106 protein-coding genes, 1 pseudogene and 1 riboswitch (1 of these 108 running past the window's edge) are annotated in these 113405 nt (G+C 71.9%); of the genes and pseudogenes, 64 read left to right on the top strand and 43 right to left on the bottom strand.

From position 1 onward, the window contains the following. The 4 genes from ACFYXM_RS19225 to ACFYXM_RS19210 all read left to right on the top strand — a co-directional run. Nucleotides 1-634, top strand: the 3' portion of a protein-coding gene (locus ACFYXM_RS19225) for an FAD-binding and (Fe-S)-binding domain-containing protein (protein ID WP_389290721.1). The gene continues 2318 nt to the left of window position 1, outside the view; 634 of the gene's 2952 nt are visible here — the last part of the coding sequence; the start codon falls outside the window, past its left edge; the stop codon is at nt 632-634. A 359-nt stretch (nt 635-993) separates the two neighbouring features. Further along, nucleotides 994-2391, top strand: coding sequence for a Gfo/Idh/MocA family protein (locus tag ACFYXM_RS19220; RefSeq protein ID WP_389290816.1), 1398 nt, complete (start codon nt 994-996; stop codon nt 2389-2391). Nucleotides 2392-2577: 186 nt separating this feature from the next. Then, nucleotides 2578-4497 carry an ABC transporter transmembrane domain-containing protein gene (locus ACFYXM_RS19215; RefSeq protein ID WP_389290719.1) on the top strand — a complete coding sequence of 640 codons (1920 nt, stop codon included), beginning with the start codon at nt 2578-2580 and terminating at the stop codon, nt 4495-4497. Next, a complete protein-coding gene (locus ACFYXM_RS19210) occupies nt 4494-6275 on the top strand; it encodes an ABC transporter ATP-binding protein (protein WP_389290717.1) in 1782 nt (593 codons plus the stop codon). Before ACFYXM_RS19215 ends, ACFYXM_RS19210 begins: the two co-directional genes overlap by 4 nt. A 62-nt stretch (nt 6276-6337) precedes the next feature. Here the strand turns inward: ACFYXM_RS19210 and ACFYXM_RS19205 are convergent, their stop codons facing one another. Next, nucleotides 6338-7129 carry a metal-dependent hydrolase gene (locus ACFYXM_RS19205; protein WP_389290715.1) on the bottom strand — a complete coding sequence of 264 codons (792 nt, stop codon included), beginning with the start codon at nt 7127-7129 and terminating at the stop codon, nt 6338-6340. Between the two features lie 139 nt (nt 7130-7268). Between ACFYXM_RS19205 and ACFYXM_RS19200 the strand changes: the two genes are divergently transcribed. Both ACFYXM_RS19200 and ACFYXM_RS19195 read left to right on the top strand, forming a co-directional pair. Beyond that, the gene (locus tag ACFYXM_RS19200) at nt 7269-9782 is read left to right on the top strand and encodes a DEAD/DEAH box helicase (RefSeq protein ID WP_389290713.1); all 2514 of its coding nucleotides are present in this window, start codon (nt 7269-7271) and stop codon (nt 9780-9782) included. Between the two features lie 49 nt (nt 9783-9831). Beyond that, complete coding sequence (locus ACFYXM_RS19195) at nt 9832-10704, top strand: acyl-CoA thioesterase (protein WP_389290711.1); 873 nt, start codon at nt 9832-9834, stop codon at nt 10702-10704. A gap of 211 nt (nt 10705-10915) precedes the next feature. Here the strand turns inward: ACFYXM_RS19195 and ACFYXM_RS19190 are convergent, their stop codons facing one another. Beyond that, a complete protein-coding gene (locus ACFYXM_RS19190; RefSeq protein WP_384413045.1) occupies nt 10916-11155 on the bottom strand; it encodes a DUF6011 domain-containing protein in 240 nt (79 codons plus the stop codon). 164 nt (nt 11156-11319) lie between these two features. On the opposite strand from ACFYXM_RS19190, the gene ACFYXM_RS19185 reads away from it, so the two are divergent. Next, complete coding sequence (locus ACFYXM_RS19185; RefSeq protein ID WP_389290709.1) at nt 11320-11808, top strand: glutathione peroxidase; 489 nt, start codon at nt 11320-11322, stop codon at nt 11806-11808. A 48-nt stretch (nt 11809-11856) separates the two neighbouring features. Here ACFYXM_RS19185 and ACFYXM_RS19180 read toward each other — a convergent pair whose 3' ends face one another. Continuing rightward, the gene (locus ACFYXM_RS19180) at nt 11857-13083 is read right to left on the bottom strand and encodes an acyl-CoA dehydrogenase family protein (RefSeq protein ID WP_389290708.1); all 1227 of its coding nucleotides are present in this window, start codon (nt 13081-13083) and stop codon (nt 11857-11859) included. 172 nt (nt 13084-13255) lie between these two features. Between ACFYXM_RS19180 and ACFYXM_RS19175 the strand changes: the two genes are divergently transcribed. After that, nucleotides 13256-13906: a TetR family transcriptional regulator gene (locus ACFYXM_RS19175; RefSeq protein ID WP_389290707.1), complete on the top strand. Its 651-nt coding sequence runs from the start codon at nt 13256-13258 to the stop codon at nt 13904-13906. A 61-nt stretch (nt 13907-13967) separates the two neighbouring features. On the opposite strand, the gene def is transcribed toward ACFYXM_RS19175, so the two are convergent. Then, nucleotides 13968-14522 carry a peptide deformylase gene (gene def, locus ACFYXM_RS19170; protein WP_389290706.1) on the bottom strand — a complete coding sequence of 185 codons (555 nt, stop codon included), beginning with the start codon at nt 14520-14522 and terminating at the stop codon, nt 13968-13970. 105 nt (nt 14523-14627) lie between these two features. Between def and ACFYXM_RS19165 the strand changes: the two genes are divergently transcribed. The 7 genes from ACFYXM_RS19165 (at nt 14628) to ACFYXM_RS19135 (ending at nt 20823) form a co-directional block, all read left to right on the top strand. Continuing rightward, a complete protein-coding gene (locus ACFYXM_RS19165) occupies nt 14628-15866 on the top strand; it encodes a MurT ligase domain-containing protein (protein ID WP_389290704.1) in 1239 nt (412 codons plus the stop codon). Between the two features lie 34 nt (nt 15867-15900). Continuing rightward, nucleotides 15901-16629 carry a type 1 glutamine amidotransferase gene (locus tag ACFYXM_RS19160; RefSeq protein WP_389290702.1) on the top strand — a complete coding sequence of 243 codons (729 nt, stop codon included), beginning with the start codon at nt 15901-15903 and terminating at the stop codon, nt 16627-16629. A gap of 143 nt (nt 16630-16772) precedes the next feature. Continuing rightward, nucleotides 16773-17798, top strand: coding sequence for a 6-phosphofructokinase (locus ACFYXM_RS19155; RefSeq protein ID WP_389290700.1), 1026 nt, complete (start codon nt 16773-16775; stop codon nt 17796-17798). Between the two features lie 113 nt (nt 17799-17911). Next, on the top strand, nt 17912-18862 hold the full coding sequence (locus ACFYXM_RS19150; protein ID WP_389290699.1) for a cytochrome c oxidase assembly protein: 951 nt from the start codon (nt 17912-17914) through the stop codon (nt 18860-18862). A 66-nt stretch (nt 18863-18928) separates the two neighbouring features. Beyond that, nucleotides 18929-19087, top strand: coding sequence for a hypothetical protein (locus ACFYXM_RS19145; protein ID WP_362029236.1), 159 nt, complete (start codon nt 18929-18931; stop codon nt 19085-19087). Nucleotides 19088-19290: 203 nt separating this feature from the next. Beyond that, the gene (locus tag ACFYXM_RS19140) at nt 19291-19557 is read left to right on the top strand and encodes a hypothetical protein (RefSeq protein WP_389290697.1); all 267 of its coding nucleotides are present in this window, start codon (nt 19291-19293) and stop codon (nt 19555-19557) included. A 216-nt stretch (nt 19558-19773) separates the two neighbouring features. After that, the gene (locus tag ACFYXM_RS19135) at nt 19774-20823 is read left to right on the top strand and encodes an NAD-dependent epimerase/dehydratase family protein (RefSeq protein ID WP_389290696.1); all 1050 of its coding nucleotides are present in this window, start codon (nt 19774-19776) and stop codon (nt 20821-20823) included. A 94-nt stretch (nt 20824-20917) separates the two neighbouring features. Here the strand turns inward: ACFYXM_RS19135 and ACFYXM_RS19130 are convergent, their stop codons facing one another. Both ACFYXM_RS19130 and ACFYXM_RS19125 read right to left on the bottom strand, forming a co-directional pair. Then, nucleotides 20918-22495, bottom strand: coding sequence for an alpha/beta hydrolase (locus ACFYXM_RS19130; protein ID WP_389290694.1), 1578 nt, complete (start codon nt 22493-22495; stop codon nt 20918-20920). 486 nt (nt 22496-22981) lie between these two features. Next, nucleotides 22982-23308, bottom strand: a complete 327-nt coding sequence (locus ACFYXM_RS19125; protein ID WP_389290692.1) for a type II toxin-antitoxin system Phd/YefM family antitoxin — start codon at nt 23306-23308, stop codon at nt 22982-22984. Nucleotides 23309-24336: 1028 nt separating this feature from the next. On the opposite strand from ACFYXM_RS19125, the gene ACFYXM_RS19120 reads away from it, so the two are divergent. The 3 genes from ACFYXM_RS19120 to ACFYXM_RS19110 are packed head-to-tail and all read left to right on the top strand — an operon-like array spanning nt 24337 to nt 27202. Then, a complete protein-coding gene (locus tag ACFYXM_RS19120) occupies nt 24337-25020 on the top strand; it encodes a response regulator (RefSeq protein WP_389290690.1) in 684 nt (227 codons plus the stop codon). 2 nt (nt 25021-25022) lie between these two features. Next, nucleotides 25023-26543 carry a sensor histidine kinase gene (locus tag ACFYXM_RS19115; protein ID WP_389290688.1) on the top strand — a complete coding sequence of 507 codons (1521 nt, stop codon included), beginning with the start codon at nt 25023-25025 and terminating at the stop codon, nt 26541-26543. 50 nt (nt 26544-26593) lie between these two features. Next, a complete protein-coding gene (locus ACFYXM_RS19110; protein WP_389290815.1) occupies nt 26594-27202 on the top strand; it encodes a hypothetical protein in 609 nt (202 codons plus the stop codon). Nucleotides 27203-27438: 236 nt separating this feature from the next. On the opposite strand, the gene ACFYXM_RS19105 is transcribed toward ACFYXM_RS19110, so the two are convergent. Further along, complete coding sequence (locus ACFYXM_RS19105) at nt 27439-30777, bottom strand: S8 family serine peptidase (RefSeq protein WP_389290686.1); 3339 nt, start codon at nt 30775-30777, stop codon at nt 27439-27441. A 221-nt stretch (nt 30778-30998) separates the two neighbouring features. Between ACFYXM_RS19105 and ACFYXM_RS19100 the strand changes: the two genes are divergently transcribed. The 5 genes from ACFYXM_RS19100 to ACFYXM_RS19080 all read left to right on the top strand — a co-directional run bounded on the left by ACFYXM_RS19100 (nt 30999) and on the right by ACFYXM_RS19080 (nt 33882). Beyond that, nucleotides 30999-31361: a hypothetical protein gene (locus ACFYXM_RS19100; RefSeq protein ID WP_389290685.1), complete on the top strand. Its 363-nt coding sequence runs from the start codon at nt 30999-31001 to the stop codon at nt 31359-31361. A gap of 123 nt (nt 31362-31484) precedes the next feature. Continuing rightward, on the top strand, nt 31485-31709 hold the full coding sequence (locus tag ACFYXM_RS19095) for a hypothetical protein (RefSeq protein WP_389290683.1): 225 nt from the start codon (nt 31485-31487) through the stop codon (nt 31707-31709). Nucleotides 31710-31921: 212 nt separating this feature from the next. Further along, nucleotides 31922-32557, top strand: coding sequence for an ATP-dependent Clp protease proteolytic subunit (locus ACFYXM_RS19090; protein ID WP_389290813.1), 636 nt, complete (start codon nt 31922-31924; stop codon nt 32555-32557). A gap of 7 nt (nt 32558-32564) precedes the next feature. Beyond that, complete coding sequence (locus ACFYXM_RS19085) at nt 32565-32861, top strand: hypothetical protein (protein ID WP_389290681.1); 297 nt, start codon at nt 32565-32567, stop codon at nt 32859-32861. A gap of 347 nt (nt 32862-33208) precedes the next feature. Further along, a riboswitch (cyclic di-AMP (ydaO/yuaA leader) is annotated at nt 33209-33405 on the top strand. Nucleotides 33406-33408: 3 nt separating this feature from the next. Beyond that, nucleotides 33409-33882, top strand: a complete 474-nt coding sequence (locus ACFYXM_RS19080) for a C40 family peptidase (protein ID WP_389290679.1) — start codon at nt 33409-33411, stop codon at nt 33880-33882. Nucleotides 33883-33929: 47 nt separating this feature from the next. On the opposite strand, the gene ACFYXM_RS19075 is transcribed toward ACFYXM_RS19080, so the two are convergent. Further along, nucleotides 33930-35072: an 8-amino-7-oxononanoate synthase gene (locus ACFYXM_RS19075; RefSeq protein WP_389290677.1), complete on the bottom strand. Its 1143-nt coding sequence runs from the start codon at nt 35070-35072 to the stop codon at nt 33930-33932. Between the two features lie 142 nt (nt 35073-35214). On the opposite strand from ACFYXM_RS19075, the gene bioB reads away from it, so the two are divergent. The 9 genes from bioB (at nt 35215) to mug (ending at nt 44812) form a co-directional block, all read left to right on the top strand. Beyond that, a complete protein-coding gene (gene bioB, locus ACFYXM_RS19070; RefSeq protein ID WP_389290676.1) occupies nt 35215-36438 on the top strand; it encodes a biotin synthase BioB in 1224 nt (407 codons plus the stop codon). Further along, a complete protein-coding gene (locus tag ACFYXM_RS19065; protein ID WP_389290674.1) occupies nt 36431-37735 on the top strand; it encodes an adenosylmethionine--8-amino-7-oxononanoate transaminase in 1305 nt (434 codons plus the stop codon). The genes bioB and ACFYXM_RS19065 overlap by 8 nt, the downstream gene beginning before the upstream one ends. 1 nt (nt 37736) lies before the next feature. Beyond that, a complete protein-coding gene (gene bioD, locus ACFYXM_RS19060; protein ID WP_389290673.1) occupies nt 37737-38426 on the top strand; it encodes a dethiobiotin synthase in 690 nt (229 codons plus the stop codon). Between the two features lie 120 nt (nt 38427-38546). Beyond that, on the top strand, nt 38547-39011 hold the full coding sequence (locus ACFYXM_RS19055) for a GNAT family N-acetyltransferase (RefSeq protein ID WP_389290671.1): 465 nt from the start codon (nt 38547-38549) through the stop codon (nt 39009-39011). 246 nt (nt 39012-39257) lie between these two features. Further along, nucleotides 39258-40598 (top strand): hemolysin family protein, encoded by a 1341-nt coding sequence (locus tag ACFYXM_RS19050; RefSeq protein WP_389290669.1) that lies wholly within the window; start codon nt 39258-39260, stop codon nt 40596-40598. Beyond that, nucleotides 40595-41614, top strand: coding sequence for a hemolysin family protein (locus ACFYXM_RS19045; protein WP_389290668.1), 1020 nt, complete (start codon nt 40595-40597; stop codon nt 41612-41614). Before ACFYXM_RS19050 ends, ACFYXM_RS19045 begins: the two co-directional genes overlap by 4 nt. A 273-nt stretch (nt 41615-41887) precedes the next feature. Continuing rightward, entirely contained in the window at nt 41888-42736 is an 849-nt protein-coding gene (locus tag ACFYXM_RS19040) for an SGNH/GDSL hydrolase family protein (RefSeq protein ID WP_389290666.1), read from the top strand. A gap of 68 nt (nt 42737-42804) precedes the next feature. After that, nucleotides 42805-44238: an adenylosuccinate lyase gene (purB, locus tag ACFYXM_RS19035; protein ID WP_389290812.1), complete on the top strand. Its 1434-nt coding sequence runs from the start codon at nt 42805-42807 to the stop codon at nt 44236-44238. A gap of 19 nt (nt 44239-44257) precedes the next feature. Next, nucleotides 44258-44812 (top strand): G/U mismatch-specific DNA glycosylase, encoded by a 555-nt coding sequence (gene mug / locus ACFYXM_RS19030; RefSeq protein WP_389290665.1) that lies wholly within the window; start codon nt 44258-44260, stop codon nt 44810-44812. A 220-nt stretch (nt 44813-45032) separates the two neighbouring features. Here mug and ACFYXM_RS19025 read toward each other — a convergent pair whose 3' ends face one another. From ACFYXM_RS19025 to ACFYXM_RS19015, 3 genes are all read right to left on the bottom strand, one after another. After that, nucleotides 45033-45470, bottom strand: a complete 438-nt coding sequence (locus tag ACFYXM_RS19025; protein ID WP_389290663.1) for a hypothetical protein — start codon at nt 45468-45470, stop codon at nt 45033-45035. A gap of 185 nt (nt 45471-45655) precedes the next feature. Continuing rightward, nucleotides 45656-46393, bottom strand: coding sequence for an ABC transporter permease (locus ACFYXM_RS19020; RefSeq protein ID WP_389290661.1), 738 nt, complete (start codon nt 46391-46393; stop codon nt 45656-45658). A gap of 2 nt (nt 46394-46395) precedes the next feature. Next, entirely contained in the window at nt 46396-47334 is a 939-nt protein-coding gene (locus ACFYXM_RS19015; RefSeq protein ID WP_389290659.1) for an ATP-binding cassette domain-containing protein, read from the bottom strand. A 108-nt stretch (nt 47335-47442) separates the two neighbouring features. Between ACFYXM_RS19015 and ACFYXM_RS19010 the strand changes: the two genes are divergently transcribed. The 3 genes from ACFYXM_RS19010 to ACFYXM_RS19000 all read left to right on the top strand — a co-directional run bounded on the left by ACFYXM_RS19010 (nt 47443) and on the right by ACFYXM_RS19000 (nt 50527). Next, entirely contained in the window at nt 47443-48615 is a 1173-nt protein-coding gene (locus tag ACFYXM_RS19010; protein ID WP_389290657.1) for a sensor histidine kinase, read from the top strand. A 4-nt stretch (nt 48616-48619) separates the two neighbouring features. Beyond that, a complete protein-coding gene (locus tag ACFYXM_RS19005; protein ID WP_389290655.1) occupies nt 48620-49270 on the top strand; it encodes a response regulator in 651 nt (216 codons plus the stop codon). 99 nt (nt 49271-49369) lie between these two features. Next, entirely contained in the window at nt 49370-50527 is a 1158-nt protein-coding gene (locus ACFYXM_RS19000; RefSeq protein WP_389290654.1) for an ROK family protein, read from the top strand. A 155-nt stretch (nt 50528-50682) separates the two neighbouring features. Here the strand turns inward: ACFYXM_RS19000 and ACFYXM_RS18995 are convergent, their stop codons facing one another. Both ACFYXM_RS18995 and ACFYXM_RS18990 read right to left on the bottom strand, forming a co-directional pair. Continuing rightward, nucleotides 50683-51450, bottom strand: coding sequence for a GntR family transcriptional regulator (locus tag ACFYXM_RS18995; protein ID WP_389290652.1), 768 nt, complete (start codon nt 51448-51450; stop codon nt 50683-50685). Nucleotides 51451-51770: 320 nt separating this feature from the next. After that, nucleotides 51771-52655: an RNA polymerase sigma-70 factor gene (locus ACFYXM_RS18990; protein WP_389290650.1), complete on the bottom strand. Its 885-nt coding sequence runs from the start codon at nt 52653-52655 to the stop codon at nt 51771-51773. Between the two features lie 206 nt (nt 52656-52861). Here ACFYXM_RS18990 and ACFYXM_RS18985 point away from each other — a divergent pair, with 206 nt between their 5' ends. The 3 genes from ACFYXM_RS18985 (at nt 52862) to ACFYXM_RS18975 (ending at nt 58620) form a co-directional block, all read left to right on the top strand. Further along, the gene (locus tag ACFYXM_RS18985) at nt 52862-54235 is read left to right on the top strand and encodes an SWIM zinc finger family protein (RefSeq protein ID WP_389290648.1); all 1374 of its coding nucleotides are present in this window, start codon (nt 52862-52864) and stop codon (nt 54233-54235) included. Continuing rightward, nucleotides 54232-56931, top strand: a complete 2700-nt coding sequence (locus tag ACFYXM_RS18980) for a DUF6493 family protein (RefSeq protein ID WP_389290646.1) — start codon at nt 54232-54234, stop codon at nt 56929-56931. Before ACFYXM_RS18985 ends, ACFYXM_RS18980 begins: the two co-directional genes overlap by 4 nt. Before the next feature lie 207 nt (nt 56932-57138). After that, complete coding sequence (locus ACFYXM_RS18975) at nt 57139-58620, top strand: GNAT family N-acetyltransferase (protein ID WP_389290644.1); 1482 nt, start codon at nt 57139-57141, stop codon at nt 58618-58620. A gap of 177 nt (nt 58621-58797) precedes the next feature. Here the strand turns inward: ACFYXM_RS18975 and ACFYXM_RS18970 are convergent, their stop codons facing one another. Continuing rightward, entirely contained in the window at nt 58798-60117 is a 1320-nt protein-coding gene (locus ACFYXM_RS18970; RefSeq protein ID WP_389290643.1) for a trans-sulfuration enzyme family protein, read from the bottom strand. A 59-nt stretch (nt 60118-60176) separates the two neighbouring features. On the opposite strand from ACFYXM_RS18970, the gene ACFYXM_RS18965 reads away from it, so the two are divergent. Continuing rightward, on the top strand, nt 60177-60674 hold the full coding sequence (locus tag ACFYXM_RS18965) for an Lrp/AsnC family transcriptional regulator (RefSeq protein WP_389290641.1): 498 nt from the start codon (nt 60177-60179) through the stop codon (nt 60672-60674). A 75-nt stretch (nt 60675-60749) separates the two neighbouring features. Beyond that, complete coding sequence (locus ACFYXM_RS18960; protein ID WP_389290639.1) at nt 60750-62435, top strand: DUF885 domain-containing protein; 1686 nt, start codon at nt 60750-60752, stop codon at nt 62433-62435. A 263-nt stretch (nt 62436-62698) separates the two neighbouring features. Here the strand turns inward: ACFYXM_RS18960 and ACFYXM_RS18955 are convergent, their stop codons facing one another. The 4 genes from ACFYXM_RS18955 to ACFYXM_RS18940 form a co-directional block, all read right to left on the bottom strand. Continuing rightward, the gene (locus ACFYXM_RS18955; protein WP_389290637.1) at nt 62699-65878 is read right to left on the bottom strand and encodes an AAA family ATPase; all 3180 of its coding nucleotides are present in this window, start codon (nt 65876-65878) and stop codon (nt 62699-62701) included. Next, complete coding sequence (locus ACFYXM_RS18950) at nt 65875-67041, bottom strand: exonuclease SbcCD subunit D (protein WP_389290635.1); 1167 nt, start codon at nt 67039-67041, stop codon at nt 65875-65877. Before ACFYXM_RS18950 ends, ACFYXM_RS18955 begins: the two co-directional genes overlap by 4 nt. A 219-nt stretch (nt 67042-67260) precedes the next feature. Further along, nucleotides 67261-68208, bottom strand: a complete 948-nt coding sequence (locus tag ACFYXM_RS18945) for an ornithine cyclodeaminase family protein (RefSeq protein WP_389290633.1) — start codon at nt 68206-68208, stop codon at nt 67261-67263. A 131-nt stretch (nt 68209-68339) separates the two neighbouring features. Further along, nucleotides 68340-68966: a YigZ family protein gene (locus ACFYXM_RS18940; protein WP_389290631.1), complete on the bottom strand. Its 627-nt coding sequence runs from the start codon at nt 68964-68966 to the stop codon at nt 68340-68342. Between the two features lie 58 nt (nt 68967-69024). On the opposite strand from ACFYXM_RS18940, the gene ACFYXM_RS18935 reads away from it, so the two are divergent. Both ACFYXM_RS18935 and ACFYXM_RS18930 read left to right on the top strand, forming a co-directional pair. Then, a complete protein-coding gene (locus ACFYXM_RS18935; protein ID WP_389290629.1) occupies nt 69025-69435 on the top strand; it encodes a CoA-binding protein in 411 nt (136 codons plus the stop codon). 207 nt (nt 69436-69642) lie between these two features. Beyond that, a complete protein-coding gene (locus tag ACFYXM_RS18930; protein WP_389290627.1) occupies nt 69643-70494 on the top strand; it encodes an aminoglycoside N(3)-acetyltransferase in 852 nt (283 codons plus the stop codon). 12 nt (nt 70495-70506) lie between these two features. Here the strand turns inward: ACFYXM_RS18930 and ACFYXM_RS18925 are convergent, their stop codons facing one another. Next, nucleotides 70507-71262, bottom strand: coding sequence for an acyltransferase (locus ACFYXM_RS18925; protein ID WP_389290810.1), 756 nt, complete (start codon nt 71260-71262; stop codon nt 70507-70509). 154 nt (nt 71263-71416) lie between these two features. Here ACFYXM_RS18925 and ACFYXM_RS18920 point away from each other — a divergent pair, with 154 nt between their 5' ends. Then, nucleotides 71417-71959 carry a gamma carbonic anhydrase family protein gene (locus ACFYXM_RS18920; protein WP_389290626.1) on the top strand — a complete coding sequence of 181 codons (543 nt, stop codon included), beginning with the start codon at nt 71417-71419 and terminating at the stop codon, nt 71957-71959. Nucleotides 71960-72135: 176 nt separating this feature from the next. Here the strand turns inward: ACFYXM_RS18920 and ACFYXM_RS18915 are convergent, their stop codons facing one another. Continuing rightward, complete coding sequence (locus ACFYXM_RS18915) at nt 72136-72588, bottom strand: DUF4442 domain-containing protein (RefSeq protein WP_389290624.1); 453 nt, start codon at nt 72586-72588, stop codon at nt 72136-72138. 153 nt (nt 72589-72741) lie between these two features. Here ACFYXM_RS18915 and ACFYXM_RS18910 point away from each other — a divergent pair, with 153 nt between their 5' ends. Then, nucleotides 72742-73812 carry a hypothetical protein gene (locus tag ACFYXM_RS18910; RefSeq protein WP_389290622.1) on the top strand — a complete coding sequence of 357 codons (1071 nt, stop codon included), beginning with the start codon at nt 72742-72744 and terminating at the stop codon, nt 73810-73812. A gap of 89 nt (nt 73813-73901) precedes the next feature. Then, nucleotides 73902-75221, top strand: a complete 1320-nt coding sequence (locus ACFYXM_RS18905) for an MFS transporter (protein WP_389290620.1) — start codon at nt 73902-73904, stop codon at nt 75219-75221. Here the strand turns inward: ACFYXM_RS18905 and ACFYXM_RS18900 are convergent. The 4 genes from ACFYXM_RS18900 to ACFYXM_RS18885 all read right to left on the bottom strand — a co-directional run bounded on the left by ACFYXM_RS18900 (nt 75183) and on the right by ACFYXM_RS18885 (nt 78373). Next, nucleotides 75183-76028: a spermidine synthase gene (locus ACFYXM_RS18900; protein WP_389290618.1), complete on the bottom strand. Its 846-nt coding sequence runs from the start codon at nt 76026-76028 to the stop codon at nt 75183-75185. The genes ACFYXM_RS18905 and ACFYXM_RS18900 overlap by 39 nt on opposite strands. A 22-nt stretch (nt 76029-76050) precedes the next feature. Next, nucleotides 76051-76896 carry a patatin-like phospholipase family protein gene (locus ACFYXM_RS18895; RefSeq protein WP_389290616.1) on the bottom strand — a complete coding sequence of 282 codons (846 nt, stop codon included), beginning with the start codon at nt 76894-76896 and terminating at the stop codon, nt 76051-76053. A 71-nt stretch (nt 76897-76967) separates the two neighbouring features. Next, nucleotides 76968-78137 (bottom strand): elongation factor Tu, encoded by a 1170-nt coding sequence (gene tuf, locus ACFYXM_RS18890; protein ID WP_389290615.1) that lies wholly within the window; start codon nt 78135-78137, stop codon nt 76968-76970. A gap of 95 nt (nt 78138-78232) precedes the next feature. Continuing rightward, nucleotides 78233-78373: a hypothetical protein gene (locus tag ACFYXM_RS18885; RefSeq protein WP_389290613.1), complete on the bottom strand. Its 141-nt coding sequence runs from the start codon at nt 78371-78373 to the stop codon at nt 78233-78235. Between the two features lie 131 nt (nt 78374-78504). Between ACFYXM_RS18885 and ACFYXM_RS18880 the strand changes: the two genes are divergently transcribed. Next, nucleotides 78505-79218 (top strand): TVP38/TMEM64 family protein, encoded by a 714-nt coding sequence (locus ACFYXM_RS18880; RefSeq protein WP_389290612.1) that lies wholly within the window; start codon nt 78505-78507, stop codon nt 79216-79218. A gap of 294 nt (nt 79219-79512) precedes the next feature. Continuing rightward, entirely contained in the window at nt 79513-80385 is an 873-nt protein-coding gene (locus ACFYXM_RS18875; RefSeq protein ID WP_389290610.1) for an undecaprenyl-diphosphate phosphatase, read from the top strand. Between the two features lie 203 nt (nt 80386-80588). Here the strand turns inward: ACFYXM_RS18875 and ACFYXM_RS18870 are convergent, their stop codons facing one another. Beyond that, a complete protein-coding gene (locus ACFYXM_RS18870; protein ID WP_389290609.1) occupies nt 80589-80843 on the bottom strand; it encodes a DUF1049 domain-containing protein in 255 nt (84 codons plus the stop codon). A gap of 186 nt (nt 80844-81029) precedes the next feature. Between ACFYXM_RS18870 and ACFYXM_RS18865 the strand changes: the two genes are divergently transcribed. Both ACFYXM_RS18865 and lnt read left to right on the top strand, forming a co-directional pair. Beyond that, nucleotides 81030-81878: a universal stress protein gene (locus tag ACFYXM_RS18865; RefSeq protein WP_389290608.1), complete on the top strand. Its 849-nt coding sequence runs from the start codon at nt 81030-81032 to the stop codon at nt 81876-81878. Between the two features lie 238 nt (nt 81879-82116). Beyond that, nucleotides 82117-83820 (top strand): apolipoprotein N-acyltransferase, encoded by a 1704-nt coding sequence (lnt, locus tag ACFYXM_RS18860; RefSeq protein WP_389290606.1) that lies wholly within the window; start codon nt 82117-82119, stop codon nt 83818-83820. A gap of 43 nt (nt 83821-83863) precedes the next feature. On the opposite strand, the gene ACFYXM_RS18855 is transcribed toward lnt, so the two are convergent. Next, on the bottom strand, nt 83864-84763 hold the full coding sequence (locus tag ACFYXM_RS18855) for a Gfo/Idh/MocA family protein (protein ID WP_389290605.1): 900 nt from the start codon (nt 84761-84763) through the stop codon (nt 83864-83866). A 286-nt stretch (nt 84764-85049) separates the two neighbouring features. Between ACFYXM_RS18855 and ACFYXM_RS18850 the strand changes: the two genes are divergently transcribed. Next, nucleotides 85050-85499: a hypothetical protein gene (locus tag ACFYXM_RS18850; protein ID WP_389290603.1), complete on the top strand. Its 450-nt coding sequence runs from the start codon at nt 85050-85052 to the stop codon at nt 85497-85499. Nucleotides 85500-85553: 54 nt separating this feature from the next. On the opposite strand, the gene ACFYXM_RS18845 is transcribed toward ACFYXM_RS18850, so the two are convergent. The 7 genes from ACFYXM_RS18845 to ACFYXM_RS18815 form a co-directional block, all read right to left on the bottom strand. Continuing rightward, nucleotides 85554-86039, bottom strand: coding sequence for a hypothetical protein (locus ACFYXM_RS18845; RefSeq protein WP_389290601.1), 486 nt, complete (start codon nt 86037-86039; stop codon nt 85554-85556). A gap of 225 nt (nt 86040-86264) precedes the next feature. Further along, complete coding sequence (locus tag ACFYXM_RS18840) at nt 86265-86948, bottom strand: uracil-DNA glycosylase (RefSeq protein ID WP_389290599.1); 684 nt, start codon at nt 86946-86948, stop codon at nt 86265-86267. Nucleotides 86949-87097: 149 nt separating this feature from the next. Further along, complete coding sequence (locus tag ACFYXM_RS18835; RefSeq protein WP_389290597.1) at nt 87098-88678, bottom strand: ABC transporter substrate-binding protein; 1581 nt, start codon at nt 88676-88678, stop codon at nt 87098-87100. Nucleotides 88679-88795: 117 nt separating this feature from the next. After that, on the bottom strand, nt 88796-89551 hold the full coding sequence (locus tag ACFYXM_RS18830) for an SDR family oxidoreductase (RefSeq protein WP_389290596.1): 756 nt from the start codon (nt 89549-89551) through the stop codon (nt 88796-88798). 20 nt (nt 89552-89571) lie between these two features. Further along, nucleotides 89572-90333 carry a 3-oxoacyl-ACP reductase FabG gene (gene fabG, locus ACFYXM_RS18825; RefSeq protein ID WP_389290594.1) on the bottom strand — a complete coding sequence of 254 codons (762 nt, stop codon included), beginning with the start codon at nt 90331-90333 and terminating at the stop codon, nt 89572-89574. A gap of 268 nt (nt 90334-90601) precedes the next feature. Continuing rightward, a complete protein-coding gene (locus ACFYXM_RS18820) occupies nt 90602-90985 on the bottom strand; it encodes a DUF3037 domain-containing protein (RefSeq protein WP_389290592.1) in 384 nt (127 codons plus the stop codon). Then, nucleotides 90982-91857, bottom strand: coding sequence for a HipA family kinase (locus ACFYXM_RS18815; RefSeq protein ID WP_389290590.1), 876 nt, complete (start codon nt 91855-91857; stop codon nt 90982-90984). Before ACFYXM_RS18815 ends, ACFYXM_RS18820 begins: the two co-directional genes overlap by 4 nt. 257 nt (nt 91858-92114) lie before the next feature. Here ACFYXM_RS18815 and ACFYXM_RS18810 point away from each other — a divergent pair, with 257 nt between their 5' ends. The 5 genes from ACFYXM_RS18810 to ACFYXM_RS18790 all read left to right on the top strand — a co-directional run bounded on the left by ACFYXM_RS18810 (nt 92115) and on the right by ACFYXM_RS18790 (nt 97935). Beyond that, entirely contained in the window at nt 92115-92867 is a 753-nt protein-coding gene (locus tag ACFYXM_RS18810) for an SsgA family sporulation/cell division regulator (RefSeq protein ID WP_389290588.1), read from the top strand. A gap of 386 nt (nt 92868-93253) precedes the next feature. Next, nucleotides 93254-95158 carry an amidohydrolase gene (locus ACFYXM_RS18805; protein WP_389290587.1) on the top strand — a complete coding sequence of 635 codons (1905 nt, stop codon included), beginning with the start codon at nt 93254-93256 and terminating at the stop codon, nt 95156-95158. Between the two features lie 160 nt (nt 95159-95318). Beyond that, on the top strand, nt 95319-96965 hold the full coding sequence (locus ACFYXM_RS18800; protein WP_389290585.1) for an MFS transporter: 1647 nt from the start codon (nt 95319-95321) through the stop codon (nt 96963-96965). 120 nt (nt 96966-97085) lie between these two features. Next, nucleotides 97086-97535 carry a hypothetical protein gene (locus ACFYXM_RS18795; RefSeq protein WP_389290583.1) on the top strand — a complete coding sequence of 150 codons (450 nt, stop codon included), beginning with the start codon at nt 97086-97088 and terminating at the stop codon, nt 97533-97535. A 253-nt stretch (nt 97536-97788) separates the two neighbouring features. Continuing rightward, the gene (locus ACFYXM_RS18790; RefSeq protein ID WP_389290581.1) at nt 97789-97935 is read left to right on the top strand and encodes a hypothetical protein; all 147 of its coding nucleotides are present in this window, start codon (nt 97789-97791) and stop codon (nt 97933-97935) included. 1075 nt (nt 97936-99010) lie between these two features. Here ACFYXM_RS18790 and ACFYXM_RS18785 read toward each other — a convergent pair. Further along, complete coding sequence (locus ACFYXM_RS18785) at nt 99011-99613, bottom strand: hypothetical protein (RefSeq protein ID WP_389290580.1); 603 nt, start codon at nt 99611-99613, stop codon at nt 99011-99013. Nucleotides 99614-99690: 77 nt separating this feature from the next. Then, nucleotides 99691-99900, bottom strand: a complete 210-nt coding sequence (locus ACFYXM_RS18780; RefSeq protein WP_389290578.1) for a hypothetical protein — start codon at nt 99898-99900, stop codon at nt 99691-99693. Between the two features lie 9 nt (nt 99901-99909). Here ACFYXM_RS18780 and ACFYXM_RS18775 point away from each other — a divergent pair, with 9 nt between their 5' ends. Both ACFYXM_RS18775 and ACFYXM_RS18770 read left to right on the top strand, forming a co-directional pair. Beyond that, nucleotides 99910-100167, top strand: a complete 258-nt coding sequence (locus tag ACFYXM_RS18775) for a L,D-transpeptidase (protein WP_389290576.1) — start codon at nt 99910-99912, stop codon at nt 100165-100167. A 509-nt stretch (nt 100168-100676) separates the two neighbouring features. Further along, a pseudogene (locus ACFYXM_RS18770) lies at nt 100677-101040 on the top strand (ferritin-like domain-containing protein); the annotation flags it as partial. Here the strand turns inward: ACFYXM_RS18770 and ACFYXM_RS18765 are convergent. Both ACFYXM_RS18765 and ACFYXM_RS18760 read right to left on the bottom strand, forming a co-directional pair. Then, nucleotides 101015-101167: a hypothetical protein gene (locus ACFYXM_RS18765; protein ID WP_389290826.1), complete on the bottom strand. Its 153-nt coding sequence runs from the start codon at nt 101165-101167 to the stop codon at nt 101015-101017. The pseudogene ACFYXM_RS18770 and the gene ACFYXM_RS18765 overlap by 26 nt on opposite strands. Nucleotides 101168-101320: 153 nt before the next feature. Beyond that, nucleotides 101321-101671: a PadR family transcriptional regulator gene (locus ACFYXM_RS18760; protein WP_389290808.1), complete on the bottom strand. Its 351-nt coding sequence runs from the start codon at nt 101669-101671 to the stop codon at nt 101321-101323. Nucleotides 101672-101948: 277 nt separating this feature from the next. Between ACFYXM_RS18760 and ACFYXM_RS18755 the strand changes: the two genes are divergently transcribed. Together ACFYXM_RS18755 and ACFYXM_RS18750 are read left to right on the top strand one after the other, a co-directional pair. Then, nucleotides 101949-102599: an ankyrin repeat domain-containing protein gene (locus ACFYXM_RS18755; RefSeq protein ID WP_389290575.1), complete on the top strand. Its 651-nt coding sequence runs from the start codon at nt 101949-101951 to the stop codon at nt 102597-102599. Nucleotides 102600-102756: 157 nt separating this feature from the next. Then, on the top strand, nt 102757-103230 hold the full coding sequence (locus ACFYXM_RS18750) for a Rieske (2Fe-2S) protein (RefSeq protein ID WP_389290573.1): 474 nt from the start codon (nt 102757-102759) through the stop codon (nt 103228-103230). A gap of 17 nt (nt 103231-103247) precedes the next feature. On the opposite strand, the gene ACFYXM_RS18745 is transcribed toward ACFYXM_RS18750, so the two are convergent. Next, nucleotides 103248-103856 carry a cysteine hydrolase gene (locus tag ACFYXM_RS18745; RefSeq protein WP_389290806.1) on the bottom strand — a complete coding sequence of 203 codons (609 nt, stop codon included), beginning with the start codon at nt 103854-103856 and terminating at the stop codon, nt 103248-103250. A 269-nt stretch (nt 103857-104125) separates the two neighbouring features. Here ACFYXM_RS18745 and ACFYXM_RS18740 point away from each other — a divergent pair, with 269 nt between their 5' ends. Continuing rightward, the gene (locus tag ACFYXM_RS18740) at nt 104126-104602 is read left to right on the top strand and encodes a pyridoxamine 5'-phosphate oxidase family protein (RefSeq protein WP_389290572.1); all 477 of its coding nucleotides are present in this window, start codon (nt 104126-104128) and stop codon (nt 104600-104602) included. 270 nt (nt 104603-104872) lie between these two features. Here the strand turns inward: ACFYXM_RS18740 and ACFYXM_RS18735 are convergent, their stop codons facing one another. After that, nucleotides 104873-105925: a DMT family transporter gene (locus ACFYXM_RS18735; protein ID WP_389290804.1), complete on the bottom strand. Its 1053-nt coding sequence runs from the start codon at nt 105923-105925 to the stop codon at nt 104873-104875. Between the two features lie 439 nt (nt 105926-106364). Continuing rightward, nucleotides 106365-106916: a Clp protease N-terminal domain-containing protein gene (locus tag ACFYXM_RS18730; RefSeq protein WP_389290570.1), complete on the bottom strand. Its 552-nt coding sequence runs from the start codon at nt 106914-106916 to the stop codon at nt 106365-106367. A 246-nt stretch (nt 106917-107162) separates the two neighbouring features. Here ACFYXM_RS18730 and ACFYXM_RS18725 point away from each other — a divergent pair, with 246 nt between their 5' ends. The 3 genes from ACFYXM_RS18725 to ACFYXM_RS18715 all read left to right on the top strand — a co-directional run bounded on the left by ACFYXM_RS18725 (nt 107163) and on the right by ACFYXM_RS18715 (nt 108939). Beyond that, nucleotides 107163-107366: a hypothetical protein gene (locus ACFYXM_RS18725; RefSeq protein WP_389290569.1), complete on the top strand. Its 204-nt coding sequence runs from the start codon at nt 107163-107165 to the stop codon at nt 107364-107366. Between the two features lie 78 nt (nt 107367-107444). Continuing rightward, a complete protein-coding gene (locus ACFYXM_RS18720; protein ID WP_389290567.1) occupies nt 107445-107876 on the top strand; it encodes an SRPBCC family protein in 432 nt (143 codons plus the stop codon). 244 nt (nt 107877-108120) lie between these two features. Next, nucleotides 108121-108939 carry a PhzF family phenazine biosynthesis protein gene (locus ACFYXM_RS18715; RefSeq protein WP_389290565.1) on the top strand — a complete coding sequence of 273 codons (819 nt, stop codon included), beginning with the start codon at nt 108121-108123 and terminating at the stop codon, nt 108937-108939. Here ACFYXM_RS18715 and ACFYXM_RS18710 read toward each other — a convergent pair. From ACFYXM_RS18710 to ACFYXM_RS18700, 3 genes are all read right to left on the bottom strand, one after another. Continuing rightward, the gene (locus ACFYXM_RS18710; protein WP_389290563.1) at nt 108929-109708 is read right to left on the bottom strand and encodes a CPBP family intramembrane glutamic endopeptidase; all 780 of its coding nucleotides are present in this window, start codon (nt 109706-109708) and stop codon (nt 108929-108931) included. The two genes, ACFYXM_RS18715 and ACFYXM_RS18710, sit on opposite strands and share 11 nt — an antisense overlap. Before the next feature lie 162 nt (nt 109709-109870). Next, nucleotides 109871-110380, bottom strand: coding sequence for a hypothetical protein (locus tag ACFYXM_RS18705; protein WP_389290561.1), 510 nt, complete (start codon nt 110378-110380; stop codon nt 109871-109873). Then, complete coding sequence (locus ACFYXM_RS18700) at nt 110377-111882, bottom strand: glutamate-cysteine ligase family protein (protein WP_389290559.1); 1506 nt, start codon at nt 111880-111882, stop codon at nt 110377-110379. Before ACFYXM_RS18700 ends, ACFYXM_RS18705 begins: the two co-directional genes overlap by 4 nt. Nucleotides 111883-112363: 481 nt before the next feature. Here ACFYXM_RS18700 and ACFYXM_RS18695 point away from each other — a divergent pair, with 481 nt between their 5' ends. Then, complete coding sequence (locus tag ACFYXM_RS18695) at nt 112364-112957, top strand: hypothetical protein (protein WP_389290557.1); 594 nt, start codon at nt 112364-112366, stop codon at nt 112955-112957. Nucleotides 112958-113405: the final 448 nt, after the last annotated feature.

Raw genomic sequence — 113405 nt, 5'->3', positions numbered from 1 at the left:
GGTGTGGATCCCGGACGACGTCGCGGGCACCTGCTGCGCGACGATCTGGCACTCGAAGGGGTACGACGAGGGCAACACCGTGATGGCCAACCGCATCGTGGAAGCGGCCTGGGGCTGGGCGGCCGGCGGCAGGCTGCCCCTGGTCGTCGACGCCTCGTCGTGCACGCTGGGCATCGCCCACGAGGTGGTGCCGTACCTCACCGACGACAACAGGGAGCTGCACCGGGAGCTGACCATCGTCGACTCCCTGGTCTGGGCGGCCGAGGAACTGCTCCCCGGGCTGACGGTGCTCCGAAAGGTCGATTCGGCGGTGCTGCACCCCACGTGCTCCATGCAACACCTGGGCGATGTGGAGCAGTTGCGCGCGGTCGCGGAGGCCTGCGCGGAGGAGGTCGTGATCCCCGACGACGCCGGATGCTGCGCCTTCGCGGGCGACCGCGGGATGCTGCACAAGGAGTTGACGGAGTCGGCCACGGCCAAGGAGGCGGCGGAGGTGAACACCCGTGAGTACGACGCGTACCTCTCCGCCAACCGCATGTGCGAGATCGGCATGGACCGGGCCACGGGCCATTCGTACTACTCCGTGCTGATGGAGCTGGAACGGGCGACGCGGCCGGGAGCGGTCGTGCGCTGACCCGCGCGGGGCCGCCCGGCGACCGCCTCGCGGCCGGTCGTCCGACGGCCCCGTCGACGTCCTCACCCGCCGGGTGGGTCCGGTCATGACCGGACCCACCCGGCTTTCGCACGCGCACGAGGCCCGTGGTTCACGAAAGTCCATGGTTTGGGATCAGGAATCCAATCGTTCCCCTTGCGCGTCGACGGACTCGGCGGCCAAGGTCCTCCACGAGGTTCATTCACCGGCCGCGCACGTCAGACCCCCCTTCTGGAGGATCGATGAACGACGCAGCACAGCACGACGACGGTACGCAGCACGACGCCACACAACACGGGAACCCCCGGCACCACGGCGCGGAGAGCGGCGCCCCGGGCCCGATGAGCCGCCGCTCCGTCCTGTGGACGACGGCCTCGGTGGCCGGTGCCGGGCTCGCGTTCGGCGGTCTCGGTGCCGGAACCGCGTCCGCCGCCCCCGCCCCGGGTCCGGAGGCGGTCGGCGCGGAACAGGCGTCCGCGCCGCGGCGCCAGGGGCGCACCATGGTGGGGGTTCCGTTCGACCGGCGCTCCACCGTCCGGGTCGGGCTGGTCGGGCTCGGCAACCGCGGTGGCAGCATGATCGACCTCTTCCTCGCCATGGAAGGCGTACGGGTCATGGCAGTCTGCGACCCGGTCGGGGTCAAGGCCGAGCGAGCGGCGGCGAAGGTGACCGCCGCGGGGCAGCCGTCGCCCGCCGTCTACACCAACGGCGAGCACGACTACGAGAACCTCTGCCGGCGCGGAGACATCGACTTCGTCTACGTGGCAACGCCCTGGGACTTCCATTTCGAGATGGCGAAGACCGCCCTGCTGAACGGCAAGCACGTCGGCGTGGAGTGCCCGATCGCGCTCCGGCTGGACGAGCTCTGGGAGTTGGTCGACCTCTCCGAGCGCACCAGGCGTCACTGCATGCAGTTGGAGAACTGCTGTTACGGGCGCAACGAGATGCGTGTGCTGCGCATGGCGCACGCCGGGCTCTTCGGCGATCTGCTGCACGGCGCGGGCGCGTACAACCACGACCTGCGCGGCCTGATGTTCGATCCGGAGTACTACGAGGGCCCGTGGCGCAGACTGTGGCACACCCGGCTGCGCGGGGACCTCTACCCCAACCACGGCTTCGGTCCGGTCGCCAACTACATGGACATCAACCGCGGCGACCGTGCGGTCAGCATCACCAGCGTCGGCTCCCCGTCGCTGGGACTCGCCGAGTACCGCAGGAACAACATGCCGCCCGGCGACCCGAGCTGGAAGGAGACCTACATCGAGTCCGACCGTACGATCAGTCTCGTCCAGACCGCCAAGGGCCGGGTCATCCGGCTGGAACACGACGTGTCGACCCCGCACCCGTACTCGCGGATCAACAGTCTCGGCGGGACGAAGGGCGTCTTCGAGGACTACCCGGCGCGCATCTACATCGAGCCCGATCACACGAACGACGCCTGGGGCGACTTCTCCCGGTACGCCCAGTGGGACCACTGGCTCTGGAAGGAGCACGCCGACCCGCCGGGCGGACACGGCGGAATGGACTACATGCTGGTGTTCCGGCTGATGCAGTGCATGCGGCTCGGCCTGGTCCCGGACTTCGACGTGTACGACGCGGCGACCTGGACGGCACCCGTGCCGCTGAGCCATCTGTCCATCAAGGCGAAGGGCGCGCCGCAGCAGATCCCGGACTTCACGCGCGGTGAGTGGAAGAAGGCCCGTTCCGGCATGGATTCGGAGAAGCCGGAGGAGATCTGACGGCCCGCGCGGGCCGCGGGGCCACGGCTCCGCGGCCCTTCTCCGCCACCGGTGCGGCGGCCGGGGCATGTCCAAAACGACTCCCCCCGGAGAAAATTCGATTGCTCCGGCCGCCGGGCCGGGGACAACCTGGGGCGGTTTTGCGGCTTTCTCCGAGCCGTCCGGCACACCGACCCCTGGGACCTCATGAAGATTCGCGATCTTCCGTACTCGGATCCCGGCGTTCCCGACGTCCGCTCGGGCCCGCGTTTCCTGCTCTGGCTGGGGCGCGGTCAACTCCGCGGCCAGCTCAAGGCGATGGGGTGGGGGCTGCTCCACCAGTGCGCGCTGGCCGGGTTCTCGCCCGCGGTCGGTTTCGCCGTGCAGGCGGCCGTCGACCGTTCCGGCGCCCGGCTCGCGTGGGCGGGCGCCCTGTTCGCCGTCCTGGGCGTGCTGATCGCGCTGGGCGACACCATGCTCCACCGGACCGCCGTCACCAACTGGATCACCGCCGCCGCGCGCGTCCAGCAGCTGCTGGCGCGCAAGACCGCGGAGCTGGGTTCGGCACTGACCCGCCGCGTCGCCGCGGGCGAGGTCGTCGCCGTGTCCACCGGCGACGTCGAGAAGATCGGCTGGTTCGTCGAGGCGCTCTCCCGCTTCGTCGCGGCCGTCGCCGCGATCGTGCTGATCTGCACGGCGCTCGTCGTCCATCTGCCCGCGCTGGGCGTCCTGGTGACGCTCGCCGTGCCGTTGCTGGCCCTGGCCGTGCTGCCGCTGCTCCCCCGGGCCGCCCGGCGCGCCGATCTCCAGCGCGAGAAGGCGGGACGGGCGACCGAACTGGCATCGGACACCGTCGCCGGGCTGCGGGTGCTGCGCGGGATCGGCGGCGAGGAGCTGTTCCTCGGCCGCTACCGCCACGCCTCGCAGGAGGTCCGCCGGGCGGCGGTGCACAGCGCGCGGATGTGGTCGCTGATCTCGGCGGTCCAGGTGCTGCTTCCGGGGCTGCTGCTGATCTCGCTGGTCGGGTACGGGGCGGCGCTGGCCCGCGACGGCCGGATCGAGGTCGGGCAACTCGTCACGGTGTACAGCGCGGCGGCGCTGATGCTGTTCCCGCTCCGCCGCGTCGAGGAGATCGCGATGGCGTACTCCTTCTCCCGGCCCTCCGCCCGCCGCGCGGTGCGGGTGCTCTCGCTGCGCCGCACCGACCCGCCCGCGACCACCGGCTCCCCGGCTGCCGCGGCCGCGCCCTTCGGCGACCTGTACGACCCGGTCACCGGGCTGCTGGCACCGGCCGGTCTGCTCACCGCGGTGGTCTGCGGCGATCCGGACGAGGCGGGCCGCCTGGCCGAACGGCTCGGTGGCCACGCCCCTGCGGGAACGGGCGCGGGCGCGGACACCGCGACCGGCACCGGCCCGGGCCAGGGCCCGGACGAGGGCGTGCCGGAACGTGCGGGGGCCGGTGCCGCGACCGGGCCGCAGCCGCCGTCCGTCCTTCTCGGGGGTGTGGCCCTGGACGAACTCCCGCTGGACGCGGCCCGGACCGCCGTACTGGTCCAGGACAAGGATCCGGTGCTGCTCTCCGGCACCCTGCGCGAGCTGCTGGACGTCCCTTCGTCCGGCCGGGTGCCCGCCGACGAGGCGTTGTCGGCCGCCCGGTGCGGCGATGTGCTGGACGCGCTGGCGCAGGCGCCCACCGCCTCGGACGGCGACCCGATGACGGCCCGCATCACCGAGCGCGGCCGTTCGCTCTCGGGCGGGCAGCGCCAGCGGCTCGCCCTGGCGCGTTCCCTGGTGACGGATCCGGAGGTGCTGGTCCTCGACGAGCCGACCTCGGCGGTCGACTCCCACACGGAGGCCGGGGTCGCCGCCGGGATCAAGGAGGTGCGCCTGGGGCGCACCACCGTGGTGCTCGCCTCCTCGCCGCTGCTGCTCGACGCGGCGGACCGGGTGGCGCTGGTGCGCCGGGGCACGGTCGTCGCGGTCGGAACGCACCGTGAACTGCTGCACACGGAACCGCGCTACCGGACGGTGGTCACGCGCGAGACAGACGACGAGATCGCGAAGATCGCGGACCGGGCCGCCCGGGGCCCGCACGATGCGACCGAGGAAATCGAGGAGCGGGCATGATCGGCGTCGCGAGACCCTCCCACGACCCGGCGGCGCCGGAGTCGGCGACGACCCTGCCGGTGGGCACCCCCGCCACGGTGCGGAGCTACGTACGGGAGCTGCTGCGGCGCCATCGCGGGCCGTTCGCCCTGCTCGTCTCGTTCAACGCCGTCGCGGTGATCGCCTCGGTCGCCGGCCCGTATCTGCTGGGCGGGCTGGTCCAGGACCTCGCCGACGGCGTCGGGGACCTGCGTCTGGAGCGCACGGTCGCGGTGTTCGCGCTGGCGCTCGTCGTGCAGACGGTGTTCACCCGGCTGATGCGGCTGCGCAGCGCGATGCTCGGTGAGGAGATGCTCGCCGATCTGCGCGAGGACTTCCTCGTGCGGTCGGTGCGACTGCCGCCGGGTGTGCTGGAGCGCGCGGGTACGGGCGATCTCCTGTCCCGGATCACCACGGACATCGACCGGCTGGCCGAGGCGATGCGCGAGGCCGTGCCGCAGCTGACGATCGGCGTGGTGTGGGCCGGGCTGCTGGTCGCCGCGCTCACGGCGACGGCCCCTGCGCTGGCGCTCTCGGTCCTGGTCGCGCTGCCGCTGCTGGTTCTGGGCTGCCGCTGGTACTTCCGGCGGGCGCCTTCCGCGTACCGTTCGGAGGCCGCCGGATACGCGGCGGTGGCGGCGGTCCTCGCGGAGACGGTGGACGCCGGGCGGACCGTGGAGGCACACCGTCTGGGGACGCGCCGGGTGGCCCTGTCGGACACCCGCGTCGGGCAGTGGACCGCGTGGGAGAGGTACACGCTGTACCTGCGTTCCGTGCTGTTCCCCGTCATCAACGCCACCTATGTGCTGATCCTCGGCGCGGTGCTGATGCTCGGCGGCTGGTTCGTGCTGGAGGGCTGGCTGACCGTCGGCCAGCTGACGACGGGTGCGCTGCTGGCGCAGATGATGGTCGACCCGATCGGGCTGATCCTGCGCTGGTACGACGAGCTGCAGGTGGCGCAGGTGTCGCTGGCGCGACTGGTCGGCGTCCGGGACATCGAGCCGGACGCGGGCGACGCCGGGGTCGTCCCGGACGGCCGGGACGTGCGGGCCGACGAGGTGCGCTTCGGCTACCGCGCCGGGCTGGACGTTCTGCACCGGGTGTCCCTGGACGTGGCGCCGGGCACGCGCCTGGCGCTGGTCGGTCCGTCCGGGGCGGGCAAGTCCACCCTGGGCCGGCTGCTGGCCGGGATCTACTCCCCGCGCACGGGTGAGGTCACGCTGGGCGGCGCGCGGTTGTCGCGGATGAGGGCGGAGGACGTACGAACGCACGTGGCGCTGGTCAACCAGGAGCACCACGTGTTCGTCGGGTCGCTGCGGGACAATCTGCTGCTGGCGCGGGCGGGTGCCGAGGACGCGGAGCTGTGGGCGTCGCTCGCGGCGGTCGACGCGGACGGCTGGGCGAGGGCCCTGGAGGAGGGGCTGGACACCGAGGTCGGCTCCGGCGGTCTGGCGCTGACCCCGGCCCAGGCCCAGCAGATCGCCCTGGCCCGGCTGGTCCTGGCCGATCCGCACACGCTGGTGCTGGACGAGGCCACGTCGTTGCTGGATCCGCGGGCCGCCCGGCATCTGGAGCGGTCACTGGCCCGGGTGCTGGAGGGCCGTACGGTCGTGGCGATCGCCCACCGGCTGCACACCGCGCACGACGCGGACGTGATCGCGGTGGTGGAGGACGGCCGGATCAGCGAGCTGGGCAGCCATGACGCGCTGGTGGCGGCGGATGGCGCGTACGCGGCGCTGTGGCGGTCCTGGCACGGCTGAGGCGGCGGTCCCGGCCGCCCCTCGCGCGCCCCGGCCGCCGCGGCCGGGGCGCGCGGCGCGGGTCAGAAGACGTTCAGCGCGGCCGCCCCGCCCAGCCCGCCGAGCACCATGAACACGGGCATCAGCACCTTCAGCTCGACCCAGCTGCCGGCCCTGAACCGCATGGCCTTCGGCGGTCCGACCGGGTACCAGCGCTTGCGGCCCACCGGTATCGGCCACAGGATCGGGCAGCCCGAGACGGTCAGCGCGTCGCCGATGTCGTGGACGAGCGCGCCGAGGACGATCGGCAGCCCGAGCCACAGGTACTCCTGGCCGGGGGCGGTGAACAGCCAGTCCGATCCGTTCCCCGGCTGGTCCAGCACGCCCGCCAGGATCCAGGCACTGGTGGCGCCGAGCAGCCACACCAGCACGTCGCTGGACATCCGGGCGGCCCGCCACAGCAGTCCTTCGACGGCCAGCACCAGGTGGACGAAGAGGATCCCGAGGACCGCCCACCGGCCGCCGGTGATCGCCGCGACGGAGGCCCCGGCACCGATCAGGACCGCCCAGAGCCAGGTGTGCGTCAGGGTCCGGTGACCGCCGTTCCTGCGCGGGTCGCCGGAGCCCCGGGTTGCCTTGTACACGGCGTGCGAGAGTGTGTCGACGACCTCGCAGAGCCATCGGGAGACCGGCCCGAAGGAGCGGGAGATCGTCGCGGACTTGTGGTCGAGGTCCGGAGCGAGCGCCGCGCCGGCCGTGATCAGCGCACCGACGACGAGCACCGGCCACGGCATCGCGTGGTCCGTCGCCGAGACCGCCGCGCCCACCCCCAGCCAGGCCGCCGCCCCGGACAGTGAGTGTGCCGGTCCCATCATGGCGCTTCCCGCCCCCAGTTCCGTGTCGCCGCCACGACCGCTGCGGCGCGGCCGAGTTGAGTGGGAAAGCGTATCGTCCGTGATCTTCATACTGTCGTCCGGTTCCCTCATCCGGGCGGAAGACAGGCAAGATGGGGGCGTGACCCTTATCGATCAGCTGCCCCCGACCGACGACCCCGACGCCCTCTTCGAGGCTTTCTCGTCATGGACCGAGACCCGGGGCATCACCCTCTATCCGGCTCAGGAGGAGGCGCTGATCGAGGTGGTGTCCGGGGCGAACGTGATCCTCTCCACCCCGACCGGCTCCGGGAAGAGCCTGGTCGCGGCGGGTGCGCACTTCACGGCGCTGGCCCAGGACAAGGTCACCTTCTACACCGCGCCGATCAAGGCCCTGGTCTCGGAGAAGTTCTTCGACCTGTGCAAGCTGTTCGGCACGGAGAACGTGGGCATGCTCACCGGCGACGCCTCGGTCAACGCCGACGCCCCGGTGATCTGCTGCACGGCCGAGGTGCTGGCGTCCATCGCGCTGCGTGACGGGAAGTACGCGGACATCGGCCAGGTCGTGATGGACGAGTTCCACTTCTACGCCGAGCCGGACCGCGGCTGGGCGTGGCAGATCCCGCTGCTGGAGCTGCCGCAGGCCCAGTTCGTCCTGATGTCCGCCACGCTCGGCGACGTCAGGATGTTCGAGGAGGACCTCACCCGCCGTACCGGCCGCCCCACGTCCGTGATCCGCTCCGCCACCCGGCCGGTGCCGCTCAGCTACGAGTACCGGCTGACCCCGATCACCGAGACCCTCACCGAGCTCCTGGACACCCGGCAGGCGCCCGTCTACATCGTGCACTTCACCCAGGCCGCGGCCGTCGAGCGGGCTCAGTCGCTGATGAGCATCAACATGTGCACGAAGGAGGAGAAGGAGAAGATCGCCGAGCTGATCGGCAACTTCCGCTTCACCACCAAGTTCGGCCGGAACCTTTCGCGCTACGTGCGGCACGGCATCGGGGTGCACCACGCGGGCATGCTGCCGAAGTACCGGCGCCTGGTGGAGAAGCTCGCCCAGGCCGGTCTGCTGAAGGTGATCTGCGGTACGGACACGCTCGGCGTCGGCGTCAACGTCCCCATCCGCACGGTGCTGTTCACGGCCCTCACCAAGTACGACGGCACCCGTGTGCGCACGCTGCGCGCCCGGGAGTTCCACCAGATCGCGGGCCGGGCCGGGCGGGCCGGCTTCGACACGGCGGGCTTCGTCGTGGCACAGGCGCCCGAGCACGTCATCGAGAACGAGAAGGCGGTCAGGAAGGCGGGCGACGACCCGAAGAAGAAGCGCAAGGTGGTCCGCAAGAAGGCCCCGGAGGGCTTCGTCGCCTGGTCGGAGACCACCTTCGACAAGCTGATCCAGTCCGATCCGGAGCCGCTCACCTCCCGCTTCAAGGTGACGCACACGATGCTGCTGTCCGTGATCGCGCGCCCCGGCAACGCCTTCCAGGCGATGCGGCGCCTGCTGGAGGACAACCACGAGCCGCGCAAGGCGCAGCTGCGCCACATCCGCCGGGCCATCGCGATCTACCGCTCGTTGCTGGACGGCGGTGTGGTGGAGCGGCTCGACGAGCCCGACGCGGAGGGCAGGATCGTCCGGCTCACCGTCGACCTCCAGCAGGACTTCGCGCTCAACCAGCCGCTGTCCACCTTCGCGCTCGCCGCGTTCGACCTGCTGGACCCCGACTCCCCCTCGTACGCCCTGGACATGGTCTCCGTCGTCGAGTCGACGCTCGACGACCCGCGCCAGATCCTCGCCGCGCAGCAGAACAAGGCGCGCGGCGAGGCGGTCGGGCAGATGAAGGCCGACGGCGTCGAGTACGAGGAGCGGATGGAGCTGCTCCAGGAGGTCACGTACCCGAAGCCGCTGAGCGAGCTGCTGTGGCACGCGTACGACGTGTACCGCAGGAGCCACCCGTGGGTCGGCGACCACCCGGTGTCGCCGAAGTCCGTGATCCGTGACATGTACGAACGCGCCATGACGTTCACGGAGTTCACCTCCCACTACGAGCTGGCCCGCACCGAGGGCATCGTGCTGCGCTACCTGGCGAGCGCGTACAAGGCGCTGGAGCACACCGTCCCGGACGACCTCAAGTCCGAGGACCTCCAGGACCTGATCGCCTGGCTCGGCGAGATGGTCCGCCAGGTGGACTCCAGTCTGCTCGACGAGTGGGAGCAGCTCGCCAACCCGGAGCTGGAGACCGCCGAGGAGGCGCAGGAGAAGGCCGACGAGGTGAAGCCGGTCACGGCCAACGCCCGCGCGTTCCGGGTGCTGGTGCGCAACGCGATGTTCCGCCGGGTCGAGCTGGCCGCGCTGGACCAGGTCGCCGAACTGGGCGAGCTGGACGGCGAGTCGGGCTGGGACGAGGACGCGTGGGGCGAGGCGATGGACGCCTACTGGGACGAGTACGACGACCTGGGCACCGGCCCGGACGCGCGCGGCCCGAAGCTGCTGAGGATCGAGGAGGATCCCGCGCACGGCGTGTGGCGGGTCCGGCAGACGTTCGCCGACCCGAACGGCGACCACGACTGGGGCATCGGCGCGGAGATCGATCTGGCCGCCTCCGACGAGGAGGGGCGCGCCGTCGTCCGTGTCACCTCGGTCGGTCAGTTGTGAGGGCGTACGCCATGAGGGCCGCGCCGCTGCGAGAGTGGAGACGAACCGCATGACGAACCCCGCCGATCGTCTGGTCGACCTGCTCGACCTGGAACGGATCGAGGTCGACATCTTCCGGGGGCGCAGCCCCCACGAGTCGCTGCAGCGGGTGTTCGGCGGCCAGGTCGCCGGGCAGGCGCTGGTCGCGGCCGGGCGGACCACGGACGGGGACCGGCCGGTGCATTCGCTGCACGCGTACTTCCTGCGTCCGGGGCGCCCGGGGGTGCCGATCGTCTACCAGGTGGAGCGCATCCGGGACGGCCGGTCGTTCACCACCCGCCGGGTCACGGCCGTTCAGCAGGGCCGGACGATCTTCAGCCTGACGGCGTCGTTCCACCGTCCGGAGGAGGCCGGTTTCGAGCACCAGCTGCCGCCCGCCCGGGAGGTTCCCGGCCCCGAGGAGCTGCCGACCGTCGCCGAGGAGGTGCGCGCGCACCTCGGGACGCTGCCCGAGTCTCTGGAGCGGATGGCCCGTCGGCAGCCGTTCGACATCCGGTACGTCGACCGGCTGCGCTGGACGCGGGAGGAGGTTGCGGGGGCCGAGCCGCGCAGTGCGGTCTGGATGCGCGCGGTCGGGCCGCTGGGCGACGATCCGCTGGTGCACACCTGCGCGTTGACGTACGCGAGCGACATGACGCTGCTGGACGCGGTCCGCCTCCCGGTGGAGCCGCTGTGGGGCCGGCGCGGCTTCGATCTTGCCTCGCTCGACCACGCGATGTGGTTCCACCGGCCGTTCCGGGCGGACGAGTGGTTCCTCTACGACCAGGAGTCGCCGATCGCGACCGGCGGTCGGGGGCTGGCGCGCGGCCGGATCTACGACCGCGCGGGCAACCTGCTCGTGTCCGTGGTGCAGGAGGGGCTGTTCCGGGCCCTCGGCTCGTAGTGCCCCTCCCGGCAACGTTTGCCCCGTCGCGTCGTCCGGCACGCACGCTCGCGGCGTTGGCCAAAAGCCCACGTAGCCCTTCCCCAAGCTCTCGACTTCGTTCGAGCAGGGGAGGCCCCATCCGAGGGCTTCCGGCTGCCTTGCGATCGCACGCACCGGACGACGCTCCTTCCCGCCAAACCTTGCCGGTCACGGCACTAGCCGTACCGCTTCAGACGCCGGGCAGCGGGTCCTGCTCGACCTCGTGGCGGCGGGTGCGGATGTCCGGGGGCGCGGGGTGCAGTTTGGCGTCGCAGGAGGGGCCGAGGCCGGTACGGCGCGACTCCGTCCCCGTGAGAGGGCGGCCGCACAGGCGGCAGCGCACCATCCGTCGGCGGGGTGTCCGGCCGGCTGTGCCGTTCTCGGCCGCGGGCTCGGCGCCTGGTTCGAAGAGGGGTTCTGCGGGGTCCACGGCACGATCGTCCCAGGCGGGCCTCTGCTCTGCGACTTCCCGGCGGCACGCCACGCGAGGGGTTCATGGGTGAGCGCCCCGGGCGACCCGGCGTTCGAGTTCGTGTCGATCAACCGACGGGCAGGACAATGGCTGTTGGAAGCCACCCTCACAAGGAGCGCCGCATGACTCTGTACGACATCCCCCTGCGCACCCTCTCCGGCGAGCCCGCCTCGCTCGCCGAATACCGCGGCCGCGCGGTCCTGTTGGTGAACGTCGCGTCCCAGTGCGGGCTCACCCCGCAGTACGCGGGCCTGGAACGGCTGCAGAAGGCGTACGCGGACCGGGGTTTCACCGTGCTGGGCGTGCCGTGCAACCAGTTCGCCGGCCAGGAGCCCGGGAGCGCGGAGGAGATCCAGACCTTCTGCTCGACGACGTACGGGGTCACCTTCCCGTTGCTGGAGAAGACCGAGGTGAACGGTGAGGGACGTCACCCGCTCTACGCCGAGCTGACCGCGCTGGCGGACGCGGACGGCGAGGCGGGCGATGTGCAGTGGAACTTCGAGAAGTTCCTCATCTCGCCGACGGGCGAGCCCGTCGCCCGGCTGCGTCCGGGCACGGACCCGGATTCCGCGGAGCTGGCGGCCGCCATCGAGGCCCAGCTGCCCGTCTGACGGCCGGCTCCGCGCGGGCCCGCACCTCCGGCGGGCCCGCGCGCCGCGTCAGCGGATCTGCATGCCGGAGAGGGTGCGGGCGATCACCAGTCGCTGGATCTCGCTCGTGCCCTCGAAGATGGTGTAGATCGCCGCGTCCCGGTGCATCCGTTCCACCGGGTACTCGCGGGTGAAGCCGTTGCCGCCGAGGATCTGGACGGCCTGCGCGGTGACCTTCTTGGCCGTCTCGCTCGCGTAGAGCTTGGACATGGAGCCCTCGGCCGAGGTGAACGGCTTGCCGGTGGCGGCCATCCAGGACGCCCGCCAGACCAGCAGCCGGGCCGCGTCGATCTGCGTGCGCATGTCCGCGAGCTGGAAGGCGACGCCCTGGTTGTCGATGATCGGACGGCCGAACTGGGTGCGGGTCTTCGCGTAGTCCAGCGCCACCTCGTAGGCGGCGCGGGCGGTGCCGACCGCCATGGCGCCGACGGCGGGGCGGGACGCCTCGAACGTGGCCATCGCCGCGTTCTTCACCCGCTCGCCGCCGGACGCGGCGCGTTCCCGGGCCCTGGCCAGTCGCTGGTCGAGCTTGTCCTTGCCGCCGAGCAGGCAGTGGCCGGGGACGCGTACGTCCTCCAGAACGACCTCGGCGGTGTGCGAGGCGCGGATGCCGTGCTTCTTGAACTTCTGGCCCTGGGAGAGGCCGGGGGTGTCCGGCGGCACGATGAACGAGGCGTGCCCCTTGGAGCCGAGCCCGGGGTCGACCACGGCGACGACGACGTGCACGTTGGCTATGCCGCCGTTGGTCGCCCAGGTCTTGGTGCCGTTCAGCACCCACTCGTCCTTCGCCTGGTCGTACACCGCGCGGGTGCGCATCGAGGCGACGTCGGAACCGGCGTCCGGTTCGGAGGAACAGAACGCCGCGACCTTGACGTCGTCGGCGTCGCCGTACATCTGCGGGATCCAGGTGCCGATCTGCTCCTCGGTGCCGTTGGCGAGGACGCCCACGGCAGCCAGGCCCGTACCGACGATCGACAGGGCGATGCCGGCGTCGCCCCAGAACAGCTCCTCCATCGCCATCGGGATGCCGAGCCCGGTGGGGTCGAAGAACTGCTGGGCGTAGAAGTCGAGGGAGTAGATGCCGACCTTGGCCGCCTCCTGGATGACCGGCCAGGGGGTTTCCTCACGCTCGTCCCACTCCGAGGCCGCCGGGCGGATCACGTCGGCGGCGAAGCCGTGGAGCCAGTCGCGGACCTGCTTCTGGTCGTCGTTGAGTTCGAGCGTGAACTCGGCCATGTTGCCCCTCCAGGTATTGCCCTGAAATCTATGGTTACTTTCGGTAACAGAAGTCTGTTACCGGTAAGTAGCCCGTGTCAACCGGACAGGTGCCGATCCGCGCCCCGCGGGGTGGGGTGTTACGTTGCGCAGGGACGACGCACGGGAACGGCGGGGGCGGGGAGAGGGCGACATGGAGACCACAGGACGGGCCGAGCGGCAACGGACAGCGGCCGAGAACCGCCGCCGCGAGCTGCTGGAGGCCGCCGACCGCGTGGTGCTCAGGGACGGGCCGGGCGCCTCGATGAACGCCATCGCGGCGGAGGCCGGGATCACCAAGCCCATCCTCTACCGGCACTTCGGCGACAAGGGCGGCCTCTACCGCGCCCTCGCCAAGCGTCACACCGACGCCCTGCTGATCGCCCTGCGGGCGGCGCTCGACGCGCCCGCCGAGCGCCGCCGGCGCGTGGAGTCGACGCTCGACACCTACCTCGCGGCCATCGAGGCCCGGCCGCAGGTCTACCGCTTCCTGATGCACCCCTCCGACGACTCGGCGGCCTCGGCGGAGCGGGGCTTCGACGTCGGACGGCACTCCGCCCCGCTGCTCCGCAGACTCGGCGAGGAGCTCGCCAAGGTGATCGCCGAGCGGGTGGACCTGGGACCGGACGGCGAGGCGATGGCCCGCATCTGGGGTCATGGCATCGTCGGCATGATGCACGCCGCGGGAGACTGGTGGCTGGGGGAACGGCCCTGCTCCCGCGAACAGTTGGTACGCAGCCTGGCGGACCTGCTGTGGGGCAGGCTGGCCGCCGTGGACGACCGGCCCGGGGGCCCGGGGTTCTGAGGGCGCGGCCGACCGCACCCCGCGCCCGGCCCGGTCGTGCCGCTCCCGGGCCCGCCCCGCGTCAGCCGCCCCGCGCCCAGGGCGCACGGCGGGCCGCGCGCAGCGCCCTGGACCGGCGCAGTCCGGTGAGCCGGTCGGTGTAGACCCTTCCGTCGAGGTGGTCGCACTCGTGCTGGAGACAGCGGGCGAAGAAGCCGGTCCCGGTGATCCGGACGGGCTCGCCCCCGAGGGTCGCGCCCTCGACGACGGCCCGGTCGAAGCGCGGGGTGCCGGCCTCGATGCCGGGGAGCGAGAGACAGCCCTCCGGTCCGCGCACGGTGACGCCGTCCGCCTCGACCAGGCGCGGGTTGACGACGTGTCCGAGGTGCCGGACGTCCTCGTCGTCGGGGCAGTCGTAGACGAACACGCGCAGCGGCACACCGATCTGATTGGCCGCGAGCCCCACGCCGCCCGCCGCGTACATGGTGGCGTACATGTCCTCGACGAGGCGGGCGAGCGAGGGGCCGAAGTCCGTGACGGGATCGCAGGCGCCATGCAGCACCGGGTCTCCGAGCAGGCTCATGGCGCGAACCAGTCCGGAACTGCCGGGGATCGGGCGGTTTCGCATGGCGGCCATCGTACGTTCCGGCCGCCCCGGGCGGTCCCGGCGGTGCCGAGGTGCGGCGTCCGGGCCGGACATCGATAGGCTGGGCGCGGACCGATGCAAGGAGGATCTAGGACGATGGCAGGCAACACGGAGCCGCTGTCGCCGCGGGCCAAGCTGGCCGTGACGGCGGGCAAGGCCGCGGCGGCGGTGTCGCGCGCCGCGGGGCGCGGCAGCGGATCGGTGATCGGCGGCCGGGTGGCACTCAAGCTCGACCCCGACCTGCTGGGGCGGCTGGCGCAGCACCTGGACGTGATCCTCGTGTCGGCGACGAACGGCAAGACGACGACGACCCGGCTGATCGCCGAGGCGCTGCGGGCCGCAGGCCCGGTCGTGTCCAACGCGCTCGGCGCGAACATGCCGGCCGGTATCACCTCGGCGCTGGCGGGCGGCTCGGACGCGCAGTACGGCGTGATAGAGGTCGACGAGAAGTACCTCGCCGGGGTCGCGCGCGACACGACGCCCAAGGTGATCGCGCTGCTCAACCTCTCCCGCGACCAGCTGGACCGCGCCGCGGAGACCCGGATGCTCGCGGAGAAGTGGCGCGAGGGCCTGTCCGGCTCGAAGGCCGTGGTCGTCGCCAACGCGGACGACCCGCTGATCGTCTGGGCGGCGTCCTCGTCCCCCAACGTGGTGTGGGTGGCGGCGGGTCAGGCGTGGAAGGACGACGCCTGGTCCTGCCCGTCGTGCGGCGGTGTGATGCAGCGCCCCGGTGACGACTGGTTCTGCGGCGAGTGCGGATTCCGCCGCCCCGCCCCCAGCTGGGTCCTGCACGGCGACTACGTCCTGGACCCGCACGGTTCGGCCTGGCCGATCCACCTCCAGCTGCCCGGCCGCGCCAACAAGGCCAACGCGGCCACGTCGGCCGCCGTGGCCGCCGTCTTCGGTGTGCCGCCGCAGGTCGCGCTGGAGCGCATGTACCAGGTGCAGGCCGTGGCCGGCCGCTACGACGTGGTGACGTTCCTCGGCCGCGAACTGCGACTGCTGCTGGCGAAGAACCCGGCCGGCTGGCTGGAGACGTTCTCCCTGATCGAGCCGCCGCCGACCCCGGTGGTCCTGTCCGTCAACGCCCGCGGCGCGGACGGCACCGACACCTCCTGGCTGTGGGACGTGGACTACACCCAGCTCGCCGGCCACCCGATCTTCGTGCTCGGCGACCGCAAGCTGGACCTCGCGGTCCGGCTGGAGGTGGCCGGTCTCGACTTCCGGGTCTGCGAGAGCCTCGACGAGGCCGTGCAGCAGGCCCCGCCCGGCCGTATCGAGGTCATCGCCAACTACACCGCCTTCCAGGACCTGCGCCGTCGTGTCGGCAACTGACCCCGGCCCCGGCCACCTCCGGAGAGGACGAAGCATGAGCAACAACGGTCTGCGTGTCGTCTGGGTGTACCCGGACCTCCTCAGCACCTACGGCGACCAGGGCAATGCGCTGGTGGTCGAGCGCCGGGCGCGGCAGCGCGGTCTCGATGTGCAGCGCGTCGACGTACGCAGCGACCAGCCGATCCCGACGTCCGGCGACATCTACCTGGTCGGGGGCGGCGAGGACCGGCCGCAGCGTCTGGCCGCGGAGCGGCTGCGCCGCGACGGCGGACTGAACCGGGCCGCCTCCAACGGCGCGATCATCTTCTCGGTCTGCGCCGGATACCAGATCCTCGGCCACGAGTTCATCAACGACCTCGGTGAGCGCGAGCCCGGTCTCGGGCTGCTCGACGTGGTCTCCACCCGCGGCGAGGGGGACCGGTGCGTCGGCGACGTGCTCGCCGACATCGACCCGCGGCTCGGCCTGCCGCCGCTGACCGGGTTCGAGAACCACCAGGGCGTCACCCACCTGGGGCCGACGGCGCGGCCGTTCGCCCGGGTTCAGCTCGGCCGGGGCAACGGCACCGGGGACGGCACCGAGGGCGCGTACAACGACACCGTCTTCGGCACGTACATGCACGGGCCCGTGATGGCGCGCAACCCGCTGATCGCGGACCTCCTGCTGAAGCTGGCGCTGGACGTCAACGCCCTTCCGCCGACGGACGACCGCTGGTACGAGGCGCTGCGCGCCGAGCGCATCGCCTCGGCGACGCAGCCCGCCTGATGAGGCGCTTTTCGCTCAGCTGAGCGGCGTCCAGCAGGCGGACGCCCGGTTCGGTCCCGCCACCCCGCGCCGGTAGGGTGGCGGGCATCCAACCGGACGACGGGGTCCGGTCGTCGGCCCACGTTGCAAAGGTTTTTCGGGCAATGCGAATTGGTGTACTCACCTCCGGCGGCGACTGCCCCGGCCTGAACGCAGTCATCCGTTCCGTCGTGCACCGCGCGGTGGTCGACCACGGCGACGAGGTCATCGGCTTCCACGACGGGTGGAAGGGTCTCCTGGAGTGCGACTACCGCAAGCTCGACCTCGACTCGGTCGCCGGCATCCTCGCCCGCGGCGGCACGATCCTCGGTTCCTCCCGGGTCCAGCCCGCCCATCTGCGCGGCGGCGTCGAGCAGGCCAGGGGGCACGTCGCCGACCTCGGTCTCGACGTGATCATCCCGATCGGCGGCGAGGGCACGCTGAAGGCGGCCCATCTGCTCTCCGAGGCGGGCCTGCCGATCGTCGGCGTCCCCAAGACCATCGACAACGACATCGCCGCCACCGACGTGACCTTCGGCTTCGACACCGCTGTCGGTGTGGCCACCGAGGCACTCGACCGGCTCAAGACCACCGCGGAATCGCACCAGCGGGTGCTGATCGTCGAGGTCATGGGCCGCCACACCGGCTGGATCGCCCTGCACTCGGGCATGGCGGCCGGGGCGCACGCCATCGTCGTGCCGGAGCGGCCCTTCGATGTCGACGAGCTGACCGAGGTGGTCGGCAGGCGCTTCTCGGCCGGCAAGAAGTTCGCGATCGTCGTCGTCGCGGAGGGCGCCAAGCCGCGCGAGGGCTCCATGCGGTTCGAGCAGGGCGCCAAGGACATCTACGGGCACGAGCGGTTCGCCGGCGTCGCGACGCAGCTCTCCACCGAGCTGGAGCAGCGTCTGGGCAAGGAGGCCCGTCCGGTGATCCTCGGCCATGTGCAGCGCGGTGGCACCCCGACGGCGTACGACCGTGTGCTCGCCACCCGTTTCGGCTGGCACGCGGTGGAGGCCGCGCATCGCGGCGAGTTCGGGATGATGACGGCGCTTCGGGGCACGGACATCGCGATGGTGCCGCTGGCGCGGGCCGTCGAGACGCTGAAGACGGTCCCGGCCGAGCGGTACGCCGAGGCCGAGTGCGTGCTCTGACTCCTCCCCTCGCCCCGCACAACCGCCCCCGGTCGCAGCCGTGACCGGGGGCGGTTCTACTCTGGTCGGGACAACCGGCGCGTATCGGGGACGTCCACAGCGGGAGTGAACAGATGGATCACAGCGGGCACGGCATGAACATGGATCTGCCGCCGTTCACGCTGGAACGGGGGCTCCAGTTCTCCCCCGACGCGTTCTTCCTCATCGGCTGCCTTCTCGCACTCGGCCTGTACGGGTACGGCGTGCTGCGGCTGCGCAGGCGCGGGGACGCCTGGCCGGTGGGGCGGACGGTCTTCTTCTTCGTGGGCGTGCTGAGCATCGCCCTGGTGATGTGCACCAAGCTGAACGACTACGGCATGGTCATGTTCAGCGTGCACATGGTGCAGCACATGGTGATCAGCATGCTGTCGCCGATCCTGGTGCTGCTGGGAGCCCCGGTGACCCTGGCGCTCCGCGCGCTGCCGGTCGCGGGCCGCGGCCGTACCGGCCCGCGCGAGCTGCTGCTCATGCTGCTGCACAGCCGGTACATGAGGGTCATCACGCATCCGGTCTTCACGATCCCGATGTTCATCGCCAGCCTGTACGCGCTGTACTTCACTCCGCTGTTCGACTTCCTGATGGAGTCGAAGACCGGGCACATCGCGATGATGGTGCACTTCCTCGCGGTCGGCCTGGTGTTCTTCTGGCCGATCATGGGCGTGGATCCGGGTCCGCACCGGCCGGGGTACGTGATGCGGATGCTGGAGCTGTTCGCCGGTATGCCGTTCCACGCGTTCTTCGGCATCGCGCTGATGATGGCCACCACGCCGATGGTCGACACGTACGAGCACCCTCCGGCCTCGCTCGGCATCGATGCGCTGAGCGACCAGAGCGCGGCGGGAGGCATCGCCTGGGCGTTCAGCGAGATTCCCTCGGTGCTGGTGCTGATCGCGCTGGTCTTCCAGTGGTATCGCTCCGAGCAGCGGGCGGCGAAGCGCTCCGACCGCGCGGAGGAGCGGAACGGCGACCGGGAGCTTCAGGCGTACAACGCCTATCTCGCCTCCTTGCAGGCGCGCGGGCGGTAGCGGCGAGCCCGCTTCCGGGGTGACGATGGCACCCACGGCCGCGTGGCCGGTGAGGAGGGTGCGGACATGTCCGGGTCCACGAAGTCCATGGGCGTGATCACCATGGTCGCCCTGGTGGTGGTCACCGCGTACACGGTGGCGCTGGGGAGCAGCGGCTGGCTCTGGTTCGGCTGGGTGGTGCTCGGGCTGATCACCCTGGGGATGGCCGCGACGCGCCGGTCCTGAGCCGCCGCCCTCCCGCCGCCCGGGACGGTGAGGAGGAGGTTCCCCTCCGGCACCGGCTTCCCGGGCGGGGCGGCCACCGCGGGGGCCGTGGCGGTGAGGGTGTGCAGTGCAGCGGTGGCGAGTACGGTGCGCGGACGCATCGGGGTTCTCCTGTGGCGGGGGTACGGCCGTCCCCGGCCGGGTGCCGGACCTTCCGGCACCGGGTGTGTCTGGATCTCGGACGGGTCGGCGGAACGGCCGAGGTGCGGGTCTGCGGCGTCCTCGCCGGGGTGCGGGTGTGCTCCCCGTACGTGTTCGATCTGACCGGAATCGCCGGCCTTGGGGACAACGTCCTCGACGTCCTCGTGTTCAACACACTGGCGCCGCGCCTGGACACGACGAGCCCGACCCGCTTCGTCCTCCCGGGCCAGCGCGTGAGCGGGCTGCTGGGTCCGGTGGTGCTGCGGGTCGGTGGTCCCGCTCCGGTGTGAGCGCGGCGCACCGCCCTCGCGCATCGCATCCGCGTCCCCGGTGGGCCCCGCGCGCTCCGGCGGGAGGGCAGGCGCTTCGGGCGGCGCCGCCGGTGCACGCACGCGGCAGGCCCGTCCGACGAACCGTGGGGGTTCCCCGAACCGTCACGCCGACAGCGAATCCGCGCTCGGTGAACTCCGCTGTCATGGGCGGTGGTTCCGGCCTAGCGTCCCCTCATGAGCATGGGACGCGCATGGGTACTGGGAGCGACGGGACAGATCGGGCGGGCGGCCGTGCGGGCGCTCGTCGAGGACGGCTGGGAGGTGACGGCCGCTTCGCGCGGCGGTGGCAGGGACGAGCGGTGGGACGGCGCGGTGCGCGCGGTGGCCCTCGACCGGAACGGGGACGGGGCGCTCGCGGCGGCGCTCGGCGACGGCTGCGACCTGCTGGTCGACGCCGTGGCCTACGGGGCGGACCACGCCCGGCAGCTGACCGGTCTCGCGGACCGGATCGGTTCGGCGGTGGTCATCTCCAGCGGCGCGGTGTACGCGGACGAACAGGGCCGCGGCTTCGACACGCAGGACGAACCCGACGGGGCCCCGCGCTACCCCGTGCCGATCCCCGAGACGCAGTGCACCGTACGCCCGGGCGACGCCACGTATGCGACACGGAAGGTGCGGCTGGAGCGGGATCTGCTGGCGGCGGGCGAGGCACTGCCGGTGACGCTGCTGCGGGCGGGCGCGATCCACGGGCCGTACTGCCGTTCACCGCGCGAGCTGTATTTCGTGAAGCGGGTCCTGGACGGCCGGGCGCGGCGGGTGCTCGCCTTCGGGGGCACGTCCCGCTTCCACCCGGTCCATGTCTCCAACCTGGCCGAGCTCATCCGGCTGTCCGCGCGACGGCCCGGCTCGCGGGTGCTCAACGCCGGGGATCCGCAGGCGCCGACGGTCGCGGAGATCGGCGAGGCCGTCGACGCGGTGCTCGGCCGACGGACCGAGAACGTGCTGATGGCGGGCGCGCCCGGGAAGGACGGGGTCGGCGCCACCCCGTGGAGCAGCGCCCATCCCATCGTGTACGACATGGCGGCCGCGGAGCGCGAACTCGGGTACCGGCCGGTGACCGGGTACATGGAGTCCCTTCCGGAGACCGTCGAATGGCTTGCCGGCCGACTGGAGGGCAGGGACTGGACGGAGGCGTTCCCCGTCCTGCTTCGTTCGTACGGAAGGCAGTTGTTCGACTACGACGCGGAGGACGCCTGGCTGGAGGCGTACGACCGCGGGGCATGAGACGCGGTGCCGCGCACGGCACGGGCGGCCGGTGGTCGAATCCACCGGCCGCCCGTGGCCGCCGCTCACTCGCGTCGCGGTCGTGCTCGCGTCACTACGGCTTCGGCGTGGCGTGCGGGTCGCAGGTCACGTCGGCGCGGTCGGTCCTGCCCGTGAGCAGGTAGGCGTCCACCCGCTCGTTGATGCAGGGGTTGACCAGGCCGGTCACACCGTGCGAACCGGCGTTCCGCTCGGTGATGAGGCGCGAGCCCTTGAAGCGCTTGTGCAGTTCGACGGCGCCCACGTACGGGGTGGCGGCGTCGCGCTCGGACTGCACGATCAGCACCGGCGGAAGACCCTTGCCGGTCTTGACGTTCAGCGGGCTCTGCTGCTTGGCCGACCAGGTCGCGCACGGCAGGTTCATCCAGGCGTTGGCCCAGGTCATGAACGGGTACTGCTCGTGCAGCCGGGTGTTGTCGCGGTCCCACTTCCGCCAGTTCGTGGGCCACTTGGCGTCCGTGCACTCGACGGCCGTGTACACGGCGTTGCCGTTCTCCGACGCGATGTTCCCCTTGATGTCCGACATGTCCGGGGCGGCGGCGTCGACGAGTGCCTGGGTGTCACCCTTCAGGTACTCGCTCCAGGTCCGGGCGACGGGCACCCAGGAGGAGTCGTAGTAGGGGGCGCTCTGGAAGAAGCCGATGAGTTCGGCGGGGCCGACCACGCCGCCGATCGGGTTCTTCTTGGCGGCGGCGCGCAGCGTCAGCCACGCCTGCTCGACCTTCTCGGGGGTGTCGCCGATGTGGAAGACGGAGTCGTTCTTCGCGACCCATGCCTTCCAGTCGTCCCAGCGCTTCTGGAAGGCGATGTCCTGGTTGAGGTTGGCCTGGTACCAGATGTTGTCCCGCGCCGGGTCGACGACGCTGTCGACGACCATGCGGCGGACGTGGTCCGGGAAGAGGGTGCCGTAGACGGCACCCAGGTAGGTGCCGTAGGAGACGCCGAGGAAGTTGAGCTTCTTCTCGCCGAGGGCGGCGCGGATGACGTCCAGGTCGCGTGCGGTGTTCGGCGTGGTCATGTGCGGCAGCATGTCGCCGCTGCGTTCGGCGCAGCCGTCCGCGTACTCGGCGGCGAGCTTGCGCTGGGCGAGCTTGTCGGCCTCGGAGTCGGGTACGGGGTCGGCCTTGGGCGCCTTGACGAACTCCTGGGGGTCGATGCAGGAGATCGGCGCGGAGTGCCCGACGCCCCGCGGGTCGAAGCCCACGAAGTCGTATGCCTTCGCCGTCTTCACCCAGAGCGGATTCCCGCTGGTGATCCGGGTCGGGAAGCGCAGACCCGAGCCGCCGGGGCCACCCGGGTTGTAGAGCAGGGCGCCCTGTCGTTCGGCCTCCGTGCCGGTGCTGATGTGCCGGTCGACGGCTATGCGGATCTGCTTGCCATCGGGCCTGGCGTAGTCGAGCGGCACGGTCACCCAGCCGCACTCGATCTTCTTGGCCAGGCCCCAGTCGGCCGGGCAGTCCTTCCAGTCGATGCCGGACCGGGCCGCCCGGGCCGCGGCCAGTTCGACACCGCGCGCCTCGGACACGCGGTGGTGACGCCCCTCGGCGCTGGCCGTCGGCGCGGTCACCGCGCCCGACATGAGCATGCCCGCCACCAGGGCACCGGCCGAGCCGAGAGCTGCTGTGCGTCTCAAGTGGAACCTCCCCCAGGCCTGAAGTGCCGCCGGTGGCGGCGTGATTCATTCAGGACCTTTCGCGGATCCTGTCGGCTGGGAGGTTCCTGAGAACAGGTCGCGGACCCACTTCTTTACCGAATCGATAACCGGACGCCCGTGTCCCGCTGAGCGGTGTTCGGCGCGCACCGGGCCTCTCGCGCTCCGCGGCCTCCTGCGCCCCGCTTCCTCGCAGGCCCCGGGGTGCGCGGCTCCGTGCCGTACGCGCCGGACGCGCGGCGTCGGCACGGCGAGTTCTGGCCACACTGCGGGAACGGCCCTGACGATCGGATCGCGGTCGCACGCGGATCGGTGGCGGGCTTCCGGACGCGCGAGCTGCTCGGTCGGCAAGCCCCTCGGGAGCGTCGCGGAGCGCGCACCGCTCAGCGCGTACGAAAGCCCTGAGCGCCCGTCACCTCGGCGCACGCGGCGCCCGCGCGGCGCGGGTCATCGGCGGGTGCGCCCGGCTCAGCGCCCCGGCTCGTCGCGCTCCACGCGCTCCTCGTGTCCGGTGTGTCCCGCGTGTCCCGTCCCCGTGTGCTCCGCCGCAATGCCGAATCGTCGACGTTCGCCGGGAGCGGACACCGAGGAGCCGATCGAGGAGACCGAGCTGATCACCCGCTCCTCGGCGGCCTCCGCGCCGCTTTCCAGTCGCTCCAGGTCAGCGGCCGAGACGAGGGCGACGAGCGGTTTGCCGTGCCGCGTCACGACCACGCGCTCGCCGCCGTAGACGACGCGGTTGATCAGTTCGGCGAGCTCAGCTCGGGCTTGCGTCACCGGAATCTCGTAGGCCATGCTCCCTAGCTTATGTAATGTCCACCTGGTCCGCCGTGGTCCGTGGCGACCGCGAATATCCAGGTCAGAGGCTCTCGCATGCTCCCCAGCGCTCGCGTTTGTGAGAGATGTGTGAGACGAGGCGAGACGAAGAGTTTTCTGGTCGCCCTGATTCCTGGCGGGTCTCCGGCGCGGCGGTACGCCCCGCTCGAGGGGCCCGCACGGAGTTCCTGCCGGGCGGGTGCCTGCCCGTCGACGCACCGGGGGCTGGGCGGAGATCCGCCCAGCCCCCGGACACGTACGGAGTCGTGCCCGGGCCGTCCCACGCCGCCGGCATCCACATGACGCCTCGGACAGCGGAGGCCAGGATCGTCGGCATCCTCGGCCGGGTCGTTTCCACCGCACCGTCATCGGCATGCCGAGCCCGGTGGGCCGCGACGGGGGCAGTCCGGTCAAGACCCCGGACAGTCGACCTCCCCCACGCCTCTGCTGTCACCGCTGCTCAGACCTTCCCGTGACGCTGTCGGACCAGGTGTGGACCGAGCGGTGGTGAAGCGGGCTCGATCGGGTGGTGCCCGTCGACGGCGCGAGGGGCGCGATCCACGCATCCCGTTCACCCCGGCCCGTAACGAAACCGGTGACACCCGGGACAACTGACCGCCCGTCATCGCCTCGCGCACGCCTGAGAGTATGGGGAGCCATCGCTGCCCCACCTCCTGGAGTACAACATGCCCCGTCGCGATCTCGTGCTCCTGGTCTCCCGCCCGCCTGACGGGGCAGTGCCGGGAGGGCCGTTCACCGGGACCGCCGACGCGTCGGCGGCGGTCACCGCCGCGTTCACACGGCCGGCACGGCTCCGGCGGCCGACCGGGCCGGACGCGCTGCCGCACCGGACAGGTCCGCGCCCGGACCACTGACACGGGCCTGCCGGACGACCCGCAGCACGCGGGCCGTCGCGCACGCGGTCATCCGCTCGCCGGTTCCTGCCCCGCCCCCGGTCGACGAACGCCTGACGACCCACCACTCCCCACGATCCCGGAGACACCGCCATGCCACGCGTCCTCCTCGTCGAAGACGACCCCTCCGTGCGCGAGGGCGTCGAGATCGGACTGTGCCAGCGCGGGCACGAGGTCCATGCCGCCGTGACCGGCGAGGCGGGCCTCGAGGCACTGGGTACCTTTCGCCCCGACATCCTGCTGCTCGACCTGATGCTCCCCGCGATGAGCGGCGTCCAGGTGTGCTCCCGGGTACGTGAGACCAGCCAGTTACCGATCATCATGCTGACCGCGCGAGGCGACGACGTCGACATCGTCGTCGGCCTGGAGGCGGGTGCGGACGACTACATCGTCAAGCCCGCCCGCACCGAGGTCATCGAGGCCCGCATACGTGCCGTGCTGCGCCGCGCCGAGAGCCCGATCGACGCGAGGCCCGCCGTCGAGCGCCACGGTGAACTCGACATCGACCGCGCCGGTCACACCGTCCTCAGGTCGGGCGACCCGGTCGCCCTCGCGCCCTCCGAACTGAAGCTGTTGCTGCACCTGTCCGCGGTACCGGAACAGGTCTTCAGCCGGCAGCGGCTCCTGAAGGAGGTCTGGGATCACAGTTTCCACAGCGACATCCGCCTGGTGGACGCCTGTGTGCGCCGACTGCGCGCCAAGATCGAGGATCCGTCCCGCGACCCTCGCTACATTCAGACCCTGCGGGGCTACGGCTACCGTTTCGGTCCGCTGTGAGGATGCCCGGCGCGGCCGCCGCGTTCGGGCTGCGCACCCGGCTGGTGATCGCGTTCCTGCTGGTTGCCGCTGTCAGCGCCGTCACGACCGCCGCGCTGACCTACCGGCAGGCGCGCAACGCGGTCCTCGTGCGTGCGCAGGACACGGCCGTCGCCTCCTTCCGCGAGGAGGTCGAGCAGTTCGTCCCCAGCCTGCCCCTGGATCCGGATGCGCTGCGGTGGGACCTCTACGACATCGCGGCACGCGCCAAACCACATCCCTGGATCGTCTTCGCCGAGTACGGTTCGCTGCGCGTCTCATCGAGTGACCGGCCCGTCTCCGGTGTTCTGACCCCGGAGCTGCGCCGCACCACGCTCACCTCGCCACACGGCAGCTTCCAGCGGGTCGTCAAGGACGGGAACGCGTATCTGACCATCGGAATGCCGGTGATGACACGGGTCGTCGCCGGTGGCGCCGCGGTGCCGAGCGGCCTGGTTCTCTTCGCCGTGATGCCCATGACGAACGAGGACGTGGACATCGACTCCCTGGTGACCGCTGCCCGCGACGGTGCCCTGCCGGGGCTGGCCGTGGCCCTGGTGCCCGCACTGCTCGCGGCACGCAGCGTGCTGCGCCCCGTCCGTGAACTGCGGCGTGCCGCACACTCCATGGGCGGCGGGCAGCTCGACACCCGTATCACCGTACGCGGCCGGGACGAAATGGCCGACCTGGCCAGGACGTTCAACGAGTCGGCGGCCCGCCTCGAACGCTCCGTGGAGGAGTTGCGGGAAGCCGGAGCACGGGCCCGGCGCTTCGCCTCGGACGTCTCGCACGAGTTGCGCACCCCGCTCGCCGGTATGCTCGCCGTCACGGACGTGGTGGACGAGGAGGCCGGGACGCTCGCCCCGAACACCGCTCGGGCGGTGCGCCTGATCAGCGCCGAGACCGGCAAACTCGCGGTGCTGGTGGAGGATCTGATGGAGATCTCCCGTTTCGACGCCCGCGCGGCGGAACTCAACACCGATGAGGTGGACGCGGCGGAGGCCGTGCGCAACTCCCTGTCCGGCAGGCAGTGGCTCGGCCGCGTCCGCGCCGAGCTCCCCGACGGCCTGCGTATCCGCCTCGACACGCGCCGCTTCGACGTCATCGTGGCCAACCTGGTCGGCAACGCCCTGCGCCACGGTGCCGAACCGGTCACCGTGCGGCTGTCGGCACGCGGGGACGCGCTGATCACCGAGGTGCACGACAGCGGCCCCGGGATCCCACCGGACGCTCTGCCGCACATCTTCGACCGCTTCTACAAGGCGGACGCCGCGCGTTCCCGCTCGTCGGGCAGCGGGCTCGGGCTCGCGATCACCAAGGAGAACGTGCAACTGCACGGCGGCACGATCCACGTGCGGAACGCGGCCGGCGGCGGCGCCCTGTTCACCGTGGACTTGCCCTTCGACGGGCCCACGTCCGGGAGCGGCGCGCCGGACGGTCCGTCACCCGCGCACGGTGGCACGGGACCGGTGGAGAGCCGCGACCGGACGGAGACCATCACGTGAAGAAGTCGCCGTTCCGTGGGGGTCGGACGGCCCGACTCGCCGCGCTGCTGATGCTCGCCTGGGGCCCGCTCGTGGGCTGCGGCATCCAGGAGACGGCCGTGATCGAGGCCGGCAGGCCGGTTGTCGCCGATCTGCTTCCCCCGCGCGAGGAACGGATGCTGTTGTTCTTCCTCTCCCCCGACGACGAACTGCTGCCCGTGCCACGAACCGTCGAAGCACAGTGGGAGAACGGAACCGCGGGCTCCGTCGGGCCGGACGGCGCGTCGCCCCACCCGGACGAGTCGCCCGGACGGGACGGCCTCGGCGGTTCGTCCTTGCCGGGCGCGGGGACGAGCGAGTCCCCCTCGCCACTCGCGGCCGTCACCGCCCTGCTCGCCGGACCGGACAAGGCCGAACGGCGGGCCGGGTTCCACAATGCCGCATCGCTGTCCCGTGCGGCGTCCGCCGCGAACCGGATCGTCATGGGTGACCGCACCGTCGAGGTCATGCTGCGTCTGCGGGTGAGAGGGCTGACCGCCGCCGCCCGCGACCAGATCGTCTGCACGGCCGCGTTCGCGGCGCATGCGCAGGGGGCTGTGTCCGTGACCCTGGCCGGGCAGGACGGGCGCCTCGCCCCGGCCGACTGCCCCGTTCGACCGGTCCGGGTGCCGACACGCTGAGCCGTGGCGGCGGGCGGGCGCCTGGCCCGGCACCGGTCGAGGAGCCGGCCTCCGTATCGTGCGGACGAGTCGGCGTCGTTCCCGCACCGGCCCCGGGTGGCGGCGGCATGGGACGAGCGGCCCGCCGGAACATCGGTTCCGGCGGGCCGCTCGTCCCGGCTCACCCGGGGCCGTGCTCCGCCCGTCGTTCTCTCATCCGGTTGCGCGGCGCCCCTGGTTGTCGGCCCGGTCCCGCCTCACCTGCCGAAGAAGGCGTTGTGGATTGTGACCGTCGACTCGTTGTCGTCCTTGTCAGTGACGACGGCCTTCAGCGAGATCGCCTTGTCCTTCGCCGGGGCCTTCACCGTGATCCTGTCCGCGGTGACCGGGACGGGCAGCCACGTCGTGCCGTCGTACGACACCAGGACCCGCAGGGTCTTCAGGTTGGCGCCGGCCGCCGCGCCTTGCACCTCGACGGGGACGGTCTGCTTGCCGCCTGCCGGAACGGTGGAGTCCAGCGCGAGCCGCGGGAGGAAACGGACCGTGGAGACCGGGAGCTTGGTGGGGCTCTCGGTGCGGGCCGAGTCGAAGGTCCACGAGGCGTCGATCCGGGTCCCGGTGCGGTTGAACTCCGGGTTCCGGTGGATCGTGGTCGACACCGTGTACGTGGCGGGTTCCGACGGCAGCGCGAAGGGCTCCTGGTCGATGGCGACGTCCTTCTTCACGTACAGCTCACCGTTGCGCTGGACGGTGGTGCTCGCGCCCGAGTACCGGGCGATCCCGAAATGGCCCGCCCCGTCGCTGACCAGCGGCAGCGAACCGAAAATGGTGTCGCCGTCGCGCACGATCCCCTCGTTCGCGTTCATCCGCGGCCCCGGTGCACCGACGTTGTAGGTCTCGGTGTACGTCTCCCCCGCCTTGTACCGCCGCGGCTCGTCGAGGCCGTAGAGCGCGTCGAAGTTCCGCCGGCCCGAGGGATCCGCCCCGCCCAGTACACCCGCGACGATGTTCCAGGCGGCCCCGTCGGCCGTGGACAGATACACGTTGCGCGTTCCCGGTGCCGGCTGCACGGTGTAGGGGGCGTCGACGCCGCCTCCGTAGTCCAGTATGCCGTTCGCCGCGAGGGCGCCGTCGAGGCCGGGTACGGACGATCCGACCTCCGCCTTCACCAGGGCCATGTCCCCTGGCTTGTAGGTCTTGCTGTAACCGGTGGCCAGTTTCTTGACCGGGCCGCCGGTGAGGACGTTGTACTCGTCGCTGCCCCGCTGCCAGTTCGCGGACCACTGCTGGGCGAGGACGCCGTCGTCCATCTCGGGCCCCTGGTACGCGGTGCGCAGATGGTCGAAGCTGCCGAACTCGCCCCCCTCGATGATGAAGGTCTCGGGTGTGCTCACGGTGTACATCATTCCGGCGCGCGTGTAGCGTGCGGCCGCGTCCGGCACCGCGAAGGCGACGGGCCGGGTGGTCCGGGCGTCGAGGGTGACCGTGGTGGGACCGGTCACCGAGAACTGCGGGTTGTTGATCAGGTCGATGCCCTTGGCCGGGGCAGCGGGGTCGACCAGCATGTCGGCGGCGAGACTGTAGGTGCCTCGCGGCAGTCGGACCGTGGCGGAGCCCGACGACAGGTCCGGGAAGAACCGACGGCCCGTGGCGGACCCGCTGTAGCCCTTCAGGTCGGCCTGCCAGTTGGCACTGGCCGCACCGTCCCGTCCGAGGGTGTTGAAGGTGACCTCGTACGACTCGGCCTCGCGCTCCACCGATGCCGCGGTGCGCACGCTCCGGCCGCCTCCGGTCGCGACGACCGTGACCGAGTACGAGCCGTCGACCGTACCGCCGAGCCGGGTGTCGGCCGTCAGGTCCACAGCGGCGGTGCCGCCCGCCGGGACCGTGATCCGCTGTGCCCCGAGGGTGAAGAACCCGGCCGGGGCGGGCTTCTCGTCCCCGCCGGTGGGCGCCTCCAGCGACAGGTCCAGCGTCACGTCGGTGGTGCCGCTGTTCCGGTACTTCACCTGCTTGCCGACGGGTGTGTCGTCGGTGTGGGGCCACTGCTGGGTGCCCAGGGCGACCGAGGCCGGTTCGGAGACGAGCGTCTGGTCGATCGCCTTGTCGACGGCGAGCCGACCCGCCCCCTGCTGGAAGACCGAGTGGGAGCCGCCCTTGGCCGAGCCCGTCAGGACCGCCTTGATCTGTGCGCCCGTCCAGGTGGGGTTCTTCTGCTTGAGGATCGCCGCGGCGCCCGCGACGTGCGGGGTCGCCATCGACGTGCCGCTCATGCCGACGTATCCGGGAGGGTTCTGGTCCGGGGTGCCGCTCGCCGCTGCCGCCGTGATCTCCACGCCCGGTGCGGTGATGTCGGGCTTGACGGCGCCGTCCCCGATGCGGGGCCCGACGCTGGAGAAGTCGGCGATCAGGTCGTCGTCGTCGACGGCGCCGACCGTCAGCGCCGCGTCGGCGCTGCCGGGGGACGCGACCGTGCCCCGGCCCGGCCCGCTGTTGCCCGCGGCCACCGCGAACAGGATGCCCTTCTCCGCGGAGAGCTTGTCGACCTGGGCCTCCAGAGGGTCGATCCCCGGGGTGTCGGGGCTGCCCAGGCTCATGTTGATGATGTCGGCCCCCTGGGCGACGGCCCAGTCGACCCCCGCCAGGATGCTGGAGTCGTCACCGCTGCCCTGATCGTCCAGCACCTTGGCGCTGATCAACCGGGCCCCGGGCGCCACGCCCTTGAACCGGGCGTCCTTGGCCCCCGTACCGGCGGCGACGGAGGCCACGTGCGTGCCGTGTCCGACCCGGTCCCGGGCGTCCGGGGAGCCGCTGAAGTTCCGTTCCGCCACCACCCGGCCCGTCAGGTCCGGGTGGGTGGCGTCGATTCCGGTGTCCACGACGGCGATCTTCACACCGGTGCCGTCGTAGGAGCGGGCCCAGGCCGCCGGAGCGCCGATCCGGCCGGTGCTGCGGTCGAGCGACGCCTTCCGTACGCCGTCCAGCCAGATTCGCGCGATGCCGGAGGCCTTGGCCGCCGAACCGTCGCTCCGCCGACGGGTCAGCGCGTCCCACAGGGAACCCGCGCTGTCGGTGGTGCTGGTGACGGCGTCGGCGTCGAGGGCCGACAGGGTCCGGCGGACGGTGGTGCCGTCGGAGGAACGCACCCCGGCGCGGGCGGACCCGGCCGCCGACCCCCGGTAGCCGACGATCACCTTGAGGCCGGCGCGGTTGGCCTTGAGGCTCTCCGGTTCGGTGAGTCCGGTGATGTCGAACAGCCGCCGGTCCAGCGTGCCGTCGGCGATCAGCCGCCGGGCGTCACGCGGCACCGCATAGGTACGGCCGTCGTAGGTCCCTGTGAAGAAGGGAATGTCCTGTCTGCCCTTCGCCCGCTGGATACCGCCGACCCGGCCACGGGAGTCCACGAGGACCCGGTCACCGGTGATCAGGGTGACGGTGCGCACGGCCTTGCCGACCGTCCCCGTGTCCTTGGCGACGACCGGAAGTGCCGGGTCCGGGCCGCTGGTCCTCGCCGATGCCGGGCCGGTCATGCCCGCCGTCAGGACGACGGCGGCCGCGGCTACGACGGCATACGCCTGTTTTGATCGTTTACGCAAGATTGCCCCTGCTCAGGAGTGAATCGGGCGGGCGAGGGCCCGGCCCGCATGGGGCGCTCTCGAATACTCGTGCGGCCCCGAGGACTTGAAGTATTCCGGGGGCGCTCGGAGGCACTCAATGATCGTTGTGTAACAACGCTTCACCACGAGGAACCCGGCCGGGCCCCTTGTGGTGACGGTGCGTCAGGTCTTTCGTCGGGCGGCATTCTTCGCGCGGACGCGTGAGTCGTCCGCAGCCCCACCGCGAGCACTGGACGTACTGCGGATTCGTCCGGGACCGCGACACCGCCGCCCGCACCGCCCCCGCCGCCCGGCCGGCCGACGGCGAGGTCACCGTGTGCCGGGAAGACGGGACCCCCGGTGTCGCCTCCGTCCTCGAGGAGGCGTGGCGCGGACATCGGCACGAACTCACCACCGGCCTCGCCGTCCGCGGCGTCTTCAATTTCGAGACCTTGCAGGTCTGCGCCGCGACCACGCCGGCCGGGTTCTGCCGCCCGACCGTCCCTAGTGCCGCTCCCGGCAACGTTTGCCCCGTCGCGCCACCTGGCACGCTCGCTCGCGGCGTTGGCCAAAAGCCCACGTAGCCCGCTACGAGGGCTTCCGGCCGCCTTGCGATCGCACGCACCAGGCGCCGCTCCGTCCGGGCAAACATTGCCGGTCACGGCACTAGGAGATCCACGCTGGTCAGGCAGCAGGACGCGGCCGACGTGACTGCTGACGGCTCCCTCGCCCACCCGACGTATCGCGTGGTCGAGGGCGCCCCGGATCCGGCCGACCGCCTCACCGAGTTCTTCATCCACGCCTACGGCCCTGCCACCGACGACCTGCCGGCGCTCCGGCATCCGGCCGACGGCCGCCTCGCCACGCCCGGACTCGACCGTCCGCAGAGATCCGACACCTACTCGTCACCGTCTTCAGGCCACCAGCCGTAGCTACGGCCAGACTGCTGCACTGGTCCAACTGGCGCAGACGCCACCAGACAACAGCCCGTCGCAGCCACTACCGACAACGAACCGCCGACGAACCCGCTGGGTAGATCGCAGAACCCACCACAACCTTCTGTACGTCCTGTACATTTTTCACAGATGCGGACGCGAGCCCGGTCCGGAGCCGCGCGCATCCCGCGAGGAGAGGCAACGCCATGCTGTTCCGCCCCACCGCCCGGCACGTGCTGCCCGAGTTCACCGAGCGCACGCCCCACGGGACCCGCACCCTCGACCCGTACTCCAAGCTGCTGGCCGAACGGATCGTCTTCCTCGGCACCGAGGTCGACGACACCGCGGCCAGTGATCTGATCGCGCAGTTCATGTATCTGGAACACGCCGCCCCGGACCGGCCCGTCTCCCTCTACATCAACTCCCCGGGAGGCTCGTTCGCGGCCATGACCGCCGTCCACGACACGATGGAGTACCTCACCTGCGAGGTGGAGACGTACTGCCTGGGCCGGGCCGACGCCTGGGCCGCCGTCCTGCTCGCCGCGGGCGCCCCGGGGCGGCGGCACGTACTGCCGGGGGCGCGCGTCGTAATGCGCCAGCCCGCGCTCGCCGAGCCCGTCCACGGCCGGCCGTCCGATCTGGAGATCGAGGCGCGGGAACTGGACCGGGTCCGCGAGACGCTCGTCACCCTGCTGGCCCGTCACACGGGCCGCGACGCCGGGCGGATCGACGAGGACATCGAGCGCGACCTCGTTCTCGACGCTGCGGGCGCCCGGGCCTACGGCCTGGTGGACCACGTCGTTGAGAGCCGGAAGACGTCGTTCCCGTCGCCCGGCTCGCGGTGAGGACCCGATGCGTCCGTCCGATCCTCCCCCGCTGCCGGCGCTGACCCGTGCGGAGGGCGAGTTCATCGACTGCTACCTCGACGTCCTCGACCAGCTGGGCCGGATCAACCCGGCCCGCGGCAGCGACACCTACGGGGCACTGCGCGCCGCGCAGGCGCTGGCCTCGCGCGCCGGGGCGCTGCGGGACGCCCTGGCACTGATGCACGAACGCGGCGAGGCGCGCATCCACGCGGGGACCCTGGCACGGGCGCTGCGCGCCCTGGACGGGGAACGCCGGTCCGCTCGCGTCACCCTGCCCCCGTGACACCCGGTCGATAGGTCGCCCGTTCGCTCCGCGAGTCGATCCCCCGTCAACTCCGCCGCGCGACACGCCCGATGTGCAATCTGATTTTCCTACTCTTTTCAGAGTAAGAAACGGCGTTTTCGGCGAAATCTCGACTTGCGGACTCCTGGGGGCGGTGGGCGAAATCCGCCCTCCCGCCCCTGGTGGGCGACCGGTTGGCATGCGCGGCGCGCCATCCAAATGCGTCAGCTCCACTCGAGCGGTTCAGTCGTGAGGACTCTCACATATCGCCGTTTCAGCTCGGAAATCCGACTGTCGGTGAGTCAAGATCCCTGGGACGACAAGCCCCCGCCACCGCGGCGGGGCGGTCCGAGCGGACGCCGAGTCCTGCCGCCGCCCGGATGACTGGTCGACAGAAGTGGATCGGCAGGAGTGGAGGACCCGAGCACAACGGGTCGACCGGAACATCGGTCGTCCCTCGGGGTGAAGCCGCCGAGCGCGGCCGGGCACCTTCGCCAGCCCGAACCCGACAGGTCATCCTTCACAGGCGGCTGACGAAGGGTTGCGCATGACTGCGCAGGTTCATGTCCCGTCTCTGCTCGCCCGGGCCGGTACGGCCTCGGTTCTGACGCTGGCCGCCGTCGGCGGCACCATGCTCGCCCCGGGCGCCGTCACGGAGGCCCAGGCGGCCACTCCGTCGCTCAAGGCGCTCAACGTCGCGGCGTCGAAGAAGGGCTCGCCGTACAGGTGGGGCGCTACCGGCCCCCACCGCTTCGACTGCTCCGGGCTGACGGTCTACTCGTTCAAGAAGGCGGGCAAGAAGCTCCCCCGCACCGCCCAGCAGCAGTACAACAGGACCCGCCACGTCTCGGCCTCGCACCGCAAGCGCGGAGACCTGGTCTTCTTCCATTACGGCCGAAGCGTCTACCACGTCGGGATCTACGCCGGGCACAACAAGATCTGGCACTCGCCGAGGACCGGCGCGGTGGTCCGGCTGGAGAAGATCTGGTCGAAGAGCGTCTACTACGGACGCGTCCGCTGACCCACGGCCTTGCGGGCCCCGGAGCCGCCGGACGGCTCCGGGGCCCGTCAGCCGACGGGGGCGGTGCGCCGTACGGTCTCCACCGCCGTCGCGATCTGCTCGTCGGTCAGGTCGGCGCGCGCGGTCAGCCGCAGCCGGGAGATGCCGTCCGGCACCGACGGCGGCCGGAAGCACCCGACCACGACCCCCTCCTCGCGGCAGTCCGCCGCCCAGCGCACCGCCGCGTCCGCCGAGGGGGCCCGTACGGAGACCACGGCGGCGTCCGGACGCACGGCTGCCAGACCGGCCGCGGTCAGCCGCCCGTACAGCCCCACGGCGACCTCGCGGACCCGCCCGGCGCGTTCCGGTTCCCGGCCGAGCAGGCGCAGGCCGGCGAGCGCGGCGCCCGCGGCGGCCGGCGCGAGGCCCGTGTCGAAGATGAACGTCCGGGCCGTGTTGACGAGGTGTTCGATCACCCGGGCTGGGCCGAGGACCGCTCCGCCCTGACTGCCGAGGGACTTGGAGAGGGTGAGCGTGGCGACTACTCCCTCGTCGCCCGCGAGACCCGCGGCGGCGAGCGCGCCCCGGCCGCCCTCCCCCAGCACCCCCAGGCCGTGCGCGTCGTCGACGAGCAACGCGGCCCCCTCCGCCCGGCAGGCCGCGGCGAGCGCCGGCAGCGGTGCGGCGTCGCCGTCGACCGAGAAGACCGAGTCGGTGACCGCCAGCGCGCGCCCCTCGTGCGTCCGCAGCGCCTTGCGCACGGCGTCGGGGTCGGCGTGCGGGACGACGACGGTCCCGGCCCGGGACAACCGGCACCCGTCGACGATCGAGGCGTGGTTGCCCGCATCGGAGACGATCAGCGCGTCGCGGCCGGTGAGAGCGGTGAGTGCGGCGAGATTGGCCGCGTACCCCGACGACAGCACCAACGCCGCCTCGAACCCGCAGAATTCGGCCAGTTCGCGTTCGAGTTCGGCATGCAGATCGGTGGAGCCGGTGACAAGCCGTGAACCGGTCGCCCCGCCGCCCCAGCGGCGCGCGGCCTCGGCCGCCGCGCCGGTGACCTCGGGGTGCCGGGTGAGGCCCAGATAGTCGTTGCTCGCGAGATCCAGTGACGCCGTCTCGGCGGGCCGCGGGCGGAGCGTACGGACGAGTCCGGCATCCGCGCGGCGACGTGCCGCGTCATCGATCCAGTCGAACGGGGCGTAGGACATGAGCGGTCCCTTTTGTAGGCAGTTCACAGACCCTAACCGCGGGATCAGCGGGTCATGGTGTGGCAATGCACACACCCTTCCCGAGGCGTGTTGTCCGGTTCCTCCTTGGCGGCGGGGCGGGCCATGGGACAGGATCGACGCCATGGACCTCCTGAACACGCTGGTGGACAAGGGGCTGCGGCGCGAGCTGCCGACCCGCGAAGAAGCCCTCGCCGTACTGGCGACCTCGGACGACGACCTGCTCGACGTGGTGGCCGCGGCCGGAAAGGTGCGCCGTCAGTGGTTCGGGCGGCGGGTGAAACTGAACTATCTGGTCAATCTCAAGTCCGGGCTCTGCCCCGAGGACTGCTCGTACTGCTCGCAGCGGCTCGGATCGAAGGCCGGGATCCTCAAGTACACGTGGCTGAAACCGAACGAGGCGTCGAAGGCCGCCGCGGCCGGGGTTGCGGGGGGCGCCAAGCGGGTGTGCCTGGTGGCGAGCGGCCGCGGTCCGACGGACCGTGACGTCGACCGGGTGTCGGAGACCATCGAGGCGATCAAGGACCAGCACGAGGGCGTCGAGGTGTGCGCCTGCCTCGGGCTGCTCACCGACGGGCAGGCCGAGCGGCTGCGCTCGGCGGGCGCCGACGCGTACAACCACAACCTCAACACGTCCGAGGAAACGTACGGGGCCATCACCACCACGCACACCTACGCGGACCGGGTGGAGACCGTGCGGCAGGCGCAGGCCGCCGGCCTCTCGGCGTGCTCCGGACTGATCGCGGGGATGGGCGAGAGCGACGCCGACCTGGTCGACGTGGTCTTCTCACTGCGCGAACTGGACCCGGACTCGGTGCCGGTGAACTTCCTGATCCCGTTCGAGGGGACCCCGCTGGCGAAGGAATGGAACCTCACCCCGCAGCGGTGTCTGCGCATCCTGGCAATGGTCCGGTTCGTCTGCCCGGACGTGGAGGTGCGGCTCGCGGGCGGGCGCGAGGTGCATGTGCGCTCGTTGCAGCCGCTGGCCCTGCATCTGGTCAACTCGATCTTCCTGGGCGACTACCTCACCAGCGAGGGGCAGGCCGGGCAGACGGACCTGGACATGATCGCGGATGCCGGTTTCGAGGTGGAGGGCGCGGACACGTCGACGCTTCCCGCGCACCGCGCCGCGGCGGGCGGCTGCGGCGGGCACGACGGGGGGTGTGCGCCGTGCGGTGACACGCCCGCGCAAGCTGCCGGTGGTGGTGACGCGCCCCCGCAAGTGGCCGGTGGTGGTGACGCGCCCGCCGAGGCCGTCACCGGTGATGCCGACGCCCCGGCCGCGCGTCCGGATCTGGTGGCGGTGCGGCGGCGCGGCGCGGGTACGGATCTCGCCCCCAATGCCTGAGTCCTACTCCCCCGCCGAACTGCGGTCACTGGACCGCGCCCATGTCTGGCATCCGTACGGCCCGATGCCGGGACGCCAGGATCCGCTGGTCGTGGAGTCCGCGTCCGGGGTCCGGCTGCGGCTGGCCGAACCGGCCCACGGGCACCGCGAGTTGGTCGACGGCATGTCGTCGTGGTGGTCGGCGGTGCATGGCTACAACCACCCGGTGCTCAACGCGGCGGCACGCGGCCAGCTCGACCGGATGAGCCATGTGATGTTCGGGGGGCTCACCCACGAGCCCGCGGTCCGGCTGGCCGCCCGGCTGGTCGAGATCACCCCGGAGCCGCTGCGGCACGTCTTCCTCGCCGACTCGGGTTCGGTGTCGGTCGAGGTCGCGGTGAAGATGTGCCTGCAGTACTGGCGCTCGGTGGGGCGGCCCGCCAAGCAGCGGCTGCTGACCTGGCGCGGCGGCTATCACGGGGACACCTGGCAGCCGATGTCGGTGTGCGACCCCGAGGGCGGCATGCACGAGCTGTGGTCGGGCGTGCTGCCCCGGCAGGTCTTCGCCGACGCGCCGCCGGGCGGCTTCCACTCGCAACCGGACCCGGAGTACGCACGCCATCTGCGGGAACTGATCGCGGAGCACGCGGACCGGCTGGCGGCGGTGATCGTGGAGCCGGTGGTGCAGGGTGCGGGCGGGATGCGCTTCCACTCCCCCGCCTACCTGGCGGTGCTGCGCGAGGCGTGCGACGCGCACGACGTCCTGCTGGTGTTCGACGAGATCGCCACGGGGTTCGGCCGTACGGGGACGTTGTTCGCGGCCGGTCACACGGGGGTCTCACCGGATGTCATGTGTGTGGGCAAGGCGTTGACCGGCGGTTATCTGACGATGGCGGCGACGCTGTGCACCTCACGGGTCGCCGAGGGCATCTCGCGGGGCGAGGTGCCGGTACTGGCGCACGGTCCGACGTTCATGGGCAATCCGCTGGCCGCGGCCGTGGCGTGCGCGTCCGTGGATCTGCTGCTGGGCGGGGACTGGCAGCGGGACGTCGAGCGGATCGGTGCGGGGCTGCGGGACGGTCTCGCCCCGGCGACGGACCTGCCCGGGGTGCGGGAGGTGCGGACACTGGGCGCGATCGGTGTCGTACAGCTCGACCACGAGGTGGACATGGCCGCCGCGACCCGTGCGGCGGTGCGGGAAGGGGTGTGGCTGCGGCCGTTCCGCGACCTCGTCTACACCATGCCGCCGTATGTGACCGACGACGACGACGTGGCGCGGATCTGCCGTGCTGTGTGCGCGGCCGCGAGGGAGGGCTGAGATGAGCGTTCTGGTGGTGACGGGCACCGACACCGAGATCGGCAAGACGGTCGTGACCGCCGCCGTGGCGGCGGTGCGGCGGGACCGGCGCGTCGCGGTCCTCAAGCCCGCGCAGACGGGTCTGGCACCTGGTGAGCCGGGGGATGCCGCAGAGGTGGCACGGCTGGCGGGCGGCCATGTGACGGCGGTCGAACTCGCGCGCTTCCCGGAGCCGTTGGCGCCCGCCACGGCCGCCCGGAGGGCCGGCCTCCCGCCGGTGCGCCCGTACGAGATCGCCGAGGCCGCCGAGAAGCTGGCGACCGAGCACGACGTGGTGCTGATCGAGGGCGCGGGCGGTCTGCTGGTCCGTTTCGACGACATGGGCTCGACCCTCGCCGACGCGGCCCGGCTGCTGTCCGCGCCCGTGCTGGTCGTGGCGCGGGCCGGTCTGGGCACGCTCAACGCCACCGCCCTGACCTCGGAGGCCCTGCGGGCCCGGGAGCTGGAGTGCCTCGGTGTGGTGGTGGGCAGCATGCCCGCCGAACCGGACCTCGCGGCCCGCTGCAACGTGGCGGACCTCCCGGCGGCGGCGGGCGCCCCGCTGCTGGGGGCGGTGCCGGCCGGGGCGGGGGCACTGACGCCCGCCGATTTCCGTGCAGCGGCCGGGAGTTGGCTGGCCGCCGAGCTGGGCGGGACCCGGAACGCCGGATGAGCGACCGGGCCGTGGTGCGGCCGGCTGCCGCCCCGGTCCGGCGCCCGCCGTCGCCGGGGCGCGCACCACGAGAGGCGGGCCGGGCAGGGGCGCGGGGAGAACATCTGCTTGGCTCGGGCCATGGACGATCAGCGCATCCGTTGCGCCACCCCCTCCGACATCGACGACGTGCTCCGGTTCTGGCGAGCGGCCGCGAAGGGCACGAGCATCAGCGACGACCACGACGGCGTGGCCCGGCTCATCGAACGGGACCCCGAGGCGCTGCTCCTCGCGGAACGCGCCGACGTTCTCGTGGGAACGGTGATTGCCGGATTCGACGGCTGGCGGTGCTCGGTCTACCGGCTGGCCGTACACCCCGACCGCCGCCGTCGAGGCATCGCCACTGCCCTGTTGGCAGCCGCGGAGGAACGATTCGCCAACCTGGGCGGACGGCGGGTCGACGCCATGGTCCTGGAGGCCAACGAGCGGGCGCACCGCACGTGGGCCGCAGCCGGGTACCACCGCGAGGACCACTGGCGACGCTGGATCAGACCGCTCGGGCCGGGGACGGACGTCGGCAGCGGGGCCCGGGAGAATCGCCCGTGAGCGCCGACGAGCGGGCCGGAGCAGCGTCGCGCCCCACGACACCACCGGCGGACTGAGAAGCGGCCCACGGAAAAGCGAGCGTTTTTACCGATCCTTTACCATGGATGGTTCCTGACCGATTCCTTTCGAAAGGTGTGTACGTCCGCCCATGGGCGAGCCCCCCAGCTGTAGACGTAGCCGAAACAGACACAGCCGACATCGAGCGGTCCACCCGCCCCTGCCCGACCATGGGACGGAGGTGACCCGATGACCGAAGTGCTTCTGCTGCTCGTCGCGGTGCTGCTCTCCCTCGCGTGCGGCGCCTTCGTCGCGGCCGAGTTCTCGCTGACGACGGTCGAGCGCGGTCAACTCGAACGCGCCGTCGAGCAGGGGGAACGGGGCGCGGCGAGCGCCATGAAGGCCGTGCGCAGCCTCACCTTCCAGCTGTCCGGCGCCCAGCTCGGCATCACGGTCACCAACCTGGTGGTCGGCATGCTCTCCGAACCGTCCATCGCGAAACTGATCCGCGGACCGGTGGAGGCCGTGGGCCTGCCCCCCGGCGTGGCATCGTCCGTGGCACTCGTGCTGGGAACCGCCCTGTCCACGGTGTTCCTGATGGTCGTCGGCGAACTCGTCCCGAAGAACTGGGCGATCTCCTCGCCGCTCGCGGTGGCGAAGGCCGTGGCGACCCCGCAGCGGGCCTTCACCGCCGTGTTCCGGCCGTTCATCAGCCACCTCAACCACACGGCGAACCGGATCGTGCGCCGCTTCGGTCTGGAACCCGCCGAGGAGCTGGCCTCGGCCCGCGGCCCGCAGGAGCTGGTGGCGCTGGCCCGACACTCCGCGAAGGAGGGCGCCCTGGAGGCGGACACCGCCGAACTGTTCGTCCGCACCCTCAACCTGGCGGAGCTCACGGCGCAGAACGTCATGACGCCTCGGGTGCAGGTCACCGCCCTGGACGTGCAGGCGACCGCCGAGGACGTCGCGAACGCCACCCGCGCGACCGGCCTGTCCCGTTTCCCCGTCTACCGCGGCAACCTCGACACGGTCGTCGGCGTGGCGCACATCAAGGACGTGCTGGCCGTCCCGGCCGAGCAGCGAGCCCGTACGCGTGTCTCGCAGATGCTGCGCGAGCCGCTGCTCGTGCCGGAGACCCTCACCGTGGACCGGCTTCTCGACCAGCTGTCCGGCAAGGTCGCGATGGCCGTCGTCATCGACGAGTACGGGGGCACGGCGGGCGTCGTGACCCTGGAGGACATCGTTGAGGAGGTCGTCGGCGAGGTGCGCGACGAACACGACCCGCACGAGACGCCCGACCTGGCACCGGCCGGTGAGGACGCCGACGGACGGACCCTCTGGTCGGCGGACGGCGCCGCGCGCCTCGACCAGTTGCAGAGGATCGGGCTACGGGTGCCGGACGGCCCGTACGAGACACTCGCCGGGCTCGTCGCCACCGAGGTCGGGCGCATCCCGGCCGCGGGCGACACCGTCGAACTGGCCGGCTGGCGGATCGACGTCGTGGACGCCTCCGGCCGCCGGGCCGCGCGGGCCCTGCTGCACGCGCCGCTGCCCGGCGAGGACGACGAATGGACGGAGGACGCACGATGACCGCCGTCCAGCTCTTCATCGGACTGATGACCCTGGTCGTCAACGCCTTCTTCGTCGGCGCGGAGTTCGCGCTGATCTCCGTGCGCCGCAGCCAGGTCGAACCGCAGGCCGAAGCAGGGAACCGGCGGGCCCGAAGTGTCATATGGGGCCTGGAACACGTGTCGGCGCTGCTCGCCGCGGCACAGCTGGGCATCACACTGTGCACGCTGGTCCTCGGTGTCGTCGCCGAACCGGCCATCGCCCATCTGCTGGAGCCCGTCTTCGACGTGGTGGGGGTGCCCGGCGAGCTGATCCACCCGATCTCGTTCGTGATCGCCCTGTCCGTCGCGACGTATCTGCACATGCTGCTCGGCGAGATGGTGCCGAAGAACATCGCCCTGGCCGAGCCCGTACGGGCCGCCCTGCTGCTCGGGCCGCCGCTGGTGGCCCTCGCCAGGGCGCTGCGCCCGGTGATCTTCGCCGTGAACGCCTTCGCCAACGGGCTGCTGAAGCTCCTGCGGGTCGAGGCGAAGAACGAGGTCGCCGCCACGTTCTCGGACGACGAACTGGCCCGGCTGGTGAAGGACGCCGGGGATGCCGGTCTCGTCGACGACCGCTCGGCCGAGCGGCTGCGCCACGCGCTCGAACTGGGGCGTCGGCCGGTGCGGGAGGTGGCGCTGCCGGTGGACCGGGTGACCTACACCAGGATCGGGACGACGCCGGAGCAGCTGGAGCGGCTGTCGCACGAGACAGGCTTCTCCCGCTTCCCGGTGATGGACAGCGAGGGCCGCATCCTGGGCTACCTCCATGTGAAGGACGCGCTGGACGCCACCCCGCGCGACCTGCCGTTCCCGGTGACGGCGATGCGGCCGATCGCCAGGGTGCGCGCCGGGACCCCGCTGGACGACGTGCTGACGGCGCTGCGCCGCAGCCGCACACACCTGGCGGCGGTGCTCGACGAGCACGGCCGGCTGGCGGGCATGGTCACGATGGAGGACGTCCTGCGCGAGCTGGTGGGGCGGCCGCAGGCGCACTGACCGGTCCGCAGCGGCCGCGGACGTCCGACCGTGGCCTGGCGGAGGGGCACGGGGCGCCGTTCGGCGGGTCCGCGTGCGGCGCGCCTGTCCGGCGGCCCCTTTCCCCGGCCACCGGGCCCTCCGTCGGCGGGTGGGGGGGACGGGTGCGTCGGGTACGTGGGATGGGTCCGGCCCGGCCCGCGGTCGGTGGACCGCGGGCTGAACGGGGCGGGTCGAGACGGGTCGAGACTGTCCCGGAGGGGCCGGGTCACCCCGCGATACGATCGCATCGCCATGGAGATGAATGCCTCATACACCAGTTTGGTCGCGGTCGGCGACTCGTTCACCGAGGGCATGTCGGACCTGCTGCCCGACGGCACGTACCGGGGCTGGGCCGATGTTCTCGCCGGTCGGCTCGCGGTCCGTGCGCCGGGATTCCGCTACGCCAACCTGGCGGTACGGGGCAAGCTGATCGGCCAGATCGTCGACGAACAGGTCGAGGCCGCCGCCGCTCTGCGCGCGGACGTCGTGACGCTCGTCGGCGGGCTCAACGACGCGCTGCGGCCCAAGTGCGACATGGGCATGGTTCGTGGACGGCTCGAAGAGGCGGTCGAACGCCTCGCACCCTCGTGCGGGAGGCTCGTGCTCATGCGCAGCCCCGGCCGCAACGGTCCGGTGATGGAACGTTTCCGTCCGCGCATGGAGGAGCTGTTCTCCCTGGTCGAGGAGCTGGCCGCCCGCCACGGCGCGGCCGTCGTCGACCTCTACGGGGCGCCGGTCCTGGGCGATCCCCGGCTTTGGGATGTCGACCGACTGCATCTGACGGCCGACGGGCACCGCAGGGTGGCCGAGGCGGTCTGGCAGACGCTGGGGCTGCCGCCGGAGAGCGACTGGCGGACGCCGCTCCCGGAGAGTGCTCCCGCGAAATGGGTGGTGCGGCGCGTCGAGGACGCCCGCTTCGCCCGTAGGCACCTGTTGCCGTGGATCGGCCGTCGGCTGACCGGCCGCTCCTCCGGGGACGGGCGTACGGGCGCCCAGTACAGCGCCGAACTGGGACAGGCGTTCTGGGTCACCCCGGAGCGTGACGGCGACCCCGGCCCGGTGGCGACGTGGCGCAAGGTGGACGTGACCCCGCTCTCGTAGTAATCCACAAACCCGGCCACGGCGCTGGCCTGCACAAACCGCCAGTAGAATCCGGTCATGTGACTGCTGTGTCTGCGAAGCCTCGCATCCCCAATGTCCTGGCCGGCCGCTATGCCTCCACGGAGCTGGCCGTCCTCTGGTCCCCCGAACAGAAGGTGAAGCTGGAGCGTCGGCTGTGGCTGGCGGTGCTGCGCGCGCAGAAGGACCTCGGGATCGAGGTGCCGGACGCCGCCCTGGCCGATTACGAGCGGGTCCTCGACGAGGTCGACCTGGCCTCGATCGCCGAGCGCGAGAAGATCACCCGGCACGACGTCAAGGCCCGGATCGAGGAGTTCAACGCCCTCGCCGGACACGAGCAGGTCCACAAGGGCATGACCTCCCGGGACCTCACCGAGAACGTCGAGCAGCTCCAGATCCGGCTCTCCCTGGAACTGATGCGCGACCGCACGGTGGCGGTGCTGGCCCGGCTGGGCAAGCTGGCGGCCGAGTACCGCGGGCTGGTCATGGCCGGCCGCTCCCACAACGTCGCCGCGCAGGCGACCACGCTCGGCAAGCGGTTCGCGACCGCTGCGGACGAGCTCCTGGTGGCGTACGGACGGCTCGAGGACCTGCTGGGCCGCTACCCGCTGCGCGGCATCAAGGGCCCCGTGGGCACGGCCCAGGACATGCTCGACCTGCTGGGCGGCGACTCCGCGAACCTCGCCGACCTGGAGCGGCGCATCGCCGAGCACCTCGGCTTCGCCCACGCCTTCACCTCCGTCGGACAGGTCTACCCCCGCTCGCTCGACTACGACGTCGTGACCACGCTGGTGCAGTTGGCCGCGGCACCGTCGTCGCTCGCCAAGACGATCCGCCTGATGGCCGGGCACGAGCTGGTGACCGAGGGCTTCAAGCCCGGTCAGGTGGGCTCGTCCGCGATGCCGCACAAGATGAACACCCGCTCCTGCGAGCGCGTCAACGGCCTGATGGTCATCCTGCGCGGCTACGCCTCGATGACCGGCGAGCTGGCGGGCGACCAGTGGAACGAGGGCGACGTGTCATGCTCCGTGGTCCGCAGGGTCGCCCTCCCCGACGCGTTCTTCGCGTTCGACGGGCTGCTGGAGACCTTCCTGACGGTTCTCGACGAGTTCGGGGCCTTCCCGGCCGTCGTCGCCCGCGAGCTCGACCGCTATCTGCCGTTCCTCGCGACCACCAAGGTCCTGATGGGTGCGGTCCGCGCCGGCGTCGGCCGTGAGGTCGCCCACGAGGCGATCAAGGAGCACGCGGTCGCCTCGGCCCTGGCCATGCGCGAACAGGGGGCCGAGCGCAACGAGTTGCTCGACAGGCTGGCCGCCGACGAGCGCATCCCGCTCGACCGCGCGCAGCTGGACGCCCTGATGGCCGACAAGCTCTCCTTCACGGGCGCGGCGGGCGACCAGGTGGCCACCCTGATCTCCCGCATCGAGGAGATCATCGAGCGGCACCCCGAGGCCGCCGCGTACACGCCGGGCTCCATCCTCTGACGGCCGAGCACCTGCGCCGATGACACCCGAGGAGCTCCGGGCTGCCCGCGACCGCACTGTTCCCGATGTGGTCGCGGACGGCCTGCGTGTGCTCTTCTGCGGGATCAACCCGAGTCTGACGACCGGGGCGACGGGTCATCACTTCGCCCACCCCGGCAACCGTTTCTGGCCCGTGCTCCATCGGTCGGGGTTCACCCCCCGGCTGCTGAGCCCGACGGCGCAGACCGAACTGCTGCGGTACGGCCTGGGCATCACCAATGTGGTCGCCCGGGCCACCGCACGCGCCGACGAACTGTCCGCCGAGGAGTTCCGCGAGGGCGGGCGGATCCTGGCGGCCAAGGTCGAACGGCTGCGACCGGAGTGGCTGGCGGTCGTGGGTGTCACCGCGTACCGCACCGCGTTCGGCATGCGGACGGCCCGGATCGGTCCGCAGGACCACACGGTCGGCGGCGCCCGGGTCTGGGCCCTCCCCAATCCCAGTGGTCTCAACGCCCACTGGACGACTCCGACGATGGCGGAGGAGTACGGGCGCCTGCGCGCCGCCGTCGAGCACGGCGACCCCACCACCGCGTGAAGCCCGCCGCGCAAGGACCTCACCACGCGCGAACCCCACCACGAGACCCTCACCGCATGAAGGCCCGCCGGTCGCGGCACCCGGCGGCATGGGCCGCCGGCGACCACCGCAGCCCCGTGGCCACGCGGGGCGGCCTGTCGTCCCCATGCCCCCCGGCCGGCCGAAACCGTGGGCCCCGTGGTCATGTCCCCGGGGCACGGCGGGGGCCGGCCCGCCCGCGTCATGGCGGATCGGTCTCCGTCACCACGACGTTCAGCTCGCAGCCCGGCCCGTCCTCCTCCAGGTACAGGCCCATCGCGATCCACCGGTCCTCGATCCGCCACAACTGGAGGTATTCGCAGCCCGCGACCGTCTCGGCCCACGCCTCCGGGATCTCCTCCCCTGCCGTCATCCGCTCCTGCGCACTCCACAGACTGATCACCTGCGGCTCGCCCCAACGACTCGTGAGCAGGGTCAGCAGCGCATCGTGCTCCGCGAGGCGCTGCGCTCGGTGTTGCAGCCGTGCCGCCTCGTCGTCGTCCCAGTGGTCGACGTCCGCGTGCAAGGACGCCGTGTGATAGCCGGGCCCGCTGACTCCCGAACCCGACCGGATGCGCTCCGCGGGAAAGACGCGGGTCCGCATCCCGTCGATGAGGCGAAGGTGATGTGCGGTGGTCATGCCGTCAGTAAACCGCCCAGCACTGACATTCGACCTCGCGGTCCCGGGCTTTGAAGGCCCCTCAGCCCTTTCCGTGCCCTCCTCCGTCTTCCCGGCGACCCGCGAAGCAGGGATCCGGATCCGGCACGGACGTGGACATCGGCGTGGGCGTGACACAGCACGTGGCCACCGATGCGACGGCGGGACTACACGTCCCTGCGTCGGACAGCCCACCAGCCCGCCAGCAGCGCGGCCGCCGCCCAGGCAGCGGTCACGGCGAGTCCGCCCCACGGTCCGAGGCTGCCCTCGGGGTTCTGCTGGAGCACCAACTGCCCGGCCCGGTCGGGCAGGTACTGCGCGGCGTCACCCGCGATGTCGCCGACCACGAAGGAGACGATGAGGATGAACGGTATGAGGAGGCTGAGCACGGCCACGGCGCTGCGCAGCAGCACCGCCAGGCCGGCGGCGAACAACGCCATCAGGGCCAGGTAGATCCCGCCGCCGAAGGTCGCCCGCAATGCCCCGGGCTCACGCAGATCGATCGCGTACTCCCCCAGGAACAGCTGTCCCACCAGGAAGGCGCTGAAGCTGGTGGCGAGGCCGACGACCAGGGCGAGCGCACCGACGAGTGCCATCTTCACCCCGTAGAGAAGGGTGCGGTGCGGCACGGCGGCCAGAGAGATCCGCAGGGCCCCGTTGACGTACTCGGACGAGATCGCGGTCGCGCCGAAGCCGATGGCCGCCACCTGCCCGAAGTTCAGGGCGTAGAAGGCGCCGAAGACCGGATCGGCGCCCGTGTTGTCCGCCTCCGCCCGGCCGACGGTGGCGAACACGAGCACGGTGACGACGAGGGTCACGAGAAGCACCGCTATCAGGGATCCGATCACGGACCGCACCGATCTGATCTTGATCCACTCGGAGTGGAACACTGCCGCGGTCGACATGGTCAGGCCTCCTGAAGGTCGGTGGACGGGGCCGACGCGGACGCGAAGTCCATGGCGTCGGAGGTGAGGTCGAGGTAGGCCTGCTCCAGCGTCGGGCGCTCGTCGACGAGTTCGAGGATCGCGATGCCGTGCTCGGCGGCCACGGCACCGATCTCGGCGGCCTGTGCGCCTTCGACGCTCAGAATCCCTTCGTCGCCCGGAACGGGCTTGTGTCCCTTGCCGATCAGTGCCTCCCGGAGCCGGGCGGGATCGGTCGTGCGCACGCGTACCACGGGGCGGCTTCGGGACTCCAGGAAGTCCCGCATCGGCAGGTCCGCGAGGAGTCGGCCGCGGCCGAGCACCACGAGATGATCCGCGAACGAGGACGTCTCGTTCATCAGATGGCTGGATACCAGGACCGTGCGGCCTTCCCGGGCGAGACGTCTCATCAGCTCACGAATCCAGATGATGCCTTCCGGGTCCAGCCCGTTCGACGGCTCGTCTAGCATCACGATCTCCGGGTCGCCGAGCAGGGCCGCCGCTATGCCCAGTCGCTGGCGCATGCCCAGTGAGAACGTCTTGATGCGCGCGCCGCCGACCGCGCCGAGTCCCGCCTCGTCCAGGACCTCGTCGACTCTGCGGGCGCCTATACCGTTGCTCACTGCAAGGGCGAGCAGATGATCCCGCGCGGTGCGCGAGCCGTGGGCGGCCTGGGCGTCGAGCAGAGCCCCTATCCGCCGCAGTGGATTGTCGAGCGCGGTGTAGGGCTGCCCGCCGACCGTCGCTGTACCCGCGGTGGGCCGGTCCAGTCCGAGCACGAGTCGCATGGTGGTGGACTTGCCGGCACCGTTGGGGCCGAGGAAGCCGGTGACCCGGCCCGGGCGCACGCTGAACGTGAGCCGGTCCACGGCGCGGGTCGTGCCGTATTCCTTCGTGAGTTCGTGGACGTCGATGCTGGTCATGTCGTCAGCTTGGCGGTCCCACAGGGGTACCGGCCTCCCCCGTGGGAGGGGATCTTCTCCCTCGCTCGGGGGAGTCACCCGGCCCGGGCGGACTGGCACGATGGCCGCATGCTCCGCCACATCCGACCGCTGGCCACGTCCGCCACCTACACCCGGTGGCTGCACCTCCTCATCCCACTGGCCGTCTGCAGCGTGTGGATGTTCATCTCCATGGACACTCCGTGGGTGCTCATGGTCCTGGCCATACCGGTGGGGTTGCTGCCGGGCATGCGGCTGGCGGAAGGGGTGCAGGCCCAGCTGCTGCTCACGCCCGCGGAGCACGGCAGCCCCCACGCGGCGATCTCGGCCACGGCGGCGGCCGACTGGGCGGACCGCTGGCGCACCGTCCTCTGGCTGGAGCTGCGACTGGTGTTCGGCGTCGCGGTGGGTGTTGCCACTGTCTGGCTGCCGATGATCACGGTGGACCTCGTCATCAGTGGTACCGGCGGCAACGTGGAACAGAGTTGGCTGACAGCCGTACTGCAGCCGCATTGGTGGTATCTCCTGCTCACTCCCCTGCCCCTCCTGGTTCTGCTGGCCGTGGTCGTGGCGAGTGGTGAGCTGATCACCCTGGCCGCACGCAGCCTCCTCGGCCCGTCACCGGTGCAGCGGCTCACCGCCTTGGAGGAGCGCACCGAACAGCTGCTGGAGCGCAATCGCATCGCGCGGGAGCTGCACGACTCCATCGGGCACGCGTTGACCGTCGCCGTCGTGCAGGCGGGTGCGGCCCGGGCGGCCGACGATCCGGAGTTCACGGCGCGGGCGCTGACCGCGATCGAGGAGACCGGCAGGGACGCGCTCGACGATCTGGAGCGGGTCCTGCGGGTGCTGCGTGAAGCGGGGGCGCCGACGGGACGGCAACCGACGCTGGTGGAGGCGGACCGGCTTCTGGACTCCGCACGCCGGTCGGGGGCGAAGGTCGACGCGGACGTGTCCGGTCCGTTGGAGGAGGTTCCCGCGGCGGTGTCCCGTGAGGGCTATCGCATCCTTCAGGAATCGCTCACCAACGTGCTCCGTCACGCCGGGACCGTTCCCGTCCGTGTGCGGATCAGCGTCGCGAACGGCCGACTGGAGCTGAACGTGACCAACCCGCTGGGTGATTCGACGGGTTCGGCAGGTGGCGGGAGCGGGCTGCGGGGCATCCGCGAGAGGGCCACGCTACTGGGAGGAAAGGCCAGGACGGGTCCGCACAGGGGCGAGTGGAGGGTGTACGTGAGCCTTCCGTCGCACGGCCTAGGCTGATCGGATGGCGGTTACCGTTCTTCTGGTCGACGACGAACCCCTCGTCCGTGCTGGGCTGCGCGCTGTCCTCGATGCGCAGCCCGACATCGAAGTGGTGGGCGAGGCGGACGACGGCGCGGCCGTCATCCCCCTGTTGCGTCGGCTGCGTCCCGACGTGGTGGCCATGGACGTCAGAATGCCTCTGATGGACGGCATAGAGGCGACACGACTGGTGCTGCGCACCGTGCCGGACCCGCCGAAGATCCTGGTGGTCACCACGTTCGAGAACGACGAGTACGTATACGAGGCGTTGCGTGCGGGAGCGGACGGCTTCCTGCTCAAGCGGGCACGGCCGACCGAGATCGTCCATGCGGTGCGTCTGGTCGCGGAGGGCCAGTCGTTGCTGTTCCCGGCGGCGGTGCGACAGCTCGCCGCGCAGTACGGCACGAACAAGGCGCGGGCGGTCATGGAGCGGGCGTCGCTCACCGAGCGGGAGGCGGCGGTGCTGCGGCTGATGGCCAGAGGGCTGTCGAACGCGGAGATCGCCGCCAAGCTCGTGGTGGGCGTGGAGACGGTGAAGACCCATGTCAGCGCCGTACTGGCCAAGTTGGGCGCCAGGGACCGCACCCAGGCGGTGATCGCGGCGTACGAGTCCGGGTTCGTAGCCCCGAGCTGAGCCCCGCGGCTCCGGATGCCCGTTGCGGTCCTCGGTCGCCCGGCCCCCGGGCAGCGAGTACCATCCGCCTGACATGCGCACGAGCTGGGAGGACAGACCGTGGGGCGGCTGACCGGTGGTGATCCATCGCTGTTGCGACGGATCAATTCCGCAGTGGTACTGCACGCCCTCCGGGGCGCCGAATCGCCCACGCTCACGGACCTGACCCGGATCACGGGTCTGTCCAGGCCGACGGTCGAGGGCGTCATGGAAGGGCTCTTGGAGGCCGGACTGGTCGTCGAGTCGATGCCCGACGGCGGCGAGGCGCGTCGGCAGGGGCGCCCGGCGCGTCGGTTCAGGTTCCGCGCCGAGGCCGGTCATCTGCTCGGCATCGAGATCGGTCCGCACCGCGTCTCCGCCCTGCTCTCCGAGCTGGACGGCCGGATCGTCGGAGCGGGTTCACGTGAGGTGTCGGAGACGGCGTGCGCCGACGACCGGCTCGAAAAGGTCCGCATGATGGTGGCCGACGTCCTGCGGCGGACGGGGGTTGCCCGGAGCAGTCTGCGTGCCGTCGGGGTCGGCAGCCCGGGCATCGTGGAGGCCGACGGAACGGTTCGGCTGGGCACCGCGCTGCCGGACTGGACGGGGCTGGCGCTGGGTGAGCGGCTGCGGCGTTCGTTCCGCTGCCCCGTCCTCGTGGAGAACGACGCCAACGCCGCGGCAGTGGCGGAGCACTGGAAGGGGGCTGCCACCGAGTCCGACGACATCGTGTTCGTCCTGGCCGGTCTGAGCCCGGGTGCCGGATCGCTGATCGGCGGGCGGCTGCACCGCGGCTACGGCGGCGCGGCGGGCGAGATCGGCGCCCTGCACCTCCTGGGCCGCGAGGCCACGCCGGAAAGGCTCCTCTCCACGACGGACAGGCCCCTGGATCCGTTGGACGAGGCCGCCGTCGCGGCCGTGTTCGCGGAGGCGCGGCGCGGGGACGCACGGGCTCAGGCGGCGGTCGAGCGGTACATCCAGCGTCTGGTGCACGATGTCGCGGCGCTGGTGCTGGCCCTGGACCCGGAGCTGGTGGTGGTCGGTGGGTGGGCCGCGGGGCTGGACGGTGTGCTGGAGCCGCTCCGCCGCGAACTGGCCCGCTACTGCCTCCGGCCGCCGCGTGTGACGCTGTCGTTGCTCGGTGAGGCCGCGGTGGCCACGGGTGCCCTGCGACTGGCTCTCGATCAAGTCGAGGAGCAGCTCTTCGCCGTGGAGGGAACGGTGACGGCCCGCAGCTGAGCGCGACAGGCCTTCACGGACACCGCAGGTCCGTCCGCGGGTGTCCCGACGGCCCGTTCGCGTACATCTGGGCAGGGGTGGAGCGGGCTCGGGAGCGTTCCGTCCGAACCGTTCCGGGTGGTGCCGTCCGGGACGCCCGCCGCTCGCGGCCGGGGTCAGGACGCCTGACGCTCGTGACCGTGGTGGCTGATCTCCAGGTCGCCCGAGTCGCCGAAGGTCAGCCGGCAGGTGTCGGCGCGGTAGGTGGCGACGGAGAGCGCCGCGATACCGCCCGCCACCAGGTAACGGGTGGTGACGACGAGGACGGGGGAGCCGGGAAGCCGGTCGAGCTCCTTCGCGTCGTCCGCGCGCGCCGAACCGAGCTCCACCGACCGGTCCTGCCCGTCGAGGCCGAGGCGGTGCAGTTCGCGCAGGACGCCGCGGGCCCGGGCGGGGCCGGACGACGCATCGATCGCCGGCAGTCCGGGCACCGACGACGACGGGACGTAGAGCAACTCCGTGGCGATCGTCTGCGCCTGGGCGACACGGATGCGGCGGACGACGTGGACCGGTTCGTCACCGCCCACACCGACCACGGTCGCCACCGACGCCGGCGCGACCGCGGTCGTGCAGCCCACCGGCTGCCATGCCTCGCCGACCTCGCCGCCCGACCAGTCGCGCCTCCCCGTGGAGACCGCGACCCCGACGCGCGGCGGCGCGACGGTGGTGCCGATGCCTCGGCGGCGCTGCAGCCTGCCCTCCAGTTCGAGCTGTTCCAGGGCCTGCCGGAGCGTGGCACGGGCGACTCCGAACCGAGCAGCGAGGTCACGCTCGTTGGGCAGGATCTCTCCCACCGCAAAGTCCGAGTCGAGTGCCTCGCTGAGCACGGTCTTGAGGTGCCAGTACTTCGGCTCCTGCACCGATTCCGGCTGCGTGGTCCCCACCCTGTCCTCCGCAATCGCCCAGCGGCTTTTCCGCGACGTTATTTATTAAAGGTTCCTGCCTTAACGGTGAGACCATAGGACGGGACCCCACCTTGGTCAAGACCAATCCTCCTGTGGTCACGCAGCGAAACAACCTCCTGCCGCAGAGCGTTCACGGACGTTCGTGGTGCCGTGAGCCGCCCGCAGCGGAAGGGCTCCGCGGCCGGGTGAGCCGCGGAGCCCGGGAGGGGGTGCTGGGAGGATCGGGACGACCGGTGGCTGTCACGCCCCGCCGGCCGCCACATCCCCGGTGGAGGGGTGCCGGGGTACGAGAAGACCGGTCACTGGTCGACCAGACCGACGAGTTTGTCAGGGTTGCGCATGATGTACACGCACTGGATGAGCCCGTTCCTGAGCTCGATCTGGACGGCGGATTCCGGCCTTCCGCCCGAGAGCACCACCACGGCGGGACGACCATTGAGCTCCACGGCCCGTATGTCGAACTCCTGAGTCCGGTCGTGGACGACGGCGCAGAGGAAGCGGCTCACCTTGTCGGCGCCCTCGATGACGCGCAACGGTGCCTTGGCCTTTCCCCCGCTGTCTCCGACGAGCCGCACATCGGTGGCGAGCATCGCCAGCAGCCGCTCGATGTCACCGCCCGCCGCCGCGGCGAGGAACCGTTCCGTGAGGTCACGACGGTGGGCCGGGTCCACGTCGTAGCGCGGCTTTCGCTCGTCCACGTGGCGCCGGGCGCGCCCCGCGAGCTGACGCACGGCGGCCTCGGAGCGTTCCAGGGCCGTGGCGATCTCGGCGTACGGGAAACCGAACGCCTCGCGCAGCACGAAGACGGCCCGTTCCAGCGGCGACAGGGATTCGAGGACGACGAGAACGGCGAGGGACACCGAGTCCGCGAGAACGGCCCGTTCCGCCGTGTCGGGTACGGAGGGGCCGAAGTCGGTGACGAGGGGTTCCGGCAGCCAGGGCCCCACGTACGCCTCGCGCTGCGACCGCACCTGCCGCAGCCGGTCGACGGCGAGACGGGTGGTGATCCGGACGAGATAGGCGCGCGGCTCCCGTACGTCCTCGCGGGAGGCCGACGACCATCGCAGCCATGCCTCCTGCACCACGTCCTCGGCGTCGGCGATCCGGCCCAGCATGCGGTAGGCGACTCCGGTGAGCACGGAACGGTGCGTCTCGAAGACGTCGGTGGCGGTGTCGGCTGTCACCCGTCCATCCCAGCGGACGCGCGGAACACTGTCCAGCACCGGCCGCCCGGCTCCCCTCGAACCGTGGGTGCCCTCCGGGAGCCGGACGGTGCTGTTCAGCAAGGTGCTGCGGCCGGGCCTCGTCGGACAGTGAGGCGACCCCGACCGCCGTCTCCGGGCGGCGGTCGGGGACCGATTGTCAGTGGTGGGTCCTACGGTTTTTTTCCATGACCCGATCCGTTCAGGCATTGGCCTACGCACGCCCGTCCGCCGTGGAGTCCTCACAGGCCGGGCCGCTGCTCGGTCTGGAGACGTCCGGTGGACTCACTCCCCGGGGTGCCGAACCCCATCCCCGGTTCTTCTCCGGATTCCTCACCTCGCCGAGCGTCGCCGCCCGCGGCCTGCTGGCCGTGGCGGACGTGGCGTCCGCGCGCTACTACCAGCGGACCCTGCCCGCCTCGCTCGATCCCGTGGTGACGGGCAACGGCGACCGATTGCGCTTCGAGTCGTTCTCCGGCTGCTGCGGCGTGTACGCGCGGCTCGATGTGCTGCGCGAGGGGCTGGACGGCGCGGAGACGGGGCACGGCACGACGAACGTGGACGTCAACAACCCATTGCGGGAAGCTCTTTCCCGGATAACGGGTGACGATCCGCTGCACATGCGGGTGGGTCCGGAGGAGATGGCCGTCACCACGCTGGACGGACCGGTCGTGGAGAAGAAGGTGCCGCTGCCGGACCGGTGGCTGCGCGGCTTCGCGGAGGCGCAGGTGGTGTCGGCCGGTTTCGATCTGCGGGCCGAGCTGCCCGCCGCCGAGGCCGTGCGGTTCCTGCGGTCGCTGCCGCGCACGTCGGGGAACGCCTCGCGCGGCGCGCGCTGGGTGATCCCGGCGGGGAAGACGCTGCGGCCGACGACACGGCCGGTGTCGGGGGCGGTGTGTCTGCCGGGCCCCGAGCGGCTGGTGGCGTTTCAGCGGGTGCTGCGTCATGCGATGTCCCTGCGGGTGTACGGGCCGGTGGCCGACGGCGCCGCGACCGCGAGCGCCTGGGAGGCGGTGCTTCCCGGCATGCGGCTCACGCTCACGCTGTCGCCCGAGGCATCGCGCGGCTTCTCCGGCGAGGGCGGGGTGCTGGAGGCACTGGCCACCGAGGACGCCGCGGCCGACGCCGAGCTGGTGTCGCTGCTGCTGGCCTGGGAGCCGCGTATCGAGCCCGCCGACCTGGCGGAGCAGTCGGGTCTGACGGTGGAGCGGGTACGGGCCGCGCTCACCCGGCTGGGGACGGCGGGCCGGGTCGGCTACGACCTCGCGGACGCCGCCTACTTCCATCGCGAGCTGCCGTACGACGCGGACCGCGTGGAGCGGCACAACCCGCGTCTGGTCGCGGCCCGGGAACTGGCCGGCTCCGGAGCGGTCGCGCTCGACGGGGACGTGGCGGTCGTCTCCTCGGGCGAGCGTCGTTACCAAGTGAGGGAGAAGGACGGAATGCTCGGCTGTACCTGCCAGTGGTGGATCGACTATCGAGGCCGCCGGGGCCCCTGCAAGCACGCCCTGGCCGTACGGATGGTCCGTCGTGGTGCGCCGGTCGCCGGAGGTGCGCGATGAAGGGCCTGCTCACCGCCGTCCGGGAAGGGCACGTGAAGGACGTCCCGGGTCTGCTGGCGGGGCTGGACCCGGCCGAACGCCGGGCGGCCCTCGTGGAGTTGAAGGCCCTGCGCAAAGAGGCACGGGGCTGGCAGTGGAACGAGCGGGAGAGGTCGCGCGACGCCCTGTTCGTGGCCGGTGCGGGTTGCCACACGGGGGCGGCGGCGTGCGCCACCTGGCTGGGGGGCCGGGATCTGGTGGGGTGGCGACGGCCCCCCTTCTTCCGGGTCGTCGAGGTGCTGAAGGACCGCGATCCCGCCTGGGTCGCCGATGTGGCCCATCGGCTCGCGGCGCGGCCCGCGGCGGTGGAGTCCGCGTACGAACTCATCGTCGGCCTGGTGAAGCTCGCAGGGTGTCCGGTCCCCACCACGGACGCCTTCGTGCGCGGCTGGGCGGAGCACGTCTCCTCCGCGCCCTGGCAGACGCGCAAGACGCGCCCCTTGACCGACATCCTCCGCGCCGACCCGTACCTGCCGGTTCTCCTCCCCCGCGTCTTCGAGTTGCCGGAGCTGCCGTCGTCGATGATCTGGTTCGACGAGACGACGCAGAATCCGTGCCAGTGGCCGGTGGCGCTGCTCGCTCTCGTCGACGAGGGTCTCGTCGAGCGGACGCCGCTCGTGGAGATGTCTCTTACACGGTTGCTCCGGGGCGGGAAGCCCGCGGAACAGCGGTTCTGCCTGGCGTTGTTGCGGCGCCTGGAGCTGACCGAGCAGGAGGAGACCGGGCATCTCGCCGACTGGGCCGCCATGGCGGCGGACGGGATCTCCACCGTGGCCGGCCACGCCCAGGCGGTGCTCGGCCGGATGGACGAGCGCGGCGAGCTGCCGGTGCGGTCGCTGGCGGAGGTCTCGGGTGCCGTGCTGTTCCGCACCGAGAAGAAGCTGGTCCGGTCCCAGCTGGTGCTGATCGGCAAGGTCTTGCGGCGCGACCCGTCGGCGGCCGACGAACTGCTGCCCGCCGTCGCCGAGGTCTTCGGGCACGAGGACATCGGCCTTCAGGAGCGGGCACTGAAGCTCGTGACGCGCTACCTCGCCTCCACCGGTGAGACAACACAGGAAGAACTTGCCCTTTCCGCCGCACGGTTGAGCCCGGTGCATCAGGAAGCCGCAGCCGCGGCCCTCGGTGTCCTGCCCGGCGACCGGCCGACTGCGGAACCGTACGAGGAAGTGCTTCCGCTCCCTCCCGTGCCGCGGCCTCTCGCGCCCGCCCCGGCCACGCTGCCCGAACTCATCGAGGAGGTGGCGCTCCTGACGAGCGATCTGCGGTCTCGATTCGGCGGCTCCGGCGCCCCCTTCGACGTGTCGGCGTTCGAGCGGACACTGGACGGGCTGGTGCGGCACGCCCATGCGGACCGGACGGCGCTGGGCGACGCGCTCCGTGAGGCGCTGACCGGTCAGTGGCGGATCGACAGCGAGCCCAACCCTCATCTCAGGCGGTGGCTCGTCTCGCACTCGGGCATCGAGATCGTCGTGGCCACGCTCCTCGGCGGGGAGCCGGCGCGGGCCGTGGCAGCCGACCGTCCGTCGCGGAAGCCCGATTGGAGGTGTGCCCACGCCGCACTGGACGGGATCCGCAAGGCCCGCCTGTGGGAGGCGGCCGACGCCGTGCTCGACGGCGGGGTGCCGTTCCTGCTGGCCGTACCCACATCGCACACCGGTTCCCTCGATCCGGCCGTGCTGGTGGACCGGCTGCGCGCGTACCAGCGCCTGGGCGTCCGGCCCGGTGACGTCGATTTCGGTCAGGCCCTGCTCCGCGTACCCCGCGGCGAGGCACAGCACGAGGCAGCGGCGGCGGCAGCGGCTCTCGGCACGCCGGAGGGCGGCCTTCTGGCGGCGTGGCTGCGCGCCGACGAACCGCTCGGCCGGGTACGCCGCTTCGACCTGGAGAAGCGGACCCATACGGCCGGCGGGCTGGTGTCGACGCCGGGCACCTGGACGCACCGCGTGCTGACGGCCAGTGAGGAAAACCCGTTCGTCCGGCGGGAGTTCCCCCGCCTCTTCCACTGGCTGGGGAAGCCGCACACTCCCACGCATCATGTGTGCTACCACTGGGGCGAACGGCCGGAGGGCTGGGTCTCGTCCCTGCCCCAGGACGCGGAGACGCTGGCCGCCTGGATGCTGCCGAACATCTCGATCGGCACGGTCGAGGAGATACGGGACACCATGCGTCCGCTGCCGTCGCTCGCCGAGCTCGACGCGCCCGCAGGCGAGGCGGTCCATCTGGCGGTCGCGTACGGTCTGGCGTGCAGGCACCAGGAGGACCGTCTCTCCGCGGTGGACGCCCTGTTGGTACTCGCCGCGCGCCAACAGCTGGACGCCTCACTGCTGGGCGAGCAGCTGACGACCCTCGTCGAACACGGGCTGGCGAAGCCGAACCGGGTCGCGGAGTCGGTACGCACCGCCGCCACCACCGGCGCGTACCGGACGACGCTCTCCGTGCTCGCCGCGCTCCTGCCCGGACTGCTCGCCCGCCAGAAGGCTCCGCGTGGGCTGAGTGATCTGCTCGCCGTGGCCGCCGAATGCGCGGAACGCTGCGGCGCGGTGCGGGCCGAGCTGATACCCGGGCTCGCCGAGACGGCGGCCCGCGGCGGCTCCTCGCAACTGGTACGGCAGGCGGTGCGTCTGCAGGCCGCCTGGGGGAAAGCAGGACCGGCGTGACCGCCTCGACCGTCGAGGCGTGACCCGCGTGCGCGCGAACCGCGCGGAGCGTGGCCGGACAACATCCGGACCAGTGCCGGTCCGGACAGGCCGCAATTACTCAAGGCGATTTTCCGCCAAAACGGATGTTAGGGGCCAGATGCTCACTTAACCCATCGGTCACAGACTGTTCGCGATCGGGCAACACCGCTCGGTCACAGTGAAGTCATGACTGACAGGACATCCACCACGACCTCCCGCCGCCCGCACCACTGGCGGCGGGACCTGATCGAGCTGGCCGCACTGTTCACCGCCGTGGCGGTGGCCGACGCCATCGCCAACCTGATCGGGCACCAGCCCGGTGGACCGTACCTCCTGATCGCCTCGGCCGTGGCCCTGACCGTGACCGCGGCGTTCCACACCTGGTGGGCGCGGCGCCACAGTCACGCTCCCCCGCCGAGCGGGAGCGGTCTCGTCGCCGACGACGTCGGCGAGACCGACGGGCCGCCGGGCCACCGCGCCGAGACCGCGGACGGGCCCGGCTCCGCCGGTGGTGTCGCGACGACGGTGATCGTGCCCGAGCCGACGGGGTCCGGGACGGCCCCGGCTGCCGAGGACACGGCGCTGTGGCGGATGCGGAGCACCGTGCGGGACGCACCGGGGAGTCTCGCCGCGCTGTGCCTGGCGCTCGCCCGGCACCGGGTCGACATCCTCACCTTGCAGACGCACCCGCTGCCGCGCGGAACCGTCGACGAGTTCCTGCTGCGCGCCCCCGCGTCCCTCCGGGCCCGGCAACTGAGCCGGTCCGTCTCCGCCGCCGGGGGCGGGTCCACCTGGATCGAGCGGGCCGACGCCCACGACCTGGTGGACACCCCGACCCGGGTACTCGGTCTCGCCGCACGCACGGCACTGGACGCAGCAGAACTACCCCTCGCCCTGCGCCAGTTGCTGGGCCGCTGCACAATCCGCTCGCTGCCCTCGATCCCGGTCACCGGTCGCGCGCCGGACAGGGACACAACCCCGGCGGAGGGAGTGCTGACGGAAACGGTGATGCGGCTGCGAGATCCGTCCGGGGGCACGATCACCGTCGAGAGACCGTATCTGCCGTTCACGCCGACCGAGTTCGCCCGGGCGCGGGCCCTGGTGGAACTGGACGCCCGGCTGGGCCCCCGCATACCGCGCACCGAACACGTGCTCACGCTCCCCGAGGGCAACGAGATCACCGTGCGCCGCGCCGGCCAGAACGATCTGGAGGCGGCCCGGGCCATGCACGACCGCTGCTCCGGCCGGACACTCGCCCTGCGCTATCACGGCCCGGTGCGCGACGCCGACCGCTACCTGGACCATCTGCTGAGCCCCCGATTCGGCCGCACCCTGGCCGCGCAGACCGCCTCGGGACGCCTGGTCGCCCTGGGCCACCTTCTGTGGGACGGCGACGAGACCGAGGTCGCCCTGCTCGTCGAGGACGACTGGCAGCGGCGCGGAATCGGTTCCGAGCTGCTTCGCCGACTGGTGGCGCTCGCCGTCGAGGCGGGCTGCGAGAACGTCTACGCGGTCACCCGGGCCTCCAACACCGGCATGGTCGCGGCCATGCGTGCGCTGGCCCTGCCGCTGGACTACCAGATCGAGGAAGGCACGCTCGTCATCACCGCCCGGCTGGACGCGACACCGGTCCGTTCGCTGCCGCCGTACGAGCAAGCCGGTCACTGACGAACAGGCCGGTCACGGCCACCGGCCCGGTCATCGGGGAACGAGCACCCCGCACCGGCCGACGAGCACGATCAGCGACCCGGTGCCCCACTCCGACCGCGCACCCGACGGCCGGGGGCGTGCGGACTCCCGTCCACACGCCCCCGGCCGTCCTCGCCGGGCCGGACCTCACCCCCCTTACAAGGCCGGGCCCGTCCCGACGGCCCGGACCGCTCCGGGGCCCCGGTCCGCTCCGGAGACGGAAGCGGCCTCGGACACGCCGTTCGTCCCGGGAGCGCCGACCGTCCCGGACACGTGGACCGTCCGCGACACCGGTTCCCGTTCACCGGGACTCGGCTCGTCGCAGTCCAGCGCCAGGGAGAGATCGGCCCACAGGTCCTCGACGTCCTCCAGCCCGACCGACATGCGCAGGAGCCGGTCCCCGACGCCGGACGCCTGCCGGTCCCCCTCCTCCACAATGCGGTGGCTGATGGACGCCGGGTGCTGGATCAGGGTGTCGACGCTGCCGAGGCTGACCGCCGGGGTGATGAGCCGTACGGCCGAGATCACCCGGTGGGGATCGCCGTGCACCTCGAACGACACCATCGCCCCGCCCAGTTCCGGGTAGTGGACCCGGGCGACGCGCGGGTGGGCCGCCAGCCTGCGCGACAGTTCCGCGGCGGTCGCGGAGGCCGCCCGCACCCGTACCGGGAGCGTCGCGAGGCCGCGCAGCAGCAGGTACCCGGCCATCGGGTGCAGCACGCCGCCGGTGGCGAAGCGCACCTGCCGCAGACCCGCCGCGAACTCCTCGTCGCAGGCGACGACGCCGCCCATCACGTCGCCGTGCCCTCCGAGGTACTTGGTGGCGCTGTGCAGCACGATCCGGGCGCCGTACTCCACCGGCCGCTGGAGCACGGGCGTGGCGAAGGTGTTGTCGACGAGCAGCGGCACCGAACCGCAGGAGTGCGCGATCGCCCGGATGTCGACCTCGGCGAGCGTGGGGTTGGCGGGCGTCTCCACCATCACCAGACCCGTGTCCGGCCGGATGGCCTCGGCGATGCCCGCCGGATCGGTCCAGGTCACCTCGGTGCCCAGCAGACCGGTACCGAGGAGATGGTCGCTGCAGCCGTAGAGCGGACGGACGGCGACCACGTGACGCAGGCCCATGCTCGCCCGGACCAGCAGCACGGCGGTGAGCGCCGCCATTCCGCTGGCGAACGACACGGCGCTCTCCGCCCCTTCGAGCCGGGCGAGCGCGTCCTCGAACCGGGCGGTCGTCGGATTGTCCAGGCGCGCGTAGACGGGCGGGCCGTCGGGCCTGGCGCCGTTCGTGGCGAAGGCGTCGATCCGCCGGGCCTCGCCCCGGGAGTCGTACGAGGGGTAGGTGGTGGACAGGTCGATCGGGGGAGTGTGCAGGCCGAGGGCGGCGAGATCGTCACGGCCCGCGTGCACGGCTTCGGTGGCGAGCGCCCGGGAGCGGGGGGTCTCCGGGGGCGCCATGAAGGATTCGGTGTCCATGACATCACTCTGAACATCACCCGGGTCTCACCGGGACTGTCCCGTGCTACGTTCGACAGATGTCCGAATCCGTCGTTCTCGACCCGGTGGACCTGCACATTCTGCGGCTGCTGCAGAACGATGCCCGGACCACCTACCGTGAACTGGCCGCCGAGGTCGGTGTCGCCCCGTCGACCTGTCTGGACCGGGTGGCCAGATTGCGTCGTTCCGGGGTCATCCTCGGTCACCGGTTGCGCCTCGACCCGGCGCGGATCGGCCGGGGGCTGGAGGCGCTGCTCTCCGTACAGGTGCGCCCGCACCGCAGGGAGCTGATCGGTCCGTTCGTCGAACGGATCAGGGCGCTGCCGGAGTCCCGCGCGCTCTTCCATCTGACCGGGCCCGACGACTACCTGGTCCATGTCGCGGTCGCCGACACCGCGGACCTTCAGCGTCTGGTGCTGGACGAGTTCACGTCACGGCGCGAGGTGGCCCGGGTGGAGACCCGGCTGATCTTCCAGCAGTGGGAGTGCGGACCGCTGCTGCCGCCGACGGCGGGAGCACAGGGAACAGGTCCCTGAGCCGGAGCGCAGGGAACAGGTCCCTGAGTCCGAATGCTGATGACGCGGAGGCCCTCGCCGTACCAGGATGTCCGCATGTCAGAAATTGCCGGCAGCGCACTGCCCCGCCAGGTCGCCGACGCCTACGTCGACGCATACATCGAACTCGACCCGATCTCCGGCACGTACCTGGGTGTCGCGGCGAGTTCGCGGCATCTCCCCGATTTCTCCCCCGCCGGGCAGGAGGCCCGTGCGGAGCTTGCCCGCACCACCCTCGCGAGGCTCGACGCCGCCGAACGGCTGCCCGGCGCGGACACCGACGCCGAACGCCGCTGCGGCCGTCTGCTCCGCGAGCGCCTCACGGCGGAACTCGCCGTCCACGAGGCGGACGAGGGACTGCGCTCGGTCTCCAACATCCACTCTCCGGCGCACAGCATCCGCGAGGTGTTCACGGTGACGCCGACCGGGACCGACGAGGACTGGGCGGCGGTCGTGGACCGGCTGCGCGCGGTTCCCGCCGCGCTGGAGGGGTACCGCGAATCACTGGCGCTCGGCCTGGAGCGCGGGCTGTACGGGGGGCCGCGCGCCACCGCGACGTTCATCGGCCAGCTCGACGAGTGGGCCGGTGACGACGGGACGGGCTTCTTCGAGGAGTTCGCCGCCGCGGGTCCCGCGCCTCTGCGCGCCGGGCTGGACGAGGCCGCCGCGCGGGCGACGAAGTCGGTCGCGGAGCTGCGGGACTGGATGCGCGAGGTGTACGCCCCGGCGGTCGAGGGTGCGCCGGACATCGTGGGCCGCGAGCGGTACGCGCGTTGGTCGCGCTACTTCAACGGCACGGACCTGGACCTCGACGAGGCGTACGCGTACGGCTGGTCCGAGTACCACCGGCTGCTCGCCGAGATGAGGACCGAGGCCGGGAAGATCCTGCCCGGCGCGGGTCCCTGGGAGGCGCTGGCCCATCTCGACGTCCACGGCAAGCACATCGAGGGGGTCGACGAGGTCCGGACCTGGCTCCAGAACCTGATGGACGAGGCCATCGAGGCGCTCGACGGGACGCATTTCGAACTCGCCGAACGGGTGCGGAAGGTGGAGTCCCACATCGCCCCGCCCGGCGGTGCCGCGGCTCCGTACTACACGGGCCCGTCCGAGGACTTCTCCCGCCCCGGCCGCACCTGGCTCCCCACCATGGGCGAGACCCGCTTCCCGGTCTACGACCTGGTCTCGACCTGGTACCACGAGGGTGTGCCCGGCCACCACCTGCAGATCGCGCAGTGGACGCACGTCGCCGACAGCCTCTCCCGCTACCAGGCGTCGATCGGCGAGGTCAGCGCGAACTGCGAGGGCTGGGCGCTGTACGCGGAGCGGCTCATGGACGAACTGGGCTTCCTGCCCGACCCCGAGCGCCGGCTCGGCTACCTGGACGCCCAGATGATGCGCGCCTGCCGGGTGATCGTGGACATCGGCATGCACGCCGAGATGGAGATCCCCGCGGACTCCCCGTTCCACCCCGGCGAGCGGTGGACCCCCGACCTGGCCCAGGAGTTCTTCGGCAACCACAGCGGCCGTCCGGCCGACTTCGTGGAGAGCGAGCTCACCCGCTACCTCTCGATGCCGGGGCAGGCCATCGGGTACAAGCTGGGCGAGCGCGCGTGGCTGCTCGGCCGGGAGAACGCGCGCAAGGCGCACGGCGACGCGTTCGACGCGAAGGCGTGGCACATGGCCGCGCTCTCGCAGGGTCCGCTCGGACTCGACGACCTGGTGGACGAGCTGTCCAAGCTCTGACCGGAGGTCCACGCTCCGACCGGACGCGAAACCGTCCGGGCTCCGAGCGGACGTTCAGACTCCGACGGGACCGTGCGATCAGCCTCTCCTTCTCGGCGGCCGGACGGGCGGCCGGAGCGAGGAGAGGGTGATCGCACGCGTCCCGCTCGTGTCGGCCGGCCCCGGGTCCCTCGGGGCCGGGCGGCGTGGGCGGCGGACCGGCCCCGGCACGAACGGCCGCGCGGCGGGCGTCCGGCGTGACGAAGACGGGCGGTCGACAGCCGTCAGCCGACAGCCGTGCCCGACGCGCGGTGCCGTACCGCCGACCCGTCGCGCTCCTTCACCACTTCGAGCTGGGCGGGGATACGGCGGCGCAGATCGGCCACATGGCTGACGATGCCGACGCAGCGATCCCGTTCGCGCAGCGAGTCCAGGACGTCGAGCACCTCGTCGAGCGTCTGGTCGTCCAGGCTGCCGAAGCCCTCGTCGATGAAGAGCGTGTCCAGCCGTACGCCGCCCGCCTCGTCGGTGACGACATCGGCGAGGCCGAGCGCGAGAGCCAGTGAGGCGAAGAACGTCTCGCCTCCCGAGAGCGTCGCCGTGTCGCGTTCGCGGCCGGTCCAGGCGTCGACCACGTGCAGGCCGAGACCGGACCTGCGGCTTCCGGTCCGGGCGTCGGAATGGACCAGGGTGTACCGGCCGGACGACATGCGTTCCAGCCGCGCGGTGGCCGCGGCGGCGACCTGTTCGAGCCGTGCGGCCAGTACGTAGGACTCCAGCCGCATCTTGCGCTCGTTGTCCGCCGAGGTACCGGCGGTGAGCGCGGCCAGCCGTGCCACCCGGTCGTACTCCTCGCGCAGCGGGCCGAGATCGCGCACCCCGTTCGTGGCACCGCGCGACAGCCGGGCCAGTTCGGCACAGCGCTCCCGTGCGGCGGACAGCGCGGCCGACGCCTCCCGCAGCAGCCGCTCGGCGGCGTCGTACGCGGCCCGCGCGGCCTCCACCCCGGCCGGCGGCCCGTCGGCGGCGGTACGGGCCGCGGTCTCGGCGAGCCGGTCGGCGACGGCGGCGGACTCCGACTGCCAGGCGTCGGTCAGCCGCTGGAGTTCACGCTGTTCGGCGTCGGACAGCAGGCTCGCGGCGGCCTCCTGCGGGGTGTCGAACCCGGCCCGGAACGCGGCGTCGGCGAGTCGGCCGTCGGCCTCCTTGCGACGCTGTGCGGCCGCCTCCTCCTCGCGTACCGCCATGGCGGCCGCGGCGAGCAGCCCGGCCCTTCGCTCCAGCAGCTCCGCGTGCTCGGCGACGCTGGCGCGGTCGCCCCGCGCGACCGCCAACTCGCCTTCCAGCGACGCCTGTTCCCGGTCCAGCCCCTCCCGCAGGGAGATGCGGGCCGCGACCCGGCGCTCGGCCGACCGCAGCCCTTCCAGCCGCTCGGAGTGTTCCCGCTCGGCGGCTGCCAGTGCCTCGCGCGCCGCGTGGGTCCCGGCCGCGGCCCGGTGCGCCTCGGCGTGCCGGTGGGTCAGCCTCTCGACGAGTTCGGCGAGTTCGGCGGCAGAGGGGTCGGCGGCGGGTTCCGCGGCGGACTCGGAGGGGGACGGCGTCGTCCGTGCCACCGCCTCCTCGCCCACCGGTTCCCCCGGCACGGCCGGCTCCGCGCCCGCGGCCCCGGCGACGCGCCCGGCACCGGCCCGTTCGACGGCATCCGCGCCGTCCCTCGGCTGCGGCACGGCCGACCGCGCCGCGGCCCGGGCCGTCAGGTGCTTCTCGCGCAGGATCCCCAGCTCCCGGTCGGCCCGGGTGCGCACGTCCTCGGCCCGCCGGTAGGCGTCCAGGGCCCGTTCCTCGGCGGCCCGGTCGACATGGCCGTCGCTCGCGCGCGCGGGGGCGGGGTGCTCTCTCGAACCGCACACCGCGCAGTGCTCACCGTCCACCAGTTCTGCGGCCAGTTCCGCGGCGATGTCGCGCAGACGCCGTTCGCGCAGCTCCAGCCAGGACTCGTGGGCACCGACGGCGTGCTCCCGGGCCAGGGCCAGCCGCTCGACGGCGGCCGACACCTCCAGGGCGAGCGCGTCGCGTCGCCGGGCCGCCTCCCACCGCGCCCGGACGGGTTCCAGCCTTCCCGCGAACTGTTCCGCACGGGTCGCCGCCTCCTGGGCCTCCTCGACCCGGGCCCGCAGGGCATGCCGGGTCGCCTCCCAGCCGGCCAGCCAGCCCTTCGCCTCCTGGATCAGCTCGTCGTCCGCCCGGGCCTGTCGTTCCAGCCCGGTACGTTCGGCGTCGATCTCCGCGCTGCGCCGCTCGGCGCGCTTCGCGGCGTCCAGTCCGCCGAGTTCCTGACGGACCCCGCGCTCCAGTTCGGCCAGTTGTTCGGCGCCCGCCTCGGCGAGGGAGGCGGGCAGCGGTGCGCGGGCGCGGTCCCGGGCCTCCCGGGCGGCGTGGCAGGCGCGTTCGGCCTCCTCGCGCAGTTCCAGGGCGGGGGCGACCTGGTCCGCCTTGCGAGCGCGGGCGAGCCGTTCACGGCGGCGGTCGTGGTCGGGACGGCCGGTTTCGAGCGCGGCGGCGCGTCGCCGGGTCTCCTCGTACCGCTGCTGGAGCGCGGCACGTTCGCGTTCGGCGTCGAGGGCCAGGCGGGCGGACTCCTGTCGGCCCTCGGCGAGGGCCAGCGCGGACGCGGCGACGTCGAGCCGTTCCCGGGCGCCGCTACGGGCCTGCGCGGCCCACTCCAGCACGCTCGCGGCGAGCCCGGGGTCACCGGGCCGGAGGCCGGGGAGCACCGCTTCGCGCGCGGCCGGACCGGCGGCCTGGGCGATCCGCTGAGCGGTCGCGAGGACGCGTTCGTCCCCGGCCCTGACCTGGGCCTCGGCGGCACGGCGGAGGTCGGCGAGCCGGTCCTCGACGGCGGCGAAGCGACGGGTGTCGAAGAGCCTGCCGAGCAGTTTGCCCCGCGACTCGGCGTCGGCCCTCAGAAAGCGCGCGAAGTCGCCCTGCGGCAGGAGCACCACCTGGCAGAACTGGTCGCGGCTCATCCCGATCAGCTGCGTGATCTCCTCGCCGATCTCCTGGTGCGAGCGGCTGAGCGACCGCCGGCCGCCGTCCGGCTCGTACTCGCGCAGACGGCTCTGCGCCTTCTCCGTGGTGAAGCCGTCGCCCTTCTTCTTGGGGCGGGCCTGGGCCGGACGCCGGGTGACTTCGAGGCGCCGGCCGCCGACAGTCAGGTCGAGGGTGACCTCGGTGGGTACGTCCACCGGGGCGTGGTCGCTGCGCAGCGAGCCGCCGGGGGTCTGACGGACGCCGGGCACCGAGCCGTACAGGGCGTAGCACACGGCGTCGAGGACCGAGGTCTTCCCTGCACCGGTCGGCCCGTGCAGCAGGAAGAGCCCGGCCGAGGAGAGCGTGTCGAAGTCGATGTGCTGAGTGCCGCCGAACGGCCCGAAGGCCGTGAGCGTGAGCCTGTGCAGCCTCACCGGTTCACCTCGCGCAGCGTGTCGTCCACCCGGACGTGATCGAAGGCGTCGCGCAGCACGGCGCGTTCCCGCTCGTCCGCCGCCGCGCCGCCGCGCACGTGTGCCACGAAGTCCTCCGCGATCTGCTGGTCGTCGCGCCCCTGGAGGCGCTGTGCGTACGAGGCGAGCGGGTCTTCGGGGGCCCGGTCGGGGTCGAACACGAGGCTGAGGGTGTGGGGGAAGCGTTCGGCGAGTCGGGCCATCGGTTCGGTGGGGCGCACCGGGTCGGTGAGCGTGGCCTCGACCCAGGAGTCCCGGTGGCGTTCCAGCGCGGGGTCGTCGAGGAGGGAGTCGAGGCGGCCGCGGAGTCTGGCGAGCGGTCGGGGCACGGGGCAGTCGAGGCGTTCGGCGGTGATGCCCCCCGAGGCGTCGAGGTCGACGAGCCACATCGTCTTGCGGTGGGTGGCCTCGGAGAAGGAGTAGGCGAGCGGTGAACCGGAGTAGCGGATCCGCTCGGTGACGGTCTGGCTGCCGTGAAGGTGTCCGAGCGCCACGTAGTCGACGCCGTGGAAGACTCCGGCGGGTACGGCGGCGACCCCGCCGACGGTGATGTCGCGTTCGCTGTCGCTGGGTTCTCCGCCCGCGACGAAGGCATGGGCGAGCACGACGGAGCGGGTGCCTCCGGGCCGTTCGGCGAGGTCGGCGCGCACCCGGTCCATGGCGGCGCCCAGCACCGCCTCGTGTCCGGCGCGCTCCGCCCCGAGGGCATCCTTGACCAAGGCGGGTTCCAGATAGGGCAGCCCGTAGAACGCCACGTCACCGTGGGCGTCGCGCAGGACGACGGGGGTGGCGCAGTGGGCGGGGTCGGTCCGCAGATGGATTCCGGCCCGTCCGATCAGCCCGGCGCCGACGCCGAGCCTGCGCGCCGAGTCGTGGTTCCCGGAGATCATCACGGTGGGTACCCCGGCGGCCGCGAGCCGGTGCAGCGCTTCGTCGAAGAGTTCGACGGCGGACAGCGGGGGCACGGCCCTGTCGTACACGTCACCCGCCACGACGACCGCGTCCACCTCGTGCTCGCGCACCGTGGCCACCAGGTGGTCCAGGTGGGCCGCCTGGGCTTCGAGCAGGGAGACCCGGTGGAAGGACCGGCCCAGGTGCCAGTCCGATGTGTGCAGAATTCTCACGTGCCGGCTCCGCCCTGCGTCATCTTCTTCCTCCGCCCCCGCGTCCGTTTCCGTGCCCGGCGCACACCATGACCGGCCCGCGGACCGGCGCGGGTCCGTGATCCGCGCCGATCGCCCGCCGCGACCGCTTCCGTACCGGTGAGCACACCGTTCTTCCCGCTGAGCACAGTGTTCTCACCGCTCACAGTGTCCCACCGGCATCGGCCGCCCTCGGCGCCTTCAGCCGAGAAGATCGACCGGCGTCCCGACGCCGAGCCGTTCCGCCTGTCGGTAGGCGACCCAGGCGACGGCCAGGTCCTGCCAGGGGAGCCCGACGGGTGCGTATACGGAGCGTGCCGTGTCCGGAACGCGGCCGGGACGGGTGCCGTCGAGCAGTTCGCCGAGCGTGGCGTGCGCGGCGTCGGGCGGCAGTCCCGCCGCGGCCAGGGCTCCTGTGGTCGCGGCGAGTTCGCGGTCGTCGACGACGAGAAGGGCGGAGCCGAGCAGGTCGGCGGAGAGTTCCTGTTTGCCGGGCTCGTCGGCACCGAGTGTGGTGAAGTGCTGGCCGGGACGGGTATCGGCGAGGCTCAGCAACGGAGTCCGCGACCAGGTGGCGAGCAGGACGACGTCCGCGGCCGCGGCGACCTCGGCCGCCGAGCCGACGACACGGCCCCGGTGCCGGCCGGCGAAGCCTGCCGCTCGCTCCGGGGCGGTGTCGTGCACCACCAGGTCGCGGAATGCGCGCAGGCTCCGTACGCCACGGACCACGATCTCGGCCTGCGCGCCCGCGCCGACGACGCCGAGCACCGCTTCGCCCGCCGGATCGGGTGCGGCGAGGACATGGGTGCCGAGGGCCGCGGCGAGGCCGGTCCGCCAGGCCGTGACGGTGGCGGAGTCGAGCAGGGCGAGGAGTTCACCGTCCCGTCCGCTGTGCAGGCAGATCACGCCGCGCAGCGCGGGCCGGGCGCCCGGGAACTTGGCATTGACCTTGACGGTGTACGCGTCGATGCCCGGCAGCAGTCCGGGCATCAGGGCCGTCGCCGTACCCGGGAACGGGAGGTCCGTGCGGATCCGCCGGCCGGCGACGGTGGAGGCACCGGCCCGGCGAAAGCCGTCGCGCAGGGCCTCCAGACAGGCGTCCGGTTCGAGCACGGCCAGGAGATCGCTGCTGGTCAGAAGCCGGGTCATGGCCCTATTGTCCGATGCGGCCGACGGGCTCCCGCCCGTGCCCCCACGCCGGGACGCCGTGTGCGCGAGGCCGTCGGGAGGGCCGCCCCGGCGAGTCGTCCCGGCCGGGTCCTCCCCGCCGGGCGCCTGCGTCACGCGTCCCCGTACGCCTCGCCGCCGAGTTCCAGCCGGGCCTCGCCCGCCGTCGCGTCGGCGAGCCAGCCGCGGAACGATTCCACGTCCGAGTCCGGCAGTCCGACCTCGATGACGACGGCCTCCGCGTACCGGACCTCGCGCACGGACCGGCCGGTGGCCCGCAGATCGTTCTCCAGCTTGCCGGCCCGCTGATGCCCGATGGTGATCGTGGCGAGGCGGAACCGCTGCCGGGTGATGGTGCCGAGGGCGTCGAGGGCCTCGCCGACCACTCCCCCGTACGCCCGGATCAGGCCCCCCGCTCCGAGTTTCACGCCCCCGTAGTAGCGGGTGACGACGGCGACGACGTAGCGCATCTCCCGGCGGGTCAGCATCTGCAGCATCGGGACACCGGCAGTGCCGCCCGGTTCTCCGTCGTCGCCGGCCTTCTGCACGGACGCGTCGGCGCCGATCACGTAGGCGAAGCAGTTGTGGGTGGCGGTGGGGTGCTCGGCACGTACGCGAGCGAGGAAGTCCTGCGCCTCCTGTTCGGTGGCGGCGGGGGCGAGCGCGCAGATGAAACGCGACCGGTTGATCTCGGTCTCGTGCACGCCCGCGCGGGCGACGGTCCGGTACTGCTCCTGCATCCGGCTAGCCTATGCCCCTTCCGGGAACAGCCGGAGACCGCCGTCCGTTGTCCCGATCATGTACGCAGACTCGGAGACGATCCGCAGGATTCTTCTGCACTCGGGCGACACCTGGGCCGTGGTCGGCCTGTCCGACAACCCGTCGCGGGCGGCCCATCGCGTCGCCGAGGTGCTTCAGCGCTTCGGCAAGCGGGTGGTCCCGGTGCATCCGAAGGCGGAGCCGGTCCACGGGGAGCAGGGGTACGCCTCGCTGGCGGACATACCGTTCCCGGTGGACGTGGTGGACGTCTTCGTCAACAGCGGGCTGGCGGGCGGCGTGGCCGACGAGGCGGTGGCGATCGGCGCGAAGTCGGTCTGGTTCCAGCTCGGCGTGGTCGACACCGAGGCGTACGAACGCACGCGCGCGGCCGGGCTCGACATGGTCATGGACCGCTGCCCCGCGATCGAAATCCCCGCACTGGGCGGTTAGGGCCTGTCTGGAGTTGTGATCTGGATCAGGGAGCGGCGAGCGTGCGCACCACGCCCCGCGAGCCCAGATCACAACTCCAGACAGGCCCTAAGGCGTCTCCAACGGCCGCCTGCCGTGCGGCGCCCGGCACGCGCGGTCGCAGCGGCCCGCCCTCCGTCCGGATGTGCGTGGTGTCACATTGCCGGGCCACTGGGAGAATGGCGGGCTGTGACCACTACACCGTCGTCGATCGCCCCCCACACCCGAGCCGGGCTCGCGGAGCAACTGTCCGAGCTGGGAGTGGCGCGGGGCGGCGTCCTGATGGTCCATGCCTCGATGCGTGCGGTGGGCCCGGTGCGCGGTGAGGTCCGGGCGGTGCTGGGAGCGTTGCGGGACGCCCTCGGCGAGCACGGCACGCTCGTCGTCCCGTCCTTCACCCCGGAGAACTCGGACACCTCTCCGCAGTACCTCGACCGGGTGCGCGGTCTGACCGACCGGGAGCGGGAGGCCGTGCGGGCGCGGATGCCCCCCTTCGACCCGGCGACGACGGCCGCGCCGTCGATGGGCCTGCTCCCGGAGACCGTGCGGCTCACCGAGGGGGCGGTGCGCAGCGACCATCCCCAGACGTCCTTCACCGCGCTCGGCCCCCTGGCCGGGGAGCTGACGGCGGGCCACCGCCCCGACTGCCACCTCGGCGAGGACTCCCCGCTGGCCCGTCTCCACGAGCTGCGCGCCCAGGTGCTGCTGCTGGGCACCGGGTTCGGCACCTGCACGGCGTTCCACCTGGGCGAGTACCGGATGCCGTCCCCGCCCCGTCGCCGCTACCGCTGCGTGGTGGGGACCGGAGGGCGGCGCCAGTGGTGGGAGTACGAGGACATCGCGCTGGACGACGGCGATTTCGCCGTGCTGGGAGCCGAGTTCGCGCGCGCGGACGGTGGTGCGGGGGTACGGAGCGGTCCGGTCGGTTCGTCGACGAGCCTGCTCTTCCGCCTGGACGCCGCCGTCGATTTCGCGGCCCGCCGTCTGCCCTCGCTCCGGGCGGGTGCCGCGGACCGGACGCCATGCCGCACGGACGGCTGACGGACGCGGCGTTCAGCGCGCGGACGGGCCGGGGGTCTCGCCGGGCTCCGCCAGCGCGAGCAGCTGCTCGGGAGTGGCGTCCGCCGGGATCGGCACCGGTGCGGGGGTACGCAGCGGCGGCTGCCAGCCCTTCTCCGGGTCCCAGCTGCGCACGACACGGGCGGGGGCCCCGGCCACCACCGCGTGGTCGGGCACGTGGCCGCGTACGACGGCGCCCGCGGCCACCACCACGTTGCGTCCGAGGGTGGCCCCCGGGAGGATCACCGATCCGGTGCCGATCCAGCAGCCGGGTCCTATGGCGACCGGCTCCATGCGGGGCCACTGCCGGCCGATCGGCTCGTGCGGATCGTCGTAACTGTGGTTGGTGGACGTGATGTAGACGTACGGTCCGCAGTACGTGTCGGAGCCGATGGCGACCCGGGTGTCTGCGACGACATGGCTTCCTCTGCCGAGCACCACGCCGTCGCCGAGGGTCAGGATCGGTTCCGGCCCCAGGTCCAGATCGGGCATGAGTCCCGCGGTGAGCGTGACCTGTTCCCCTATCACGCAGTGGGCGCCGAGTTCGATCCACTTCTCGCCGAAGACGGTGCCCTGTGGAAAGGCCAGCCGGGTCCCGTCGCCGATCCGGCCGAACCGCAGTCCACCGGGGTGCTCCGCGGTGACCGCGCCCCACTCCCGCACCCGGCGCCAGCCGTGGTGGACGGCACGGGAGAGGACGCGCCGCCGCCAGGCGGCGAGGGGGGAGAACGCGTTCCTGTTGTTCGGCACCCGCACACGGTAGTCGGCGGCGTGCGGCCCGATCACCGCGAGCACCTGTGATGTTCACCCCACTCGGGGACGGCCCGTCGCCCGTCGCATAGCGTTCCTCCGACGCGATCGGACATCCGGGGACGCGCACCGGCTGAGCACGGAGGAACGGACGATGGCGGAGCAGGCGTTGGTGACGGGAATCGGCGGCAAGGAACCGGAGGTCGCCGCGGACGCCTTCACCGCGCCGACGTCCGTCGTGATCGGCGAGGTCACGCTGGCGGCGGGCTCCAGCGTCTGGTACCACGCCGTCCTGCGCGCCGACTGCGGCCCCATCGTGGTGGGCGCGGACAGCAACGTCCAGGACAATTGCAGCGTCCACACCGATCCCGGCTTCGCCGTCACCGTCGGCGAGCGTGTCTCGGTCGGGCACAACGCGGTGCTCCACGGCTGCGTCGTCGAGGACGACGTCCTGGTCGGCATGGGAGCCACTGTCCTCAACGGCGCCCGCATCGGGGCGGGTTCGCTGATCGCGGCGCATGCGCTGGTGCCGCAGGGCATGCAGGTGCCGCCGGGTTCCCTGGTCGCGGGAGTGCCCGCCAAGGTCAAGCGGCAGTTGACCGAGGAGGAACGCGAGGGCATCAGGTTCAACGCGGCGGGCTACGTCGAACTGGCCGAGGCGCACCGCAGGGCGCACGAGGAACGCGCCGGGCGATGACCCGAGGGGACGACCGGGGCGGGCGAGGACTCCCCGGGCCCGGGCCGGTATCCGCCGGGCGGTGGGGCGATCCGCCCCCGCCCGGCCGGCCGGTGCGCCGCCCGCGCGGACGACGTACGGGGCTGCCGCTCCCCCGTTCGCCGGAGGCGCGGCAGCCCCGTGCGGGCGGCCCGGGATCAGGCGTTGGGACGCAGCGTCCAGAGGACCGTCATCTCGCCGGTCACCGCGCCGTCCGCACGCCGTATCTCGATGGCCACGGGGAATTCGGGCCGCTCCCCGCGGTCCAGTTCCGCGACGACGTCGGCCACCGGCCGGCCCAGGGTCGCCGTCGCCGTGACCTCTCCCATGGCCAGCTTCTTGTAGCCGATCTCCGCCCGCACGGCCAGTGGCACGGCGCGCGACAACTGGTCGCCGAAGGCGGCCAGGACGATCGCGCCGCTCGCCGATTCCGCGAGCGTGAACATCGCTCCGGCGTGGGGACCGCCGATGTGGTTGTGGTATTCGGCCTGGTCCGGCAGCCGGACCACCGCGCGTTCGGCTGTCGTCTCCAGGAACTCCAGACGGAGGGTACGGGCCATGGGGACCGTGGCGGCGAGCATCTCGCCGACGGCCGACTGTTCAGCACTCATGAGCTGATGTTACTTTCGGGTAGCCCGGACGTGCCATCCCCGCTTCTCCGGTCCCCGCCCCGGGCCCCCGTTGCCTCCACGCCGCTTCCTTCACCATCCGCTCACGGGGGCGGACGTAGCCGTCCCGGTGGGGCCCCCTTATTGTTTCCAGCCATGTGGCCAGGACAGCAGCCGCCCGGGGGCGAGCACAACCCGCAGGACCAGAACCAGAACCCGTACCAGCAGCCGGGGTACCAGCAGCCGAATCCCTATCAGCAGCCGGGATACCAGCAGCAGGGACAGCCCGGGCAGCGCCCGGGACATCCGCAGCAGGGGCAACAGCCCGGCTACGGCTACCCGCAGCCGAACCCGTACCAGCAGCCGACCGTTCCGCAGTACGCGGTTCCCGGTCCGCCCGGTGCTCCGCAGCCCGGCAACGACAAGAAGAAGACCACCGCCGTGGCGATCGTCGCGGCCACCGCCGTCGTGGTGGCGGCGGCGGTCACCGGTGTCGTCGTGCTGAACAAGGACGACGACAAGGGCAAGGACATCGCCGACGACAAGAAGACCTCGGCTCCCGCCGACCCGTCCGATGCCGCGTCCTCGCCGGAGGCGAACCCGCGCGGCGGCGAGGACGCCAAGCCCCTCGTCGCGGGCTGGAAGGTGGTCACCAACCCCAAGTGGGGCACCCGGTTCGACGTGCCCGGGGACTGGGAGGTCGGGACGCCCGGCACGTTCTCGTTCTTCGAGGACGAGAAGAAGGGCGACGGTTCGCCCCTGATCGGTTTCACCGCACCGTCGTACTTCCAGAAGAAGTGGTGCGTGGACGACTCCGACAAGGACGGCGTCGAGGAGACCTCCAGCCTGGCGAGCGCCGGCACCAGGGGCGCCCAGGGCGCCACCGACGCCGCCAAGAACGCCCACAGCGAGGCCGGTACCTGGGCGTGGGGCGCGTACGCGCAGCACATGCCGCAGAGCACCATCAAGTTCACCCCGGCCAGGCAGTACACCACCAAGTCGGGGCTCACCGGCCAGGTCGTCACCGCCACCGCTCCCGGCGTCACGAAGCGCAAGAAGTGCGACAGCGACGGCAAGACGATCGCCTTCACCTTCAAGAACAAGAACGGCGAATTCGCGTCCTGGGTGCTGTACGCGGCCGACAACGTGCAGGACGAGCTCCCGGACACCACCATCGAGAAGATCCTGAGCACCGTGCGGCTGACGGACGTCGCCCCGTCCTCCTGACGCCTCCCGCGGCAGGCTTGCGGGAGCGATCCCCGGGGGCGCCGTTTAATCTATTGGCATGAGGGGGCCGCGGCGGCGATAGTCCCGTGGTGAACGACACCTCCACCGCCGATGCCCCCGAACTCCCCGCACGCCGTTCCGGCCGCAACTACCGTCTGCTGACCGCCGCCGCGATCATCACGGGCCTGGGGACCCATGGCGCGCTGATCGCGGCGGCGTTCGCCGTTCTCCAGTCCGGCGGGGACGGGGGTGACGTCGGCCTGGTGGCCGCCGCCAGGGCCACGCCGCTGGTGCTGTTCCTGCTGATCGGCGGGGCGATCGCGGACCGGCTGCCGCGCCACCGGGTGATGGTGGCGGCGAACGCCCTGAACTGCGTCTCGCAGGCCGTCTTCGCCTGGCTGGTGCTGGCGGGCGACCCCGAACTGTGGCAGATGATGCTGCTCACCGCTCTGTGCGGGACCGGACAGGCGTTCTTCAACCCGGCGGCCGAGGGCATGCTGATGTCGAGCGTCGACCGCGAACAGGCGAGCCGGGCGTTCGCCCTCTTCCGAATGGCCATGCAGGGCGCGACGATCGGCGGTGCCGCGCTCGGCGGCGCCATGATCGCGGCCATGGACCCGGGGTGGGTGCTGGCCGTCGACGCGGCGGCCTTCGCCGTGGCCGGGGTGCTGCGCGCCTTCCTGGACGTCGGTCACATCCCGGCACGCGAACCCGGCGGCGGCCTGCTCTCCGATCTGCGGGACGGCTGGCGGGAGTTCATCGGCCGGCCGTGGCTGTGGAGCATCGTCGCGCAGTTCTCCGTGGTGGTCGCCGCAGTGGCGGCCGCCGAGTCGGTGTACGGGCCGCTGGTTGCCCGGGACGAACTGGGCGGCCCCCGGCCCTGGGGCTTCGCGCTCGCCGCGTTCGGCGTCGGCACACTGGGCGGGGCGCTCCTGATGACGCGCTGGAAGCCCCGTCGGATGCTGCTGGTCGGAACGCTCTGCGTGTTCCCGCTGGCCCTGCCGTCGGCGGCGCTGGCGGTACCGCTGCCGGTGGTGGGCCTGTGCCTGGTGATGTTCGTCAGCGGCGTCTGCATCGAGGTGTTCGGGGTGGCGTGGATGACGACCCTGCACCAGGAGATCCCGGAGGAGAAGCTTTCGCGGGTCTCGGCCTACGACTGGTTCGGTTCGGTGGCGATGATGCCGCTCGCCACCGCGCTCGCCGGTCCGGTGGAGGTGCTGGTCGGGCGGAGCCAGGCGCTGTGGGGCTGCGCGGCGCTGATCGTGCTGGTCACCGGGGCCGTGCTGTTCGTGCCCGAGGTACGCCGACTGACCCGCGCTCCCGCCACCGTCGCGGCGGTGACGGAAGCGGTGGCCCCGCGGGAGCCGGTCTCAGCCGATCCCGAAAGCGCCGTCGGGCGGCTCGGGTGAGGCGACCGCCTCACCGTCCCCGACCGGCCGGGCGGCCCCGGTGAACCGGGTGAGCGCCGCGCCGTGCTCGACCCGGGCGGGGAACACATCGGCGGCGCAGCGGCGGGTCAGCGCCTCGGTGTCGACAAGTTGCCCGGAGGCCACGAGTACGGCGTTGCCGAAGCGTCGGCCGCGCAGCACGGCGGGCTCGGCGATCAGTGCGATCTCCTCGAAGACGGCCCCGAAGGTGGCCAGTTGGGAGCGGAGGAAGTCGAAGGGGGCGCCGTCCGCGAGGTTGGCGGCGTAGGTTCCGCCGTCGCGCAGCGCCCGGCGGGCGACCCGCGCGTACTCGACGGTGGTGAGGTGGGCGGGCACCCGGGTGCCGCCGAAGACGTCCGCGACCAGGAGGTCGACGGAGCCGGGCGGGGTCCGTTCCAGCAGGCCGCGGGCGTCGGCGCCGTGCACGGTGATCCCGCCGCCGTCGGGCACCGGGAGATGTTCGGCGACCAGGGCGAGGAGCCCGAGATCGGCCTCGGCGACGTCCTGACGGGATCCGGGCCTGGTCGCGGCGACGTAGCGGGGCAGCGTGAGGGCACCGCCGCCGAGGTGGAGCACGTCGAGCGGCGCGCCCGGTGCCGCGGTCAGGTCCACGACATGGGCGAGCCGCCGCACGTACTCGAACTCGAGATGCTCCGGCGCGTCGAGATCGACGTACGACTGGGGCGCGCCGTCGACGGTGAGCAGCCAGGCCCGGTCCCGGTCCACGTCGGGGAGGAGTCTGGCGGTGCCCTGGTCCACGTCCCGGATGACGGGTATCGGCTCGTTCACTCTCTCATTGTGGGGTGCCGGATCACCCGCTCACGACCGAGGCGACGGTGTCGGCGTGCGCAGCCGCCTGGGCCAGTCCGGCGCGGGCCGCCGCCGCCCTGCGGCTCGGGTCCAGGGGATTTCGGCCGAAGGCTCGCTTCGCCGCCGGGTCCGGGGTGATGACCTCGACGCGGGCGCCCCGCGCGGCGAGCCGGTCCGCCTGCGAGCGCGGCGAGGCGATGACCTTGTTGCCGCTCGCCGTCGGGGCGATGATCACGACCCGCTCATAGCCCTCGGCGAGCTGGGCGTTGGCCGGGGAGTGCACGCCGCCGTCGATCCAGGACCGGCCGCCCGCGGTGGCGACGGGCCAGACCGCCGGGACCGCGCAGCTCGCGGTGACGGCGTCCACGAGCGGCACCCCGCCGCTCCTGTCGAAGGCGTGGAGCTCGCCGCTGACCGCGTCGACGGCGGTGATGAGCAGAGGGCGCTCGGGCCAGTCCGACGAGGGGAGGCGGTCGGCGATCGCCGCGCGCCGTTCCTCCGCCGTGACGCCGGTCCTGGACCGGGCGGCGATCCCCGCCAGCTTGCGGCCGTACGCCTCGGGCGTGCGCGCCGACAGCACGGCCCCCGCGTAGCGCAGCAACGCCGCCGCGCCGAGCCGTCCGCCGGTCATGCCCCGCGGATCGGAGAGCTGGAGTTCGTAGAGTTCGGCGAGGCCGAGCGCCCCGGAGGCCACTTGCGCGCCGACCACCGCGCCTGCCGAGCTGCCGATGATCAGGTCTGCGGCGGTCGGGTCCGCTCCCGCCTGGGCGAGCCCGTGCAGAATGCCGGTCTCCCAGGCGCTGCCGGTGACGCCGCCGGCACCGAGTACCAGTGCTGTGTCTGCCATGCCGTCAGTCTTGCTCACGGCACGGGGCCCGCCTTCCCCGGGGTGGGAGGCGGGCCCGGCCGGTGCGGATGTCAGAGCACCGCGGTGACGGTGCCGGCGCCGACCGTACGGCCGCCCTCGCGGATCGCGAAGCCGAGTCCGGTCTCCAGCGGTACGTCGCGGCCCAGTTCGACGGTGACGTCGACCGTGTCGCCGGGGCGCGCCACCGCCGCCGGGCCGAGGTCGATGTCGCCGACGACGTCCGCGGTGCGGATGTAGAACTGCGGCCGGTAGCCGGTGGCGACCGGGGTGCTGCGGCCGCCCTCGCGGGCCGTCAGGACGTACACCTGCGCCGTGAACCGGCGACGGGGCGTCACACTGCCGGGAGCCGCGACGACATGACCGCGGCGTACCCGGTCGCGCTCGACGCCGCGCAGCAGCAGGGCCACGTTGTCCCCGGCCTCGGCGGACTCCATCGGCTTGCCGAACGTCTCCAGTCCGGTGACCACCGTCTCGATGTCCGGGCCCGGCACCGTCACCCGGTCGCCGACCCGTACCGTGCCGCGCTCGACGGCTCCGGTGACGACGGTGCCTCGGCCGGTGATGGTCAGGACGTTCTCCACCGGGAGCAGGAACGGCGCGTCCGTGTAGCGCACCGGCATCGGCACGTACGTGTCGACCGCGTCCAGCAGCGCCTCGACGGCCGAGGTCCAGCGAGGTTCGCCCTCCAGGGCCTTCAGGCCCGACACCCGTACGACGGGGACGGACTGGCCGCCGTAGCCGTGCGCGGTGAGCAGCTCGCGGACCTCCAGCTCGACGAGGTCGGTCAGTTCGGGGTCGCCCGCGTCCGCCTTGTTGAGGGCGACGACGATGTGGTCGACGCCGACCTGACGGGCCAGCAGGACGTGCTCGGCGGTCTGCGGCATGATCCCGTCGAGCGCGGAGACGACGAGGATCGCGCCGTCGAGCTGGGCGGCGCCGGTGACCATGTTCTTGATGTAGTCGGCGTGTCCGGGCATGTCGACGTGGGCGTAGTGGCGGGTGTCGGTCTCGTACTCGACGTGCGCGATGTTGATGGTGATGCCGCGCCGGCTCTCCTCCGGCGCCCGGTCGATCCGGTCGAACGGGACGAACGTGCCGGTTCCGCGGTCGCTGAGGACCTTGGTGATGGCGGCGGTCAGCGTGGTCTTGCCGTGGTCGACGTGGCCCATGGTGCCGATGTTGAGGTGGGGCTTGGTGCGTACGTATGCCGTCTTGGACATGGCTCTTTCCTTGGAAGATCGATGCCGGGAAGAAGAAGACCCCAGGGCCCTGCCGACCCTCCCCTTGCGGGGTCCGCCGGACTGTCGGGGGAGGGTCAGCTTCGGGCGCCGTCGAAGGGAGCCACGGACGCGGCGGGCGCCGCCGCGTCAACTGCCGTCGCGAAGAGGGGGTTCACGGCAGCCTTCGGCGCGTCCGCGACGGCGGACGTCGCTGCGAGGAAGGCGTACCGGACCATGGGTCCGATGATGGCCGGGGACGCGCGCCCGCGTCGACCGGTTTTCCGGTGGGCTCGGCGGTCTCGGCGGGCCCGGTCCGTACGCGGGAGTTCGGCCCCTCGTCGCGTACGCGGTCGGTTAGTCTCCCCGCATGCTCGACCCCGCCCCCGCCGCCCGGCCCGCCGAGGGCCTCGCCGTGCGCTGCACGAGGGCGCTGCTCTCGCCCTGGTCCCGGTTCTCGCTGCTCGTGGTGGTGCTGGTGGCCGCCGCCTCGGCGATGCTGCTGTTCGAGCCCCAGCGGCTGCTCACCACCGGATGGCCGGACCGGCCGGACGGGGGCGGCGCCGCCGTGGTGCTGTTCGCCGCGGCGTACGGGGTGTGCACGGTGGCCTTCGTTCCCCGGCCGCTGCTCAATCTCGCCGCCGGGGCGCTCTTCGGTTCGCAGGCGGGGCTGGCCGCCGCGCTGGCGGGCACGGTCCTCGGCGCGGGCATCTCCTTCGCGCTGGGCAGGGTGCTCGGGCAGGACGCGCTCCGCACGCTGCTGCGGGGGCGCTGGCTGCGGGCGGCGGACGGTCAGCTGAGCCGGCACGGGTTCCGTTCGATGCTGGCGCTGCGGCTGTTCCCCGGTGTGCCGTTCGCGGCGGCCAACTACTGCGCGGCGGTCTCGCGCATGGGCTGCCCGGCGTTCCTGGCGGCGACCGGACTGGGTTCGGTGCCGAACACCGCCGCGTACGTCGTGGCGGGCAGCGAGGCCGCCTCACCGGCGTCGCCCGCGTTCCTGGCGGCGACGGGCTTCATCGTGCTGACGGGGCTCGGCGCGGCCGTCGTCGCCTGGCGCAGGCGGCACCGCCTCTCCGCCCGGTGACCCGGGGCGTTCCCCGCCGCGTGGTCCGGGAACTCAGCCACCGTCGGGCCCGGAGCGCGCTCCGCCGCGTGGACCGGGCAGGGCGCGGCGGGACGGGTGCCGGGGCCCGGCCGCGTCCGGCGACGGGGGTGTGCGTCGTCCCGTTCATCCGAGGGCGATACCCTGCCCGCGACCGAGCGAAGTCATCAGGGCCTGGCATGACCTTGCCTTGATTCGACCGCAAATCCGCATGTTTCCGATGGCATTCGTGCCTGTCGGCCGATGCATGATCACCTCCGGGATGGCCAAAGCCCCATGAGCTGGTTCGAATCGTTCGTCCTGGGCCTCGTTCAGGGACTGACCGAGTTCCTGCCGATCTCCTCCAGCGCGCATCTGCGGCTCACCGCGGCGTTCGCCGGATGGCACGACCCGGGTGCGGCGTTCACCGCCATCACCCAGATCGGCACGGAGGCGGCGGTCCTCATCTACTTCCGCAAGGACATCGTCCGGATCGTCTCGGCCTGGTTCCGTTCACTGTTCGACCGGTCGATGCGCGGCGATCACGACGCCCAGATGGGCTGGCTGGTCATCGTGGGATCCATCCCCATCGGCGTACTCGGCGTGACGCTCAAGGACCAGATCGAGGGGCCGTTCCGCGATCTGCGGCTGATCGCCACCACGTTGATCGTGATGGGCATCGTCCTCGGCTTCGCCGACCGGCTCGCCGCCCGCGACGAGGTGGGCGGGAGGCACCGGGCCAGCAAGGAGCGCAAGACGCTCCGGGAGCTCGGCGTCAAGGACGGCCTGATCTTCGGCTTCTGCCAGGCCATGGCACTGATCCCGGGCGTCTCCCGCTCCGGCGCCACCATCAGCGGTGGTCTGCTGATGGGCTACACCCGCGAGGCCGCCGCACGCTACTCGTTCCTGCTGGCGATTCCGGCGGTGCTGGCCTCGGGTGTTTTCGAGCTGAAGGACGCGGGCGAGGGGCACGTGTCATGGGGACCGACGATCTTCGCGACGGTCATCGCGTTCGGCGTGGGTTACGCCGTCATCGCCTGGTTCATGAAGTTCATCACGACCAAGAGCTTCATGCCGTTCGTCGTCTACCGGATCATTCTGGGCATTGTGCTCTTCGTCCTGGTCGCGGCGGGGGTCCTGAGCCCGCACGCGGGCGAGTCCGCGGGCTAGGCGTTTCGAAGGCGGCGTCGTCCGCCCGAAGGGCGGGGCCCGCGGCGTCCGGTACGGCGCACCGCAAGGCGAAGGGTCGTCCTCGTACGGAGCGCGCGGACGGTCCCGACAACATGGTGAGGCGCCGTGCCGGACGCCGCGGGCCGGACGGGACTCTCGAAACACGCCCTGCCCTCTCCCGGCAACGTTCGCCCCGGGCGTGTTCAGCGCCTGGCCCGGCGACGGGAGACGAACGCTCCCAGCACGAGTCCGGCCAGCAGGGTCACGGTCAGCACCGCCCAGAGCGGCAGGACGACGACGGGAATCCACAGCCGGATGGCGACCGACACCCTGTTCACGGCGATGAACCAGATCGCGACGGCCGTCAGCGCCACGATCCCGACCGTGCGGAACCGTATGTCCCGGCCCTTCACGGAAAGAGTCGCCGGGGCGTGCGGTCGGGACGTTTTCTGTGTCATGGTCCCAGTATCGAGCCATTCAGGCTTTTGGCCTCAAAGTTCGCATTTCACCGTTTGTTTTGCATTTCGCCGTTCGTGGAGCACGGGACCGGGCCTCGTGGCGCGGTTGGGGCCGAAAGTCCCTGCCGTACCACGTGGACGCGTACCAGCCTGGGACGCGTACCGCAGATGTTGGAGGGAAACACCATGACCAACGAGCCTCCCGTGATCGCAGCCGTCGACGGCTCGTCGCACAGCCTCGAAGCCCTGGACTGGGCCGCCCGCGAGGCCGCCCGGCGCGGGCTCGCGCTCGTCGTCGTGCACGCCCGGACGCCGGCCCCGCACTCCGTCCAGGAAACGCAGCGGCGCGAGGCGGAGGAGCTGCTCACCCAGTGCGTGCGAAGGGTCTCCCGGCTTGCACCCGCCCTGCACCCGACGACGCTCACCCCGATGGACTTCCCCGCGGCGGCGCTCACCTCGCTCAGCCGCGACGCGTCCCTCGTGGTGGTCGGTTCCCGCGGGCTGGGAGGTTTCCGGTCGCTGTTGCTCGGGTCCAACAGCTTGGCGATCGCCTCGATGGCCAAGTGCCCCGTGGTCGTCGTCCATGGCACGCCGGAGGGGGACCGGGAGGAGGAGTTGCGGGATGTCGTCGCCGGTGTGGCCGCCGACGAGAGCAGCGAGGCGGTGCTGGAGTTCGCCTTCGCGGCGGCCGCCGCCCGGCCCGGTGCGCGGCTGCGGATCGTGCACGGCTGGACGATGGTCTCCTCGATGCTGTCCGGAGGTCCCGTCTTCGACCGTGAGGCCGCGGCGGCCTCGGCCGAGCGGACCCTCGCCGAACTCACCGCCGGCCGGCGGGAGCAGTACCCGCAGGTCGAGGTCGTCAGGGAGGCGGTCGGCGGATCGGCCTCGCGTGCGCTCGTCACGGCATCGGCCACCGCGGCCCTGACGGTGATCGGCCGGCGCCGGGGCGGCGAGGCGCTGGGGCTCGGCCTCTCCCCCGTCGCCCAGACCACGCTCAGTCACGCGCTTGGTCCGGTGGCCGTGGTGCCCTGCTGACCGCGGCCCGGACGCGGGCCCGGGACCGGCACCGGTGCCGGTGCCGGTGCCGGTGCCGGTGCCGGTGCCGGTGCCGGTGCCGGTGCCGGTGCCGGTGCCGGTGCCGGTGCCGGTGCCGGTGCCGGTCTCGGGCGGGCGGGCCCGCCCGTCGTGCTTCCGCTCCCCTGCGCCGGGGAAGAACTGCGGAACGGGGGTCCCGGGGCGAGACTGCTGACCAGGCGGGACGAGGAGGCGCGGCATGCGGGTTCCGGCCGGTCGGCGCGAGCGGTACGGACGGCACGGGCCGTCTCGTGGGGACGGCCCGCCCGAGCGGCGGGAACGGCGGGAACGACCAGCGCGGCACCGCCCGCCCGAGCGGCGCGGTCGGTACGTGCGCGTGCTGCGGTCCGCCCCGTGGCGCGGGTGCCTGGCGCTGTTCGCCGGTGCGCTGCCCGCGCTCGCGTTCCCGGCACCCTCCCTGTGGTGGTTCGCCTACGTGGCCCTGGTGCCGTGGCTGCTGCTGATCCGGTCGGCCGGTACGGGGCGCCGGGCCGCGCTCGACGGCTGGCTCGGCGGGACGGCGTTCCTGCTCGCCGTGCACCACTGGCTGCTGCCGAGCCTGCATGTGTTCCTGCTGGTCCTGGCCGCGCTGCTCGGGCTGCTGTGGGCACCGTGGGGTCTGCTGGTCTTCCGGCTGCTGCGTGGCAGGATGTCCGCCGCGGCGGCCGCGGCTGCCCTCGTCGTGGTGCCGTGCGGCTGGCTGCTGATCGAGACGGTCCGTTCCTGGCAGGGACTCGGCGGACCCTGGGGACTGCTCGGAGCGAGCCAGTGGGAGGCGGGCCCGGCGCTCCGCGTGGCCTCGGTCGGCGGTGTGTGGCTGGTGAGTCTCCTGGAGGTCGCGGTGAACACCGCCGTCGTGCTGCTGTTCGTGGCCGGTGCCGCACGGAAGGCCGGTGTCGTCGGCGTCGCGCTGTGCGCCCTTTCGGTGGGGGCGGCGGCCGGGTGGGCACCGCAGCCCCGGCCGTCGGGGGTGGCGAGGATCGCCGTGGTGCAGCCCGGTGTGCTCACGAGCCCGCACAGCGTCGAACGGCGGCTCGCGGCCGGTGAGCGGCTGACCGGATCGCTGGCGGGACGCGGCCTCGATCTGGTGGTGTGGGGCGAGAGCAGCGTCGGTGTGGATCCGGCCCGGCATCCGGACGTCACCGCACGGATCGCGGCGCTGTCGCGTCGGGTGGGCGCGGACGTGCTGATCAACGCGGACGCCCGGCAGAGCGACGGATCGGGCCGGTCGGGGATCTTCAAGTCGGCGATGCTGGTGGGCCCGGACGGTCTGACCGGAGATCGTTACGACAAGATGCGGCTGGTGCCGTTCGGTGAGTACGTACCGGCGCGCTCGCTGTTCGGCTGGGCCACGTCCGTGGGCCGCGCGGCGAGTGAGGACCGGCTCCGGGGGACCCGTCCGGTGACGATGCCGCTCCCCGACGCGGTCCACGGCAGAGGGCTGCGGATCGGACCGCTGATCTGCTTCGAGTCCGCCTTCCCCGACATGAGCCGTCGGCTGACCCGGGACGGCGCGCAACTCCTGGTGGTCCAGTCGTCGACCTCGACGTTCCAGCACAGCTGGGCTCCCGAACAGCACGCCTCGCTGGGGGCGCTGCGGGCCGCCGAGAACGGCCGTCCGGTGGTGCACGCCACACTCACGGGCGTCAGCGCGGTGTACGGCCCCCGGGGCGAGCGGATCGGCACCCCGCTCGGTACGGACACCAGTGGCGCCGAGGTGTTCGACGTGCCCCTGGCCTCCGGCACCACCCTGTACGTCCGGTGGGGCGACTGGCCGCCGGTGGGGGCGGCGGCCGTACTGGTCATGTACGCCGCGTCCGTGGGCGTGCGGGCCGCGAGGAGGCGCGACCGGGGCGCCGAGGGCGGTGTGCCCGGTGGGCCGACGCCGAAGACCAGCCGGTAGCCGCAGGTGCGTGCGGGGCGGGGGTGTGCCGGGTACGGCCCGGTCAGGCGCAGCCGAGGTCACGCAGGACGCGCTCGCACAGTTCGTGCGTCTGCAGGGCGTCCCGGGCGCTGAGCACCGTCCCGGCCCGTACGGCGTCCAGGAAGGCCAGCACGCACTGCTCGATGCCACGCTGACGGGCCACCGGCACCCAGTCGCCCCGCCGCCGCACGCTCGGCTGCCCCTTGTGGTCGATCACCTGCGCGAGATCGAGGACCTCGCGCTTGGCGTCCTGGCCCGAGACCTCCAGGCGTTCCTCGGTCGAGCCGCTGAGCCGGTTCATCGTGCCGACGGCGGTGAAGCCCTCGCCGGACAGGTGCAGCACGACGTGGTGCATCAGACCGTCGACGATCCTGGCGTGCGTGACGACGTGTTCGATCGTGCCGGGGACCAGGAATCGCAGGGTGTCGACGACGTGGATGAAGTCGTCGAGCACCATGGTGCGCGGGTTCTCGGGCAGGCCGACCCGGTTCTTCTGCATGAGGATCAGTTCGCGCGGGTGCTCGGCGCACTGTGCATAAGAGGGTGCGACCCGGCGGTTGAAGCCGACGGCGAGGCTCGTCCCGCGCTCCTCGGCGAGGCTCACCAGCCTTTCGGAATCGGCGAGTTCATAGGCGATCGGCTTGTCGACATATGTGGCTACATCCGCCTCCAGCAGCCGTTCCACGATCTCCGGGTGCACTGCGGTGGGCGCGTGCACGAACGCCGCATCCAGCCCCTGTGCGATCAGGGACCCGAGGTCCGCGTGGCACTGCCCGGCCGGGATCCGGTGCGCCTCGGCGACCGCGGCCAGGGTGGCCGGGGTGCGGGTCTGCACGTGCAGTTCGATCTCGGGAAGAGCGGTCAGAACCGGCAGGTACGCCTTCCGCGCGATGTCGCCGAGCCCGATGCATCCGACCTTCACGGGTACTCCCTCTCAGTGTTCGGCGTCGGCCTGCCCGGTGTTCGCCCGGTGGGCCCGGCCGGCCCGGTGACCCGGCCGGCCGCGCGTGGTTCGTCCGGGCAGCATACGTGCGCCGCGGCGGCCTCCTGTCGGCGGAGGCGGCGTCGGCCGGTCCGTCCTGCGCGGGGTCCGAGAGGGTGACGTGCCGGCCCGCAGCGGGACGTTGCGCCGACCGGAGTCACTCGTGCGGGCCAATCCCGGCTTCCCGGCTCACCCGACATCGGGTCGGCACAGCAGAGTTGCTCGGGTGCAACGAACCAGAACCTTCGTGAAACTCCTGGCCGGTGTGGCGGTCGCGACGCTGTCCGGCTGCGTGTCCGTGACGCCGCAGCCGGACGTTCCGCCCCGGCCGGGGAACAGCAGGCCCTCCCCGGACCTGGAACCCCAGATCGCCCCACCGGTCCACGACGGCCTGGCCGCCGAGCCGGACGCCGGTCCGTCCGCCGCCTCGTCCTCCCCCGCGCACGGCTCGCCGCCGGACGCGCGCCGGGCCGCACCGCACCCTCCCCGGCGACGAAAGCACACCGGCACGGTGCGCCACCGTCCGCGTCAGGCCCCGCCCGTGGTCTCCGCACCCGTACCGGTCCTGCCCGTCCCGGTGTCCGGGCGGGACGTCTGCGCGCTGGGACGGGGGTACGGTCACTGGCCGGCGGGCAGCCCGCAGTCCCGCATCTGCGACGAGACCTACGGCCGCTGACCCCGGGCGGACACGACGAGCGGGTGGCCCGTCCGGTGCGGACGGGCCACCCGCTCACCTCTCCCGCAGGCGCAGCTCCAGTCGCGCGATGGCGGCGCGGACCCCTCCCCCGTACCCGTCGTCCGCCCCGTCCTCCGCGAGCACCCCGGAGGCGGCGTGCGCCCGGTCCAGATGGGTCCGGGCCTCGTCGTGCCGCTGGAGCTTCACATAGTCCGCCGCGAGGTTGAGGTGGAGCGACGGATACAGGACCCGCACCGCGAGGGCGTCGGAGTGCTGCGTCATGCGCTCGTCGGTCAGGCTGTCGGCCGCGGTCAGGGCCCTGAGATCCCAGGCCAGTTCGTCGCCGGGGTCGTCCTGGGTGTCGGCCATGTAGTGGGCGAGGGTGCACCGGTGCAGGGCGTCGCCGTCCTCGCCGATCTCCGACCAGAGAGCGCCGAAACGGTTGCGGGCCTCCTCCCGGTCGCCGCCGTGCAGCAGCATGATCGCCTGGCCGATCCTGGTCATGACGGCGTCCGGCGACGCCTCCCGCTGCTCGGTCACCGCGGCCTCCTCGTCCGGTCCACCCGTTCCCCCTCGAACGCTAGGGCCTGTCCGACGGATCTTCGCGGATCTCCGTGGATCAGCGCGCGCGGCGTCCGGTGCGTCCGGGACCGGCGCAGCCGTCCATCGGGCTCCGTGCGGCGCGGGTGCGGCTCCGGCCGGAAGGTCCCGCCGGAGCCGGTGCGGTCGGCCGGTCCGTCGAACGGCGGCCTCCGGCCCGTGGCGTCAGCCCAGGTCGGGGATACGCCAGTCGATGGCCTCGTGCCCCTGCGCCTCGATCGCCTCGTTGATCTGCGTGAACGGTCGGGAGCCGAAGAACTTCTTGGCGGACAGCGGCGACGGGTGCGCGCCCTTCACCACCACGTGACGCGTCTCGTCGATCAAGGACAGCTTCTTCTGGGCGTAATTGCCCCACAGCACGAAGACCGCCGGGTCGGGACGCGAGGCGACCGCGCGGATCACCGCGTCGGTGAACTTCTCCCAGCCCTTGTTCTTGTGCGAGTTGGCCTCGCCCGCGCGGACCGTCAGGACCGCGTTGAGCAGGAGCACGCCCTGCTCGGCCCACGGCATCAGATACCCGTTGTCCGGGATCGGCAGGCCGAGCTCCTCCTTCATCTCCTTGTAGATGTTCCGCAGGGACGGCGGCGTCTTCACCCCGGGCCGCACGGAGAAGCACAACCCGTGTCCCTGTCCCTCCCCGTGGTAAGGGTCCTGACCGAGGACGAGGACCTTCACCTTCTCGTACGGCGTGGCCTCCAGGGCCGCGAACACCTGGTCGCGCGGCGGGTAGACCGGCCCCTTGGCCCGCTCCTCCTCGACGAACTCGGTGAGCTCCTTGAAGTACGGCTTCTCCAGCTCCTCGCCGAGGACGCCGCGCCAGGACTCGGGCAGCAGGTCGGTGTAGGACACGTCGACAACCTCCGGTGACTCATACGTTCTTCACCCGAGAACCTACCGGGGACCACTGACAACGGGCCGGGCGAGCCCCTGCTGCCGTGACCGGAGGGGTCCCGCCGGGCGTCGCCGGGCGAGCCCCTCCGGTCACGGCATCGGCCGGGCTACCAGCTGGCCTTGCGGTAGAACTCCCACATCTGCATGACGACCTGCGGGTCGATGACGCGCTCGCCGCCGCCGATGTCGTCGCCGGACGCCACGTACAGCTTGCCCTGCCACAGTGGCAGCAGCCGGACGTCCTCGACCAGGATCTGCTGGGCCCGCTCGAACTGCTTGCTGACCGCGCCCCGGTCGCTCTCCTTGCGGGTGCGGGGCAGCAGCTGGTCCGTGATCTCGCTCTTCAGATAGGGCATCCCGGTGATGCTGTCCTTGCCCACGAAGGGGGCGATGAAGTTGTCCGGGTCCGGGAAGTCCGGGAACCAGCCGCGTCCGAAGACCGGGTACTCACCCTGGGTGAAGCCCTCCTGGAAATCCTTCCAGGGCTTGCTCCTGAGTGTGATCCGGAACAGCCCGGAGTCCTCCAGCTGGCGCTTCAGCTCGGTGAACTCCGCGGCCGTGGAGGAGCCGTAGCGGTCGGTGGTGTACCAGAGCGTCAGGGCAACCGGCTTGGTGAGGCCCGCCCGCTCCAGGATCTGCTTGGCCTTGGCCGGGTCCGGGTCCCCGTAGGCGTCGAAGAAGCTGGTGGTGTGCCCGGCGATGCCCTTGGGGACCATGGAGTACAGCGGCTCGGCGGTGCCCCGGTAGACCTTGGCCACGAGCGCGTCGCGGTCGACGAGCTGGGCGATGGCCCGACGCACCGCCACGTTCCCGGCGGCGGGATCCTCGGGGTTGAACACCAGGAACCGGATGTCCGCGCCGACCGTCTCGACGATCTTCAGTTCGTTCTTCCTGCCCCTGCCCGACTCCAGGTCGACGACGTCGTCCGCGGTGAGACCGCGGTAGATCACGTCGATCTCCTTCTTCTTCAGCGACGCGACCACGTGGGCGGAGTCCTTGAAGTACTTGATGGTCACCGCGTCGTTCTTCCGGTCGGCGAAGCCCTTGTAGTCCGGGTTCCTGACCAGTTCGGCCCGCTTCCCGGGCTTGTACGAGTCCAGGAGGTACGGGCCCGAGCCGATGACCTTGCCGTCGTCGCGGATCTTGTACTTCGAGTACTCGCTCGGCGCGACCAGCGACATCGCGGGGGTGGCGAGGATGAACGGGAAGGTCGCGTCCGACTTGGTGAGGTGGAAGACGACGATGTCGTCCCCCTTCGTCTCGACCCGGTCGAGGGAGCCGAGCATGCCGACGGGGCCGCCCTTGACCTTGATCGCCGATATCCGGTCGATGGAGTACTTCACGGCCTCGGCGTCGAGCTCGTCACCGTTGGAGAACTTCAGTCCCTTGCGCAGTTTGCAGCGGTAGGCCGTACTGCTGCTGTCGGTGAACCTGCACGACTCCGCGGCGTCCGGCTCGGGACGGGTGCTGCCGGTGGGGAAGCTCACCAGCGTCTGGAAGACGTTCCGCATCAGTTCCCACGAGTTGTCCCATGCCGCCGCCGGATCGAGTGTGGAGGGCTCACTGGTCGTACCGACGACTATCTTCTGCTCGACTTTCGAACCGCTGTCGGAGAGAAGTCCGCAGCCTGCCAGCAGGGACAGGGAGACAAGAGCTGCAGCGGCCTGCAGACTGGCCCGGTAGAACACGTGAACGCTCCTCGATCAGCCATGGGACGGCAGACCCTACCGCAGCGCCCTGCCGGTTCAATTCAAAGCCCCGACAGGGCACTTGAGTCAATCTCGGTGAAATCCCCTCAGGCCGTCTCAGCCCACTCCGGCATTCAGGAACAACCCGCCGTCGACCACCAGGGTCTGTCCGGTGACCCAGCCGGCCTGGTCCGACGTGAGGAACGCGGCGGCACCACCGACGTCCTCGGGGACTCCGAGACGGCCGAGCGGGTAGGAGGCGGCCGTCTCCGCCTCACGGCCCTCGTACAGCGCCCGGGCGAACCTCGTCTTCACGACGGCGGGCGCGATCGCGTTGACCCGGACGACGGGCGCGAACTCGTGCGCCAGCTGGAGGGTCAGATTGACCAGGGCCGCCTTGCTCACGCCGTACGCGCCGACGAACGGCGACGCGGACAGGCCGGCGACCGAAGCGATGTTCACGATCGCCCCGCCGTTCTCCTTCTGCCACGCCTTCCAGGTCCGCTGGGCGAAGCCGAGCGCCGAGACCACGTTGGTCTCGAAGACCTTGCGGGCGACATCGAGGTCGAGGTCGGCGACGGGGCCGAACACCGGGTTCGTCCCGGCGTTGTTGACCAGGAAGTCGATCCGGCCGAACGCCTCCATGGTGCGCTCGACGGCCGCCTCCTGGTGGGCCTCGTCGTGCGCCTTGCCCGCCACCGCGATCGCCCGGTCGGAGCCGAGCCGCTCCACGGCCTCCTTGAGCGCGTCCTCTCCGCGTCCGGTGATGCAGACCCGGTCCCCGCGGGCCACGAACGCCTCGGCGATGCCGTAGCCGATGCCGCGGCTCGCGCCCGTGATGAGCGCGACCCGCCCGCTGTCCTGCGCAGCCATGATGTCCTCAGCCCCTCACGTCAGTTGAGCGGTCCGCCGGCGACATACATGACCTGGCCGGAGACGAAGCCGGCCTCGTCGCCCGTGAAGAAGGCGATGGCCCCCGCGACGTCCTCGGGACGGCCCACGCGCTGGACCGGGATCTGGCTGGCGGCGGCGGCCTGGAACTCCTCGAAGCCCATGCCGATCCGGGCGGCGGTCTGCGCGGTCATCTCGGTCACGATGAAACCGGGGGCGACGGCGTTGGCGGTGATGCCGAACTTGCCGAGCTCCTTGGCGAGCGTCTTGGTGAAGCCCTGCAGGCCGGCCTTGACGGCGGAGTAGTTGGCCTGGCCGCGGTTGCCGAGCGCGGAGGAGGAGGACAGCGAGACGATCCGGCCGAACTCGGCGTCCACCATGTGCTTCTGGACGGCCTTGGCCATCAGGAACGCGCCCTTGAGATGCACGTTCATCACGGTGTCCCAATCGGACTCGGACATCTTGAAGAGCAGGTTGTCGCGGAGCACGCCCGCGTTGTTGACGAGGATCGTCGGGGCCCCGAGATCGGCGGCGACGCGCGCGACCGCGGCCTCCACCTGGGCGGCGTCCGACACGTCGCAGCCGACGGCGAGCGCGGTGCCCCCGGCCGCGGTGATCTTCTCGACCGTGTCCTTGCAGGCCGCCTCGTCCAGATCGAGTACGGCGACGGCCCGGCCCTCGGCCGCAAGGCGTACCGCGGTGGCGGCGCCGATGCCCCGCGCCGCTCCGGTCACGATGGCGACACGCTGCTCGGTGGTGGACATGCTTGGTTCTCCTCGCCCTTGGATCGCCGCTCAGCGGATGTCGGGGGCCCGGCGCGGAACCTCGCGTCGCGCCGGACCTCCCATGACTGAGCGACCGCTTAGTACCTTCAGCAGACGAGACGCTAGAAGCCCCGGCACCCGGTGTCAACGGCCCACGGCCGCAGGGGCGCATGTCACATGGCTCGGCGCCGCCTCGGTGTTCCGTTCCGGGCGGCGCCGAGCGACGGGCCGGGCGGTGGCGTGGCGGACGCGAAGGAGCGGGGAGGGCTCAGCGCACCAGCAGGTCGAGCAGCCGCTCCACCTCGGCCCCGGGGTCGGCGGTGAGACCGCTGTGCACGGGGCCCGGCTGGATCACGGTGGAGCGCGGCGCGATCAGCCAGCGGAAGCGGCGGCCCGCGTCGTCGCCGGCGGCCTGACCGGCGTCCGCGCCGCCCTGGCAGACGCCCTCGACGGCGTGCAGTGCGGCCCGTACACCGGCCACGTCCGCGGCGGGATCCAGCATCATCAGCTTGGCCTCGTCAAGATGCGTGCGGGCGGCGACGAAGCCCCGCGCACGGCAGTAGACGACCACGCCCGCGTTGAAGCACTCGCCGCGCTGCACCCGTGGCACCACGCGCAGCAGGGCGTACTCGAAGACATCGCGCTCGCTCACCGGTGGCCGTCCTCGTCGTTCGTGTCGGTGCCGTCCTCGCCGTTCTTCCTGGTGGGGTGCGGCCACGGGCTGTCCCCGGTCAGCCAGCCGGGCGCCTGCGACGGCCTGGAGGGCGTGGGCCCGTCCATAGTGATCCGCTCGTGAATGGTCGCGGCGCGTGGAAGCAGCGCCGCCACGTAGGCGCGGCGCAGTTCGTCCGTGGAGTCGAAGCCCGGCTCGTCGACCAGCCATTCGTCGGGAACCTCTGCCGTGACCTCGGTGAGCAGCTCCTCGGTGACCAGCGGCGCGAGTTCGGCGGCCGCCGCCGCTATGTCGGGGGCGAAGGGGGCGAGCGCGTGGTCCGAGGCGTCGTACGGCTTGGCGGCGGACGCCTGGGCGCCGGGCCAGTTGTGGTGCCAGATCATGGTGGCGCCATGGTCGATGAGCCACAGATCGCCGTGCCACACCAGCATGTTCGGATTGCGCCAGGACCGGTCGACGTTGTTGATCAGCGCGTCGAACCAGACGACGCGTCCGGCTTCCCGGGGATCGACCTGGTAGGCGAGCGCGTCGAATCCGATGGACCCGGGCAGGAAGTCCATCCCGAGGTTGAGCCCGCCGCTGGCCTTCAGAAGCTCCTGCACCTCCTGGTCGGGTTCCGCGAGCCCGATGACGGGGTCGAGCTGGATCTGTACGAGTTCGGGAACGCGCAGCCCGAGCCGCTGCCCGAGCCGGCCGCAGACGACCTCCGCGACGAGCGTCTTACGGCCCTGTCCGGCGCCGGTGAACTTCATGACGTAGGTGCCGAGGTCGTCGGCCTCGACGATCCCGGGGAGCGAGCCGCCCTCACGCAAAGGGGTGATGTAACGGGTCGCTGTCACTTCTGTGAGCATTTTCCCAGGCTATCCATCCGTCCGACCGTGCCGTCGGAAGGGGCACGGCCCGGGGCACGCCGTGGAAGGGGCTCGGCCCCTGGCCTCGGCGGCCGGGGCACCGCCGTGGACTCCGGCGCCCCGGCCGCGCCGGACGAGGGGAGCTCCTCGCGGCCCGGGGCGTCGAAGCTCCCGACCGCTCCGCGGCCGGACGGGGTCCGGGCAGGGCCCGGCCGTGGAGCGGTTGGCCGCAGGGGCGGGCGTGTTCCGCCGGGAGCATGGGGAGTTCCCATGCTCCCGGCCACGCCGACGTGGCAGGTCGCCCAGTTGCTGCGTACATGCACCTTTCCGTCGAACTCCCCTGCTCCCGTTCGCCCATGCCCCCGCCGGCCCAGGCCCCCGCCCCGGGCGAGCACGTCACGGTACCCCCGTCCCTGCGCTACGGATCGGACGATCCGTACGCCGCGACCTTCGCCTTCCGCACCGGTACCGAAGAACCGGTGACGTGGACCTCCGCCCGCGACCTCCTGGCCGACGGTGTCCTCCGGCCGACCGGTGGCGGGGACATACGCTTCTGGCCCTGCGGCGCCGGGCACCGGATGGTGCTCGACCTCGCCCTTTCCTCCCCGGCGGGCCGGGCCCGGCTCGCCGCCCCGCTCCGCGTGGTGGCCGACAGGCCGACTGGCCGGCCCACACGTATCACCTGGTTCCGGCCGGGCGGGAGACGGACGGCCTCGACGTGGAGGCCGAGCCCTGCCGCCTGCTGCACGGCGCGGGAGCTGACGAGCCGGACCGGGCGCCCCGTCACCCGACCGGTCCACGCTCTTCTCCCACGAACCCCGATCGGCGAGCCCGCACACCGGACCCCGCGGGTTTCACTTGACCGGTCCCGCCCGCGAGGCCGTTCGGCACACGGCCGCCGCCCTCCTCCACCCCAGGGCCTTCCGAGCGGAACGCCGTACGGCCGGCCGCGAAACCGTACGACCACCGGTACGCGAGATCGAGATGCCGCCCCAGGGCGACGTAACTAGCCTCCGAACCGGGACGCATCGGGTCCCTCCTCCCGGCTTCGGCCGCTCCCGGACACAGTCGGAGATCCCATGGACCACCCGCTCGGACGGTGCCGCGCGGTGCCCATCGCCGCCCGCCCCACCGTCGTCACCGCAGGGTGCCCGTCCTCCGCGACCGAATCCCCGGACGGGCCCGGTACCGGCCGACCGGCCACGGCACGGCCCGCCCGGGAACGGACACCGTCCCCGCCGTGAGGGTGGCCACCGCCGAAGTCGACAGCCGCGGCGACCAGCCCTTCGGCAGGACCGGTCCGCAGGTCGGCCGGTGCCGTACCTGATCCAGCCGAGTACCGACCGGCCGACGGGTGGGAGCAAGCCTCCCGGCCCCGGGGCCATGGAGCGTTCTCATGATCAACGTCATGCCAGTGGACGGCGTTTCCCCCGCCCCCGACGCACGGGAACCGGCCGACCTGATCGTCCGTAACGGCCGTGTGTTCACCGGGGACCGCGCACGCCCCGCCGTCTCGGCCCTCGCCGTATGCGACGGCCGTATCACCGCGATGGGCGACGACTCGGACGTCGCTCCCTTCGTGGGACAGCGGACCCGGGTGGTCGACGCCCTCAACCGCCGGATCGTTCCAGGACTCAACGACTCCCATCTGCACGTGATCCGCGGTGGTTTGAACTACCTGCTGGAGCTGCGCTGGGACGGCGTCCCCTCGCTGCGCACCGGTCTGTGGATGCTGCGCGAGCAGGCCGCGCGCACGCCCAAGGGCCAATGGGTGCGGGTGGTGGGCGGCTGGACCGGCGAGCAGTTCGCCGAGCGGCGGCTGCCCACCGTGTCGGAGCTGAACGCCGCCGCCCCCGACACCCCGGTGTTCGTGCTGCACCTGTACCAGTCGGCCATCCTCAACCATGCCGCGGTGAAGGCGGTCGGCTTCACCAAGGACTCCGTGGCGCCTCCCGGGGGCCAGATCGTCCGCGACCACTCGGGAGAGCCCACGGGCATGCTGCTGGCCGCCCCGGCCGCGGGGCTCCTGTACGCCACGCTCGGCAAGGGACCGAAGCTGTCGGACGACGAACAGATCGGCTCCACCCGGCACTTCCTGCACGAGCTGAACCGGCTCGGACTGACGAGCGCCATCGACGCGGGCGGCGGCTTCCAGAACTTCCCCGAGAACTACGGGGCCGTGATGAAGCTCGCCGAACAGGGCCTGCTGACCATGCGGATCGCCTACCACCTCTTCCCGCAGACCGCCGGGCAGGAACTGGACGACCTGCGGCGGTGGATCGGCATGGTGCGCCCCGGGGACGGCGACGAGTGGCTACGGCTGAACGGAGCGGGGGAGAACCTCGCCTGGTCGCCCGCGGACTACGAGAACTTCACCGAGCCCCGGCCTACCCGCCCCGATCAGGCGGACAGTGAACTCGAGGCGGCCGTACGCCTGTTGCTCGACAACAGCTGGGGCTTCCGGCTGCACGCCACCTACGACGAGACGATCCGCGCCAACCTCGACGTCTTCGCCAAGGTCGCGGCGGACGGCGGTTTCCCCCGTGGTGTGCCGTGGTTCTTCGACCACGCCGAGACCGTGTCCGAGGCCGGCCTCGACCGGATCGCGCGGATGGGCGGCGCGCTGTCCATCCAGAACCGCATGATGTTCCAGGGAAGCGCGTTCAGCGAACGCTACGGGGCCGCGCGCACCGCCAACACTCCCCCGATCCGCCAGATGCTCGACTCCGGCCTGACGGTCGCCGCCGGCACCGACGCCACCCGGGTCTCCAGCTACAACCCCTGGCTGTCCCTGGAGTGGCTGGTGCGCGGACGCAGTATCGGCGGGCAGCAGCTGGCGTCCCCGGAGAACCGGATCGACCGCGCCACCGCGCTCCACATGTACACCGTGGCCGGTGCCGAACTCAGCGGTGAGAGCGACGTCAAGGGGATCCTCAAGGAGGGTCACTACGCCGACCTGGCGGTGCTGTCCGAGGACTTCTTCTCGGTGCCGGAGGAGGACATCTCCCACATCGAGTCGCTGCTGACCGTCGTCGGCGGCCGCATCGTCTACGCGGCCGGGGAGTTCGAGGGTCTCGCCGCTCCGCTGCCCGGCGTGGAGCCGACCTGGAGCCCGGTCGCCTGCTTCGGCGGCTACCACCGGACGGTGGCGCCGACCCCGCCCTCCGGTGTGCGGCAGGCGCAGGCGCTGGTCGAGGCCGTGGCCGAGTCCGAGGAGCACCGGCAGTGGCGGATCACCCAGGGCTTCGCGCAGGACGGCACCCGCCCCTCCGAGATCTTCGACGCCTGTTTCGTCCTGTAGCGGACCCGCGGACACGCCGGGGCATATGGGGTCGGAGTCGTCTACGCCCGCGCCACGCTGTCCGGAAACCGAGGCCGGACCGCGGGTCCGGTGCTCGGGGGAACGGAGCACCGGACCCGCCGTCGGCCTCACCCCATACCCATGCAGGGAGCGACAACGGATGACACCTTCTGGGGACGGTGGTACGACGACCGGCGCGAAACCGCCCGCTCCGGACTCCACCGCCGTGTCGACCTGGCAGCCCCTGCGGCTGCGTGTCTTCCGGACCCTGTGGATCGCGCAGTTCGTCTCCAACGTAGGCGGCTGGATGCAGACGGTCGGCGCGCAGTGGCTGATCACCCGGGAATCGGGGGCGGCCGGGCTGATCGCCCTCGTCCAGACGGCGGCCGGCCTGCCCGTCCTCCTGCTCGGCATCCCCGCCGGCGCCCTGGCGGACATCGTCGACCGCCGCAAGCTGCTGCTGGCCTCCCAGGTCCTGATGTTCACGGCCGCCGGGCTGCTCGCCGCGCTGACCGCCCTGGGGCGGATGGACTCCTACGGCGTTCTGGCCCTGACCTTCGTGCTCGGATGCGGCAGCGCCCTGATGAACCCGGCGTGGCAGGCCATCCAGCCGGAGCTCGTGCCGAGGGAGCAGATCCCCTCCGCCGCGGCCCTCGGCGGCGTGAACATGAACCTCGCCCGGGCCGTCGGTCCGGCCCTCGGCGGCCTGGTGGTGGCGCTGGCCGGCACCGCCACGGTGTTCGCCGTCAACGCGGCGTCGTTCCTCGTCACCCTGGGCGCGCTCGCGACCTGGAATCGCCGGGCCGAGCCCGACCCGATGGGGGCCGAACGGATCCTCCCGGCCCTGAGGGCAGGGAACCGCTACGTGCGGAACGCGCCCAGGGTGCGCCGGGTGCTCGGCCGGTCGCTGCTGTTCGTTCCCTGTGCCGCCGCCCTGTGGGCCCTGCTCCCGGTGGTCGCGCGGCAGCGGCTGGGCATGGGGGCCGGGGGCTACGGTCTGCTCCTCGGAGCGGTCGGGGTGGGCGCGGTCCTCGGGGCCGCCCTCCTGCCACAGGTGCGCAGACGCTGGTCGAGCAATGCCGCGCTGACCACCGGAGGGCTCCTGTTCGCGGTGACCCTGGCGCTGCTGGCGGTGGTACGCGTCTCCTGGGTCGCCGGTCTGGTCCTGGTGTTCTCCGGGGTCGCCTGGGTGGGCGTGCTGTCCATGCTCAACGCCCAGATGCAGGTGACGACGCCCGGCTGGGTGCGGGCGCGGGCCCTGGCCTTCTACCTGACCGTCTTCCAGGGCGGAATGGCGATCGGTGCCGCCGTCTGGGGCAAGGTCGCCGACGGGGTCGGCCTGGTGCCGACCCTGCTGATCGCCGCCGCCGTGCTCGCGGCCGCGTCGTCGGCGGGGCTGGTGCTCGCCGTACCCGACTCGCCGCTGGACCGTTCGGTCTCGATGCACTGGGCTGCTCCGACCATGGTGCTGGAGCCCGCGGAGGACGACGAACAGGTCCTCGTCACCGTCGAGTACGTCGTACCGGCCCACAACGCCGATCTCTTCGTCGAGTCGATGCAGGCCATGGGCCGCTCACGGCTGCGCACCGGCGCGGTGAGCTGGGGCCTCTACCGGGACGGCACCGATCCCGACACGTACCTGGAGGTCTTCCTGGTGGCCTCCTGGAAGGAGCACCTGCAACAGCACAGCGGCCGTCTCACCGGCTTCGACCGGGAGACCGAGGAGCGCGCGCGGTCCCTGGTGGACCCCGACCACCCCTTCAAGGTCACCCACTACCTGCCCGCCCGCAAGAGATCTCCGTCCTGACCCCGCACACCGCCCCCAACGCCTCGTCGCCCACGCCGTCCGGAGGTGATCGCGGTCATGACCACCGACCCCGCCTCGTCCAGCGCATCGGCCCCGCCGGCCCCACCGGGAAAGGGCCCCATGACGCCGTCGGCCATCGCGGGGTGCAGCGCTCTCGAATGCCTTCTGACCTTCGTGCTGCTCTTCGGTGTCACCACGGTCGTGCGCTGGGTCATGGGCCCCTCCGCGCTCTCCGGTGCGGTTCCCGGGGTCCGCCTCAAGCTGTTGATCGTCGGGGCGGCGGTCGGTCTGCTCCTCGTCGGGCTGATCCTCAGCCGGCCCGGACGGATCTCCGGCGGGCACATCGATCCCGCGCTTTCCCTCGCCATGTGGCGCTTCGGCGTCTTCCCCGGCGTGAAGGACGAACGGCCCCGCGGAACCGACCGTTCGGACCTGACACCAGGAAAAAAGTCCCCACGTTCAAACAAAAGAGTTCCGCACGAAATCAATGACCTGAAACGACTGCACCCCACCGCCGTTTGCACTGGATTCCTTCCAGAATTGGGCGGGGCCCCGTTCCCGTTTTTGTAACACCCCGCACCCCGTTGACCAGTTGAGTTTTTCCTGGAAAGACTCGTGATGCGTGCTCTGCGTTTCAGTTGTTTCGGATATCCCGATGTCCTGCACGTCACCGACGTCCCCGACCTCGTGGCACGGCGTCACTGCGAAGCGGTCGTCGCCGCCAGATCCGCTTCGGTGAATCCCTCGGGCCTGAAGAACGTGGCCGGCCGGATGGAGGGAACGCCCCTTCCCCGAACGGCCGAGTTTCGAGGAGGCGTCGGTCGTGGGGGTCGACTTCGTCGTCGGCCGGCTCGGCGCCGTCGAGGCAGCACGGCTGACCGCGTGGGAATCCCTCGCGGTGTTCGGCGTCTCCGGCAGGGGCGGCGGCGCCGTGGCCCAGATCGGCCGCACCCTAAGGGCTGTCCCGTAATCCCTGGCGGGCGCGCGACGACGGCTGCGGCACCTCGCCGCATTGTCGGAACGTCCGCATACATCCGGTATGCGGACGCCCCTCCGCCTTGCGATGCACCACATCCGACGCCGCACGCTGATCCACCATGGATTACGGGACAGCCCTTAGGCGCCCGCGCCATCGGCATGGACCGGGTCCGGCCGGCCGACGACACGCCCACCGCGTCATCCGTCGACGCCTTCGTCGCGCTCGGCGGCGCCCCGCAGGCGCACGCCTCGACCCGCTCAGCCCGTTCTTCGACCGAGGGAGTTTCCGGCCGTTTTCCGTCACCGGCCGATACGGCCTGGAGAACGGTAAGGATGCCTATGTCGCCCTCACGAACGGAGCACGGGGCCGCGTGGTCATATTCCCCTGAGGGGGAATACAGATCGCGTCCCCTCGTCCGAACAGGTCCGAGAGATGTGACCGCACCGTCGCCGCCCGTTCACCGGAACGCCGAACGGGCGGCGACGCGGCTTTTCCAGCTCGATCGTCAGAAATGCCGATTCACTCGGACGTCAGAAGGAAAACGAATTCTCCGACGGCAGAAGTCGGGAAGCAAATCCGAGAAATCGCGGGCTGCCAAGAATCCCGACCCGGGTTGCGGCTCCCACGAGTTGTTGGCCGTAGAGGGTCGTCGTAGCGTGGGTAGTGCCGCTGGAGAAGCAAGGAGCGGCACCCTCAAGATCCGACGAAGGAGGCGAAGATGAAGATTCAGAGCATCTTCGGCCATGGGGACAGGGACTACGGCGGACGCGGCCGAGGCTTCGGACGCGGAGGCGACCGAGGCCACGGACACGGGCACGGCCACGGACACGGGCACGGCCGCGGACACGGGCACGGGCACGGCGGACGCTACTGACGGCCCCTCGACTTCATCCCCCAGCAAGAGGCCGGCCCGCGCTTCGGCGCGGGCCCGTCTCGCACACCGGGACCGCGTCCATGGGCCCCGGCACGCGGCCCGGGAGCCCGAGTGCGCGCCCCGGGACCCACGCCACCGCGTGGTCCGGCGCACCATCCGGCACGCGGAGCGGGCTCATTCCGTGAGGACGGCTCACTCGTGGTGCGCGACGCACTCCGCGAGCGGAGCGAACAACGTCTCCCAGTTGCCCGGCAGATGGCGTGTCGCCGCGCCGAGATGGAAGCTGACCACCATCCACTCGTCGGGCCGGGCCCGGGTCCCGTGTTCCCGGACCGCGTCCAGGCACTGGTCGATGAACTCCGGGTCCGACTCGTCCAGCCCCAGCCGCTCGCAGGCGCCTTTCGCCTGCGGTGACTCGTCGAACCAGTCGACCCATTCGGTGGCCGCGCCCAGGAGGTAGAGCAGATGGCTTCCCGGGGCCGGCAGCCGACCACGCAGCCCCTCGGTGGTGAACTCGCGCTCGGCGTCCTCCGCCAGGGCCGAGTCCTCGGCGGCGCAGGCGACCAGATCCGCCCAGTACGCCGCGTCGTGCGTACCGGTGGTCTGTCGCATGTGCGCGCTCGCGAAGGCCGCCATTGCGTCCGGGTCGTCGATCAGCGGCGAGAGGACGACATCGCTGCTGTGGTCGAACCCGAAATAGTGGCGCCGACCGTCGAGCGTGAGCGACTCGATGCCGCCGACATGGCCGTCCCGTCCCGGCAGCGGGGAGATTCGTTCGGCACGTTCTTGTTCCATGCCGACGACCGTAGCGGCCACCACCGACATCGGCGGGACGGACGCGGGTCTCCTGCCTCAGCACAGGTGAATGCGCGTCACTTCACCGTGCAGCCGCCCTTGTCGTGGCAGGGTTCGGGCTTCAACTTAAAACAGAGACAGTGCTTGTCGTGACACGGCTTCGGCGGCTTGGGGCAGGGCTTGCTCTCGCACGGCTTCTTCTTACGGCTTCTTCTTGACGACGATGCGGGCCGTGCCGTGTCCTGGTTCGAGCTGACGGTGCCGTTCTCCGCCATGGCGAAAGCCATGTCGGTGACGTGGCCGTTCCTGGCATCGGCCTCGGTCACCCGGTAGGTGCCGGTGCAGGTGGTGCTGTCACCGGGCTGTCCGGCCGGGGCGAAGCCGCCAAGTACTTCGACGGCGGCCAGGCGATCCACGGCCGGTACGACGACCCGTCCGACAGGGGCGGTTCGGCCGGATGCGTCAATCTGCGGCTGGAGCACGCGAAGACGCTGTGGGACCGGCTGGGGATCGGTGATCAGGTGTACGTCCGGGGTCGCAGGCCCAGCACCTGACGAGGAAGCGCGTCCATGACCGGGGCCCGTCGCACCGCCCGGGCCGGTCCCGGTCCCACGGCCCGGTCCGGACCTGCCCGGATGCCGGGCGTGTTCACCGGACCCATTCGTACGCGTCGTCCTCCTCTCCGGTGTCCCGGTCCTCATCGCTGAGGAGATCGTTCATCTCGTCCTCGGTGAGCGTCCGTGTCTCGTCCATGGTTCTCATCATGCAGATCAGGCTTCGGTCGGCCCGGTGGCCCGGCCGATATTTCCGGCAACCAGGTCAACGGGACGCACGGACGACCTCCCCGTGTCGTACGCGGGAGTGCTGCCGGCCGCGGGCGGCCGTGCGGTACCGGGCCCGGATCACGCCGGCGGGCGGACGGCCGCCCGGGCGGTCACCCGCTGCCGGGCTCCGCGAGCGGCCCAGGTCCCCCGCTCCGGTCCTGCGAAGGGGCCCGCCCGGCCGGTGGCCCGCCCCGGTACCGCGACAGTCGAGCTGGAGGCAGACGGTAGAGTCCCAGCAAGTGGAGAAGCGCAAGAGCGCGGGTTCGGGCCAGCCCTGGTTGCACCAGCGGGGTTCGGTCATCCAGGAGTTCGGCACCGACGCAGTTCCCCATCGGGCTCTCCGCCGATACACGTCTGTACTCCTGCCGGCGGCTGAACAAGATCCTGGCGGACACCCAGATGCTCCACGCCCTGTACAAGAAGCAATGCCGGCTCGTGCGGGGTGCGACCTTCTACCCGTTGCACCCGCTGCTCGACACGCACGCGAACCGGCAGCCGGAGCTGGTCGTCCTGCTCGCCAAGTGGGTGCAGAGCCTGGGCGGTGTCGCGATCGGGGACCCCCTGCACGCCACCGAGATCACATCGGTGCCACGTCCGCCGGACGATGCCGGCAGGGGTCGATGCGCGGCTCCCAGTCGCACAGGTCCTGGAGGTACGGGACCAGGGCGAGGGCGGCGAGGTGGATCCCGTCCACCCACCACGGCCGTGCCGTGTCGTCGGCGACAGGCACGTACCCGGGCCTGGGCACCAGCGCGCACCGGCGCGACGACCTCCCGCGGCGGGGGCCACGAGCAGCCGGATTACGCATCGGCCGGGCAGGCGAGCACCTCCTGCCCCTGCCGGGCACGCAGGACCCGGGGGCAGGCGGCGGGCAGCAGACGGTTCACGTCCCGGCCGTCCCGAGCCTCGCCGAACGTCCGATGACGGCGGCGGCCGCCCGCTGCATCCGCTGTGCCTCCCGGCCGAGCGCCTCGGCGCCGTCGTGGGTGAGCCGGTAGTAGCGCCGCGCCCGGCCGTCCACGACCTCCTCCCGGTCGGTCGCGATCAGCCCGGACCGCTCCATCCGCTCCAGCGCGCCGTAGAGGGTTCCGACAGCGATCCTGAGCCGTCCGCCGGTGGCCCGTTCGGCGGCCTTGACGATGCCGTATCCGTGCAGCGGCCCGTCCATGAGCGCGACGAGGATGAAGTACTGCGGCTCGGTCAGAGTCGATTGTCTTGTCGTCACACTGATCATCATATATCGGCTTACGATGCATGCTCTTCGGCCACGTCGCACGGCCGGGCCGCTCGGGTATCCGGCCGACCCGCGTGGGGTGCGCGCGGCACGTGCTCCGCACCACGAGAAGCGGACGCCCTGATTCCGAGCGTTTCGGGGGCCGCTCGCGGGACCTGCGGTCAGTGGGGGATCGTAGAGCCCGGCCCATGAGCGATGCGAAGAACAGCTCCCTCTTTACCGCCGTCGCCCCACCACCGACGGGGGCGACGCCCAACGGGCCACCGAGGTCCGTGCGTTGATCGCCGGCGGCGCCGACCCCTCGGCCCGTGACGAGGCGGGGGCCACCCCTCCGCACCGGTCGGTCGCGCTTCCCCGGAGCGGCGACGGCCCTCTGCCGTCCCCGCAGATCGTCCAGGCGCTGCGGGAGGCCGGCGCGGACATGCACGCGGTCGACCCACACGGCTCCACGCCCGCCGCGTGGGCCGCGGCCGCCCAGGACTCCGATCCGCAGGCCGTGGTGGACCGCTCGCTGGAGATGCTGCGGCTCCTCGTCGGGCACGGTGCCCGTGCGGACGTGCCGCGCCACCCCGCCAGGGGCGAGTCGTTCTCGCACTACTGCACCGCGGCACCGTCGGTGCATGCCTTCATGCTCGACCACGGCGCGCCCGTCGACGCCGTCGACAACCACGGCAACACCCCGCTGCACGACGCGGTGCGCTGCGCACGTCCCCCGAGCGGTGGAAATGCCGCTGGCACGGGGAGCCGGCACCCGAGCAGCCTCGCACACGCCACCGGCCGCCCTTGGTGTCGGGCCGCCCGCGCGGGCACCGGCCGACCGGCCGCTGGGCGAACCCCATTGGGCCCAACGAGCCCGCCCTCGGCCATCCGGAGTAATTCCGGTGGGCCGCACGCCGATTCACCACCCTTCCGCGCCGCCGATCGGTGACGCCCGCTCATGCCGACGCCCGTATGTGCCGATGACGACGAGGTCCCGGGCCCTGGAAGACGCGGCTCTCCCGCCGTACGCCCGGGCATCCCACACCAGCCATCAGGAAGAAGTCGCGAGCACCGGCGGCCGCGACTGTCGCGGAAGGAGAACCGGCGTGAGCACGTCGCAGGAACACGAGGTCGGCCCCGGCCGTCGGAGCGTCGTCACAGCGGTCGGAGCCGCTTCGGTGGCCGCCGTACTCGCCGCATGCGGCAGCAAGGAGGAGGCACAGGCGGAGGTGGAGCCGGCGTCCGGTCCGACCACGCCCGCGGGGAGCATCGCCACGAAGGACAGCGGCAAGGACGTCCTGGCGAAGACGGCCGACATCCCGCAGGGCGGCGGCAAGATCTTCGCCGACCGGGACGTGGTGGTGACACAGCCCAAGGCCGGTGACTTCAAGGCGTTCTCCTCGAAGTGCACCCACCAGGGATGCACCGTGTCGAGCGTGTCGGACGGCACCATCAACTGCCCCTGCCACAACAGTACGTTCGATGTCGCGACGGGCGAGGTGACGTCGGGGCCGGCCACGCAGGCGCTGCCCGCCCGACAGATCAAGGTCGAGAACGGCACGATCACGCTCGCTTCCTGACACCGGGAGGAACGCCGTCACCGGCCCCCGTGCCGGTCACCGTCGCGCCCGTCGCTCCGCCAGGCGTCGAGCACGGCGTCGGTGGTCGTGACGGTGGCGACGAGGGCGAGCGTGTGACGGATCATCGCGGGGGTGTAGTCGGCCGGCACCCCCGCGATGGCATCGGAGGGCACCACCACCGTGTATCCGAGGTTCACCGCATCGAACACGGCGTTGGGGACGGCCACATTGGCCGAGACACCGGTGACGACGAGTGTCCGGCAGCCGAGGTTGCGGAGCAGGGCGTCCGCGTCCGTTCCGGCGATCGGCGAGAGACCGTGCAGCCGCCGCACGACGAGGTCCTCGTCCCTGACCTCGACAGGCCCGGCGATCCGGACCGCCGCGGTGCCCGGGTGCTGCTGCACGGGCAAGCGGCGGGTGGCCCGGAACAGACGGGCGTTCGTGTTGGCGCCCCGCCCGTCGGGGCGGCGCTCGGCCACCGCGTGCATCACCTGGACCCCGGCCTCGTGAGCGGCCTCGACCAGCCGGGCGACGCGGTCGAGCATTCCGGACGATCTGGCCTCCTCGGCCAGTTCGGGCAGTGCGCTGCCGGGTCCCACGACGCCCTGCTGGCATTCGACCGTCATGAGCGCGCAGGTGACCGGATCGAGCAGTCCGGCGAGCTGCCCGGTGAGCTGTGCGGCGGGTTGTTCCCTCGACGGCACGGCAGGTCCTTTCGGTGAAGGATCGGCTCTGTCGGTGGCGGGACATCGGTACGGAACGGGTGCCGTCGGCGTGCGAACCGGCTCCTTCGCCGACGGTCCGGGCGCGGAGGCTAGCCGCCATTGCGCGAGGAAGGAAGAGACTCCATGATTTCTGACATCTAGTCAGGTAGTCGGAGAACGGGAGGCGCTCCATGACCGTTTCGCAGCGACGGGGCCGCCGGATCATGATGACCGGGACGGAACGCGACACCTACCTCGCCGAGCAGCGCACCTGCCGGGTCGCCACGGTGTCGTCGGACGGCCGCCCGCACGTCGGAGCCCTGTGGTTCGCCTGGGACGGCACGTCGCTCTGGCTGTATTCGATCACCCGCAGCCTGCGCTGGTCGCAGTTGCGCACCGACCCGAGGATCGCGGTGGTCGTGGACGACGGGGCGGAGTACGGGGAACTCCGCGGCGTCGAGCTCTCCGGCAGGGCCGTTCCCGTCGGCGAGGCACCCCGCACCGGTGCCCCCTGCCCCGAACTCGACGGACCGGAGCGCCTGTTCGCCCGGAAGTACTTCGGGACGGACGCGATGCCGCACGACGGCCGGCACGCCTGGCTGCGGCTCACCCCTCAGGCCGTCACCTCCTGGGACTTCCGGAAGCTCGCGGCGCCGCGCACGGCCTGAGCGCTCCCGCACCGGACGGCCCGGCCCGATGCCCAAGGGCCTGTCTGGAGTTGTGATCTGGGCTCGCGGGGCGTGGCACGCACGCTCGCCGCGTTGCCGGAAGGCCCCAAGGGCTGTCCCGTAATCCCTGGCGGGCGCGCGACGACAGCTGCGGCGCCTCGCCGCGTTCTCGGAACGTCCGCATACGTCCAGTATGCGAATGCCCCTCCGCCTTGCGATGCACCACATCCGACGCCGTACGCCGGTCCACCACGGAATACGGGACAGCCCTTAGGACGTGGTGCGGCCGGTGGACAACGGCGTCTCGGCGGTCGCGAAGCCGCTGCCCGGACCTGCGGCCCGCCCGTCACGCCGACCGGTCACGGCCCGGCCCTCGCCCGGACCGGAGGCGACCGGCCCGGAGGGCGTCCTGGGCGTGGCGGACTGGGCGATCAGTGACCCGGCCAGCACCACGGCGCCTCCGAGAAGCTGCGGGGCCGACAGGTGTTCGCCGAGCATCACCCAGGCCAGCACGGTGGCGATGACCGCCTCCAGACAGGCGACGACGCCCGCGACCGCCGGGGAGAGCAGCCGTACCGAGACCACCCCGGTGACATAGGCGAGCACGGTCGCGACGAGCACGATCCAGGCGAGCAGCAGCCAGGCGGGGACATCCGTGCCGTCCATGCCCGCGCTGCCGCCGAGGATCGCCCAGTCCATGTTCCAGGGGCGTGCGACGGCGGTGAGGACGAGCGCGCCGATCAGGAGTCCGTACGCGATGACGCCGACCGGGTTCGGCGGCTCGACGCCCTGCTCCCTGTCCGCGCTCCCCTGGTCCGACAGGACGAAGTAGCCGACCTGGCAGCACGCCGCGCCGAGTGCGAGCAGCAGTCCGATCGCGTCGAAGCTCAGCCCCGACCAGACCTCGACGACGCAGGCGAGCCCGCCGACGGCGAGCACCACGCCGAGCGCGGCGCGCCGGGTGACCGGGCGGCGCTGGACGAAGCGGACCCATCCGAGGACGAGCGCGGGCGCCAGGTACTCCACCAGCAGCGCCACTCCGACGGGGATGCGGGAGATGGCGGCGAAATAGCACGCCTGCACACCCGCGACGGCCAGCAGCCCGAACCCGAGGAGGAGGACCGGACGGTTGCGCAGCAGAGCACGGTGGCGCCAGGCGACGGGCAGCATGACGAGAGCGGCGCCCGCCACCCGCAGCCAGACCACGTGGAGCGGATCGACGCCGGCCTCGATGAGCGGCTTGGCCGCGACCCCTGAACCACCGAAGGCGAACGCCGAGACCAGGGCGAGTCCCAGGCCGCTTCTTGCTCGTGACGCGTACATCGGCACATCATGACAGGCGCCTGTCAGGAGCGTCATCCCGATGACCCCTGACCGCTGGTACCTCCGTCCGCCCGCGGCCGGGGCCCCGGACCGGGCACCCTTAAGGGCTGTCCCGTAATCCGTGGCGGACCAGCGCGCGGCGTCGGATGTGGTGCATCGCAAGGCGGAGGGGCGTCCGCATACTGGACGTATGCGGATGTTCCAACAATGCGGCGAGGTGCCGCAGCTGTCGTCGCGCGCCCGCCAGGGATTACGGGACAGCCCTTGGCGAGCCGTACGGAATCGTGCGAACCGACCGCGTTGCCGCGTCATCCGCGTCGCCGCGCCGGACCGGCGCGCCGTCCCGGTTCCTCGTCACCTGCCGGACGTCGGGCGCGGGTTGCCATCGGCCGTGCGCCGACTCGGGCATCGGCACGCGTCGCGCGAACACCGGCGGCGGTCACTCCTGGCACGTCGCCCGGACGATGCGGGCCGCCAGCCGATCGGCGTCCACACCCGCTCGCTCCAGCACCTCGACGGCCCGGCATTCGTGGTCCATGGCCAGGGCCGTCAGCAGGTCGAGACCCCCGGCTCGCACGTCCCCGCGCCGCCGCGCACGCTCGCCGGCCTCCGCCATGGCCGAGGCGGCCGAGGGCGACCAGCCCGCCACTCCCGAATCGCGCCGGCCCGGCCCGGGGGCGGTGACCACCGGAACGGCGCCGGAGTCCTCCACCGAGCCCTGCCAGCGCAGCCCGTACCCGATGCTGCGCTGGACGAGATAGCCGAGCACCTTGGCCAGTTGTGGCCCCTCGTCGAGGGCCGCTCGCACCTCGGGGTCCGATTCAATGAGGGAATGCAGCAGATGCGCCGTGTCGATGTGCCGGTCACCGTCGCGCAGCGCGCGTCTGCGGGCACCCGTCACCACGGTGGCCAGCTCCACGGTGAGTCCGGCGTCGAGGTCGGCACGGTTGGATGCGGGCTGGTGAGGGATCCGCGGCGTCCGGTTTTGCACACCTCTTACCCCATCAGTCCAGTGGGGGGAAATCATCGGCGGAGCGACCCATGTGGGCATCCCACGCAAGGTGGGCACGCCAGAGCGATCCCTCCTCCTTGCGGATGAAATCTCGCCACTCGGGAACCCGATCCGGAGAAACGGCGTGCGCCGCCTTGCATCGCCGCCCCGGAGCAACCGCGAACCGCTCCGGCCACGTCCCACCGGCGACAACACCCGCACGGCGGCCGGAAGGGGTCTGCTGACGTGTCCTGGCTGGTCGCCCTGCCGGCACTCGACGGACGGGAGTACGTGTACCGGATCCACGCACCGGCGGACGCCCTGCACGCCGACCTGTTCTGGGCCGCGTTCCACTGCCACGACGACGGCCCGCACCCACGCGCCTCCGACCGTTTCGACGCCGCGTCGATATGGCGCGTGGGGGCGGAAGGCAGGGACACCCTGAACTGACGGTTCATCAGTATTGAATGTTCACGCCACTGCGGCTACGTTCCGCGACACCGTAACCCGTCGAGAAGGGGTGGTCGCATGGCCGAGGTCAGCGCAGAGGCACGCATCGAGGCACCGGCCGAGAAGGTCTGGGCCCGGCTGACGGACTTCACCGCGTACGGCGAGTGGAACGCCACCCACACGAGCTTCCCCAAGGGCGGCCCGGCCGCGCTCGAACTCGCGGCCACGTACGAGGAGAACATGAAGCTCATGGGCTTCCCGGCCGAGGTGACGTGGACCGTGACGGAACTGGAGTCCGCGCGTCTGCTGGCCACCCGGGGCAAGGGACCGATGGGGGTCAGCCTGGCCATGCGCTACTCCCTGGCGCCCGACGGAGAGGCGACCACCGTCCGTATCGACGGGGAGTTCACCGGGGCCGCAGTCTCCCTGATGGCGGGCAAGCTCAAGGATTCGGCGACCGCGGCGCTCGTCGAGTCGCTGCGCAAACTGGACGGGCTGGTCACCGCCTGACGGCTGCACCCCGTACGCCGACGCCGCTCGGAAGGCCCGCGACATACCGCGCGGCCCTTCGCGCACCGGCCCCGTCCCGGCGGGGGCCGGTCGCCGGACGTCCGGACTCCCCCGACGCACGACACGGCTCCACCCGCCAAGGCGTCCGATGTACGGCCCGGCCGCGCCCAAGGCCGGACCTGTCGGGCCATCAGGCGCGGATTGGCCTTGGCCGACGGCCGCCCGCCTCGCGTACGTTCACGCCATGAGGATCCGAATCGTCGACGCGTTCACCGACCGCCCCTTCACCGGCAACCCCGCCGCAGTCGTGCTGCTGGACGCCGATGCCGCACCCGACGCCACGTGGTTCCAGCGGATCGCCATGGAGATGAACCTCTCCGAGACCGCGTTCGCCCGCCCGGCGGCACCGGGCGGGCCGGCCGACTGGGAACTGCGCTGGTTCACCCCGACCACCGAGGTCGACATGTGCGGGCACGCCACCCTCGCCACCGCCCACGTCCTGCACACCACCAAAACGGCGAGCGGAACCGTGCGCTTCGCCGCCCGGTGCGGCATCCTCACCACGACCACCCACCCGGACGGCGCGATCACGCTCGACTTCCCCACCGCCCCGCTCACCCCCACGGCCGCCCCCGCCGGGCTGGCCGCCGCACTCGGCGCGGAGCCGGTCCGTGTCCACGACACCGGAGCACACGTCGGCGACCTGCTCGTCGAGCTCGCCGACGAGGCGTCGGTACGGGCACTGACCCCGGACCTCGTGACGCTGGCCGGACTCTCCCGGCGGGGCGTCATCGCCACGGCCGCCGCCGAGGACCCCTCGCGCGGCTACGACTTCGTCTCCCGCGGCTTCTTCCCCAACGTCGGAATCGACGAGGACCCGGTCACCGGCAGCGCCCACACCGCGCTGGCCCCCTTCTGGTCGGCGCGGTTCGGCCGCGACGAACTGACCGGACTGCAAGCCTCCGCCCGCACCGGCCTGGTCCGCACCTCGTTGCGCGGCGACCGCACCCTGCTGACCGGCAAGGCCGTGACCGTCGTCGACGGCGAACTGCTCACGCCGTAGGCAACCACCCCACCTTGCCCGCCAGCAGCGCGTACCCGACGAAGGCCCCGATGTCGAGCAGCGCGTGCGCGGCCACCAGCGGACCGACCCGCCCCCAGCGCCGGTACAGCAGCACGAAGACCACGCCCATCACCATATTGCCGATGAACCCGCCGATCCCCTGGTAGAGGTGGTACGAACCGCGCAGCACCGAACTCGCCGTCAGGGCCGCCGTCGGCGACCATCCCAACTGATCGAGTCTGCGCAGCAGATAGCCGACGACGATCACTTCCTCCAGCACGGAGTTCTGGAGTGCCGACAGGATGAGGACCGGGAACTTCCACCACACGTCGGGCAACGACTCCGGAACGACGGTGAGGTTGAATCCGGTGGCACGCGCCACCAGATAGAAGGCGAGCCCGGCGCTTCCGATACCCGCCGCGACCGCCGTGCCGCGCCCCAGGTCCTGCCAGGGCCGCGTACGGTCGAAGCCGAGGGCACGCAGCCCGGCGCCCTCCCTGACCAGCAGATGGGCGACGAGCGCGACGGGCACCAGGGCCGTGGCGACACCGAAGAGCTGCCAGGCCAGATCCAGCCAGGGGCGTCCCGGGGCGTACGAGCCGTTGAGTGTCGCGGCCTGCTCCTTCAAGCCCCCTGGTTTCGTCAGGGAACCGACAAAGCTGATCAGGGCGGACACCCCGCTGGCGCCCAGCGAGAGAGCCAGTACAAGCACCGTCTCGGTTCGCGTGGTCCGCCGTGACAGCTCCTCTCGGGGAAAAGAACTGGCCATGTACCCCGTCTCCACCTGTACACCTGCCTCGAGTTGTGCATTCACGCCCCGTTCCCCTGCCCGTCCCGCCAGGGTCTCGAACGCGAGTACGAAGATCATGCGCGACGGGTCGGGGGCGGCCATCATCGGTGATGGCGTGGGCCCCCTCCTCCCTCTTCATCCTCAAGGAGGGGGACCACCGACATGGGACGTCACAGCTTGCCCGACGGCTCCGCGGCCGACGGACGCGGGGAGGCCCCGCCGCGCCGCCGACGGCGCGGCGTCGCGATCGCGACGGCGCTCGTCCTCGCCGTGGCCCGCGGGAACGGCGGTCGTGGCGCGGGGCGGGCTGCTGTCGTCGGACTCCTGCGGGACCTCGCCGTACGCCTCTCCCTGATGGGCCCACCGGACATCGGCCCCGCCGTCCGTGCCGTGGCCGGCCGGGCGCGCGAGGACGGTGCAACGTCCGACGGTCGCCGCCTGTGCGTACGCGTGGTGGCTCGCGAGTCGTACGAGGTCGCCGATGCCCTCGCCGCCGGTTCCGCCGCTCCGGACCACCGGATCCGGCTGCCCGACCCCGATCTCCGGCTGGACCGGGCCAGCGGCTTCGGGCGACGGCGTCCCGATCACGCCGGGCAGTTCCGTCGTCTCCTCCCCCGGGACCGTGGCCGCGGTGCCGAAGGACGGAGTCACATCGCGGGAACGCCCGTGGGCCAGCTGTGCACGGGCTCGCCGCCGCGCATCAGTTCCGCGTATCTGCGGGTGGTGGCGACCAGTGCCGCATGCCGTTCCAGTCCCGCCTCCCGTGCCCGGTGGTACGTGTCCGTCTGCCAGGACGCCCCGTTCGTCCGCCGTCTGCAGCGCCCCTCGATGACTCCGAGATAGTGGTCCCGGTCGGCGGGCGCGATGTTCCAGGCGTCGAGTCCCTCGGCGGCCAGCGGCAGCAGTTCGTCCCGGAGGAGTTCGACGGCCGGGACCCGGGTCAGCCCTCCCGACCGACCGGGACGGGGCCAGATCAGCTCCGCGTCGATGCCGTGGCGGCAGGCGGTGTCGAAGTTCTCCTCCGCCGCCGCGAACGGCAGCCGGGTCCACACCGGGCGGGACTCCTCGGCGAGGGCCCGCACGAGCCCGTAGTACAGCGCGGCATTGGCGATCACATCGGTGACGGTGGGGCCGGCGGGCAGGACCCGGTTCTCCACCCGCAGATGGGGGATGCCGTCGGCCACCCCGTACACGGGCCGGTTCCACCGGTAGACCGTGCCGTTGTGCAGCACGAGTTCCTGGAGCGCCGGCACCCCGCCCGCGTCCAGCACCGCCAGCGGGTCCTCCTCGTCGCAGATCGGCAGCAGCGGGGGGTAGTAGCGCAGGTTCTCCCGGAAGAGTTCGTACGCAGACGCCACCCACCGTTCGCCGAACCAGGTCCGGGGCCGCACCCCCTGGTTGCGGAGTTCGGGCGGTCTGGCGTCCGTGGCCTGCTGGAAGAGCGGCGGCCGCGACTCGCGCCACAGCTCCCTGCCCAACAGGAAGGGGGAGTTGGCGCCGATGGCGATCTGCACCCCGGCGACGGCCTGGGCCGCGTTCCACACGGCGGCGAAGCGGGCCGGGGTCACCTGCAGATGCAACTGGACCGAGGTGCAGGCCGCCTCCGGGGTGATCGAGGTCGCTGTGGAGAGCAGATGCTCCACTCCCTGGATGTCGAGCGAGAAATCCTCGCCCCGCGCGGCCACGATTTGATCGTTCAGCAGTGTGTAGCGGTCCGATTCCGAGAGGTTGGACGCCACGAGATCCGCACGCCCGAGCGTGGGCAGAATTCCGATCATCACGATCCCGGCATCGACCTCGCCCGCCTTACGGTGAGCATATCCGAGGCCGGTCCTGAGCTCTTCGGCGAGCTGATCGAAAACACGCCCCTGCAGAGGATGCGGGACTATGTTCACTTCCAGATTGAACAGCCCCAGTTCCGTCTGGAAATCCTGGCTCGCTATGCGCTGGAGCACCTCTCCATTCATCATCCTCGGCATGCCGTCGGCGCCGGCCAGGTTCAGCTCGATCTCCATGCCCATGAGATTGCGGGGGCGGTCGAACCTTTGCTCCGCCAGCAGCCTCTCCAAACCCTCCAGACACTGGTGGAGCTTCCTCCGGTACCTCTGCCGATCGGACAGTCCAAGGGTGCCCGCCACGACCTTCTCCCCCATCGAAGTATCCCTCCCTCAATTGGGCAGCCCGCGGCCCAGGCCACTCACGTCACGGTCGATAATGCCCAGGCCAGTGATCCACAACGCCCTCCCGGAGGCCGCGCACCCAGTAACCTGAGAGCTACGGCCGGAGGCACATTCCCTCGGCATGACGGAGCGTGCGGTTTACGTTCTCGAAGCACGTTGACAGAACAGCTCGTTTCAGCCGTCCACGCCCGGAGAGAAACTCCTGGCAGTGACTGGGCCGTTGACGGCAAATCAACAGAAAATACCGCATAATAAAGTCTCGATGCCGCCTTGTCGGCAATAGCCTCGGCAGCTAGGGAAAACACTGCGTGAACACCTGTCGTATAAACTTTGCTGACGAGGCGGAGAGTTGACGCACCGGTCCGGTCACCGGCCCCTCCGGCCCCGTATGCCGACAGCGACGTCTGCACCCGCCCATGCATCAACGTGTCTCCGAAGTGAGAGGCGACCCACTATGCCGCTGCATGTACCCCCGGCCCCCGCGCCCGCTCTGCGCAGCGTTCTCGCGGCACTCGGTTCACCCACCGCAGTCCGTGAGGCGCGCACGCCCGCGCTCCGGTCCGCCCAGGGGCCGATGAGCCCCGAACTCCCGCTCCCCGTCCATGTGCTGGACCGGATCGGGCCCGGCGGGGTCGCCCCCGCCACCCGACTCGCCGGGTGGCGGTTCCTGATCCGCGACTCGGGACGGGCCGTCGCCGCGGCGGACACCATGCTCACGCCGGACGGCTGGGCCTTCTCGCACTTCTTCGAGGGCCCGTACGTCCCGGCGACCGAACTCGCCCTGCGCCAGGCCGAGACGCTGACACCGCGCTACCAGCCGCGGCTGCTGTCCGTCCCCGCGCTCTACATGCTGGCGCTGTGGCTGCATGCCGACCCCGAGGCCGATGCCTCCGGCGGCTCGCTCGCCCCCGCCGACCTCCTGGTGCCGCTGGCACCCGCGCCGCCGGGCATCGCGGCGCACCGAGCCCACCGGGTCACCGACCTGCTCCGCCTGATGACCCGCCGGATCACCCCGGGCCCAGGCCCGCTGCTCGGATCGCCCGCCTGACGACGAACGCTCCGTCGCCACACCCCCTGTGCCCCGCCGCCGTGTCCCCCGGCGACGGGGCGCGGTGCTTCTCAGGTCCAGGACTTCGTACACCCCAGGGCTCGCCCGGACGGCACCTGCGGAACACGGGACCCACGGGTTCCCCGAAAACGCGAGACGCCGAGTGGGGGCACGATCCGCCCGTCCGGACTAGTGCCGTGACCGGCAAGGTTTGCCCGGAAGGAGCGTCGTCCGGTGCGTGCGATCGCAAGGCGGCCGGAAGCCCTCGGATGGGGCCTCCCCTGCTCGAACGAAGTCGAGAGCTCGGGGAAGTGCCGGACGACGCGACGGGGCAAACGTTGCCGGGAGCGGCACTAAGGGCTGTCCCGTAATCCGTGGCGGACCAGCGCGCGGCGTCGGATGTGGTGCATCGCAAGGCGGAGGGGCGTCCGCATACTGGATGTATGCG

The sequence above is a fragment of the Streptomyces sp. NPDC002476 genome (genome assembly GCF_042889785.1).
GTDB lineage: Bacteria > Actinomycetota > Actinomycetes > Streptomycetales > Streptomycetaceae > Streptomyces.
Note: the sequence above shows the minus strand (reverse complement) of the source record. Positions and strands in the feature narration are given on the sequence as shown.

Coding starts and splice junctions, on each gene's coding strand:
- ACFYXM_RS19220 (WP_389290816.1), top strand. CDS start 994: ATGAGCCGCCGCTCCGTCCTGTGGACGACGGCCTCGGTGGCCGGTGCC.
- ACFYXM_RS19215 (WP_389290719.1), top strand. CDS start 2,578: ATGAAGATTCGCGATCTTCCGTACTCGGATCCCGGCGTTCCCGACGTC.
- ACFYXM_RS19210 (WP_389290717.1), top strand. CDS start 4,494: ATGATCGGCGTCGCGAGACCCTCCCACGACCCGGCGGCGCCGGAGTCG.
- ACFYXM_RS19205 (WP_389290715.1), bottom strand. CDS start 7,129: ATGATGGGACCGGCACACTCACTGTCCGGGGCGGCGGCCTGGCTGGGG.
- ACFYXM_RS19195 (WP_389290711.1), top strand. CDS start 9,832: ATGACGAACCCCGCCGATCGTCTGGTCGACCTGCTCGACCTGGAACGG.
- ACFYXM_RS19185 (WP_389290709.1), top strand. CDS start 11,320: ATGACTCTGTACGACATCCCCCTGCGCACCCTCTCCGGCGAGCCCGCC.
- ACFYXM_RS19180 (WP_389290708.1), bottom strand. CDS start 13,083: ATGGCCGAGTTCACGCTCGAACTCAACGACGACCAGAAGCAGGTCCGC.
- ACFYXM_RS19175 (WP_389290707.1), top strand. CDS start 13,256: ATGGAGACCACAGGACGGGCCGAGCGGCAACGGACAGCGGCCGAGAAC.
- def (WP_389290706.1), bottom strand. CDS start 14,522: ATGGCCGCCATGCGAAACCGCCCGATCCCCGGCAGTTCCGGACTGGTT.
- ACFYXM_RS19165 (WP_389290704.1), top strand. CDS start 14,628: ATGGCAGGCAACACGGAGCCGCTGTCGCCGCGGGCCAAGCTGGCCGTG.
- ACFYXM_RS19160 (WP_389290702.1), top strand. CDS start 15,901: ATGAGCAACAACGGTCTGCGTGTCGTCTGGGTGTACCCGGACCTCCTC.
- ACFYXM_RS19155 (WP_389290700.1), top strand. CDS start 16,773: ATGCGAATTGGTGTACTCACCTCCGGCGGCGACTGCCCCGGCCTGAAC.
- ACFYXM_RS19150 (WP_389290699.1), top strand. CDS start 17,912: ATGGATCACAGCGGGCACGGCATGAACATGGATCTGCCGCCGTTCACG.
- ACFYXM_RS19145 (WP_362029236.1), top strand. CDS start 18,929: ATGTCCGGGTCCACGAAGTCCATGGGCGTGATCACCATGGTCGCCCTG.
- ACFYXM_RS19135 (WP_389290696.1), top strand. CDS start 19,774: ATGAGCATGGGACGCGCATGGGTACTGGGAGCGACGGGACAGATCGGG.
- ACFYXM_RS19125 (WP_389290692.1), bottom strand. CDS start 23,308: ATGGCCTACGAGATTCCGGTGACGCAAGCCCGAGCTGAGCTCGCCGAA.
- ACFYXM_RS19120 (WP_389290690.1), top strand. CDS start 24,337: ATGCCACGCGTCCTCCTCGTCGAAGACGACCCCTCCGTGCGCGAGGGC.
- ACFYXM_RS19115 (WP_389290688.1), top strand. CDS start 25,023: ATGCCCGGCGCGGCCGCCGCGTTCGGGCTGCGCACCCGGCTGGTGATC.
- ACFYXM_RS19110 (WP_389290815.1), top strand. CDS start 26,594: ATGCTCGCCTGGGGCCCGCTCGTGGGCTGCGGCATCCAGGAGACGGCC.
- ACFYXM_RS19085 (WP_389290681.1), top strand. CDS start 32,565: ATGCGTCCGTCCGATCCTCCCCCGCTGCCGGCGCTGACCCGTGCGGAG.
- ACFYXM_RS19080 (WP_389290679.1), top strand. CDS start 33,409: ATGACTGCGCAGGTTCATGTCCCGTCTCTGCTCGCCCGGGCCGGTACG.
- ACFYXM_RS19075 (WP_389290677.1), bottom strand. CDS start 35,072: ATGTCCTACGCCCCGTTCGACTGGATCGATGACGCGGCACGTCGCCGC.
- bioB (WP_389290676.1), top strand. CDS start 35,215: ATGGACCTCCTGAACACGCTGGTGGACAAGGGGCTGCGGCGCGAGCTG.
- ACFYXM_RS19065 (WP_389290674.1), top strand. CDS start 36,431: ATGCCTGAGTCCTACTCCCCCGCCGAACTGCGGTCACTGGACCGCGCC.
- bioD (WP_389290673.1), top strand. CDS start 37,737: ATGAGCGTTCTGGTGGTGACGGGCACCGACACCGAGATCGGCAAGACG.
- ACFYXM_RS19055 (WP_389290671.1), top strand. CDS start 38,547: ATGGACGATCAGCGCATCCGTTGCGCCACCCCCTCCGACATCGACGAC.
- ACFYXM_RS19050 (WP_389290669.1), top strand. CDS start 39,258: ATGACCGAAGTGCTTCTGCTGCTCGTCGCGGTGCTGCTCTCCCTCGCG.
- ACFYXM_RS19045 (WP_389290668.1), top strand. CDS start 40,595: ATGACCGCCGTCCAGCTCTTCATCGGACTGATGACCCTGGTCGTCAAC.
- ACFYXM_RS19040 (WP_389290666.1), top strand. CDS start 41,888: ATGGAGATGAATGCCTCATACACCAGTTTGGTCGCGGTCGGCGACTCG.
- mug (WP_389290665.1), top strand. CDS start 44,258: ATGACACCCGAGGAGCTCCGGGCTGCCCGCGACCGCACTGTTCCCGAT.
- ACFYXM_RS19025 (WP_389290663.1), bottom strand. CDS start 45,470: ATGACCACCGCACATCACCTTCGCCTCATCGACGGGATGCGGACCCGC.
- ACFYXM_RS19020 (WP_389290661.1), bottom strand. CDS start 46,393: ATGTCGACCGCGGCAGTGTTCCACTCCGAGTGGATCAAGATCAGATCG.
- ACFYXM_RS19015 (WP_389290659.1), bottom strand. CDS start 47,334: ATGACCAGCATCGACGTCCACGAACTCACGAAGGAATACGGCACGACC.
- ACFYXM_RS19010 (WP_389290657.1), top strand. CDS start 47,443: ATGCTCCGCCACATCCGACCGCTGGCCACGTCCGCCACCTACACCCGG.
- ACFYXM_RS19005 (WP_389290655.1), top strand. CDS start 48,620: ATGGCGGTTACCGTTCTTCTGGTCGACGACGAACCCCTCGTCCGTGCT.
- ACFYXM_RS18985 (WP_389290648.1), top strand. CDS start 52,862: ATGACCCGATCCGTTCAGGCATTGGCCTACGCACGCCCGTCCGCCGTG.
- ACFYXM_RS18980 (WP_389290646.1), top strand. CDS start 54,232: ATGAAGGGCCTGCTCACCGCCGTCCGGGAAGGGCACGTGAAGGACGTC.
- ACFYXM_RS18975 (WP_389290644.1), top strand. CDS start 57,139: ATGACTGACAGGACATCCACCACGACCTCCCGCCGCCCGCACCACTGG.
- ACFYXM_RS18970 (WP_389290643.1), bottom strand. CDS start 60,117: ATGGACACCGAATCCTTCATGGCGCCCCCGGAGACCCCCCGCTCCCGG.
- ACFYXM_RS18965 (WP_389290641.1), top strand. CDS start 60,177: ATGTCCGAATCCGTCGTTCTCGACCCGGTGGACCTGCACATTCTGCGG.
- ACFYXM_RS18960 (WP_389290639.1), top strand. CDS start 60,750: ATGTCAGAAATTGCCGGCAGCGCACTGCCCCGCCAGGTCGCCGACGCC.
- ACFYXM_RS18945 (WP_389290633.1), bottom strand. CDS start 68,208: ATGACCCGGCTTCTGACCAGCAGCGATCTCCTGGCCGTGCTCGAACCG.
- ACFYXM_RS18940 (WP_389290631.1), bottom strand. CDS start 68,966: ATGCAGGAGCAGTACCGGACCGTCGCCCGCGCGGGCGTGCACGAGACC.
- ACFYXM_RS18935 (WP_389290629.1), top strand. CDS start 69,025: ATGTACGCAGACTCGGAGACGATCCGCAGGATTCTTCTGCACTCGGGC.
- ACFYXM_RS18920 (WP_389290626.1), top strand. CDS start 71,417: ATGGCGGAGCAGGCGTTGGTGACGGGAATCGGCGGCAAGGAACCGGAG.
- ACFYXM_RS18915 (WP_389290624.1), bottom strand. CDS start 72,588: ATGAGTGCTGAACAGTCGGCCGTCGGCGAGATGCTCGCCGCCACGGTC.
- ACFYXM_RS18910 (WP_389290622.1), top strand. CDS start 72,742: ATGTGGCCAGGACAGCAGCCGCCCGGGGGCGAGCACAACCCGCAGGAC.
- ACFYXM_RS18895 (WP_389290616.1), bottom strand. CDS start 76,896: ATGGCAGACACAGCACTGGTACTCGGTGCCGGCGGCGTCACCGGCAGC.
- tuf (WP_389290615.1), bottom strand. CDS start 78,137: ATGTCCAAGACGGCATACGTACGCACCAAGCCCCACCTCAACATCGGC.
- ACFYXM_RS18885 (WP_389290613.1), bottom strand. CDS start 78,373: ATGGTCCGGTACGCCTTCCTCGCAGCGACGTCCGCCGTCGCGGACGCG.
- ACFYXM_RS18880 (WP_389290612.1), top strand. CDS start 78,505: ATGCTCGACCCCGCCCCCGCCGCCCGGCCCGCCGAGGGCCTCGCCGTG.
- ACFYXM_RS18875 (WP_389290610.1), top strand. CDS start 79,513: ATGAGCTGGTTCGAATCGTTCGTCCTGGGCCTCGTTCAGGGACTGACC.
- ACFYXM_RS18870 (WP_389290609.1), bottom strand. CDS start 80,843: ATGACACAGAAAACGTCCCGACCGCACGCCCCGGCGACTCTTTCCGTG.
- ACFYXM_RS18865 (WP_389290608.1), top strand. CDS start 81,030: ATGACCAACGAGCCTCCCGTGATCGCAGCCGTCGACGGCTCGTCGCAC.
- lnt (WP_389290606.1), top strand. CDS start 82,117: ATGCGGGTTCCGGCCGGTCGGCGCGAGCGGTACGGACGGCACGGGCCG.
- ACFYXM_RS18830 (WP_389290596.1), bottom strand. CDS start 89,551: ATGGCTGCGCAGGACAGCGGGCGGGTCGCGCTCATCACGGGCGCGAGC.
- fabG (WP_389290594.1), bottom strand. CDS start 90,333: ATGTCCACCACCGAGCAGCGTGTCGCCATCGTGACCGGAGCGGCGCGG.
- ACFYXM_RS18815 (WP_389290590.1), bottom strand. CDS start 91,857: ATGCTCACAGAAGTGACAGCGACCCGTTACATCACCCCTTTGCGTGAG.
- ACFYXM_RS18810 (WP_389290588.1), top strand. CDS start 92,115: ATGGGGAGTTCCCATGCTCCCGGCCACGCCGACGTGGCAGGTCGCCCA.
- ACFYXM_RS18805 (WP_389290587.1), top strand. CDS start 93,254: ATGATCAACGTCATGCCAGTGGACGGCGTTTCCCCCGCCCCCGACGCA.
- ACFYXM_RS18800 (WP_389290585.1), top strand. CDS start 95,319: ATGACACCTTCTGGGGACGGTGGTACGACGACCGGCGCGAAACCGCCC.
- ACFYXM_RS18795 (WP_389290583.1), top strand. CDS start 97,086: ATGACGCCGTCGGCCATCGCGGGGTGCAGCGCTCTCGAATGCCTTCTG.
- ACFYXM_RS18785 (WP_389290580.1), bottom strand. CDS start 99,613: ATGGAACAAGAACGTGCCGAACGAATCTCCCCGCTGCCGGGACGGGAC.
- ACFYXM_RS18780 (WP_389290578.1), bottom strand. CDS start 99,900: ATGGCTTTCGCCATGGCGGAGAACGGCACCGTCAGCTCGAACCAGGAC.
- ACFYXM_RS18760 (WP_389290808.1), bottom strand. CDS start 101,671: ATGATCAGTGTGACGACAAGACAATCGACTCTGACCGAGCCGCAGTAC.
- ACFYXM_RS18745 (WP_389290806.1), bottom strand. CDS start 103,856: ATGACGGTCGAATGCCAGCAGGGCGTCGTGGGACCCGGCAGCGCACTG.
- ACFYXM_RS18740 (WP_389290572.1), top strand. CDS start 104,126: ATGACCGTTTCGCAGCGACGGGGCCGCCGGATCATGATGACCGGGACG.
- ACFYXM_RS18735 (WP_389290804.1), bottom strand. CDS start 105,925: ATGTACGCGTCACGAGCAAGAAGCGGCCTGGGACTCGCCCTGGTCTCG.
- ACFYXM_RS18720 (WP_389290567.1), top strand. CDS start 107,445: ATGGCCGAGGTCAGCGCAGAGGCACGCATCGAGGCACCGGCCGAGAAG.
- ACFYXM_RS18715 (WP_389290565.1), top strand. CDS start 108,121: ATGAGGATCCGAATCGTCGACGCGTTCACCGACCGCCCCTTCACCGGC.
- ACFYXM_RS18710 (WP_389290563.1), bottom strand. CDS start 109,708: ATGGCCAGTTCTTTTCCCCGAGAGGAGCTGTCACGGCGGACCACGCGA.
- ACFYXM_RS18700 (WP_389290559.1), bottom strand. CDS start 111,882: ATGGGGGAGAAGGTCGTGGCGGGCACCCTTGGACTGTCCGATCGGCAG.
- ACFYXM_RS18695 (WP_389290557.1), top strand. CDS start 112,364: ATGCCGCTGCATGTACCCCCGGCCCCCGCGCCCGCTCTGCGCAGCGTT.